Annotated in this window: 76 protein-coding genes (1 of these 76 running past the window's edge); 31 read left to right on the forward strand and 45 right to left on the reverse strand. The window is 54.0% G+C overall.

Annotation, left to right across the window (positions count from 1 at the left end; all coding sequences use genetic code 11):
- The 3 genes from ndk to OGY18_RS11445 all read right to left on the reverse strand — a co-directional run.
- Positions 1-72, reverse strand: the start of a protein-coding gene (gene ndk, locus OGY18_RS11435) for a nucleoside-diphosphate kinase (RefSeq protein WP_003037710.1). The gene continues 360 nt to the left of window position 1, outside the view; the window shows 72 of its 432 coding nt (coding positions 1-72); the start codon lies at positions 70-72; its stop codon lies off the left edge, out of view.
- Positions 73-220: 148 nt separating this feature from the next.
- Positions 221-2,533 carry a peptidoglycan glycosyltransferase PbpC gene (gene pbpC / locus OGY18_RS11440; protein WP_286553033.1) on the reverse strand — a complete coding sequence of 771 codons (2,313 nt, stop codon included), beginning with the start codon at positions 2,531-2,533 and terminating at the stop codon, positions 221-223.
- Positions 2,534-7,468, reverse strand: a complete 4,935-nt coding sequence (locus tag OGY18_RS11445; protein WP_286553034.1) for an alpha-2-macroglobulin family protein — start codon at positions 7,466-7,468, stop codon at positions 2,534-2,536.
- A gap of 206 nt (positions 7,469-7,674) precedes the next feature.
- Here OGY18_RS11445 and sseA point away from each other — a divergent pair, with 206 nt between their 5' ends.
- Positions 7,675-8,520 (forward strand): 3-mercaptopyruvate sulfurtransferase, encoded by an 846-nt coding sequence (sseA, locus tag OGY18_RS11450; RefSeq protein ID WP_063941712.1) that lies wholly within the window; start codon positions 7,675-7,677, stop codon positions 8,518-8,520.
- 43 nt (positions 8,521-8,563) lie between these two features.
- Here sseA and sseB read toward each other — a convergent pair whose 3' ends face one another.
- The 11 genes from sseB to trmJ form a co-directional block, all read right to left on the reverse strand.
- Complete coding sequence (gene sseB / locus OGY18_RS11455; protein ID WP_016157136.1) at positions 8,564-9,340, reverse strand: enhanced serine sensitivity protein SseB; 777 nt, start codon at positions 9,338-9,340, stop codon at positions 8,564-8,566.
- 70 nt (positions 9,341-9,410) lie between these two features.
- Entirely contained in the window at positions 9,411-10,694 is a 1,284-nt protein-coding gene (gene pepB / locus OGY18_RS11460) for an aminopeptidase PepB (RefSeq protein ID WP_008785461.1), read from the reverse strand.
- A gap of 62 nt (positions 10,695-10,756) precedes the next feature.
- A complete protein-coding gene (gene iscX / locus OGY18_RS11465) occupies positions 10,757-10,957 on the reverse strand; it encodes a Fe-S cluster assembly protein IscX (RefSeq protein ID WP_003037694.1) in 201 nt (66 codons plus the stop codon).
- An 11-nt stretch (positions 10,958-10,968) separates the two neighbouring features.
- On the reverse strand, positions 10,969-11,304 hold the full coding sequence (gene fdx, locus OGY18_RS11470; RefSeq protein WP_003037690.1) for an ISC system 2Fe-2S type ferredoxin: 336 nt from the start codon (positions 11,302-11,304) through the stop codon (positions 10,969-10,971).
- Between the two features lies 1 nt (position 11,305).
- Entirely contained in the window at positions 11,306-13,156 is a 1,851-nt protein-coding gene (hscA, locus tag OGY18_RS11475) for a Fe-S protein assembly chaperone HscA (protein ID WP_003838439.1), read from the reverse strand.
- Positions 13,157-13,171: 15 nt separating this feature from the next.
- Positions 13,172-13,687: a co-chaperone HscB gene (gene hscB, locus OGY18_RS11480; RefSeq protein ID WP_003835201.1), complete on the reverse strand. Its 516-nt coding sequence runs from the start codon at positions 13,685-13,687 to the stop codon at positions 13,172-13,174.
- A 108-nt stretch (positions 13,688-13,795) separates the two neighbouring features.
- Positions 13,796-14,119: an iron-sulfur cluster assembly protein IscA gene (iscA, locus tag OGY18_RS11485; RefSeq protein ID WP_003835203.1), complete on the reverse strand. Its 324-nt coding sequence runs from the start codon at positions 14,117-14,119 to the stop codon at positions 13,796-13,798.
- Between the two features lie 20 nt (positions 14,120-14,139).
- A complete protein-coding gene (iscU, locus tag OGY18_RS11490) occupies positions 14,140-14,526 on the reverse strand; it encodes a Fe-S cluster assembly scaffold IscU (RefSeq protein ID WP_002913991.1) in 387 nt (128 codons plus the stop codon).
- A 25-nt stretch (positions 14,527-14,551) separates the two neighbouring features.
- A complete protein-coding gene (gene iscS, locus OGY18_RS11495) occupies positions 14,552-15,766 on the reverse strand; it encodes a cysteine desulfurase (RefSeq protein WP_003835233.1) in 1,215 nt (404 codons plus the stop codon).
- Between the two features lie 112 nt (positions 15,767-15,878).
- Entirely contained in the window at positions 15,879-16,370 is a 492-nt protein-coding gene (gene iscR, locus OGY18_RS11500) for a Fe-S cluster assembly transcriptional regulator IscR (RefSeq protein ID WP_003037674.1), read from the reverse strand.
- Positions 16,371-16,609: 239 nt separating this feature from the next.
- Positions 16,610-17,341 (reverse strand): tRNA (cytosine(32)/uridine(32)-2'-O)-methyltransferase TrmJ, encoded by a 732-nt coding sequence (gene trmJ / locus OGY18_RS11505; protein WP_079939502.1) that lies wholly within the window; start codon positions 17,339-17,341, stop codon positions 16,610-16,612.
- A gap of 118 nt (positions 17,342-17,459) precedes the next feature.
- Between trmJ and suhB the strand changes: the two genes are divergently transcribed.
- Positions 17,460-18,263: an inositol-1-monophosphatase gene (suhB, locus tag OGY18_RS11510; protein ID WP_003835237.1), complete on the forward strand. Its 804-nt coding sequence runs from the start codon at positions 17,460-17,462 to the stop codon at positions 18,261-18,263.
- Positions 18,264-18,366: 103 nt separating this feature from the next.
- Here suhB and OGY18_RS11515 read toward each other — a convergent pair whose 3' ends face one another.
- Positions 18,367-19,347, reverse strand: coding sequence for a nickel/cobalt transporter (locus OGY18_RS11515; RefSeq protein ID WP_198579036.1), 981 nt, complete (start codon positions 19,345-19,347; stop codon positions 18,367-18,369).
- Positions 19,338-19,976, reverse strand: a complete 639-nt coding sequence (locus tag OGY18_RS11520) for a DUF1007 family protein (protein ID WP_032944224.1) — start codon at positions 19,974-19,976, stop codon at positions 19,338-19,340. Before OGY18_RS11520 ends, OGY18_RS11515 begins: the two co-directional genes overlap by 10 nt.
- 420 nt (positions 19,977-20,396) lie before the next feature.
- Between OGY18_RS11520 and OGY18_RS11525 the strand changes: the two genes are divergently transcribed.
- The 7 genes from OGY18_RS11525 to csiE all read left to right on the forward strand — a co-directional run bounded on the left by OGY18_RS11525 (position 20,397) and on the right by csiE (position 29,111).
- The gene (locus OGY18_RS11525; protein WP_003037665.1) at positions 20,397-21,380 is read left to right on the forward strand and encodes an autoinducer 2 ABC transporter substrate-binding protein; all 984 of its coding nucleotides are present in this window, start codon (positions 20,397-20,399) and stop codon (positions 21,378-21,380) included.
- A 103-nt stretch (positions 21,381-21,483) separates the two neighbouring features.
- The gene (locus tag OGY18_RS11530) at positions 21,484-22,992 is read left to right on the forward strand and encodes a sugar ABC transporter ATP-binding protein (protein WP_047358245.1); all 1,509 of its coding nucleotides are present in this window, start codon (positions 21,484-21,486) and stop codon (positions 22,990-22,992) included.
- Entirely contained in the window at positions 22,985-23,974 is a 990-nt protein-coding gene (locus OGY18_RS11535) for an ABC transporter permease (protein WP_008785467.1), read from the forward strand. The genes OGY18_RS11530 and OGY18_RS11535 overlap by 8 nt, the downstream gene beginning before the upstream one ends.
- A 1-nt stretch (position 23,975) precedes the next feature.
- Positions 23,976-24,929 carry an ABC transporter permease gene (locus OGY18_RS11540; RefSeq protein ID WP_003835248.1) on the forward strand — a complete coding sequence of 318 codons (954 nt, stop codon included), beginning with the start codon at positions 23,976-23,978 and terminating at the stop codon, positions 24,927-24,929.
- 17 nt (positions 24,930-24,946) lie between these two features.
- Positions 24,947-26,584 carry an FGGY-family carbohydrate kinase gene (locus OGY18_RS11545; protein WP_003835250.1) on the forward strand — a complete coding sequence of 546 codons (1,638 nt, stop codon included), beginning with the start codon at positions 24,947-24,949 and terminating at the stop codon, positions 26,582-26,584.
- On the forward strand, positions 26,581-27,183 hold the full coding sequence (locus OGY18_RS11550) for a KpsF/GutQ family sugar-phosphate isomerase (RefSeq protein ID WP_286553041.1): 603 nt from the start codon (positions 26,581-26,583) through the stop codon (positions 27,181-27,183). Before OGY18_RS11545 ends, OGY18_RS11550 begins: the two co-directional genes overlap by 4 nt.
- Before the next feature lie 650 nt (positions 27,184-27,833).
- Positions 27,834-29,111 (forward strand): stationary phase inducible protein CsiE, encoded by a 1,278-nt coding sequence (csiE, locus tag OGY18_RS11555; protein WP_286553044.1) that lies wholly within the window; start codon positions 27,834-27,836, stop codon positions 29,109-29,111.
- Here the strand turns inward: csiE and OGY18_RS11560 are convergent.
- The gene (locus OGY18_RS11560; protein WP_125112739.1) at positions 29,106-30,254 is read right to left on the reverse strand and encodes a 3-phenylpropionate MFS transporter; all 1,149 of its coding nucleotides are present in this window, start codon (positions 30,252-30,254) and stop codon (positions 29,106-29,108) included. The genes csiE and OGY18_RS11560 overlap by 6 nt on opposite strands.
- A gap of 493 nt (positions 30,255-30,747) precedes the next feature.
- Here OGY18_RS11560 and OGY18_RS11565 point away from each other — a divergent pair, with 493 nt between their 5' ends.
- From OGY18_RS11565 to OGY18_RS11580, 4 genes are all read left to right on the forward strand, one after another.
- Positions 30,748-31,326, forward strand: a complete 579-nt coding sequence (locus OGY18_RS11565; protein WP_003835260.1) for a fimbrial protein — start codon at positions 30,748-30,750, stop codon at positions 31,324-31,326.
- 83 nt (positions 31,327-31,409) lie between these two features.
- Complete coding sequence (locus OGY18_RS11570; RefSeq protein WP_003835261.1) at positions 31,410-32,102, forward strand: fimbrial biogenesis chaperone; 693 nt, start codon at positions 31,410-31,412, stop codon at positions 32,100-32,102.
- Positions 32,103-32,144: 42 nt separating this feature from the next.
- The gene (locus tag OGY18_RS11575; RefSeq protein ID WP_286553047.1) at positions 32,145-34,640 is read left to right on the forward strand and encodes a fimbria/pilus outer membrane usher protein; all 2,496 of its coding nucleotides are present in this window, start codon (positions 32,145-32,147) and stop codon (positions 34,638-34,640) included.
- A complete protein-coding gene (locus tag OGY18_RS11580) occupies positions 34,631-35,713 on the forward strand; it encodes a fimbrial protein (RefSeq protein WP_149281462.1) in 1,083 nt (360 codons plus the stop codon). The genes OGY18_RS11575 and OGY18_RS11580 overlap by 10 nt, the downstream gene beginning before the upstream one ends.
- Positions 35,714-35,717: 4 nt before the next feature.
- Here OGY18_RS11580 and hcaR read toward each other — a convergent pair whose 3' ends face one another.
- On the reverse strand, positions 35,718-36,599 hold the full coding sequence (hcaR, locus tag OGY18_RS11585; protein ID WP_003835264.1) for a DNA-binding transcriptional regulator HcaR: 882 nt from the start codon (positions 36,597-36,599) through the stop codon (positions 35,718-35,720).
- A 135-nt stretch (positions 36,600-36,734) separates the two neighbouring features.
- Between hcaR and hcaE the strand changes: the two genes are divergently transcribed.
- Genes hcaE through hcaD form a run of 5 tightly spaced genes read left to right on the forward strand, consistent with a single transcriptional unit; the run spans position 36,735 to position 40,952 of the window.
- The gene (gene hcaE / locus OGY18_RS11590; protein WP_286553051.1) at positions 36,735-38,096 is read left to right on the forward strand and encodes a 3-phenylpropionate/cinnamic acid dioxygenase subunit alpha; all 1,362 of its coding nucleotides are present in this window, start codon (positions 36,735-36,737) and stop codon (positions 38,094-38,096) included.
- On the forward strand, positions 38,093-38,611 hold the full coding sequence (hcaF, locus tag OGY18_RS11595) for a 3-phenylpropionate/cinnamic acid dioxygenase subunit beta (RefSeq protein ID WP_032944241.1): 519 nt from the start codon (positions 38,093-38,095) through the stop codon (positions 38,609-38,611). Before hcaE ends, hcaF begins: the two co-directional genes overlap by 4 nt.
- On the forward strand, positions 38,611-38,931 hold the full coding sequence (gene hcaC, locus OGY18_RS11600; RefSeq protein WP_003835270.1) for a 3-phenylpropionate/cinnamic acid dioxygenase ferredoxin subunit: 321 nt from the start codon (positions 38,611-38,613) through the stop codon (positions 38,929-38,931). Before hcaF ends, hcaC begins: the two co-directional genes overlap by 1 nt.
- Entirely contained in the window at positions 38,928-39,740 is an 813-nt protein-coding gene (gene hcaB / locus OGY18_RS11605) for a 3-phenylpropionate-dihydrodiol/cinnamic acid-dihydrodiol dehydrogenase (RefSeq protein WP_286553055.1), read from the forward strand. The genes hcaC and hcaB overlap by 4 nt, the downstream gene beginning before the upstream one ends.
- Positions 39,741-39,749: 9 nt before the next feature.
- Complete coding sequence (gene hcaD, locus OGY18_RS11610; RefSeq protein ID WP_286553057.1) at positions 39,750-40,952, forward strand: phenylpropionate dioxygenase ferredoxin reductase subunit; 1,203 nt, start codon at positions 39,750-39,752, stop codon at positions 40,950-40,952.
- Between the two features lie 92 nt (positions 40,953-41,044).
- Here hcaD and glyA read toward each other — a convergent pair whose 3' ends face one another.
- Complete coding sequence (gene glyA / locus OGY18_RS11615; protein ID WP_003835277.1) at positions 41,045-42,298, reverse strand: serine hydroxymethyltransferase; 1,254 nt, start codon at positions 42,296-42,298, stop codon at positions 41,045-41,047.
- Positions 42,299-42,623: 325 nt separating this feature from the next.
- On the opposite strand from glyA, the gene hmpA reads away from it, so the two are divergent.
- The gene (gene hmpA, locus OGY18_RS11620; protein WP_003835279.1) at positions 42,624-43,814 is read left to right on the forward strand and encodes an NO-inducible flavohemoprotein; all 1,191 of its coding nucleotides are present in this window, start codon (positions 42,624-42,626) and stop codon (positions 43,812-43,814) included.
- A gap of 101 nt (positions 43,815-43,915) precedes the next feature.
- Here the strand turns inward: hmpA and glnB are convergent, their stop codons facing one another.
- The 5 genes from glnB to purL form a co-directional block, all read right to left on the reverse strand.
- Positions 43,916-44,254, reverse strand: coding sequence for a nitrogen regulatory protein P-II (glnB, locus tag OGY18_RS11625; protein WP_002914032.1), 339 nt, complete (start codon positions 44,252-44,254; stop codon positions 43,916-43,918).
- Between the two features lie 60 nt (positions 44,255-44,314).
- Positions 44,315-45,649, reverse strand: coding sequence for a two-component system response regulator GlrR (gene glrR / locus OGY18_RS11630; protein ID WP_304502732.1), 1,335 nt, complete (start codon positions 45,647-45,649; stop codon positions 44,315-44,317).
- A complete protein-coding gene (qseG, locus tag OGY18_RS11635) occupies positions 45,649-46,392 on the reverse strand; it encodes a two-component system QseEF-associated lipoprotein QseG (protein ID WP_286553061.1) in 744 nt (247 codons plus the stop codon). Before qseG ends, glrR begins: the two co-directional genes overlap by 1 nt.
- 22 nt (positions 46,393-46,414) lie before the next feature.
- Complete coding sequence (qseE, locus tag OGY18_RS11640) at positions 46,415-47,845, reverse strand: two component system sensor histidine kinase QseE/GlrK (RefSeq protein WP_286553084.1); 1,431 nt, start codon at positions 47,843-47,845, stop codon at positions 46,415-46,417.
- A 648-nt stretch (positions 47,846-48,493) separates the two neighbouring features.
- The gene (purL, locus tag OGY18_RS11645) at positions 48,494-52,381 is read right to left on the reverse strand and encodes a phosphoribosylformylglycinamidine synthase (protein ID WP_148361631.1); all 3,888 of its coding nucleotides are present in this window, start codon (positions 52,379-52,381) and stop codon (positions 48,494-48,496) included.
- Positions 52,382-52,638: 257 nt separating this feature from the next.
- Here purL and mltF point away from each other — a divergent pair, with 257 nt between their 5' ends.
- The gene (gene mltF, locus OGY18_RS11650) at positions 52,639-54,189 is read left to right on the forward strand and encodes a membrane-bound lytic murein transglycosylase MltF (RefSeq protein WP_063941923.1); all 1,551 of its coding nucleotides are present in this window, start codon (positions 52,639-52,641) and stop codon (positions 54,187-54,189) included.
- A 40-nt stretch (positions 54,190-54,229) separates the two neighbouring features.
- On the opposite strand, the gene tadA is transcribed toward mltF, so the two are convergent.
- From tadA to murQ, 4 genes are read right to left on the reverse strand one after another with little or no spacing between them, the layout of a single operon-like run.
- A complete protein-coding gene (gene tadA, locus OGY18_RS11655; protein ID WP_071845284.1) occupies positions 54,230-54,766 on the reverse strand; it encodes a tRNA adenosine(34) deaminase TadA in 537 nt (178 codons plus the stop codon).
- 28 nt (positions 54,767-54,794) lie between these two features.
- On the reverse strand, positions 54,795-55,430 hold the full coding sequence (gene yfhb / locus OGY18_RS11660) for a phosphatidylglycerophosphatase C (RefSeq protein ID WP_048234700.1): 636 nt from the start codon (positions 55,428-55,430) through the stop codon (positions 54,795-54,797).
- A gap of 3 nt (positions 55,431-55,433) precedes the next feature.
- Positions 55,434-56,798, reverse strand: coding sequence for a PTS transporter subunit EIIC (locus tag OGY18_RS11665; RefSeq protein ID WP_286553064.1), 1,365 nt, complete (start codon positions 56,796-56,798; stop codon positions 55,434-55,436).
- Positions 56,799-56,807: 9 nt separating this feature from the next.
- On the reverse strand, positions 56,808-57,701 hold the full coding sequence (gene murQ / locus OGY18_RS11670) for an N-acetylmuramic acid 6-phosphate etherase (RefSeq protein ID WP_003835317.1): 894 nt from the start codon (positions 57,699-57,701) through the stop codon (positions 56,808-56,810).
- Positions 57,702-57,818: 117 nt separating this feature from the next.
- Here murQ and OGY18_RS11675 point away from each other — a divergent pair, with 117 nt between their 5' ends.
- Positions 57,819-58,667 (forward strand): MurR/RpiR family transcriptional regulator, encoded by an 849-nt coding sequence (locus OGY18_RS11675; RefSeq protein WP_003835318.1) that lies wholly within the window; start codon positions 57,819-57,821, stop codon positions 58,665-58,667.
- Positions 58,668-58,722: 55 nt separating this feature from the next.
- Complete coding sequence (locus OGY18_RS11680; RefSeq protein WP_003037590.1) at positions 58,723-58,983, forward strand: YfhL family 4Fe-4S dicluster ferredoxin; 261 nt, start codon at positions 58,723-58,725, stop codon at positions 58,981-58,983.
- 106 nt (positions 58,984-59,089) lie between these two features.
- On the opposite strand, the gene acpS is transcribed toward OGY18_RS11680, so the two are convergent.
- The 12 genes from acpS to rseD all read right to left on the reverse strand — a co-directional run bounded on the left by acpS (position 59,090) and on the right by rseD (position 68,702).
- Positions 59,090-59,470 (reverse strand): holo-ACP synthase, encoded by a 381-nt coding sequence (acpS, locus tag OGY18_RS11685; protein WP_003037588.1) that lies wholly within the window; start codon positions 59,468-59,470, stop codon positions 59,090-59,092.
- Positions 59,470-60,201 (reverse strand): pyridoxine 5'-phosphate synthase, encoded by a 732-nt coding sequence (gene pdxJ / locus OGY18_RS11690; RefSeq protein ID WP_126317551.1) that lies wholly within the window; start codon positions 60,199-60,201, stop codon positions 59,470-59,472. The genes acpS and pdxJ overlap by 1 nt, the downstream gene beginning before the upstream one ends.
- A 15-nt stretch (positions 60,202-60,216) precedes the next feature.
- Positions 60,217-60,927: a DNA repair protein RecO gene (gene recO, locus OGY18_RS11695; RefSeq protein WP_008785495.1), complete on the reverse strand. Its 711-nt coding sequence runs from the start codon at positions 60,925-60,927 to the stop codon at positions 60,217-60,219.
- Between the two features lie 27 nt (positions 60,928-60,954).
- Entirely contained in the window at positions 60,955-61,860 is a 906-nt protein-coding gene (gene era, locus OGY18_RS11700) for a GTPase Era (RefSeq protein WP_003037581.1), read from the reverse strand.
- Positions 61,857-62,537 (reverse strand): ribonuclease III, encoded by a 681-nt coding sequence (gene rnc, locus OGY18_RS11705; protein ID WP_003037579.1) that lies wholly within the window; start codon positions 62,535-62,537, stop codon positions 61,857-61,859. Before rnc ends, era begins: the two co-directional genes overlap by 4 nt.
- A gap of 269 nt (positions 62,538-62,806) precedes the next feature.
- Positions 62,807-63,781: a signal peptidase I gene (lepB, locus tag OGY18_RS11710; protein ID WP_003835329.1), complete on the reverse strand. Its 975-nt coding sequence runs from the start codon at positions 63,779-63,781 to the stop codon at positions 62,807-62,809.
- Between the two features lie 15 nt (positions 63,782-63,796).
- Positions 63,797-65,596 carry a translation elongation factor 4 gene (gene lepA / locus OGY18_RS11715; protein ID WP_003037577.1) on the reverse strand — a complete coding sequence of 600 codons (1,800 nt, stop codon included), beginning with the start codon at positions 65,594-65,596 and terminating at the stop codon, positions 63,797-63,799.
- Positions 65,597-65,866: 270 nt separating this feature from the next.
- Entirely contained in the window at positions 65,867-66,331 is a 465-nt protein-coding gene (gene rseC, locus OGY18_RS11720; RefSeq protein WP_003037576.1) for a SoxR-reducing system protein RseC, read from the reverse strand.
- The gene (gene rseB / locus OGY18_RS11725) at positions 66,328-67,284 is read right to left on the reverse strand and encodes a sigma-E factor regulatory protein RseB (protein ID WP_003835334.1); all 957 of its coding nucleotides are present in this window, start codon (positions 67,282-67,284) and stop codon (positions 66,328-66,330) included. Before rseB ends, rseC begins: the two co-directional genes overlap by 4 nt.
- Positions 67,284-67,934 carry an anti-sigma-E factor RseA gene (rseA, locus tag OGY18_RS11730; RefSeq protein WP_008785497.1) on the reverse strand — a complete coding sequence of 217 codons (651 nt, stop codon included), beginning with the start codon at positions 67,932-67,934 and terminating at the stop codon, positions 67,284-67,286. The genes rseB and rseA overlap by 1 nt, the downstream gene beginning before the upstream one ends.
- A gap of 31 nt (positions 67,935-67,965) precedes the next feature.
- The gene (gene rpoE, locus OGY18_RS11735) at positions 67,966-68,541 is read right to left on the reverse strand and encodes an RNA polymerase sigma factor RpoE (RefSeq protein ID WP_003037573.1); all 576 of its coding nucleotides are present in this window, start codon (positions 68,539-68,541) and stop codon (positions 67,966-67,968) included.
- Positions 68,538-68,702 carry a rpoE leader peptide RseD gene (gene rseD, locus OGY18_RS11740; RefSeq protein ID WP_122973798.1) on the reverse strand — a complete coding sequence of 55 codons (165 nt, stop codon included), beginning with the start codon at positions 68,700-68,702 and terminating at the stop codon, positions 68,538-68,540. The genes rpoE and rseD overlap by 4 nt, the downstream gene beginning before the upstream one ends.
- A gap of 263 nt (positions 68,703-68,965) precedes the next feature.
- Between rseD and nadB the strand changes: the two genes are divergently transcribed.
- Positions 68,966-70,588 (forward strand): L-aspartate oxidase, encoded by a 1,623-nt coding sequence (nadB, locus tag OGY18_RS11745; protein WP_063941920.1) that lies wholly within the window; start codon positions 68,966-68,968, stop codon positions 70,586-70,588.
- On the opposite strand, the gene trmN is transcribed toward nadB, so the two are convergent.
- Positions 70,573-71,310, reverse strand: a complete 738-nt coding sequence (gene trmN / locus OGY18_RS11750) for a tRNA(1)(Val) (adenine(37)-N(6))-methyltransferase TrmN (protein WP_286547449.1) — start codon at positions 71,308-71,310, stop codon at positions 70,573-70,575. The two genes, nadB and trmN, sit on opposite strands and share 16 nt — an antisense overlap.
- Positions 71,311-71,440: 130 nt before the next feature.
- On the opposite strand from trmN, the gene srmB reads away from it, so the two are divergent.
- The gene (gene srmB / locus OGY18_RS11755) at positions 71,441-72,769 is read left to right on the forward strand and encodes an ATP-dependent RNA helicase SrmB (RefSeq protein ID WP_286553067.1); all 1,329 of its coding nucleotides are present in this window, start codon (positions 71,441-71,443) and stop codon (positions 72,767-72,769) included.
- Positions 72,770-72,786: 17 nt separating this feature from the next.
- Here srmB and OGY18_RS11760 read toward each other — a convergent pair whose 3' ends face one another.
- Positions 72,787-73,683 carry a LysR family transcriptional regulator gene (locus OGY18_RS11760; RefSeq protein ID WP_126319767.1) on the reverse strand — a complete coding sequence of 299 codons (897 nt, stop codon included), beginning with the start codon at positions 73,681-73,683 and terminating at the stop codon, positions 72,787-72,789.
- A gap of 102 nt (positions 73,684-73,785) precedes the next feature.
- Between OGY18_RS11760 and eamB the strand changes: the two genes are divergently transcribed.
- Positions 73,786-74,373, forward strand: coding sequence for a cysteine/O-acetylserine transporter (eamB, locus tag OGY18_RS11765; protein WP_286553070.1), 588 nt, complete (start codon positions 73,786-73,788; stop codon positions 74,371-74,373).
- Between the two features lie 79 nt (positions 74,374-74,452).
- On the opposite strand, the gene grcA is transcribed toward eamB, so the two are convergent.
- Positions 74,453-74,836 carry an autonomous glycyl radical cofactor GrcA gene (gene grcA / locus OGY18_RS11770; RefSeq protein ID WP_003037563.1) on the reverse strand — a complete coding sequence of 128 codons (384 nt, stop codon included), beginning with the start codon at positions 74,834-74,836 and terminating at the stop codon, positions 74,453-74,455.
- Positions 74,837-75,153: 317 nt separating this feature from the next.
- On the opposite strand from grcA, the gene ung reads away from it, so the two are divergent.
- Positions 75,154-75,843, forward strand: coding sequence for a uracil-DNA glycosylase (ung, locus tag OGY18_RS11775; RefSeq protein ID WP_003835344.1), 690 nt, complete (start codon positions 75,154-75,156; stop codon positions 75,841-75,843).
- A gap of 33 nt (positions 75,844-75,876) precedes the next feature.
- Here ung and OGY18_RS11780 read toward each other — a convergent pair whose 3' ends face one another.
- Positions 75,877-76,956 carry a tRNA/rRNA methyltransferase gene (locus OGY18_RS11780; RefSeq protein ID WP_003835345.1) on the reverse strand — a complete coding sequence of 360 codons (1,080 nt, stop codon included), beginning with the start codon at positions 76,954-76,956 and terminating at the stop codon, positions 75,877-75,879.
- Between the two features lie 207 nt (positions 76,957-77,163).
- On the opposite strand from OGY18_RS11780, the gene trxC reads away from it, so the two are divergent.
- The 5 genes from trxC (at position 77,164) to OGY18_RS11810 (ending at position 82,886) form a co-directional block, all read left to right on the forward strand.
- Entirely contained in the window at positions 77,164-77,583 is a 420-nt protein-coding gene (gene trxC, locus OGY18_RS11785) for a thioredoxin TrxC (RefSeq protein ID WP_003835346.1), read from the forward strand.
- A 69-nt stretch (positions 77,584-77,652) separates the two neighbouring features.
- A complete protein-coding gene (gene tapT / locus OGY18_RS11790) occupies positions 77,653-78,351 on the forward strand; it encodes a tRNA-uridine aminocarboxypropyltransferase (protein ID WP_003835347.1) in 699 nt (232 codons plus the stop codon).
- 36 nt (positions 78,352-78,387) lie between these two features.
- Complete coding sequence (locus OGY18_RS11795; protein ID WP_003835349.1) at positions 78,388-81,048, forward strand: bifunctional acetate--CoA ligase family protein/GNAT family N-acetyltransferase; 2,661 nt, start codon at positions 78,388-78,390, stop codon at positions 81,046-81,048.
- A gap of 114 nt (positions 81,049-81,162) precedes the next feature.
- Positions 81,163-82,518: a CDP-diacylglycerol--serine O-phosphatidyltransferase gene (gene pssA, locus OGY18_RS11805; RefSeq protein WP_286553088.1), complete on the forward strand. Its 1,356-nt coding sequence runs from the start codon at positions 81,163-81,165 to the stop codon at positions 82,516-82,518.
- 32 nt (positions 82,519-82,550) lie between these two features.
- Entirely contained in the window at positions 82,551-82,886 is a 336-nt protein-coding gene (locus OGY18_RS11810; RefSeq protein ID WP_208021691.1) for a YfiM family lipoprotein, read from the forward strand.
- On the opposite strand, the gene OGY18_RS11815 is transcribed toward OGY18_RS11810, so the two are convergent.
- A complete protein-coding gene (locus tag OGY18_RS11815) occupies positions 82,883-84,181 on the reverse strand; it encodes an MFS transporter (protein ID WP_048225111.1) in 1,299 nt (432 codons plus the stop codon). The genes OGY18_RS11810 and OGY18_RS11815 overlap by 4 nt on opposite strands.
- Between the last annotated feature and the right edge of the window lie 331 nt (positions 84,182-84,512).

Below are 84,512 nucleotides of genomic sequence, written 5' to 3' on the forward strand. Positions count from 1 at the left end.
AAAGATGCTCCCAATAACGTTTTTTGCCACCGCGTTTGGTTTGATGATGGAAAAAGTACGTTCAATAGCCATGATAACCTCTGTAATGTGTTCTGTTGTTGTCTATATAGATGTACGACCTGGCGCGGATTATAAAGAGCATCCCGGCAATTGACTATTGATGAAGGTAACATTTCTTTAAAATAAGATGAATTTTAGCAACAAACAGTCACCAACTGATCTACTGCATCGAAAATCTCACCGTCGCTACCTGACCAGCGTCATCCATCACCAGCAGTTGATAATCCCCTTTAGTCGCCAGCCGTAGCGTAAGACGACGTCCACGTTCTTCCAGCCTTTCACCGTTAAGAAACCACCAGCGTTCACCGCTCCCACCACTGGTTTGCACCGGCAATGAGGCTTGAGCAGAACCGGGTAAACGCTTCACAATCGCGCCATCACGAATACCTGTCAACTGCAACGGCTGTGAAGCGTCTTGTCCCAGCGGCGGACACGTGGCAGAAACTGGCGGTAATCTCGCCCCACGGCGTTCTGATTCCGGTAGCCATGGCTCCAGCGGCAACGGCCAGACGATTAACGTTTGCTCGTGCGCCTGCGGGCAATCCGCCGCCACACGTTTGCCTTCATCATCCAGCCAGACAGGAAAACGAATGCCATTAACCCCTTCCTGCTCGGGCAATAATAACGTTGGCGGCTGACTGCCATCCAGTAACCAGGTTGCCAGACGGCGACGGCAGTTGCTGTCTCCTGGGGCAAGGGATTGCCCGCCCGGCCAGCACACCACGCCGCGACTCACGGAACCAGGGCGTGGATCTTCCGGCTGATTTGTCCCGCGAGAGAGCAAAAGATTGTTGACCTGAGTGAGCAGCGGCACAGCGCTGGCAAATCCAAACTGGCCCACCACCGGCGTTCCGTCTGGTCTGCCAGTCCAGATACCGATCACATAACGGGCGTTAACGCCAATCGCCCAGGCATCGCGATAGCCATAGCTGGTGCCCGTTTTCCACGCCAGCGGAACCACTCTGCTCAGTGCGTTATCCGGCAGCGGTTGCGCTTCGTCGGCCATAATACGGCGAATAATCCACGCCGCGCCCGCCGACATCAACGGGCGTTCAAGCAGTGGGTCACCCGGCTGCAGACGCAGTTTTCCCGCTTTTCCCTGGCGGGCAAAGGCGCTGTACGCTGCGGCCATATCTTCCAGCCTTGCCCCCGCGCCACCTAAAATCAGCGACAGATTTGGCGCAGCCCCTGCGGGCAGATACAGCGGTAAGCCGACGTTACGTAACGATGCGGCAAAGCGCTTCGGACCATAGGCTTCGAGCACCTGCACGGCGGGTAAATTCAACGACCTTACCAGCGCTTCGCTCATGCTCACCGGGCCATGAAAACCGCTGTCAAAATTCCCCGGTCGATAGTCCCCAGTTCGCCGCGGGACATCCTGCAACAACGAAGCGGGATGAATGAGTCCGTCATCCAGCGCCAGACCGTAAACAAACGGCTTCAGCACCGAGCCTGGCGAACGGATCGCATTCACCATATCCACATGACCAAAGCGGGAGTCGTCATTCATATCTACCGACCCCACCCAACCACGCACGCTCATATCGGTGTGATCGACCACAATCATTGCCAGCGAACTGCGTGCAGGTAAGCGCCCCTTCCAGTTCTGCGCCAGCTCTTCCAGTTGACGCTGCAATCCGGCATCAAGGGTAGTCACGATTTTATCGCTCCGGCTTTTTCCCAGCATCATGCGCGAGAATAACGGCGCTAACTGCGGCATTTGCCGGGGCGCCAGCCAGACTGGCTCTTCACGCGACTCCTGTACCTGTCTGGCAGGCCAAATGCCCTGGGTCGCCATACGTTCGAGCACTTTATTACGCGCCGCTTCAGCACGGTCCGGCCAACGGTCCGGGCGCAGCCGACTCGGTGCCTGTGGCAAAACAGCCAGCAGCGCGGCATCGGAGTAACTCAATTGCGCGGGTGATTTACCAAGATAGGCCCAGCTTGCCGCCCCCACACCCTGCAGCGTACCGCCAAACGGCGCACGGTTGAGATACAGTGTCAGGATGTCGCGTTTGGAGAGATGCCATTCCAGCTGCAATGCGCGCCAGAGCTGGCGAAACTTGCCGCCAAAGGTTCGCGGATGAGGATCGAGTAATCGTGCGACCTGCATGGTGAGCGTACTGCCGCCCGAAACCACGCGCCCAGAGGAGAGGTCCTGCCATGCTGCGCGCAGCACGGAAAACGGATTGACGCCGGGATGTTTCCAGAACCAGCGGTCTTCGTAGTTAATTAACGCCTCAAGGTAGCGAGGCGATACCTCATCAATAGCCACCGGATAACGCCAGATACCGTCCGCATCGGCGAAGCGCCACAGCGGCGTACCATCATGTGCCACCACGACCCGTGCCGGATCGACTTCGTGCAAGGGCAGCGGCCAGATTTTATCTGCCGCCCAAACTGCCGCCACAATCAATAGCGCAACGGCTGCCAGCCAGAGCCAGCAGCCGCGTTTACCCAACCCGCGCATCATTTACGGTCTGACAATCAAAAGTCCCTCTGTCGCACCGGTCGCGCGCCACTGCGGAACATACATTGATTCCACCTGCGGGACGGGAACTTGGTAGGTCCCCGGCGTCACCGCTCGCGCCAGATACACCAGCGTAACCGGTTGTCCTTCATTGACCGCCACCGCAGCGACAAAGCGATCGTCACGGAACTCAACGTGCTGGATATCTGCCTGCTGCATCTGATTAAGCAGATTCGCCACTTCGCTGCCGCTATCCTGCAGGCTGGCGCTGCCGTTGGCCAGATTCTGGTTTTCCAGTTCCAGTCCTGCTGGCAGTAAGTCAACCACCAGTGCATCCGGCACGTTCTGGCTGGCTTTCACCTCCAGCCAGACCAGCACCAGCTCACCGCTGCGCAGCGAATCCAGCGATTTGCTGTTTCCGTCAACTCCCAGGATTTGCCGCTCAATATGCAGAACGTTGCTGGCAGGCGTCGGTGAGGTTTGCGGATAACCGCTCACATCCAGACGCAGCCACAGCGGTTGATTACCGGTATTGGTGACGCTCAGCGTAGACAGCGCATCGGCATCCAGATTACGCGTCTGTGATTTCTCCCCGGCTAACGGTTGCTCCGAGAATGACGTTTGCGCCTGCCATGTGCCTGGCAAGTCCTGTAACGTACGCGCGGCAAGGAACAACGCATTATTTTCCTGAGTCGAGAGCCAGCGCTGCCCAAAGGCCTGTTCTGACAACGTGTTCAGCAGCGTATTCTGCACGTCAGGTTTGAGCTTGTTCTCTTCGAGCAAGGCCAGCATCAAGGCGTTATCCCGTAACGCACTGCCGTAATCCGCCATCCACTGTTGCGTATCGCGGCGCGGCGTATTCAGCGCTAGCGTCAACGCCTGTTCACTGCGGTTAGCATCGCCCATATTTTTCAGCGCGATTCCCAGTTGTAACAGCGGTAAACCAGAGGCCGCTTGCGCACGACGCTCCCAGATCTCACGCAATGCGCCGAGCGGGGCTTTTTGCTGACGCGCCAGAACCAACGCGGCGTATGCTTGTACGGCAAACCGGCTTGCTGAAGAGTCGTCGGTATAGCGAATCGACAACATTCCTGGATCCTGCAAATAGCGCAGCAGCCGCTCGTTGCCACGGTTAATGACTTCTACCGGGACGCTGTAGCCCTGTTCATTTGCCCGAACGAGGAAATCCATGACATACGCGGTCAGCCAGTACTCTTCCGACCCGTTTTTATCCCACAGCGCGAAACCGCCGTTATCACGCTGCATCTGCACTAAACGAGAAATCCCAATATCGACTGCCGCACGGCGTTTTTCATCGCTGTCGCCCACAATACCTAACGCCTTCAATTGCGCAGCATTGGTGTATAAGGATGGGAACAACCCGCTCGCCGTTTGCTCCAGGCAACCGTAAGGGTAAGCCTTCAGTTCGCGGATATAACGCGCCAGATTTAGCGGCGGCTTACCGCTGAACAGCAGTTGTCCCTGCATCGTTGCAGGGGAGAAATTGGTCAGTTCTTCGCCCGGAAGCTGCCAGGTTGCGCCCGGCTGAAGTGCGACACCGTTATTAACGGTTTGCGCCGGGAACGCCGGACGCACGCCAATCTTCCACTGTTTATGCTGAACTGGCAGCGTTTCACCAGGTAAAGTCAGACCGCTAATTTCTGCCTGAATTTCGCCATCGCCAACCCCCTCCCGCGCACGCACCGGAATAAACAACGTAGTCCGTACGCCTGGTGCCAGATTTACCGGAGCAGGATCTTGCCCCATCAGCTCCAGTAAGCCATTGGACGCGAGCTTAATATTCAGCGTTTGCGGTTTGTCAGTCAGGTTAGTCACGTCCAGCGTCAGGCGCGAGGTATCGCCTCCCGCCAGAAAACGCGGCATATTCAGTTCAGCAATTACCGGCGCGGCAACAATCACCTTGCTTTCACTGCTGCCAAAGTCATCCGCCGTCCAGGCCTGTGCCATTACCCGTAGCTCGCCGTTGAAATCACCAATCGGTAGCGTCACCGTACCTTCGCCCTGCTCGTTGAGCGTGACCGGCAGCGCCTGTTGCGCCACGATATTGACGTGATTAACCGGTGGCTTACCGCCGCGTTTTAATTCATCGCCATCTCCACCAAAGCGCAGCGCCGCCAGCCGCCCTTGCCCTTCGATCACCTGGCCGTAAATATCATAAATATCCGCGCCATAGCGTTTTTGCCCGAAAAACGCCTGCCACGGATCTGGCGTGGCGTAATCGGTAATGTTCAACACTCCGCTATCAACGGCAGAGACCAGCACGTTAACCTGTTTTGGTACGTCGCCATTTTTGACGCTGGCTTTAATCTTGACGGTCAACGGCTGGTTTGGCCGTATTTTCGCCGGGTTTTCCAGCGCCAGCGCCAGACGACGGTTTTCATCACCTAACGGCAAATGCAGTAAACCGACCGCCCGTTTTGGCGTGGCCGAACGGGACTTGTCGCCAGGACGAACCACCAGCGCACTGAGATACAAATCGTGGCGATTCCAGGTTTTATCGATTGGGATGGAGATATCGAGACCATCCGCCGGTACATCTATTTCTTGCCACCACAGCGGGCCTTCGCTGGATTCCACCATCGCATAACCTTTGCCAGCAGCGGGAGCGGCAACGTGCAGCTTCATGGTATCGCCAGGACGATAGCTGGGTTTGTCCAGTTTCAGAGTCACGCGATCGGGACGCACAGCCCCACTGCCATCGCTGTTATCCTGCCAGCTATAACCTGCCCAGAAGCGTACGCTGCTCACCGCATCATTCGGGGCTTTCACTTCCAGACGATAGGCACCCCACTCAACCGGGAAGCTGACTTTACCGGTTTCATCGGCCTTAAGATCCAGAGTCTGCTCACCTTCAACCAGATCCTTTTGATCGAACTGAGATTGCCAGCCCTCGCCTTCAGACCAGTTCCAGTAGTAATCCCGGCGCTCGCGGATCAAACGCACCTGCAAACCGGACACCGCTTTTTTCTCGCCCTGCGCATCGGCATACACAATGTCGAAAGCGGCGTTGCTGTTTTCATCAACGATAGGCTGATTCACAGTGGTATCAGTGCGGTAGTCATAGACGGCTTTTGCCGCAAACTGCGGACGAATACCCGGCAGCGTGTCCGCAGGCCAGATGGCTTGTTCAGCCCGACGCGTCACCGGGCGGCCACCAGATTCCAGCAGGCTGGCTTGCAGGATCACCTGTAACGGAGAATGCGTCTCCTGCCATTGGCTGTTGGTGGTCACTTCGCCGCGACCGTGTTCATCCAGCGTAAGCTGAACTTCATCGAGGCTGCGGGACAGGTTTTCTTCGGCAATATTACCAAATTGGAACCCCGGCAATGCCTGCACCGCTTCGCGCAGCGGGCGCAGGAAAAGCTGTCCTTGCAGAGCATTGCCGTTAGCGGGCGCGCCGTACAGGTAGTAGCCCACTACCGAGAACTTCACTTCATCAGCCGGAGCTACCGGAATCTTATTGGCGGAGAGATTGAGCGCCATCCGCTCAGGCATAAAATCTTCGACGTGGAAATCCCACATCCGTGACTGGTTGTCGCCCGTATTAGCACGAATATGCCACATACCGGTTGGCGCGTTAGTGTCCAGCGGCCAGCTAAAGCGGTACAGACCGTTCTCCGGCTGGCTAACCACCGAACGTAACACTTGCCCGTCGGGCTTTACGACCTCCAGCTTCACCGGCTGGTCGGGCAACGTTTTGCCGTCGCTGTCACGCAGTAATCCGTTGAGGATCACCGTTTCGCCAGGACGATAGAGGTCACGGGGACCAAACATAAAGAACTGTTTGCTGTATCCCGGTGCACCGGCAATATCAAATTCAGCCAGATCCAACGCCGGGAGTTTCAAATCCAGCAGCGTGGTTTGCCCGTCTTTGCGGGCCAGCAATAAAGCCGCGTCTTTATCAGTCTCCAGTTTGACATGACCCTGCGCGTCGCTGGTAGCCTGCGCCAGCGTCTGTCCTTTTTCGTTGAGTAACGTGACCTCAATACCCTGCTGCGCAGCGCCATTTTCCAGACTCTGTGTAAAGACATCCAGTTGATTATGGTAACGGTGCGCAGACACACCAATATCGCTGAGCGTGAACAGCGTAGCGGCATTACTGTAGTTGTATTGTCCAGCCTGATTCATCACCGCGATGTAAACACCTGCTTGCTGCAACGGCTTGATATCGCTCAACGGCAGCAGCAGCTTCTCACGGGTGTTACGCGCAGGATTGAGATCAAAGCGTCCGGTATACACCAGTTCCGCCATTTTCAGCAGATTGTCAGATTCCCAGTTCGTCAACGAATTGCGGTATTCCCACTGGCTGACAAATGCGCCGAGCGATTCAGGCTTCACGCGAAAGAAGTTCACATCCACGCTGTTAACGTTGAGGGCCATTACCGGCAGGCCTTCAATTACTTTTCCCGGCAGCAGCGAGCCGCGACTGGCAAACCCTACGCTTGGCTGGACGTCGCGAGTGGTAATGTTTTTTTCATAATCGATAGCGAACGTCGCTTTATTCAGCGCCAGCAAATCACGCTCAATGGTCACCACCAGTTCCCGGTTAGGTTCCAGATGGCGTAAGCGCAGCTCTTTCAGATTTGGCGCCAGCTCCCAGGCACCATCCACTTTGCCGCTTTTTTTATCAACAACGTGCACGACGCGGGAAAAATCTTGTTCTGGATCGAGGGGAATGGAGAAGGTCAAAACGAGCGTTGCCGCACCGTCGAGCTGGACCTCTGAGGCATCCAGCAGCGTCAGCGACTTGCCCTGGCTTTGCTGCACCAGCTTTTGTAATTGAGCTTTATCTTTTGCTGGCGCAGTCTGTGGCGTAGGTGCATCAGGTTTCGCAGCCGTCGGTGATTTTTCGTTATTATTATCGCACCCGACCAGTGCCAGCATCAGCATGCAGGCCGCTACGCGTAAATGTTTCATTTTTCATCCCTGGCCGTAGTGGCCCGTTAGCTACGTAGAACAACTATTATGCGTCAGATTTCCGGCTGTGGAAGTCAGTAACTGAACAACGTTGTCTTAATTTAAGTGATTAATGTGGATTCACCTGACAAATCAGCCTGTTTTACTTGTCGCTTTACGGTAAACATCCGACAATTTGCCAAAACCTGGTAAAAATGGAGATGCCTATGACCACCGCCTTCTTTGTCGCTGCCGACTGGCTTGCCGAACACATTGACGACCCGGAAATACAAATTCTTGATGCCCGGATGGCACCTCCAGGACAGGAAGATCGCGATGTTGGCGAGGAGTATCGTGAGGGCCATATTCCTGGCGCAGTATTTTTTGATATTGAAGCGCTTTCCGATCATACCTCACCGCTACCGCATATGATGCCACGCCCCGAAGCCTTTGCCGTTGCGATGCGCGAGCTGGGCGTTGATCAGGATAAGCATCTGGTTATCTACGATGACGGTAATCTGTTTTCCGCGCCACGCGCATGGTGGATGCTGCGGACATTTGGCGTCGAAAATGTCTCCATTCTGGCAGGAGGTCTGGCAGGCTGGAAGCGCGATGAACTAATGCTCAAGGAAGGCGATGAGGATTTACCTGAAGGTGAATTTAACGTGGCCTTTACGCCTGACGCAGTTGTGCGCGTTACCGATGTACTGCTGGCCAGTCATGAAAAAACGGCGCAGATCGTCGATGCCCGTCCGGCTGCGCGTTTTAATGGCGAAGTTGACGAGCCGCGTCCTGGTCTGAAACGTGGTCATGTGCCGGGTGCGCTTAACGTACCGTGGACAGAACTGGTTCGTGACGGCGAACTGAAAACCACCGATGAGCTGGATGCTATTTTCTTCAGCCACGGCGTGAGCTTTGACCGCCCTATTATCGCCAGCTGCGGCTCCGGCGTAACAGCTGCCGTCGTCGTGCTGGCACTTGCCACGCTGGGCGTTTCTGACGTCGCATTGTATGACGGCGCATGGAGCGAATGGGGAGCACGCAACGATTTACCGGTAGAACCGCAATTATAAAGCTGGAAAAGCCGGATAGCGCTTCGCTTATCCGGCCTACAATTTAGATAATCCGGTTTTGTTTAAAGTCGCGCAGGAAACCGCCCCAGCGGCGTTCGTAGAACGGTGCGATATGCTCAGTGATAAAGTGGCTCACGCCCTTCTCACCCTTCTTCACCTGGCAGATATCAATAGGTTCATCGCCCGGCAGCGTATCGGTCGCGACGCTGCCAGCAGCGTGGATGATCTCTTCAATATCCCCTTCTGCTTCAATACCAATCAGCAGATTCGGCTGGGCTTCCGCGCTTTCTTTGATTGAGCAGAGAAACGCGCGTTTTACCGGCTTAATGGTTTTAAACAGCGTAGTCAGCGAGTCAATCATTTGCGCCGGAGGTTCAGCGACTTCAGAGAGGATCAGCGATTCACCGCCTTCCAGTACTTCCTGGGTGCTGAGCGGATTCCCCTCTTCCCCCATCAGCAGGCTGATTTCACGCGGCATAAACTCTTTACCGGTCGGCAGTTTCGCGTTGAGAAACAGCGTTTCGCCGAGCGTCATTTCAAACAACGTACGCACCGGCATAACGACAAATGCTTGCTCATCTTCCACCGCCTGCTGCAGGGCTTCCAGAGAGGTGAAGAACGGGATCACGGTCGTGCCGTCTTCTTTTTCCCAGTGCTGCAGGTCGAGAGCGCTGTCTTCAACCACCGCCTCGCCTTCTGCGGCAGTACCCGGCACCCAGACTGTGGATTCCAGTAAAGTACGGAAAAATGCCGGACGATGCGCAGGCTCTGTTGCCGCTTGCTCCAGCAACGTTTCTAATTCGTTTTTTGTTTCGGACATAAGTATCACAAATTGGATGAATACATGTAGGCCGGATAAGCGTAGCGCCATCCGGCAATACAGTAATAAATTATGCGGTCAGCAGATTCGCAATCGTGCGCACACCCAGACCGGTTGCGCCCGCAGACCACTGTTCAACCGGCGCTTTGCGATAGGTTGCGGAGCAGTCGATGTGCAGCCAGCCCTGCTGGTAGTTTTCCACGAAATGGGACAGGAAGCCCGCCGCGGTGCTTGCACCAGCCGGGTAAGCCGCGCTGCCGGTGTTATTCAGTTCGGCAAAGTTAGACGGCAACTGACTACGATGGAACTCTGCCAGCGGCAGACGCCAGAACGGTTCGTTTTCTTGCGCCGCACTTGCCAGCAGGCGAGCAGCCAGCTGATCATCAAAGCTAAACAGCGCGTGGTAATCATTGCCCAACGCGGTTTTCGCCGCGCCGGTCAGCGTGGCAGCATCAATAATCAGTTCCGGTTTCTGCGCGCTGGCATCGATCAGGCCATCGGCCAGCACCAGACGTCCTTCGGCATCGGTATTCATCACTTCAACTTTTTTACCGTTGCGATAGTGAATGATATCGCCGAGCTTAAAGGCGTTGCCGCTAATCAGGTTATCCGCGCAACACAGATACAGCTTCACGCGCTTGTTCAGACCACGGGTGATGGCAAATGCCAACGCGCCGGTGACCGTTGCCGCACCGCCCATGTCGGACTTCATTGAGTCCATAAATGCGCTTTGCTTGATGCTGTAACCACCGGAATCAAAAGTAATTCCCTTACCAACCAGGCAGGCATAAACCGGGGCTTCTTTGTCGCCTGTTGGGTTGTAGTCCAGCGCCAGCAGCACCGGCGGACGTTCAGAGCCGCGACCCACGGTATGCAGACCCATGTAGTTCTGCTCGCGCAGATCTTCACCTTTGGTGATGCGGTAAGAGACGTTATCGCACGCGACGGAGCACAGCAGATCAACAGCGCGCTGCGCCAGCTGTTCAGGGCCCAGCTCTTCTGCCGGGGCGTTAATGGTATCGCGCACCCAGTCAATAATCTTCAGACGGCTATCCAGCTCTTTGCGCTGCGCTTCGTCCAGAGCGGCCCACTCAACTTTGCGGGTGCCTTTTGGTCCCTTGTAGCCCTGCCAGAACGCCCAGCTACGTTCGGTATCCCAGCCTTCACCATCCAGTTGAACGTGTTTAATGCCCAGGCCGTCGATTTTACGCGCGGCACGCTGGATAAGGCCGAGGTCATCTTTTCCGTTCAGGTGCAGGGTAATGCCGTCATTATTAATGCTGTATGTCGCCTTTTCACCCCAGCGAGCATCGGCGGGTTGCGTGGAAAGCGTAATTTTCATGGCTTCTGTCATTTTTATTTATCCTTATTTTCGCGCATACAGGAAAACGGGCCACCCGTGGGCAGCCCGTTGACTTATTCGGCTTCGTCCAGCCAGACCAGCAAAATGGCCTCAAGGATTTTTTCGTTCGATGCCTGAGGATCATCATCGAACTCTTCCAGGTCACAGATCCACTGGTGCAGATCGGTGAAACGAACGGTCTTGGGATCGAGATCGGGGAAAGCGTCATACAGCGCCTCGCCGATTTCGCGGCTATCGGTCCACTTCAGTCCCATACTACCCTCTGTTAATGCTCACGCGCATGATTGATTGTGTAACGTGGGATTTCGACCACTAAATCGTCCTCGGTTACCCGCGCCTGACAGCTTAAACGGCTCTCCGGCTCCAGTCCCCAGGCTTTATCCAGCATGTCGTCTTCTTCTTCTGTGCTTTCCGGCAAAGAATCAAAACCTTCACGCACGATGCAGTGGCAGGTAGTGCAGGCACAGGATTTTTCACAGGCGTGTTCAATCTCGATCCCGTTACGCAGGGCAACGTCGAGAATGGTTTCGCCGGTCTCAGCTTCCAGAACTGCGCCATCGGGACAGAGATCCTGATGAGGCAAAATAACAATCTTTGGCATATTAAACCTCGTCCACGGAATGGCCTTTCAGCGCGCTACGGACGGATTTGTCCATGCGGCGAGCGGCGAATTCCTGGGTTTGTTTGTCTACGTTTTTAATGGCTTGTTCTATCGCGTCAACATCGTCACCCTGTGCAACCTCGCTCAAGTGCGCGGCGGCGGTGTCGATAGCCTGACGTTCTGCGGCGCTTAACAGCGCGGCATCAGCGTTCAGCGCACCGGATAAACTTTCCAGTACGCGTGCCGCTTCGACTTTCTGTTCTGCCAGCATACGGGCTTTTACGTCCTGCTCGGCAAAACTCATCGAATCCTGAATCATGGAGGCGATTTCACTGTCGGTCAGACCGTAGGACGGTTTAACCTGGATTGAGGACTCAACGCCTGTGGATTTCTCCATGGCGGTGACGCTCAGCAGCCCATCGGCATCCACCTGGAAGGTCACGCGGATATGAGCGCCGCCTGCTGGTAATGCCGGGATGCCGCGCAGCGCAAAACGCGCCAGAGAACGGCAGTCCTGCACCAGTTCACGCTCGCCTTGCATCACGTGAATGGACATCGCGGTCTGGCCATCTTTAAAGGTGGTAAAGTCCTGCGCGCGCGCCACTGGGATAGTGGTGTTACGCGGGATCACTTTCTCCACCAGACCGCCCATGGTTTCCAGTCCCAGAGACAGCGGGATAACGTCCAGCAGCAGCATTTCGCTGTCCGGCTTATTCCCGACCAGAATATCCGCCTGAATTGCCGCACCGATAGCGACCACTTTGTCCGGGTCAATAGAGGTCAGCGGCGTGCGGCCAAAAAATTCACCGACGCGTTCACGTACCAGAGGCACGCGCGTTGAACCGCCAACCATCACAACTTCCAGCACATCTTGCGGCTCCACGCCCGCATCTTTCAGCGCGCGACGACAGGCCAGCAGCGTACGCTTGACCAGTGCGGAAATGAGTTCATTAAAGGTTTCACGGGTGATTTCACCCTGCCATCCAGCCACGTTAACCGTTACAGAATCAGCGTCGCTAAGTGCGATTTTCGCTGCAATCGCGGCATCCAGCAGTTCACGCTGAACGCGGTTATCGCTGCGATCGGCCACGCCCGCCTGCTCGCGAATGTAATCGGCCAGCAGATGGTCAAAATCATCGCCGCCGAGCGCGGAATCACCGCCGGTCGCCAGCACTTCAAACACGCCACGGCTCAGGCGCAGAATAGAAATATCAAACGTACCGCCGCCAAGATCGTAGACTGCGATCACGCCTTCCTGACCGGAGTCCAGACCATACGCGATCGCCGCTGCGGTCGGTTCGTTCAGCAGACGCAATACGTGCAGGCCCGCCAGACGCGCGGCGTCTTTGGTTCCCTGACGCTGCGCATCGTCAAAGTAAGCCGGAACGGTGATTACCACGCCGTCCAGTTCGCCGGACAGCGATTCGGTAGCCCGCGCGGCCAGCGCTTTCAGAATATCAGCGGAGACGCGCACCGGATTAAGCAAACCGGCAGCGGTTTCAATCATCGGTAGACCGTTTTCGCTCGCCTGGAACGTATATGGCAGATGCGGGTAACGCGCCTGGATATCCGCCAGAGAGCGGCCCATCATGCGTTTTACCGAGCTGACGGTGTTTGCCGTATCCAACGCTGCATTGGCTCGGGCATCGTAACCGACAGAGTAGCCCTGCTGCTGATAGTGAACCACTGACGGCAACAGGTGGCGACCTTCATGGTCTGCCAGCGTTTCGGCCTGGCCGCTGCGTACGGTCGCAACCAGGGAGTTGGTAGTGCCTAAATCGATACCTACCGCCAGACGACGCTGGTGCGGCGCGGCGCTCAGACCAGGCTCACTAATTTGTAATAAGGCCATTTTCGCTTCCGGAAATTAAAAATCGAGCAGTTTTTCTTCGAGTTGTTCTGCACTGCTTCGCAGTTTATCGAGAAAACGCAGCTTACGCACGGTATCTGCCGCTGCGTCCCACGTCTCGCTATCCAGCTGTTCCACCATCAGTTGATGGCGAACGTTATACATTTCGCTGACGCGTTTCATAAACGCATCTAAACGTTGACTGTCTTTTGCCTGTTCAATCTCGTCCAGCTCTTCACGCAGCTCAAGTTGCTCCATCAGGAACGCGGTATCGCGCACCGTGTGCTGCTCGCTGCGGATATCAAAACCGTGTAAAGACAATAAGTATTCGGCGCGCATCAAAGGATGACGCAGCGTTTGCCAGGCCTGGTTGATAGTGGCGGACTGCGAAACCGCAGCAAGTTGTTCCGCCTGGGAACCGCTGGCGAATTTATCAGGATGATACTGACGTTGTAGATCCTGAAAACGTAGGCTCAGCGCCTGAGTATCGAGCTGATAACGGGCCGGTAAGCCAAAGAGGGTGAAGTAGTCCATAACATTCTCAGGGCATCGATTCTCTGTTGTTCGATGAGGCAAAACCAGAGAGTCAGGTAAAACAAACCCCACGCGCAGGCGACCACGGTGGGGTTATCAGTAAGCGCGTTACACGTGGAAGCTTTCGCCGCATCCACATTCGTCTTTCACGTTCGGGTTAGTGAACTTAAACCCTTCGTTCAGACCTTCTTTGACGAAGTCTAACTGCGTACCGTCGAGGAATTGCAGGCTCTTACCGTCGATCACGACTTTTACGCCTTTGTCTTCAAACACGGTATCTTCAGCCGCCGGCTCGTCAACAAATTCCAGTACATAGGCCATACCTGAGCAGCCGGAGGTTCTCACGCCCAGACGCAGACCAAACCCTTTACCGCGGTTTGCCAGGAAGGTATTTACACGCGCTGCTGCACTGTCGCTTAAGGTAATCGACATAATAAAACCTCAACTCTTAATTATTTTGCTTCACGTTTGCTTTTGTAATCCGCAATCGCGGCTTTAATCGCGTCTTCAGCCAGAATAGAGCAGTGAATTTTCACCGGTGGCAGTTCAAGCTCGTCGGCGATATCGGTGTTTTTAATCGCCTGTGCTTCGTCCAGAGATTTCCCTTTTACCCATTCGGTAACCAGAGAGCTGGAAGCAATAGCGGAACCGCAGCCGTAAGTCTTGAAACGCGCGTCTTCAATGATACCCTCATTGTTGACTTTGATCTGCAACTTCATCACGTCGCCACAGGCCGGTGCACCCACCATGCCGCTGCCCACGTTCTCGTCGCTGTTGTCAAAAGAGCCCACGTTACGTGGATTCTCGTAATGATCGATTACTTTTTCGCTGTAAGCCATGCTGAATTCTCCTTATCGGTACCGATTAGTGATGTGACCATTCAATGCTGTTCAGATCCACGCCCTGTTTGAACATTTCCCACAGCGGAGAAAGGTCGCGCAGGCGGCCGATGGAGTTGCGAACCAGATTGATGGCGTAGTCAATCTCTTCTTCGGTAGTGAAACGACCTAAAGAGAAACGAATTGAGCTGTGTGCCAGCTCGTCGGTCATCCCCAGCGCGCGCAGCACGTAGGATGGCTCCAGGCTTGCAGAAGTACATGCAGAACCGGAGGATACCGCCAGGTCTTTCAGCGCCATAATCAGCGACTCGCCTTCAACAAAGTTGAAGCTGACGTTGAGAATGTTTGGTGCGCCCTGCTCGAGGTCACCGTTGAGGTACACCTCTTCCATATCTTTCACGCCATTCCACAGACGGTTACGCAGACTGCGCAGGCGCGCCATCTCGGTTTCCATCTCTTCTTTAGCGATACGGTAAGCTTCACCCATACCGACGATCTGGTGCACAGGCAGCGTACCGGAACGCATACCGCGCTCGTGACCGCCGCCGTGCATCTGCGCTTCAATACGAATACGCGGTTTACGACGAACGTACAGCGCGCCGATACCTTTCGGACCATAGATTTTGTGGCCGGAGAAGGACATCAGGTCAACTTTCAGTTGGCTCAGATCGATAGGCAGTTTGCCCACGCTCTGGGTCGCATCAACGTGATAGATGATGCCGCGAGCACGGCACATTTCGCCGATAGTCGCGATATCCTGCACCACGCCGATTTCGTTGTTCACGTGCATGATAGACACGAGGATAGTGTCGTCACGCATTGCCGCTTCAAGTTCTTTCAGGTCGATAATGCCGTTACGCTGCGGGGCGAGGTAGGTGACTTCGAACCCTTCGCGCTCCAGCTGACGACAGGTGTCCAGCACGGCTTTGTGTTCGGTTTTGCTGGTGATGATGTGCTTGCCTTTTTTCTGATAAAAGTTGGCTGCACCTTTAATCGCCAGGTTATCGGATTCAGTCGCACCGGAAGTAAAGACGATTTCACGCGGGTCAGCGCCCACGAGGTCGGCAATCTGGTTACGGGCGATATCTACCGCCTCTTCAGCCTGCCAGCCAAAACGGTGTGAACGAGACGCTGGGTTACCAAAGTTTCCGTCCAGGGTCAGACACTGCATCATTTTCTCGGCAACACGCGGGTCCACCGGCGTGGTTGCGGAGTAATCGAGATAGATCGGTAATTTCATTGCTCTATAAACTCCGTACATCGCTTCAATGCAAGGAATCAGGCAACCGGCTGGATGTACGACCGAGTTAACGGGGTGTGTAGCACCCCGGCCTGATTCTAAAATACTTTTATTATGCGCGTAACTTAACGTCGATCGCGTCTTGAGCACGATTAGTGCGTGGAGCGTCATGGGTATGCTGGCGACCAGACACATCCAGGACTTCCTGATTATTTACCAGTTCGCCCAACGTAATGTTGTTGAGGAAACCGGTCAGACGATCGCTCAGATCGCGCCACAGCGCGTGGGTCAGGCATTTATCGCCGCCCTGACAACCGCCTTTGCCCTGGCAACGGGTCGCATCTACAGACTCGTCAACAGCGCTAATCACTTCACCTACTGCGATGCTGCCGGCATCTTTACCCAGCAGATACCCGCCGCCTGGTCCACGTACGCTGGAAACCAGACCGTTTTTACGCAAACGGGAAAACAGCTGCTCCAGATATGACAGGGAAATTCCCTGACGTTCAGAAATATCAGCCAACGGTACCGGGCCCGTTTCGGAGTTGAGCGCAACGTCCAACATTGCGGTCACGGCATAACGCCCTTTTGATGTCAGTCTCATGTCTTACTTAGCCTCAAACTCGCCCCTGCCCGGGGTTTTTTATTGTAAAATGGGGGTATTGCATAGCAGGGGCAAGTCTGACATTCCCGACTAAATCAGTCAACTATTTACTTGACTAATTTAGTCAGGTATTTAACCTTCAGTGCCATTTTCACTTGCCGGATGCGCTTCGCTTATCCGGCCTACGAATCGTGCGGCCTGTAGACCGGATAAGCGAAGCGCATCCGGCATTAGTACAGTTACTTGCTTTTATTCTGCTGCTCGATTGAAGCTAAAATCCCGCGCAGGATGTTCAACTCCTGGCTTTCTGGACGCGCACGGGTAAACAAACGGCGCAGCTTATTCATCACCTGTCCCGGGTGCCCTTCACGGATAAACCCGGTCGACAGCAGCGTTTGCTCCAGATGACCGTAAAAACGCTCTAAATCATCGACCAGCGGATACTCAGCTTCTTCGTATTCTGCTGCCTTGTCGCTTTCCTGCGTTGCCAGCCAGGCCATGCGCACTTCATAAGAGATAACCTGCACCGCCATCGCCAGGTTGAGCGAACTGTATTCCGGGTTCGCGGCAATGGCGACGTGATAATGGCACTTCTGCAGCTCTTCGTTGGTCAGACCAACACGTTCACGACCAAAGACCAGCGCCACCGGCGAGTTCGTCGCTTCAGAGACACTTTTTAAACCGCATTCACGCGGATCCAGCATCGGCCACGGCAGCGTGCGGGAACGCGCACTGGTGCCTACCACCAGGCTACAGCCCGCCAGCGCTTCATCGAGCGTATCGACGATCTGCGCGCTGCCGATCACATCACTGGCACCCGCTGCCAGAGCGATGGCCTGTGAGTCCGGTTTAACCAGTGGATTTACCAGCCACAGATTGGTTAAACCCATGGTTTTCATTGCGCGGGCTACAGAGCCCATGTTGCCAGTGTGAGAGGTTTCCACCAGCACGATTCGAATATTTTGCAGCATTGTATTTCTTCGGCTAAAGATTATTCGGGCATATTATCATAAAACGAAGACATATTCCGAACTCGCTGCTATACTCTGCGCCGTTTTCCCGTTCTTTAACATCCAGTGAGAGAGACCGATGCATCCGATGCTGACCATCGCCGTGCGCGCAGCGCGCAAGGCGGGTAATGTAATTGCCAAACACTACGAAACCCCAGACTCTGTAGAAACCAGCCAGAAAGGCAGCAATGATTTCGTGACTAACGTCGATAAAGCCGCCGAAGCGATTATTATCGAAACGATTCGCAAATCTTACCCACAGCACACCATCATCACCGAAGAAAGCGGTGAACATGTTGGTGAAGATTTGGATGTTCAATGGGTTATCGATCCACTGGATGGCACCACCAACTTCGTAAAACGTCTGCCGCACTTCGCGGTATCCATCGCAGTACGCATCAAAGGCCGTACTGAAGTCGCCGTTGTTTACGATCCAATGCGTAACGAACTGTTCACCGCAACCCGTGGCCAGGGCGCACAGCTGAACGGCTACCGTCTGCGTGGCAGCACCGCCCGCGATCTGGATGGCACCATCATCGCCACCGGTTTCCCGTTCAAAGCCAAACAGCACGCCGCTTCTTACATGAAAATTCTTGGCAACATGTTTACCGAATGCGCGGACTTCCGCCGCACGGGTTCTGCTGCGCTGGATCTGGCTTACGTTGCCGCTGCGCGCGTTGACGGGTATTTCGAAATTGGCCTGCGCCCGTGGGATTTCGCCGCAGGTGAGCTGATTGCCCGTGAAGCTGGCGCACTGGTTTGCGACTTTACCGGTGGTCATAACTACATGGCGACCGGCAACATCGTTGCAGGTAACCCGCGCGTAGTGAAAGCCATGCTGGCGAACATGCGTGACGAACTGAGCGATGCGCTGAAGCGTTAATCGTTGATGCCGGATGGCGGCTAGCGCCTTATCCGGCCTACCAGGGAAGTTCCCCGTAGGCCTGATAAGCGAAGCGCCATCAGGCATTCATCCTACAACAGTGCTAAAACGGTCTTATCCCCCGCCCCACCGGCACCGCACTCATCCACATCACTACCGCAGCAGCGATCAGCACCGCACCACCGGCTAATGCCAGCGTCGTCCAGCCAATCTGTCGCCACAATACCGGCGCTTTATGCCCGCTAAGTTTCACCGCCAGCGAGCGGAAACTGTGTACCAGCAGAGCCAGTGACGTAATCGTCAAAGAGGTTCCTGCCGCCATCGCCAGCGCCGACGCCATACCCCAGCTAAACACGCCAACCACTTTGCTGAACAGTAAAACCATAATGGCCCCCGAGCACGGGCGCATCCCCATAGACAGCACGATCATCAGCCGGGCGCGCCAGTCATCACCACTTTGCAGCTGTTGAGGATCTGGCACATGCTGATGCCCGCACTCGCAACCCTCGTGATGCACATGATGCGGCGTGAAGGCAGTGAATTTTGGACGGCGCAGCAGCTGGCGCAATTTCTTCAGCGCACGGACGCACAATAAAACACCCAACACGCCAACCAGAGCATAACTCCCTTTCTCCAGCCAGAAACTACTCATATGTAGCTGTCGTGCAGGCAACTGCAAGATGGTAAGCACCACAACCACCAGTCCGATAGCGACCAGCCCCTGTAATAAAGATGAGGCTAGCGTCAGGCCAATACTCGACTTCAGCTTCGAGGGGTGCGTTGCCAGCCAGGTGGTAATGACGACTTTTCCATGTCCCGGCCCCAGCGCATGCAGAACGCCGTAGAGAAAACTAAACAGCAGCAGCGATCCCCCGGCCTGGGCCGGATTGGCGGCAACTGCTTTCAGCAACCCGCTCATCTGTTGGTTAACGTCGCGCTGCCAGACGACACTTTTCATCATCACCTGCGGCCAGGCCTGCCATAGCCACAGTATGCCGCCTGCCGCCAACAGCAAAAAGACCGCCAGCGGCCATAGCGTCAGCCAGCGACGTCTGGCTGCACGTTGTTGATAAACTACTGACATTGCAGCGTCACCGTCTGTGCAAACTGTTTACCCAACTCCATATCCTCCGGCGGTGCGTCTTCTTTATCCAGCGACTGCGCAAAGCTCAGCGTTTGTTCATTGGGCGTCGGCGTATGTACTGAAATCCGGCATTTCTGGCTTATGGCCTGCCCCAGCCTGGCGTCGCTGTCTTTGTCATAGCTCATATCAACGTAGTAGGTCGGGTCGAAGGTTGAAATGGTATATTTTTGACCACTCAGCGGCTGAGCTTCGGCCAGCGGCAAAACGAACGTCAGCACTGCCTGGTGTTCCTCCCGCGCCATGCCATATTCCGTCGGCCTGTTTTTAAACTTTACCTTTTTCCCGTCGTGCCACACTTCGGTGAAATAGTGCTGCCCGAGAACGTTGGCCATCACTTCCGCCGCCAGTTTCTTCCAGATCTCATCACCAGGTTTGGCATTCCCCGCATCGTAAAGCAGATCCGCAGAGGTAATTTCATCCATCGTCCAGCGCATTTTCAGCGCGACGAACTGGTCATTCTCGCTCACTATCTCAGTTTTCAGATGGATAAAGCTGTGGGGATGCGCCCCTGCGCCAAAGGACAGGACAGCGAGAAACAACGTGATAATGATACGTTTAACGCCTTGCATGAGTTCTCCACGATGAAAATCCACACCGCCACAAATAATGATGCCGGGTTTGGCGAAAGAGTGCTGAGGATACCATTGAACGAAAAAATATTGAGCACCCTTTTCCGGTATCGATTCAGTTCTCAATTTCGATAATTTCTTCTTCAGGAAATTCCGCCCAAACACCTTTTCAGCGTCATAACTTAAGTCAAATGATAATAAAATGTTAATTTATAGTTTAATTTTAATATTTAATTAACACTAAATTTGAACAATTGAATGTAAAATCATGCAAATTTAACCAATTGCTAACTATTTTATTTCCATAAATTCACAATAATGGGCGTATATCACATTTATCAAACTTATGATTCATTCCCTCTTCCATTCATTGTTAACTTCACGCCGTGACATGTCCTGCCCCCTACGAAAGGTACAACTATGAAATTCAAACTCGCATTACTCAGTGCAACCCTGGTTTCTGCATGCATGTTGTCCGGCACGTCCTTTGCGGCGGAAAAATATGAAATTGCTGTGGTTGCCAAAGTCACCGGGATCCCATGGTTTAACCGGATGGAAACCGGCGTAAATGAAGCAGCAAAAAAACTGGATGTGAATGCTTACCAGACCGGGCCTTCAACGCCGGACCCGGCGCAGCAGGTGAAAGTGATTGAGGATCTGATCGCCAAAAACGTTAATGCGATCATCGTGGTGCCGAATGATGCCAAGGTCCTTGAGCCGGTACTGAAAAAAGCGCGCGATAAAGGCATCGTGGTGCTGACGCACGAATCCCCGGATGAGCAAATTGGCCAGTGGGATATCGAAACCATCGACAGTGAAAAATACGCCCAGGCCAACGTCGATGAGTTAGCGAAAAATATGGGCGGCAAAGGCGGGTATGCCATCTATGTTGGTTCGCTGACGGTCCCACTGCATAACGCGTGGGCGGATTATGCAATTAAGTACCAGAAAGAAAAATATCCGGAAATGTTCGAGGTCACTTCACGTCTGCCGGTCGCGGAAAGCATCGATAAATCCTACGCCACAACGCTGGATCTGATGAAAACCTACCCGCAGATGAAGGGCATTATCGGCTTCGGCTCGCTGGGTCCAATCGGTGCGGGTCAGGCTGTGCAGAAAAAACGCGCCAAAGATAAGATCGCCGTCGTCGGGATCGCCATGCCAGCGCAGGCAGCACCTTACCTGATGCGCGGTGATATCAAAAAAGCGCTGCTGTGGGATCCAAAAGACGCGGGCTACGCGCTGGTCACCGTTGCCGATCAGCTGTTGCAGGGCAAAGAAGTGAACGCCGATCTGAGTATCGATGGTTTAGGGAAAGCCGATATCGACACGGAGAAGAAAGTGATCCGCTTTAACAAGATCCTCGAAGTCACCAAAGACAACGCACAATCACTTGGTTTCTAAGGCTTTAGCCAACACCAGGGAACCTTAACGCCGACCGTCTGGTCGGCGCTATCAACCAAACTAACACTCAGCGTCCCCCCGGACGCGCGCAGGGGTATTGTCCATGGCAGACACCACCGCATTTATCACTCTTGAGAATATCAGCAAACAATTCCCGGGCGTGCTGGCGCTGGATAACGTGAATCTGACGCTGAGAAAAGGCGAAGTTCACTGTCTGGCGGGTCAAAACGGCTGTGGTAAAAGTACCATTATTAAAGTGATCTCCGGGGTTTATCACCCTGAAAAAGGCGCGCAGATTTTACTCGACGGAAAATTGTTCCATCACCTGACGCCGCAGCTCTCTTCTCATTATGGCATTCAGGTTATTTATCAGGACCTGTCGTTGTTCCCCAACTTTAGCGTCGCAGAAAATATCGCGGTCAACCGCTATCTGCCGGGTGGCGATATCTGGGTGCGTCGCGGTGCCATGAAGCAGCAGGCGCTGGCAGCCATGAAACGTATTGGGGTGAATATCGATCCCGATAAAAAAGTTGAAAAACTCTCAATTGCGGATCGACAGCTGGTCGCCATTTGCCGGGCGATTGCCGCCGATGCACGTCTGGTGATTATGGACGAGCCCACCGCCTCGCTAACCCGCCAGGAGGTTAATGGCCTGCTGCGGGTAGTTAATGAACTGAAAGCGGCCGGAATTTGCGTCGTGTTTGTCAGCCATCGTCTGGATGAGGTGATGGAAGTGGCTGACCGCATCAGCGTAATGCGCGACGGCAAACTGGTGGGTACATACCCTGCCAGCGAACTCGACAGCCACGAGCTGGCCTTCCTGATGACCGGACAACGCTTCCACTACAGCCCGTTGCCGGAAAGGCCCGCGATTGAGCAAGAGCCGCTGCTTGAGCTGCGCAATCTCAGCCGCAGAGGTAAATACCAGAACATTAATCTGTCGCTGCACGGCGGCGAGATCGTCTCCATTGTTGGTCTGCTGGGTGCCGGGCGCACTGAGCTTTGTCTGAGCCTGTTTGGTATGACGCACCCGGAAAGCGGCGAGATTCGCATTAACGGTCAGCCGGTTACTCTGCGCAATAACCATGACGCCATCAAACACGGGATCGGCTATGTCTCAGAAGATCGCCTGACGCAGGGGCTGATCATGGAGCAGTCGATCTACGACAACACCATCGTCACGGTGTTTGATCAACTGCACACCGGTAGCGGTCTGCTCGATCATCGTAAAGCGCAAAAGCTGGTCGCCGATTTAATCCGCGAACTGAATATCAAAGTGTCCGATCCGCACCTGCCGGTCAAAACCCTTTCCGGCGGTAATGCCCAGCGTATCGCCATTGCCAAATGGGTGGCGACCAATCCCCGCATCCTGATCCTCGACTCGCCTACCGTCGGCGTGGATATCGCCAACAAAGAGGGTATTTACCAGATAGCCCGCGACTTGGCGGAACAGGGTATGGCGGTGCTGATGATTTGCGATGAAATCCCGGAAGCGTATTACAACAGCCACCGTGTGCTGGTAATGCGTCGCGGCAAGCTGGTGGCGGAATTTAATCCTCATCAATGCCGTGAAGAGGAGATTGCTGAAGTGGTCGAGGTAATCAATGAATAAGATGCATCTCTCCCGTTTAATCGGGCAACATGAGTTCTGGCTGGGCCTGCTGGTTGTAGCCCTTGCCGTTGGGCTGAGCATCAGCACCGACGAGTTCTTGTCTTTGGGGAACCTGACGGATGTGGCCACCAGCTACGCGATTCTCGGCATCCTGGCCTGTGGGCTGTTTGTGGTGCTGATTTCCGGCGGGATCGACATCTCATTTCCGGCGATGACCGCGATAGCCCAGTATGCAATGGCCAGTTGGGTTATCGGTCACGGCGGCAACTTCGCGCTGGCGTTAATCATCGCCATTGCGGTGGGCCTGCTGCTTGGGCTGATCAACGGTTTTCTGGTCTATTGGCTACGCGTTCCGGCAATCATCATTACCATCGCCACGCTGAACGTCTACTACGGCCTGCTGGTTTACGCCACCAAAGGCACCTGGCTGTATGGCTTCCCGGACTGGTTTATGAACGGCATTAACTGGTTCTCGTTCACCGCGGCGGATGGCTACGACTACGGTTTGACCCTGCCCCTGCTGTGCCTGGCGGCGGTGATCATCTTTACCGCCGTGCTGATGAACTATACCCGTCTTGGCCGTCAGGTTTACGCCATGGGCGGCAACCGCGACGCGGCCTCGCGCCTTGGGCTGAATCTGCTGAAGCTGCATTTTTACGTCTATGGCTACATGGGCATTCTGGCAGGCGTTGCCGCCGTGGTTCAGGCACAAATCACCCAGTCAGTTGCGCCCAATTCGCTGCTCGGCTTTGAGCTGACGGTGCTGGCAGCAGTAGTACTCGGCGGAACCAGCATGAGCGGCGGGCGCGGTACGTTGACCGGAACACTGCTCGGCGTGGTTCTGCTGGCCTTCTTACAAAATGGCCTGACGCTGCTCAGTGTCTCCTCTTACTGGCACACCGTGTTCAGCGGCGCCATTATCCTGGTCAGCATTAGCGCCACGGCCTGGAACGAAAAACGCAAACTGGCAAGGGAGCTTTGAGATGAAAACAATCGCCAGATTTTTACCCGGTGATGCCATCATTCGTCTGCAATGCGTGATTATTGTGGTCGTCGCCCTGGTCTTCTCGGCCCTGCTCGGCAGCCGTTTCTTTAGCGTCGCTAACTTCCAGTCGATTGGCTCACAGCTACCAATCCTCGGCATGCTGGCCCTCGGGATGGGCATGACCATGCTGACCGGCGGCATTAACTTGTCGATTATTGCCGGGGCGAACGCCTGCTCGCTGGTGATGGCGGCGATTATCGTCACCCATCCGGATAACCCGCTGTTTCTGGTGCTGGCGCTGCTGGCAGGCGCTGCCGTGGCGGTGGCTATCGGCACGCTCAACGGTGCGCTGATTGCCTGGGTCGGGGTCTCGCCTATTCTCGCCACGCTCGGCACGATGACGCTTATCTCCGGGCTGAATATTCTGCTTTCCAACGGGACGGTGATTTCCGGTTTCCCGACCGCCATTCAGTACCTTGGTAACGCCACGATTGCCGGTGTTCCGGTGGCGCTACTGCTCTTTTTCCTGGTGGCAATCCTGCTGTGGGTACTGCTGGAACACACCACGCTTGGGCGCAGCCTGTATCTCGTTGGTTCCAATGAACAGGCTACCCGCTACAGCGGCGTGAATACCGTGAGGGTACAAATTTCGGTGTACGTGATTTCTGCCCTGCTCGGCTGGGTCGCCGCCATTTTGATGATGGCGAAATTCAACTCAGCTAAAGCCGGATACGGTGAATCCTACCTGCTGGTCACCATCCTTGCCTCCGTCCTCGGCGGTATCAACCCGGATGGCGGCTTCGGGCGCATTATCGGCCTGGTGCTGGCACTGATTGTGCTGCAAATGCTGGAAAGCGGCCTTAACTTGCTGGGGGTCAGCAGCTATCTGACGATGGCGCTGTGGGGCGCGGTGCTGATCCTCTTTATCGCATTACAGAATCGTAAAGCCTGATTTCAGGAGAAAAAATTATGGCAAGTTACTTTATTGGTGTGGATGTCGGAACCGGAAGCGCCCGTGCTGGCGTGTTTGATCTCAACGGCAGAATGGTCGGTCAGGCCAGTCGGGCCATCGAGATTTACCGCCCGCAGGCCGATTTTGTTGAGCAGTCTTCCGATAACATCTGGCAGGCGGTGTGTAACGCGGTTCGCGATGCGATTAACCAGTCGGATATCAACCCTATCCAGGTGAAAGGTCTCGGCTTTGACGCGACCTGTTCACTGGTGGTGCTGGACAAAGAAGGTAAACCGCTGACCATCAGCCCGTCCGGGCGCAGCGAACAAAACATCATTGTATGGATGGATCACCGCGCCATTACTCAGGCCGAGCGTATCAACGCCCTGCATCATCGGGTGCTGGACTACGTTGGCGGCATTATCTCCCCGGAAATGCAGACGCCAAAACTGCTGTGGCTGAAGCAGCATATGCCCAATACATGGGCTAATGCGGGCTACTATTTTGACCTGCCCGATTTCCTGACCTGGCGCGCAACGGGCGATGACACGCGCTCATTGTGTTCGACGGTGTGTAAATGGACCTATATGGGCCATGAAGACAAATGGGATGCCAGCTATTTCCGCCAGATTGGGCTGGAAGATTTGCTGGAGCATGATGCTGCCAAAATTGGTCGCTACGTGAAAACCATGGGCGAACCGCTCGGTCACGGGCTGTCTGCGCGCGCCGCCAGCGAAATGGGGCTGATTCCGGGGACAGCTGTCAGCGTCTCGATCATCGATGCCCACGCCGGTACCCTCGGCACGCTCGGGGCAAGCGGTGTTTCCGGCGAGGTGGCGGATTTTGACCGTCGTATCGCGCTGATTGGCGGCACCTCTACCGGACACATGGCAATTTCCAAAGAGCCACGTTTTATCGGCGGCGTCTGGGGTCCTTACTACTCAGCCGTACTGCCAGAATACTGGCTTAACGAAGGTGGGCAGTCGGCAACCGGGGCGTTAATCGACCACGTTATTCAGTCGCATCCTTGCTACGAAACCCTGCTGGCGCAGGCTAAATCTCAGGGGCAAACCATTTACGAAGTGCTGAATGCGCTGTTGCGTAAAATGGCCGGTGAGCCGGAAGATATCGCGTTTTTAACCCGCGACATGCACATCCTGCCCTATTTCCACGGCAACCGCTCGCCGCGCGCTAACCCAACGCTCACGGGCGCAATCACCGGACTGAAGCTGTCACGTACGCCGGAAGATATGGCGCTACAGTACCTTGCGACCATCCAGGCCATTGCGCTGGGAACCCGCCATATCATTGAAACGATGAATCAAAGCGGCTACACCATCGATACGATAATGGCCAGCGGCGGCGGGACGAAAAACCCGATCTTCGTTCAGGAACATGCCAACGCCACCGGCTGCGCCATGCTGCTGCCTGAAGAGAGCGAGGCCATGCTGCTGGGTGGCGCCATGATGGGAACTATCGCCGCGGGTGTATTCGAAACCTTCCCGGAAGCGATGTCGGCGATGAGTCGGATTGGTAAAACGGTTACCCCGCAAACAAATCGCATTAAGCAGTACTACGATCGCAAATATCGGGTATTCCACGAGATGTATCAGGATCATATGAAATATCGCCAGTTGATGCAGGAGGAAGCATGAGTAACTCCTGGTCTCAGGCTACCGGCGTATTTCAGCTCTATAGCGATGCCCTGGCGGGTCTGGGGCAGCATCTGACTGAACCGCTCTGGCAGTCGTTAATGGCGGAGCTGCGCGGTTGCCGGGGCAAAATCGTTGTCACTGGCGTCGGTACCTCCGGCATTGCGGCGCGTAAAGTGGCGCATATGCTTGCGTGCGTGGAACGCCCGGCGATCTACCTCAACGCGACGGACGCGGCGCATGGCGATCTCGGTTTTTTACGCGACAACGACCTGGTGATTATGCTGTCGCGTGGGGGGAATTCGGACGAACTCACCCGGCTGTTGCCCGGGCTGAATGCGCGAAATGTGCCGATTCTGAGCGTGACTGAAAACGCCGATTCAGCCATTGCTAAAGCGTCGAGATTGGTGATTCCCACCGGCGTCCAGCGTGAGGCCGACCCGCTGAACATGTTAGCCACCACCTCTATTTTACTGGTGCTGGCTATCTTTGACGCCGCCTGCGCCTGCCTGATGAGCGAAAGCGGTTACTCAAAGGAGACATTACTGGCCGTGCATCCCGGCGGCGATGTGGGATTAACGTTGAGCCGTGAGCAAGCGTGATGGAGAACATGTAATTCCGGCTCAGGGTTCCGTTCACCTCAGCGCTCTGACTTTCAGCTATATCCTTTTTGCTGTTCAAACATGTTCAAATAAAAATACAGATGGTCAGGCGTGGCTGGTCCGGCTGAAAATTGCCGACGTGTTTCCGTAAGGCCGGGAGAGCCAGCATGGATGCTGGCTCAGGGCGCGCTTTACAGGGACGTTACATCGCGCCCGGCCCGGTAGCCTGGAGGAATAAGCGGAGGGCACCGCGGAGCGGCAATTTTCCCGCCGGGAGCCGGGATTGTTAAGGGTGCGGCGATAGCACCCTTAACACGTTCACTGGCGTTCAGTGTACAGAAAAGCGATGAACATGAGGTGAACGGAACCTTTCTCTAAAAAAGCATATTCATTATGCTCCGCCAACCTATGTTGATCCTCAAGCGTTAACATAACGTCATTGCGCAAAATGCCGTTTTTTTTATATCTAAACAAAAGATAAAACAGTGAAAAAGCGGATTAACGCGCTGCGTTCCACTACCGCTATCTGTTCCGCACGTTAAAAATTCTGTGACGCTCTCCAGCATTCCTGGTGGAAAGCATTCCATTCTCAAAATCTATGAGCAAACTTTAGCTATTCTTATCAAACATACTCACGGGAGATCCTACAGATGATGTCAACGCTTGCCCCACCATCTGTACTTTCCGCTCCCCAGCGCCGTTGCCAGGTGCTGCTGACGCTTTTCCTGCCGGGGCAAATCGCGACTACACAAACCTTCAGCAGCCTCAACGGCGTCGATGATGCCACGGTTCAGGAAGATATTATTGGCGCAGGACTCGAAATCCAGCGCTATCACCGGCTCGCGATAGCCACCGCGCAGAATGGTGGCTATACGATCGAAGGAACCCCGCTAAATCAACGTCTGTGTCTGTTGCAGTGGCTGCGCCGTGGCCTGCGGATTTGCCCTGCCTTTATCGCTCAGCAGTTTACCCCGGCGTTAAAAGCGGAACTTAAACAAAGGGGGATCGCACGTACGCTGTATGACGACACCAATCTGCATGCGCTCATTAATCTGTGTTCCCGGCGCTTGCAGAAACCGTTTGAGTGTCGTGACATCCAGTTCCTGCGTCTGTATTTACAGTATTGCCTGCTACAGCACCACGCGGGGATCACCCCGGAGTTTAACCCACTCCAGCAACGCTGGGCGCAATCCTGCGCGGAATATCCGCTCGCAGAGGAAATTGGCCGTCACTGGCAGCGCCACGTCATGCAGAGTGCACCACTGGGCGAATCGCTGTTTATGGCGTTGCTGTTCTCAATGCTTCGTATCCCCGACCCGATTCGCGATAATCACCATCAGGATCGCCGCCTGCGTCTTGCTATTGCGCGGCTGGTGCTACGTTTTCGCGAGTATGGCAATGTGCGCTTCAGCGATGAGCAAGGGCTGAATGACCAGTTGTATATCCACCTGGCTCAGGCACTGAACCGCAGCGTGTTTGCCATCGGCATTGATAACACGCTGCCGGAGGAGTTCAGCCGCCTTTATCCCCGGCTGGTTCGTACTACCCGCGAGGCGATTCACGGCTTCGAGGCCGAATACGATGTGCAATTTTCCGAAGAAGAGATCGGGCTGGTGGCCGTTATTTTCGGCGCCTGGCTGATGCAGGAGAAGGATTTACACGAAAAGCAGATAATCCTGCTGACCGATAGTAATGAACAACTTGAAGTGCATATAGAGCAACAGCTACGCGAACTGACGCTGCTGCCGCTCAACGTAAAACATATGCCGATGCAGGACTTTCAAAAAGAGGGTGCTCCGCGCGGTGTAACGCTGATTATTACGCCGTACACCACGCCACTACCGCTATTTTCACCCCCGTTGATTCATGCGGATCTGGCGCTTACGCCGCATCAGCAGCAGCAGATCCGCAAAATTCTCGAATCATAACGTTGCAGGCTGCGCGACCACCTTCGGGCGCAGAACGATTGCCGGGAGCGCCACCAGCGCCATCACCCAGAACACGCCGCTGCCCAGATTCTGGTACAGATAGCCCGCGAATACGGTCATGATGGCGATACTGCCGCCCATCGCTATCGCGGAATACACCGCCTGCAAACGAATAACTTCGCTCCCCTGGCGTGCCGCGATATAACGCATTGCCGCCAGGTGGCAGACGGTAAAGGTTCCGCAATGGAGGATTTGCACCACGATCAGCCACGGCAGCTCGGTGCTCCAGCCCATCAATCCCCAACGCGCCACCCCGCAAACGGCGGAAAGCAGCAGCAGATCGCGGGCGCTAAAGCGACGGAACAGCTTGTGACTAAGCGCGAAAATAATCACCTCCGCCACCACACCTAGTGACCATAAATAGCCCACCGCCGAAGCGGAATATCCAGCAGACTGCCAATAGATGGCGCTGAAACCATAATACGCAGCATGCGCCCCCTGTAGCAGACTCACGCAAGCAAGAAAACGCCAGCTCTGGGTTATCAGCGCGCGCCAGGCGGGCCATCCCGCACTCTCCTGCTGACGGTTTTCACCCGCTGGCTGCACGCTCGGGCGAATCATCATGCCCAGCAGCATCGAGGCGACGCCAAGCGATAGCAGGACCAGGATCACCCGATAGTCAAACAGGCTCACCAGTTTGCCGGTTAACGCGGAGCCGATCACAAAAGCCACGGATCCCCATAGTCGCACCCGACCGTAATCCATGGTGATTTGTTTCTGCCAGGTGTTGGCCAGCGCGTCGGTCAGCGGTACCAGCGGTGAGAAAAACAGGTTAAAGCCGATCATCACCACCATCAGCCACGCCACGTTGGTTCCCGCCCAGAAGGCCAGCGCAAACACCAGCGTCAACAGAGCCAGAATACGTAACGCTGAGATCAGCCGGGAGGGATCGCTCACACGCGGCGCAATCAGCAAACTACCGAGAAAACGGGCAATCAGCCCCGCGCCCAGCAGTAAACCGATGGTTTCCGGCGTCAGCCCTAACCCTTCGAGCCAGACGCTCCAGAAAGGCAGAAAGATACCGTAGCTAAAGAAATAGGTGAAATAACCGAGCGCCAGCCAGCGCGTGGAATGCAAAGCCATGGGTCCTCCTGTTTTGGAAGCCCTAGTCTAATGACTCAAACCACATTCTGAAGAGTACTACCGTTCACATTTACGAAATAATTGTGACAAACATCACCTTTAACCAACACGATTGGTCATCCGCATCCGCAATCGTTTACATCTGTATGATTTTACAGCAGAGAACATGCCGGGATGAATAAACAGTAATGCAAGGAATTGAATGGATTTTGCGAAAAATACTCAGATGAATAACAAAAGCCTTAATATCATCACAAGTATATCACTTAACAGCCAATATTCGTGATTACAATATTTTGACTCCCCACCAATTTAAAATTATTTAAATGTAATAGCAGTTAGCTCGTTCATTTTTAATAAATATAATCTGAAAATCTCGCTTATTAATATGACTGCCAGCGCATATCGAATACCATTGCCCAGCAATTAATTTTGATCTTTGTCTTTTCATTAATTTAATTGCTAACAGGTTTATCAAATAAGAGGGTCTTTAATGAACAAAATTGCAAAATCTATAGCGGTTAGCTTGCTGGCGCTTTCTGCGGGAAGCGCATGGGCGACGGACGGTAAAATTGAATTTACGGGTGAAATTCTAACCAGCACCTGTGAATTCGCCGATGGTGACGTCATCAACGTGGAACTGGGTCATTACGCCGCCGCGCAGTTTAAAACTGTCGGTGATACCAGCCCGGCGATTCCGGTTAATATTCCGTTGGAAAACTGCCCAGCCACCCCGTGGGAGCACGTTGATGGCACAACGGACAACTCGTTCCAACTGTGGCTGGAAACGCGCGCTGGCGGCACCGTAGCCGATCACGACGATCTGGTCGCCGTTAGCAGCATGGATACCGCCGCAACCGGCGTGGGCATCCGTATCGCAAGAGCCAGCGACAACGCAACGATGGTGCTGAATAAGCTGCCCGCGGCTGATTCAAAAATCAGCTTTGCCCCGGAAGCCGATGGCACCACTATCGTAGGGCTACAAGCCTATTACGTCTCCACTGTAGATTCTAAAGAGATCTCCCCAGGCGAAGCCAACGCCAGCGTTGACGTCACCATCGACTACCGCTAATCCCGTATACCGTCTCTTTCCATCCCTTCTTCCCGCTGAGATGGAAAGAGACGTTTTTTGACATCAGGTTAAGGATTACAGCGATGAAAAAAAACACCGCGCTCGCTTTGGCATTGGTGCTGGGCAGTTGGGTCAGCCAAAGCCTCGCTGGCGGTATTGTGCTACAGAGAACCCGTGTCATCTACGATGCCGGGAAAAAAGAGGCCGCGCTGCCGGTGGCTAACCGCAGTGAAGGTCTGCCTTATTTATTGCAGTCGTGGGTCGACAATGCACAGGGAACCGCACGAGGCCCCTTTATTATTACGCCGCCGCTTTTTCGCCTCGATGCTGATAACGATTCATCATTACGAATTATAAAATCATCTGAAAACATTGCTAACGATAAAGAATCGTTGTTCTTTATTAATGTGCGCGCTATTCCTGCCAAAAACCAAACCACCGATGCGAATAATAATACGCTAACGCTGGTATTTAAAACACGAATAAAACTATTTTATCGCCCGACAAATTTAGTCGGCAAGCCTTACGACGCTTATAAATCTCTTGAATATAAATATAGCAATAATGAGTTAGATATATATAACCCATCGGCTTATCACGTCGTATTCGCCGGTCTTGCGCTAGGGAAAACCGATCTCACGAATAAAATCGATTACATCGCTCCCGGCGAGCATAAACGGCTGGCGGTCCCCGCCGCCGCAGGGAAAACGGTGCAGTGGGCCGCGATCAACGACTATGGCGGTACCACCAAAACAGAAACCCAGACGCTGCAATAAGCCGCGCCTCACGATGATAGCTCTCAGGGAATGACAAGCGATATGACGCAAAGAACGCCGAATTTATCAACCGTGAAGCCACTTGCCTTCTGGTTGCACTGCGCAATCGCCAGCGGATGCCTGGCCTCCGGCCATGCCTGGGCCGGTGACTTCTACTTTGACCCAACCCTTCTGGAAACGGAGAAAAGCGGCCAACAGGCGGTGGATCTGGCGGTATTTTCGCAGAATAACGCCCAGCTTCCCGGCGAATATATTGTTGATATTTATATTAACAACAAGAAAACCGGCCAGCGTAAGCTGCCGTTCGTTGCAGGTAAAGAACACCAGTTGATTCCTCAGTTCACCCTCGGGCAATTGCGTGAACTGGGCTTTAAAATCGACAACTATCCACAGTTGGCGGAGCAGGACAACGCCACGACGGTTGCCGACCTGACGCAGGCGATTCCCGGCAGCATCTCACAGTTTGATATCAACCACAGCCGACTGAATCTCAGCGTGCCGCAGATTGCCCTTTACCGTGACGCCCGCGGCTATGTAGATCCTGCTCGCTGGGACGACGGGATGCCGGTTTTGTTCACCAACTACAACTTTAGCGGTTCGCAAAACCAGTACGACAACGACAGCGATCGGCGCCAGTATCTGAATATGCAAAATGGCGCCAACATCGGCCCCTGGCGACTACGCAATTACTCGACCTGGGCGCACAGCGATAATGACACGCGTTGGGATAGCATTAATAGCTGGCTACAACGGGATATCAAAAGCCTGAAATCGCAGCTGGTGATAGGCGAGAGCGCCACCGAAGGCACGGTGTTCTCCAGCTATCAGTTTACCGGCGTGCGGCTGTACTCTGATGAAACCATGCTACCCAACAGCCAGCGCGGTTTTGCGCCGACCATTCGCGGCATCGCCAACTCCAGCGCTATCGTTACGGTACGGCAAAACGGCTACATCCTGTATCAAAGCAACGTTCCGGCGGGGGCTTTTGAAATCAACGATCTCTACCCTTCGGCGTTCAGCGGCGACTTAGACGTCACTATCGAAGAAGCCGACGGCAGCATACGTCATTTCGTCCAGCCGTTCTCCGCGCTGCCGCAGATGCAAAGACCGGGTTATCTAAAATACAGCGTCACCGCGGGGCGCTTTCGCGCTGCCAGCTCGCAGGACAGCCACGAGCCGGAGTTCCTTGAAAGCACCGCCAGCTATGGTCTGAACAACGCGTTCACGCTTTACGGCGGCCTGAACGCCTCGCAGGACTACCGAGCGCTGGCGCTGGGCCTCGGCTCTACGCTTGGCGTTCTGGGAGCAGTATCGATGGACGTCAGCCGCGCGGACACTCAGCTTGATAACAATGAAAGCTATCATGGCTACAGCTGGCGCACCCAGTACATCAAAGACCTACCGGAAAGCGGCACCAGCGTGTCGCTAAGCTACTACCGCTACACCAGCAGCGGTTATTTCAACTTCTCCGACGCCAACCAGAAGGGTATCAACGGCGGCGATCACCTGCGCAATGAAGCTCAGTTCACTGTCAGCCAGACGTTGTTTTCTGGTATCAGTTTCTACGCCTCTGGCTCGCAGCAGGAGTACTGGGATCGCGAGCAGCAGGATAAAAACCTGTCCATTGGCCTGAACGGCAATCTGTGGGGCGTGAGCTATAACCTCAGCGGCCAGTTTACCGACTCACATGACAGCGACAACGACCGTACGCTGTCGCTCAGCCTGAGCGTGCCGTTGGATCGCTGGCTGTCGCATGCGCAGGCAACCTGGCGCACCACTGACCAGCGCGATCGCGCTACTCAGCACGAAGTGGGCATCAATGGCTCGCTGCTGGAAGACCGTCGGCTGACTTATAACCTGAAACAACGGCAAAGCGAAGGCGGCGATCCGGGCAGCAGCAGTCTGTACGGCAGCTACCGTTCTGCCTACGGCACCGTGAATGCCGGTTACGACTATAGCAGCGATAACCGCCAACTGAGCTACGGTCTCTCTGGTGGTATTGTCGCCCATCGTCACGGCGTGACCCTGTCGCAGTCGCTGGGCAATGCCTTTGCGCTGATTGACGCCAACGGCGCGGCAGGGATCCGGGTGAAAAATTACCCCGGCATCGCCACCGACTATTTTGGCTATGCCGTGATCCCCTATCTGACCGCGTATCAGGAAAACGCCATCTCTCTCGATACCACAATGATGCCGGATAACGTCGACGTCACCGAAACGGTGCGCACCGTAGTGCCTAATCGCGGTGCCGCCGTAACGGCACACTTTATTGCCCGGACCGGCTACCGCGTACTGCTGAAACTCACCGATGCGCGCGGAAAAGCACTGCCCTTCGGCGCCATCGCCAGCAGTCAGACGCAGCAGAGCATCGTCGATGAAGGTGGCGTGCTGTATATCACTGGTGTAAACAGCCAGCCGCAGATCTGGTCCGTACGCTGGGGTAATCAGCCAGATCAACAGTGCCAGTTTACCTTCAGCCTGCCGGAAGATTCTGCTCGCAACACCGCAATACAAAATGGGAACGCGCTATGTCAATAAAGAGTCTGTGGATGAAAAATGGGATTACCGCCGTGCTACTGGCGCTACCTATCACCCCGGTCTACGCGGTGAACGGGGCCTGCTCCGCGACGGGAAGCTTTAACGTCAATATAGCCAGCGACTGGACGCAAGCACAGAACGTTGCGGGAACCTCGCTGGAACTGCCAACGCCGCTCTCAGGCAATGCTTATCAAATCGATTGCAGCTGTAGCGCGGGTAGCAAAGTGGCGTTGTACTATACGGTCACCAGCGCGCTATCTAAAAACGGTAAACTCAGCGGCTTTTACCAGTTGAATGATAATCTGGATATTAAAACTGAAGTTGATGACATTCCTGGGAAGACGGCGGTCACGCCGCTGAACACTAAACCTATCCAGGAAAGTGGCTCTTACAGCCCCAGCAGCAGCAAAGGTAGCGTGTGCACGCCTGACCCAGCGGAGATCCGCGCCGCGCCGGTAACCATTGGCGCGAGCACCCGTTTTACGCTGTACGTCACCAAACCCTTCCTGGGGGAACTGGTAATTCCAGACACCCTGGTCGCCTCAGTACAGGCCGGATGGACCAGTTCGTCCACCCCACCATCGGTGAGCAGCATGGAAGATATCGCCGAACTGCGCATCCAGGGGAGCATCACCGTGCCCCAGGATTGTAAAATCAACCAGGGCGACGTGATTCAGGTCGATCTCGGTTTTATCAACGCCAACCGTTTCACCACCAAGGACCAGATGCCGGACGGCTATACACCGGTCAATTTTGACATTCACTATGACTGCGGTGATACCTCAACCATCAAAAATAGCATGGAAATGAGGATTGATGCTGATGATGTGATTGAGCAGTACACGTTAGTCGCCCGCCGCCAGGAAGCCAATAACGTCCCGGACATCGGTGTGAGAATGGCCCGTATCGACGGGACCCATGTCAATGTCCCGTTCACAAATGGATTGATCAATATCGATCCTTCCGGCAAGGGAGTAATCAACCTGGAAGCCTGGCCGATTAATATGCTCGGCGGCACGCCCGCGCCGGGGAAATTTAGCGGTACCGCGACCATCACCGTTCTCGTGAAATAATGGCTCACAACATCGGCTGGCGCTGAGCCAGTTCGATAAAATGCTGCAGGGCGGGCTTTAGCTCGCCTTTTTTCCACGCCATCAACAGCGCAATGGTCGGAACATCGCCAACAATAGGACGGAAAACCACCTGTCCGGTATTAAAATTATTCATATAACCGGGTATCAAAGTCACCCCCAGCCCCATGCCGACCAGGTTCATGGTCACCAGAATGTTGGTTGCCACCTGCACAATGTTGGGCTGGCTTTTTTGTCGCTGAAACCAGTTTTTGACAATCATCGCTAACGCGCCGGAGTAGGCCGGATCGGTACTGACAAAATTCACGCCGTGTAGTTGTTCTGCGGAGATTGCTTGCTCATTCGCTAACGGATGATTCACCGGTAAAACCACTACTAACGGCTCATGAATCAGCTCCAGATAATCGAGATCCGGGCTGTACACCGGGTGGCGCATTAAGCCCACATCCAGCTCTCCACTCAGGATCTTCTCTTCCTGTTCAGTGGTGATCAGACTCACCAGCTCAATGTGCGTATCAGGCTGTTTTAAACGAAACAAAGGCAGCACCTTCGGCAGCAGATTTACCTCTGCGGAAGGGACAAAACCGATGGCGAAATGATTATCTTCCTGCACCGTTTTACGGGCACGAACTTTGGCGTTTTCCGCCTGTTCGAGGATCGCCAGCGCATCTTGTAAAAAGCACTCTCCCGCCGCCGTCAGCGCAACTTTTCGTTTATCCCGCACCAACAATGGAACGCCCACGCACGTTTCCAGATCGCGGATCTGGCTGCTTAACGACGGCTGAGAGGTATGCAGCTTTTCTGCCGCTCGGGTGAAATTCAGCGCCTGCGCCACCGCTACGAAATAGCGTAAGTGCCTCAGTTCCATGCCCTTCTCCTTGTTATCGAAAAAATGTCTCAACTGGTAGAAATTTACTATTTCACAGATTGATAACTAAACAGCAACATCCTTAGGGTACAAAAAAAGAAGGTCAATACATCTTAGCTTTCAGGATTAAAAAATATGACCACACCCTCAAATTTAGACATCTACCAACTGATCGATACGCAAAACGGTCGCGTAACCCCACGAATTTATACCGACCCTGAAATTTACCAACTGGAGCTGGAACGCATCTTCGGACGCTGCTGGTTATTTCTCGCCCACGAAAGCCAAATCCCCAAACCCGGTGATTTTTTTAACACCTACATGGGCGAGGATGCAGTTGTGGTGGTTCGCCAGAAAGACGGCAGCATCAAAGCGTTTCTCAACCAGTGTCGCCACCGCGCAATGCGCGTCAGCTACGCCGACTGCGGTAATACCCGCGCCTTCACCTGCCCGTATCACGGCTGGTCGTACGGCATTAACGGCGAGCTGATCGACGTCCCGCTGGAACCGCGCGCCTACCCGCAAGGGCTGTGCAAATCGCACTGGGGGCTGAACGAAGTTCCTGGCGTAGAGAGCTACAAGGGACTGATTTTCGGCAACTGGGATACCTCCGCGCCTGCGCTGCGCGATTATCTCGGCGACATCGCCTGGTATCTCGACGGTGTGCTGGATCGTCGTGAAGGCGGCACCGAAATCGTCGGTGGCGTACAAAAGTGGACCATCGATTGTAACTGGAAATTCCCCGCCGAACAGTTTGCCAGCGACCAGTATCACGCGCTGTTCAGCCATGCCTCGGCCGTGCAGGTGCTGGGGGCAAAAGACGACGGCAGCGATAAACGCCTGGGAGACGGACAAACCGCCCGTCCGGTGTGGGAAACCGCCAAAGACGCACTACAGTTCGGTCAGGATGGGCACGGTAGCGGATTTTTCTTTACCGAAAATCCTGATGCCAATGTCTGGGTCGACGGCGAAGTCTCCAGCTACTACCGTGACACCTACGCGGAAGCCGAGCAGCGTCTGGGTAAAGTTCGCGCCCTGCGTCTGGCCGGTCACAACAACATTTTCCCAACGCTTTCCTGGCTCAACGGTACTGCCACCTTAAGGGTCTGGCATCCGCGCGGGCCGGATCAAGTTGAAGTGTGGGCATTCTGTATTACCGATAAAGCCGCCTCTGATGAAGTGAAAGCCGCGTTTGAAAACAGCGCAACGCGGGCTTTTGGCCCCGCCGGATTCCTGGAGCAGGACGACTCGGAAAACTGGTGTGAAATACAAAAACTGTTGAAGGGTCATCGCGCACGCAACACCAGGTTGTGTCTGGAAATGGGGCTTGGCCAGGAGAAACGTCGTGAAGACAGCATTCCGGGGATCACCAACTACATCTTTTCGGAAACCGCCGCGCGCGGCATGTATCAGCGCTGGGCCGATTTGCTCAGCAGCGAAAGCTGGGAGGAAGTGCAGGAGAAAACCGCAGCTTACCAGCAGGAGGTGATGAAATGAGTACCTTAGTTTCTCAGGAACTACACCATCGCATTACACAGTTTCTCTACCATGAAGCCAGCCTGCTGGATGACTGGAAGTTTCGTGACTGGCTGGCACAACTGGATGAAGACATTCGCTACACCATGCGTACGACGGTCAATGCCCAGACGCGCGATCGTCGCAAAGGCGTGCAGCCGCCGACCACCTGGATTTTCAACGACAACAAAGACCAGCTCGAACGTCGTATCGCGCGCCTGGAAACCGGCATGGCCTGGGCGGAAGAGCCACCGTCGCGTACCCGGCACCTGATCAGCAACTGCCAGGTCAGTGAAACTGGAGTTCCCGACGTCTTTGCCGTGCGCCTTAATTATCTGCTGTATCGCGCGCAAAAAGAGCGCGATGAAACCTTTTACGTCGGCATGCGCATAGACAAAGTGCGCCGTTTGCCGGGCGATGAGTGGCGCTTACTGGAGCGTGAGATCGTGCTGGATCAAGCGGTGATCACCTCCCATAACCTGAGTGTACTGTTCTGATGAGTCGTGTTTATGCCTGCCCCGTAGGGGATTTGCCGGAGGGTGAAGCGCTCCGGCTTGATACTTCGCCCGTCATCGCGCTGTTCAACGTTGGCGGCGAGTTCTATGCCATTAACGATCGCTGTAGCCACGGTAACGCCTCGATGTCGGAAGGCTATCTGGAAGACGACGCTACGGTGGAATGCCCGCTGCATGCCGCCAGTTTTTGCCTGAGAACCGGCAAGGCGTTGTGTCTACCCGCCACCGATCCGCTAACCACCTACGCAGTATATGTGGACGGTAGCGATGTGTTTGTTGATATTCCAGAGGACGCAAGATGAGCGATTTACGCGATAACGTGGTATTTATCACCGGCGGCGGCTCCGGTCTTGGCCTGGCGCTGGTCGAGCGTTTCATCGAGGAAGGTGCGCGGGTCGCCACGCTGGAGCTGTCGCCAGCTAAAGTTGCCAGCCTGCGTCAGCGCTTTGGCGAACATGTGCTGGCAATCGAAGGCAACGTCACCTGCTACGCCGACTATCAGCGCGCGGTAGATCAAATCCTGACGCATTACGGTACGCTGGACTGTTTTATCGGAAATGCGGGGATATGGGATCACAACGCCTCGTTGGTCAATACGCCTGCGGATGCGCTGGAGAGCGGCTTTCATGAGCTGTTTAACGTCAACGTGCTGGGCTATCTGCTGGGCGCAAAAGCCTGTGCCCCTGCACTTATCGCCAGCGAAGGCAGCATCATCTTTACCCTGTCCAATGCGTCGTGGTATCCCGGCGGCGGCGGCCCGCTGTATACCGCCAGCAAACATGCGGCTACCGGGCTGATTCGCCAGCTGGCATACGAGCTGGCACCAAAGGTTCGTGTTAACGGTGTCGGTCCATGCGGTATGGCGACAGATCTACGCGGCCCGCAGGCGCTGGGACAAAACGATACATCGATTATGCAGTCGCTGACGCCGGAAAAAATCGCCGCTATTTTGCCACTACAGTTTTTCCCGGAGCCGGCGGATTTTACCGGCCCGTATGTGATGCTGGCGTCAAGGCGTAACAACCGCACATTGAGCGGCGTGATGATCAATGCCGACGCCGGTCTGGGTATTCGCGGTATTCGTCACGTCGCCGCCGGACTGGATCTCTGAGGAGGCGTTATGAACCCAAAAACTATCGCTATCGTCGGCGGCGGTCAGTCGGCAGCTATGGCTGCCGCTGCACTGCGCCAACAAGGATTTGACGGCGAATTACACCTGTTTTCCGATGAGCAACATCTGCCCTATGAACGCCCACCGCTCTCCAAAGCGATGCTACTGGACGATAATCCGCAACTTCAGCCGATACTCCCCGCTGACTGGTGGCGGGAACACAACGTACAGCTGCATCTGGGGGTTACTGTGCGGACGCTCGGCCGCCAAACGCATCAGTTGGTGCTGGCTAATGGGCAGAGTTATCCATGGGATCGGCTACTGATTGCGACGGGCGCTGCGGCACGCCCCCTTCCGCAACTGGATAAGCTGGGCGATCGTTGCTTCACCCTGCGCCACGCGGGCGATGCCGAGCGCCTGCGCGACAATTTATTGCCGGGCAAGTCGATTGTCATTGTCGGTGCGGGCACCATTGGTCTGGAACTGGCGGCCAGCGCGACTCAACGTGGCTGTCAGGTGACGGTGGTGGAGCTGGCGCCAACGGTCATGGGCCGCAACGCGCCTGCTCCGGTGCGCGACTATCTGCTAGCCCGCCACCAACTTGCGGGCGTGCGAGTACTGCTTAACAGCACTATTGAGCATGTCGAAGCAGGAGAGTGTCTCTCGCTCACGCTACAAAACGGCGAAACTCTCACTGCTGATGCGGTGATCTATGGCATCGGTATCGTGGCGAACGATATACTGGCCCGCGAAGCGGGGCTGGAGACGGCGAACGGCATTATCGTTGATACCGCCTGCACCACCTCCGATCCCGCGATTTTCGCCGCCGGTGACGTAGCGATAACGCGCCAGGCTGACGGTTCGTTAGTACGCGTCGAAAGCTGGGAAAACGCCAATTTTCAGGCACAGGTTGCCACCGCCGCGATGCTCAATCAACCGCAGCCAGCAGCAACGCCGGGCTGGTTCTGGACCGATCAATATCGCGATAATTTGCAGTTTATTGGCGAAATGCAGGGGGACAGCTGGCTCATACGCGGCAATTCAGATGCGCAGAGAGCAATATGGTTTAACCTACAGGATGGCGTGATTGTCGGCGCAGTAACGTTGAATCAGGGCCGAGAAATACGTTTATTGAGAAAATGGATTCAGGCAAAGAAAAAGCCGCCAGTGGCGGCTTTAATCGATGAAACAATCTTGCTTAAGTCAATATAACTGCCGGATGGCACTTCGTTTATCTGGCCTACATGTGAGTTACCTGTAGGCCGGATAAGATGTTTACACCACCATCTGGCAATCCGTATTACTTACGCGTAAACCGGGAAACGTGCACAGATATCCAGCACTTTACCTTTGACGCGCTCGATAACAGCTTCGTCATTGATGTTGTCCAGAACGTCACACATCCAGCCAGCCAGCTCTTTCACTTCAGCTTCTTTAAAGCCACGGCGAGTCACAGCCGGAGAACCGATACGGATACCGGAAGTCACAAACGGGCTCTTCGGATCGTTCGGTACGCTGTTTTTGTTAACAGTGATGTTAGCACGGCCCAGCGCGGCGTCAGCTTCTTTACCGGTCAGGTTTTTATCAACCAGATCCAGCAGGAACAGGTGGTTTTCAGTACCGCCAGAAACCACTTTGTAGCCACGGTTCAGGAACACTTCCACCATCGCTTTGGCGTTTTTGGCAACCTGCTGTTGGTAAACCTTGAACTCAGGCTCCATCGCTTCTTTCAGCGCCACAGCTTTCGCCGCGATCACGTGCATCAGCGGGCCGCCCTGCGCGCTTGGGAACACAGCGGAGTTCAGTTTTTTGTACAGCTCTTCGTCACCGCCTTTCGCCAGGATCAGGCCACCGCGCGGACCCGCCAGGGTTTTGTGGGTAGTGGTGGTCACAACGTGTGCGTGTGGAACCGGGTTCGGATAAACGCCCGCGGCAATCAGACCCGCAACGTGCGCCATATCGACGAACAGGTATGCACCGATGCTGTCGGCGATTTCGCGCATTTTTGCCCAGTCAACAACGCCGGAGTATGCAGAGAAGCCGCCGATGATCATCTTCGGTTTGTGCTCTTTGGCCTGCTTAGCCATGTCTTCGTAGTCAATTTTGCCGGACTCATCAATACCGTAAGGGATGATGTTGTACAGTTTGCCGGAGAAGTTAACCGGGGAGCCGTGAGTCAGGTGGCCGCCTTGTGCCAGGTTCATACCCAGAACGGTATCGCCCGGTTGCAGCAGAGCGGTATAAACAGCGAAGTTAGCCTGAGAACCAGAGTGCGGCTGGACGTTGGCGTAGTCAGCGCCAAACAGCTCTTTTGCACGATCGATAGCCAGTTGCTCAACGATATCAACGTACTCGCAACCGCCGTAGTAGCGCTTGCCCGGATAACCTTCAGCGTATTTGTTGGTCAGCTGAGAACCCTGCGCCTGCATAACACGCGGGCTGGTGTAGTTTTCGGAGGCGATCAGTTCGATGTGCTCTTCCTGACGTACTTTTTCCTGCTCCATAGCCTGCCACAGTTCGGCATCATAATCGGCAATGTTCATTTCACGCTTTAACATCCGCATCTCCTGACTCAGCTAACAATAGAATTTCGGCCTAAAAAGGCAGTCCCTAGGACTTCGGCCAACAGTATAACCGAATCATTCTTCGATAACAGGTCTTGACAAAGGATTTTACGCAAACGATTACCTTCACGGCACGCAAGGCTTTGGAGAACAAAGGTCTGCTGAATTTCAACGGATTTCTTTTCAGGTTTGTGATGCAGATTTTTCACGATGTAACCTTTACAACGCAAAGTTACAAAGAACCATTTACAATGCAGGGGTATTTTTTATAAGATGTATTTGACATACATCATTAAAGTCTCAGATAAAGGAAGACCGTATGCTTGACGCACAAACCATCGCTACAGTGAAAGCCACCATCCCCCTGCTGGTTGAAACAGGCCCGAAGCTGACCGCCCATTTCTACGACCGCATGTTTACGCATAACCCAGAGCTGAAAGAAATCTTCAACATGAGTAATCAGCGTAATGGCGATCAGCGTGAAGCGCTGTTTAATGCTATTGCCGCGTATGCCAGCAATATCGAAAATCTGGCGGCACTGTTGCCGGCTGTTGAGAAAATCGCACAGAAGCATACCAGCTTCCAGATTAAACCCGAGCAGTACAACATCGTAGGTGGCCATTTGCTGGCAACGCTGGACGAAATGTTCAGCCCAGGCCAGGAAGTTCTGGATGCATGGGGCAAAGCATACGGCGTTCTGGCGAACGTTTTCATCAACCGTGAAGCGCAAATCTACAGCGAAAATGCCAATAAAAATGGCGGCTGGGAAGGTACCCGTCCTTTCCGCATCGTGGCAAAAACCCCACGCAGTGCACTTATCACCAGCTTTGAATTTGAACCTGTCGATGGTGGCGCAGTGGCTGAATATCATCCGGGGCAATACCTGGGCGTCTGGTTAAAGCCGGAAGGTTTCCCGCATCAGGAAATTCGTCAGTACTCACTGACCCGTAAACCCGATGGCAAAGGCTACCGTATTGCGGTTAAGCGTGAAGACGGTGGTCAGGTTTCAACCTGGCTGCACAACCATGCGAATGTTGGCGACGTGGTTCACCTGGCCGCACCTGCGGGCGATTTCTTTATGGACGTCGCGACCGACACCCCGGTATCTCTGATCTCCGCGGGCGTGGGACAAACCCCAATGCTGGCGATGCTGGATACGCTGGCAAAAGCGAAGCATACGGCGCAGGTTAACTGGTTCCACGCGGCAGAAAATGGTGACGTGCATGCCTTCGCTGATGAAGTCAATGAACTCGGCAAAACGCTGCCACGCTTTAGCGCACACACTTGGTATCGTGAGCCAACCGAAGTCGATCGCGCGAAAGGTGCGTTTGATAGCGTAGGTCTGATGGATTTGAACAAACTGGAAAGCGCAATCAGCGATCCGGCGATGCAGTTTTATCTGTGCGGTCCGGTTGGTTTCATGCAGTTCGCCGCGAAGCAGCTGGTCGGTCTGGGCGTGAAAAACGAGAACATTCATTACGAATGCTTCGGTCCGCACAAAGTCTTGTAATGTGTTACGCGAGTAGGCCGGATAAGGCGTTTACGCCGCCATCCGGCAATCACTCTACCTGATGCGCTACGTTTATCAGGCCTACAAATTAACGGCGCGGCTTAGATTGCCGCGTCGTCTTCTTCACCGGTACGAATACGAATAACGCGTGCCACGTCGAAGACAAAAATCTTACCGTCGCCGATCTTGCCGGTCTGGGCAGTACGAATAATGGTGTCGACGCAGGTATCGACGATGTCGTCGGTAACCACAATTTCAATTTTTACCTTCGGCAGAAAATCCACCATATATTCCGCGCCACGGTACAGCTCGGTATGGCCTTTCTGACGGCCAAAGCCTTTCACTTCTGTCACAGTCATACCGGTAATGCCGACTTCTGCCAGCGCTTCGCGGACATCGTCCAGCTTGAAGGGTTTAATAATCGCATCAATCTTTTTCATGCTATTCCTTGAAAAGGTCGCCTGTCTTTTGATCAAATAAAGCTAACATAATCCGCAGATTTATTCTTTGAAATCGTTTGCATCCAGCTCGTGCCGAGAAAGCAATTTATAGAATTCGGTGCGGTTGCGCCCCGCCATTCTTGCCGCATGGGTCACATTGCCCTTGGTGATTTGCAGCAGCTTACGCAGATAGTTGAGCTCAAACTGGTTACGCGCCTCAACAAAGGTCGGCAGCGCGGTGTTTTCCCCTTCCAGCGCCTGCTCCACCAGCGCGTCGCTGATCACCGGCGAAGAGGTCAACGCCACGCACTGCTCAATCACGTTGACCAGCTGACGCACGTTGCCCGGCCAGCTGGCGGTCATTAACCGCTTCATGGCATCGGTTGAAAAGGCGCGTACGAACGGTTTGTGACGTTCAGCGGACTGGCGCAGCAGATGGTTCGCCAGCAGCGGAATATCTTCCGTACGCTCGGCCAGCGCCGGGATCTTCAGGCTCACCACGTTGAGGCGATAGTACAAATCCTCGCGAAATTCGCCCCGAGCCATCGCTTTGGGTAAATCGCGGTGGGTCGCAGAAACGATCCGCACATCAATGTCGATATCGCGGTTACTGCCCAACGGTCTGACTTTTCGTTCCTGCAATACGCGCAGCAGTTTCACCTGTAACGGCGCAGGCATATCGCCAATCTCATCGAGAAACAGCGTGCCGCCTTCCGCGGCCTGAAACAGCCCTTCACGATTGCTCACCGCACCGGTAAAAGCCCCCCGTGCATGACCAAACAGTTCTGATTCCAGCAGTTGTTCCGGCAACGCACCGCAGTTAATGGCAATGAAAGGTTTTTGGCTGCGTGGGCTGGCGTTGTGAATAGCCTGAGCGAAAACTTCTTTCCCGGTTCCGCTTTGGCCGTTAATCAAGACGCTAACGTCCGATTGCGCCACCATCCGCGCCTGTTCCAGCAGGCGTAGCATCAGCGGGCTGCGGGTAACGATAGATTCGCGCCAGCTGTCATCGGTGGCGGGCGCAGACTGTTCCAGCGCCCCGTCAATCGCGTGATATAACGCGTCCTTGTCGACTGGTTTAGTGAGGAAACTGAACACCCCTTGCTGGGTCGCCGCAACAGCGTCCGGGATGGAGCCGTGAGCGGTCAGGATAATCACCGGCATCCCAGGCTGTACTTTCTGGATTTCAGTAAACAGCTGCATGCCGTCCATTTCATCCATGCGCAGATCGCTAATAACCAGATCCACTTTTTCACGGTTCAGCACCCGTAACCCTTCCTGCCCACTTTCCGCGGTCACGACGCTGTAGCCTTCGCTGGTCAGTCGCATTCCAAGTAATTTCAACAGTCCCGGATCGTCATCCACCAGCAGCAGATGCGCGGGCTTACGGCTTATCATGGCGTAACCTCATCGGCAGACGGCGCTGCGCCTTCTTCGTTATCAGGCGTAGTGAGTTTATCGTTCCCGTGCAGCGCATCAGGATTGTAGTTACCGCCAGGTTTGCGCGTGGAAAGCTGGCGCTCAATATCGGTCAGATTCTCCAGCTTGCGGGTCGTGAGATCGAGCTGGGACTGCAAATGCTGCTGCTGTTGGCGCAGCGTATCGAGATCGCTGTCGGACGCCTGCTGGAGTTTACTGTAGCGCATACGCTCTTCGGCAAGCTGCAACTGCAACGTTTGGCTGCTGCGCCAGACCTGATACAGCGGGCGTACCTGCGGCGGAATTTGCGGGCTTAACGCATCGAGGCGCGTAACAGCCTCCCGCCTTTCAGGCGGCGTAATGTTGGCGTTCTCGAGCAGGATCCCACGCCTGAAAGCGCCCTGCCAGGTATCTGTCATCAGGGTGCTGGCTTCACTACGCGCCTGCACCGGCATCAGGCGATTGGCACAATCCATCGCCCTCAGCCAGTACAACGGATTGGTTTCTGTGGACTGGCCAGACAGCGACCAGATATCCGTACAGTCGGTTGCAAGGTAGTCTGCCAGTTGATTAGGCGGAATTTTCTCCTGCGAAGGATCGCCGATAATATGATTCACCGCGTTCGGGACACAACCAACCAGCGCCAGGCACGGCAGGCTTGCGAGGATGACGCGACGAAGAAAATGTCGTTTAAGCATTCGGACAACAACGTATGGCATACTCACCAGACTTAGGTTTATTTTAGTGATTTTTCGCAGCAGCTAGCGGCAGTTCTATGCGAAAACAAACGTTTTGCGCATGGTCATCAACCAGATACAGCTTGCCCCGCATACGGCGGATGCAATCTCTGGCAATGCTTAGCCCCAACCCGCTTCCTTTTACCGCCCCTTTTCGCTGATGACTCCCCTGGAAAAAAGGCTCGAAGATCATGGTCTGTTCTGCTTCTGGAATCGGTGTGCCGGTATTCATTACATCGATGTATACCGTTGAGCCATGCAAACTGCTGCGGATCCAAATGTTACCGGATTCAGCACCATAGTGCACCGCATTGGAATAAAGATTGTCCAGCACGCTCATCAACAGCATCGGTTCTGCCAGGCAGGTGTTCACCGCAAGCGCAACATCAGTATGTATCATTTTGGCGCGAGCGGGCAGGCTATGCGCAGAAACAACGCTTTCCACCAGCGGCGTGATTTCCACACTTTCAAGTTCCACCTCGTCATCAGCCAGCTTGCGGTTGTAATCAAGGAGTTGTTCAATCAGCTTTTGCAGGTTGCGGCTGCTGTCATCCAGAATACCGACCACCTCTTTTTGCTCCGCTGTTAACGGGCCAACCACCTGATCGGCCAACAATTCGGTACCTTCGCGCATGCTCGCCAGCGGTGTTTTCAGCTCATGGGAAAGATGGCGTAAAAACTGATGCCGTTGCGACTCAAGCCAGGAGAGGCGTTCGCTTAACCAGATGATACGCTGCCCCACGGATCTCAATTCCCGTGGCCCGGTAAATAATACGCTATCCCCCAGCGAGCGCCCTTCTCCCAGACAGTTGATCATCCGTTCAATGCCCTTCACCGGACCGATAATCATGCGGGTAAACAGCAAGACCATCGCCAGGCTGACGAGAAACAGCACCAGTGCCTGCCAGCCAAAAAACTGCCCACGTTCGGCTATTTCCTGCTGTAACTGCTGCCCACGAGAAAAGATCACGGTACGCGTCGCTTGCACCATCTCGGTATTGGCATTGGCGAATGCTTCCAGTCGTGCAGCCGACACACTGTCAGGACCACTGTTTTTACACTGCAACTGCGCGAGATCGTTAAGATCCTGACGCAACGCCTGGTAGAGCTTGGTATCCGGCAACACCCCCGCATGCGCATCCAGCATGTCGCTGTAGCGTTTACGCTGGCTTTGGTAGACCCTGGCCAATGTTGGGTCATCAAGCACGCAGTATTGCCGATAGCTGCGCTCCATCTCCAGCGCGACGTTGGTCATCGCCTCGCTGCGTCTGGCATCAATCAGCGTGGTGCGGTTGGTCAGCGCAGCCTGCGCGCTCAGGGCATTCAGACTTTGCCATGCCTGCCAGGCCAGAACTAACAACGGCAGCAGGATAAGCAAGAAGGCCAACGTCACCAATTGACGTAAAGATCGGGGAAAAACTGACCAGCGCCTCAAGGCGTTACTCTCAATGGACAGGAATAGATTGATGCTAACTGAGGGGAACGCCAGATACAACAAAGCCGGGATTAACCCGGCTTTGTTATAGAATAAGGCGGTGCCTAACTCGACGTTTCGCCCGGAGGTTGATATGAGCAATGCTAATATCAGATGTTGGACGGCAGGCACCTTGTTGTGCGTCATTCGAAGTTTATGTAGCACGTCCCGAAGGGGCTGACATAAGAAGGTGAATGAGCCACTGGTTAATATTATGCAGCATCTGTGCCAATATTCAAAACACTTTATTAACACAATGATAAGTATGAAAAATATTATTATTTTCACAAATAACAATTCTGGCTGTTTTTTGTTCTCTCTGTCGCCAACCAGCGACACTTGCAGCACTTAAAAACAAATCACTATTAAATCAAATAATTAAACGTCTCTTTTTGACGACACTACAACCCTGTCCATGTCGGCATTTCCCGACACTTTACTTTTAGGTGCAAGCGCTGAGTTTATTGCCGGATGGCGGCGTGAACGCCTTATCCGGCCTACAACCGCATTTTCCCTGTAGTCCTGATAAGCGTAGCGTCATCAGGCGGGTTCCATCCGGCAGACAAAAAAAGCCCCTCGTGAAGAGGGGCTTGATGACTATTGCGCGAATTAACCGAGCTGTTTACGCGCGTTGCGGAAAATACGCATCCACGGGCTATCCTCGCCCCAGTTTTCCGGGTGCCAGGAGTTACTCACGGTACGGAACACACGTTCCGGGTGCGGCATCATAATGGTGACGCGACCATTTTCAGTGGTCACTGCAGTAATACCGTTCGGCGAACCGTTCGGGTTAGCCGGATAGGTCTCGGTCACCTTACCGAAGTTATCAACATAGCGCAGCGCCACCAGACCTTTGCTCTCAAGCTGAGCCAGATGCGCATCGTCACGCACTTCCACACGACCTTCACCGTGAGAAACGGCAATCGGCATCATCGACCCCACCATATCGGCAAGCAGCAAAGACGGGCTTTGCGTCACTTCGACCAAGCTGAAGCGGGCTTCAAAGCGGTCAGAGTGGTTACGCACAAAGCGCGGCCACAGGTCACTTCCCGGGATCAGCTCACGCAGGTTAGACATCATCTGACAACCGTTACACACGCCGAGAGCCAGCGTTTGCGGGCGATGGAAGAAGGTTTCGAACTCATCACGGACGCGGTTGTTGAACAGAATCGACTTCGCCCAACCTTCCCCAGCGCCAAGCACATCGCCGTAAGAGAAACCGCCGCAGGCCACCAACGCCTGGAAATTACCCAGGCCGATACGTCCGCCCAGCAGGTCGCTCATGTGCACATCGATGGCGTCGAAACCCGCACGGTGGAAGGCGGCTGCCATCTCAACGTGGGAGTTCACACCCTGCTCACGCAGTACGGCCACTTTGGGACGCGCACCGGTGGCGATGTACGGAGCGGCAACATCTTCGTTGATATCAAACGACAGTTTAACGTTGAGACCAGGGTCCGCATCGTTAGTTTTAGCGTCGTGTTCCTGATCGGCACATTCCGGGTTGTCACGCAGACGCTGCATCTGCCAGGTGGTTTCCGCCCACCACATACGCAGGGTAGTACGGCTTTCGCTAAACACCGGCTGGTCGTTAGCGGTCAGGTTGAAGCGGTCGCCTTCAACGGCTTTACCGAGGAAGTGTACGCAGTCTGCCAGGCCGTGGGCAGCCAGAATCGCTTCCACCGCCTCACATTCAGCAGCACGAACCTGAATCACCGCGCCCAGTTCTTCGTTAAACAGCGCCGCCAGACGATCTTCACCCAGAGAGTGGATATCAGCGTCAATACCGCAGTGACCGGCGAAGGCCATTTCCGCCAGCGTAACCAGCAGACCGCCGTCAGAACGGTCATGATAGGCCAGCAGCTTACGCGCAGCGACCAGCGCCTGAATCGCATCGTAGAAGCCTTTCAGTTGCTCAACGTTACGCACGTCGGCAGGCTTATCACCCAGTTGACGGTAAACCTGCGCCAGCGACGTAGCGCCCAGCGCATTGTGACCAAGACCGAGGTCAATCAGCAGCAGGGCGTTGTCTTCAGTAGAGAGCTGCGGGGTAATGGTGTGGCGCACATCTTCCACGCGGGCAAAGGCGGTGATCACCAGCGACAGTGGCGAGGTCATTTCACGCTGCTCGTTACCTTCCTGCCAGCGGGTTTTCATCGACATAGAGTCTTTGCCCACTGGAATGGTCAGGCCGAGCGCCGGGCATAGCTCTTCCCCGACGGCTTTTACTGCTTCGTACAGGCCAGCATCTTCACCAGGGTGACCCGCAGCCGCCATCCAGTTTGCCGACAGCTTAATACGTTTGATGTCGCCAATCTGCGTTGCCGCAATGTTGGTCAGCGCTTCACCGACAGCCAGACGCGCAGAGGCAGAGAAGTCCAGTAGCGCAACCGGCGCGCGCTCGCCGATAGACATCGCTTCGCCGTAGTAGCTATCGAGGCTTGCGGTAGTGACCGCGCAGTTGGCGACCGGGATCTGCCATGGACCAACCATCTGGTCACGCGCAACCATGCCGGTAACGGTACGGTCACCGATGGTCACGAGGAACGTTTTCTCCGCGACAGTCGGCAGATGCAGCACGCGGTTAACCGCATCTGCAATCGAGATTTCGTCACGATTCAGGGCATCGCCTTTGGCTTTCAGCGTCTGCACATCGCGGGTCATTTTCGGTGTTTTACCCAGCAGCACATCGAGCGGCATGTCGATCGGCTGGTTGTCGAAGTGGCTGTCGCTCAAGGTCAGATGCTGTTCTTCGGTAGCTTCACCAATCACCGCATACGGCGCGCGCTCGCGCTTACACAGTTCGTCAAACAGCGGCAATTGATCGGCAGCAACCGCCAGCACGTAGCGTTCCTGGGATTCGTTACACCAGATTTCCAGCGGACTCATACCCGGCTCGTCGCTGAGGATATCGCGCAGCTGGAACTTACCGCCGCGACCGCCATCGCTTACCAGCTCCGGCATAGCGTTAGACAGTCCACCCGCGCCAACGTCATGGATAAACAGAATCGGGTTCGCATCACCCATCTGCCAGCAACGGTCGATAACTTCCTGGCAACGACGTTCCATTTCCGGGTTGTCACGCTGTACGGAAGCGAAATCAAGATCGGCATCAGACTGGCCGGAAGCCATAGAGGAGGCTGCCCCGCCGCCAAGACCGATGTTCATCGCCGGGCCGCCGAGGACGATAAGCTTAGCGCCAACGACGATCTCGCCCTTCTGTACGTGATCGGCACGGATGTTACCGATCCCGCCTGCCAGCATGATCGGTTTATGGTAACCGCGCAGCTCTTCGCCGTTGTGGCTGTTGACCTTTTCTTCATAGGTACGGAAGTAGCCGGTCAGCGCCGGACGACCAAATTCGTTGTTAAACGCTGCGCCGCCCAGCGGACCTTCGGTCATGATATCAAGCGCGGTAACAATACGGTCCGGCTTACCGAAGTCTTCTTCCCACGGCTGTTCAAAGCCAGGAATACGCAGGTTGGAAACGGAGAAACCCACCAGCCCGGCTTTCGGTTTTGCACCGCGACCTGTTGCGCCCTCGTCGCGGATTTCGCCGCCGGAGCCGGTTGCAGCACCTGGCCACGGAGAGATAGCCGTCGGGTGGTTGTGAGTTTCAACCTTCATCAGGATGTGGGCTGGTTCCTGATGGAAATCGTAGCGGCCGGTTTTGTGGTCGGCAAAATAGCGGCCCACTTCAGAGCCTTCCATTACCGCAGCGTTGTCTTTATAGGCAGACAGCACGTGGTCCGGCGTGGTTTCGAAGGTATTCTTGATCATCTTGAACAGCGACTTCGGCTGCTGTTTACCATCGATAACCCAGTCGGCGTTAAAAATCTTGTGGCGGCAGTGCTCAGAGTTGGCCTGCGCAAACATGTATAGTTCAATATCGTTCGGGTTACGTCCCAGTTTGGTGAACGCATCCTGCAGATAGTCAATTTCGTCTTCCGCCAGCGCCAGACCCAGACGCAGGTTAGCGTCGATCAGCGCCTGACGCCCCTCACCCAGTAGATCAACGCTGGAGACCGGCGCCGGTTGGTGATGGGCAAACAGTTTTTCGGCATCGTTCAGCGCAGAGAAAACCGTTTCCATCATGCGGTCGTGCAGTTCGTCGGCCACCATCTGCCATTGCTCAGCTGTCAGCGTAGAGGCTTCTACATACCAGGCAATGCCACGTTCCAGGCGGCTAATCTGGTGCAGACCGCAGTTGTGGGCAATATCAGTCGCTTTAGAAGACCACGGGGAGATGGTGCCAGGGCGAGGCGTAACCAGCAGCAGTTTGCCTTCCGGGGCGTGGCTTTGCAGAGCAGGACCATATTTCAGCAGGCGTGCAAGCTGCGCGTGCTCATCTTCATTTAACGGTGCATTCAGATCGGCAAAATGGACGTACTCGGCGTAAATGTTGTGGACCTGGAGGTTGGCAGCCTGAAAACGTGCCAGCAGTTTGTTAATACGGAATGCAGACAGTGCAGGTGAACCACGCAGAATTTCCATCATAAGTCTCTCGTCTTCTAAGCTTTCGGTGTGCCCAAGTGGGGGAAACGGGCGTCATTATAAAGAATCTACCGCGCCGACGAAACCGTTTGCGTCGAAATAAAATCACGACCGTCACTTATCATCAAATGCGGTCAGATTTCTGAATAAGTTGCCAACTGACGCAAGTTTAAGCAAAATGCCGTTCATTAATGACGACTTCACTTCTTAATCAACACCACAGCAGACAGAGACAACGTACGGTTCAGAGAATTAACTAATTGAAAAAATTAAAGATTAATTATCTGTTCATCGGCATATTGACGCTGTTGTTGGCAGCGGCCCTTTGGCCATCTATCCCCTGGTTCGGTAAAGCCGAAAATCGTATCGCCGCCATTCAGTCGCGGGGAGAGCTGCGCGTCAGTACCATTGATTCGCCATTAACTTACGCGACCCTCAACGGCAAAAAATTCGGTCTGGATTATGAACTGGCCCAGGAATTTGCCGACTACTTAGGCGTGAAGTTAAAAGTTACCGTACGCCAGAACATCAGCCAGCTTTTTGACGACCTGGATAACGGCAATGCCGACCTGTTAGCCGCAGGCCTGGTCTATAACAGCGAGCGGGTTAAAAATTACCAGCCCGGCCCGACCTATTATTCGGTTTCACAACAGCTGGTGTACCGGGTTGGGCAATACCGTCCGCGCACGCTTGCCACGGTGAACGAAAACCAGCTGACTATCGCCCCGGGGCACGTGGTAGTTAACGACCTCCAGCAGCTAAAAGAGAAAAAATTTCCCGATCTGAGCTGGAAAGTCGATGACAAAAAGGGCACCACCGAACTGCTTGATGATGTAATCGCCGGAAAGCTGGATTACACCATAGCCGATTCTGTCGCCATCAGCTTATATCAACGCGTGCATCCTGAGCTGGCCGTAGCGCTCGACGTCTCTGACGAACAACCGGTGACCTGGTTTAGTCGGCTGGACGATGACAACACGCTATCTGCCGCCCTACTGGATTTCTTCAACACCATGAATGAAGACGGTTCTCTGGCACGGCTGGAAGAGAAATATCTCGGGCATGGCGATGATTTTGACTATGTCGATACCCGCTCCTTTTTGCGCGCCGTAGACAGCGTGTTGCCGGACCTCAAGCCACTGTTTGAGAAATATGCGCAAGAGATAGACTGGCGACTGCTGGCCGCTATCTCATATCAGGAGTCACACTGGGATGCGCAGGCCACCTCTCCAACCGGCGTACGCGGGCTGATGATGCTGACCAAAAATACCGCTCAGAGTCTTGGGCTGACCGACCGTACCGATGCCGAACAAAGCATCAGCGGCGGCGCGCGATATTTGCAGGACATGATGAGCAAAGTACCGGATACCGTCCCCGAAGGAGAACGCATCTGGTTTGCGCTTGCAGCCTACAATATGGGTTATGCGCACATGCTGGACGCACGGGCGCTGACGGTGAAAACCAAAGGCAATCCGAACAGTTGGTCCGACGTAAAACAGCGACTACCGCTGCTTAGCCAAAAGCCGTATTACAATAAGTTGACCTATGGTTATGCGCGTGGGCATGAAGCCTACGCCTATGTGGAAAACATCCGTAAATACCAGATTAGCCTGGTGGGATATCTGCAAGAGAAAGAAAAACAGGCGCTAGAAACGCAGCAACTGGCGCAGGATTACCCGGCGGTGACGCCCGCAGAGCTAATAGGTAAAGATGAATTCCCGCTTTCGGCGTTTCTGTCTCAGACGTCGTCAAACTACCTGTCGCACTCGCCTTCCCTGCTGTTTTCACCGCAGAAAAAAGAGGGAAAGTAGTCCTGGTAGCCTGATAAGCGCAGCACCATCAGGCTGAGAGTTACTGATTAGCGGATTTTTTCAGGGCCTTAATTTCCTGCCGGCGCATGCGGAAGAAATCACTGAGCAGCGTGGCGCATTCATCCCGCAGTACCCCTTCGGTCACTTCAACCCGATGATTCATTCCAGGGTGATGCAGCACATCCATTAATGACCCGGCAGCCCCGGTTTTCGCATCGCGCGCGCCAAAAACGACCCGACCGATACGGCTGTGCACCATCGCGCCAGCGCACATCACGCACGGTTCCAGAGTGACGTACAGCGTGGCATCTAACAGGCGGTAGTTTTGCAGCACCAGGCCGCCCTGACGCAGCGCCATAATCTCAGCATGAGCAGTCGGATCATGATGACCTATCGGGCGGTTCCAGCCTTCGCCAATCACTCGGTTGTTATGTACCAATACCGCACCCACCGGGACTTCACGCTCATCCCAGGCGCGCTTAGCCAGCGTTAAAGCATGACGCATCCAGTATTCGTGGCTAAATTCAACATCTGACAAAGGGGTAACTCCAGTAATCAAAGCGGGCGCATTATACACGTCATACTTCAAATTGCATGTGCGTTGGCTATTCGAGTTGCTGAAGCTCTCCGCGCGGCGTGACGCGCCAGCGATGCTGGCAAAAAGAGAGCAGCGGATTGTCCTGATTACTGTCACTATAGCCACTGTAAAGCTGTAGCGGCGCGCCAATGTGGCGTTCCAGTTGTGTCACTTTCTCATGGCCCAGACAGCGCAGAGTCAGTACCCAGCCGCCGTATCCCCGCGCCATTTTGCTGGCAATCAGATTGACTCGCGGTAGCCATGGAGTATCAAAGTAAACCTGCTCGACCAGTGACTGTGGAGAGCCGGTAATAAGCCAGATATCAGCGTCAGAGCTTAACAGGTAGGTTGTCAGCCGCTGCTGCACGAGCGGAAACGCCGTCACGTTACTGCGAAACCAGCGCACAAAGTCGGCCTGATGCGCTTTCAGACGCGCCTCGCTGCGGCCAAAAGTGCATCCCCATAACAGCAGGCTCATTGGCCAGCGGGCGGCACGTCCTTTTATCAGCAACGCCAGCGCAATCACCGGTAACAGAGGCAGCACAAGCAACGCGTTCAGCGGCTGGCGACGCAGCAGATAACGAATAAAACTACCGAACATATCCTGCTGGTGTAACGTGCCATCCAAATCAAAAAAGACAACGCGGCGCTGGTGATTGGTCAAACCTTATTCCTCTGGATCAGTGAATCCCAATAGCCAGGTAAACAAGAACCCGGCGATAACTGCTACCAGATAGCCTAACAGATAGAACATCACTTTTCCGGCAACAATCGTCAGTGCCAGCGGTAATCCGGAAATGCCAAAGGTGATGACCGTCGCCACCTTCCAGTAGCTAATCAGCGCCCCACCTACCGCGCCGCCAAGACAGGCACCGATAAACGGCTTACCCAACGGCAGCGTTACGCCAAAAATCAGCGGCTCGCCAATCCCCAGCAGTCCGACCGGTAGCGCCCCTTTGATCACTTTCTTTAGCCGCGCATTGCGGGTTTTCATCAAAACCGCAATCGCAGCACCTATTTGCCCAACGCCCGCCATCGCCAGGATCGGAAAGAGCGCGTTATAACCGTGCGCCTGAACCAGTTCAACATGGATGGGCACCAATCCCTGATGAAGCCCGGTAAGTACCAACGGCAGGAAGGTTCCCGCCAGCACGGCACCGACCAGAAAACCGCCGCGATCGATAGCCCAGGATGCGCCGTGAGCGATAGATTCAGAAATCCATCCGCCAAGCGGTTGCAGCGCCACAATCGCGATTACGCCGGTAATGATGGTGGTCAGCAGCGGGTTAAGGATAAGCTCCAGTGATTCTGGCAACAGCGCGCGGAATTTACGTTCGATCCAGCACATCAGCGCAACCACCAGCAATACCGCGATCACCCCACCGCGCCCCGGCTGCAACGCTTCGCCAAACAGGGTAATTTGCGCCAGCTGAGGGCTGGAGAGGATCCCCGCCATCACCCCGCCCATTGCCAGGGAGCCACCGAAAACTTTGGCGGTATTCACCCCGACCAGAATATTCATAATGGCAAATACGGCGCTGCCAAATATGCCCATCAACCCCAGCATATTTGGATAGTGGGTCGCAAAATCCCCCACGATATCCGGGCGCTTAAGGATGTTAATAATGCCGGTAATCAAACCGGAGGCGATAAACGCCGGAATAAGAGGGATAAAGACGTTCGCCAGCTTACGCAGCGCATCGCTCATCGGCGCTTTGTACTTCGCTTTGGCCTCTGACTTGGTGCGCTCAATATCATTGGCATCTGCTCGCTCGCCGCCATCGGCAATCAGGGAACGCATGGCATCCACCACTTTGGCTGCTTTACCGGGACCGACAATAATCTGGTGCTGTGCGCCCTGCTTCACGTAGCCGCTAACGCCGGGCAGTTGCCTGAGGCGGGGAATATCGATCTGCCCGTCATCCTGAACTTCCACCCTGACACGGGTCATACAGTTTTCCAGACGCAGAATATTGTTCTCTCCGCCAACGCCCAGCAGGATGTCGCTGGCCAGCAACGCCGTCTTATCCATATACACCTCTTAGTGTTCTAACGCCGCGCGTAAAAAACCCTGGTGAGCGGCAAGTTTTTCGCGGGCGGCAGCAGCATCCAGGCCGGTGAGCGCCATTAAAATAGCCGGCTTAACATCATAATCCGTCTGCTTCAGCAGCGTTTCAGCTTGAGCACGCGCAATGCCGGTGGCTTCAACCACCATACGGCACGCCCGATCGACCAGTTTGACGTTGGTTGCCTGCATATCCACCATCAGGTTCTGGTACACCTTGCCAAATTTCACCATCGCGCCGGTGGAGATCATATTGAGCACCAGCTTTTGCGCGGTGCCGGATTTCAGTCGTGTTGACCCGGTCAGCGCCTCTGGCCCCACCACCGGAGAAATGGCAATGTCCGCTTCATGCGCGATAGGGGAATCCGGATTGCATGAAATAGCCGCCGTCGTACAGCCCACCGAACGCGCATATTTCAACCCACCAATGACATACGGCGTACGACCAGAAGCAGCCAGCCCCACCACCAGATCCTGTGCGGTAAGATTGAGCGTACGCAGATCGTCTTCACCTAGCTGCGGGTTATCTTCTGCGCCTTCTACGGCCTTAAGCAGCGCACCCGGTCCCCCGGCAATCAGCCCAACCACCAGACCGTGCGGAACGCCGAAGGTTGGCGGGCATTCAGACGCGTCCAGCACCCCAAGACGCCCACTGGTACCTGCTCCCATGTAAATAATGCGTCCACCGGCTTTTAGCGCGTCAGCTGCCGCATCAACCGCGCGCGCAACTTCAGGAAGAGTTGCTTTTACTGCTTCAGCTACCAGCGTATCCTGTTGATTAAAACGATGAACCAACTCCAGAGTGGAGAGCGCATCCAGATCCATGGTCTGAGGATTGCGGGTTTCTGAAACTAACGCACCGAGATTCATTTTTTGTTCCTTAGGAATTTTTAATTCATAATAATCTGTCATAATGGAATATTATATTCACTAAGGCGAGTGATATTTTGTTTTGTAATCGCCATCACATTTTCGCCAGGAGAAAGCATGAACTGTTTAATTCGCATTCGTCAGCGTTATCCGGATCTCGCGCAAAGCGATAAAAAGCTTGCGGATTATCTTCTTGCTCAACCGGATGCTGCGCGTCATCTCAGTTCACAACAGCTGGCCTTTGAAGCGGGCGTCAGCCAGTCCAGCGTGGTGAAATTCGCGCAAAAGATGGGCTTTAAAGGATTCCCGGCACTCAAACTGGCGATTAGCGAAGCATTGGCCAGCAATCCCAATCCCCATTCCATTCCGGTACATAATCAGATTCGCGGTGACGACCCGATGCGAATGGTAGGCGAGAAACTGATTAAAGAGAACGTGGCGGCGATGCATGCGACGCTGGACGTCAACAGCGAAGAGAAACTGATGGAGAGCGTCACGATGCTGCGTTCAGCCCGCCGCATTATCGTGACCGGGATTGGCGCATCGGGTCTGGTGGCACAGAATTTTGCCTGGAAGCTGCTGAAGATTGGTTTTAACGCGGTGGTGGAACGCGATATGCACGCCCTACTGGCGACGGTGCAGGCGCTTTCGCCTAACGATCTACTGCTGGCCATTTCGTATACCGGAGAGCGTCGAGAGCTCAACCTGGCTGCGGATGAAACGTTGCGCACCGGCGCGAAAATCCTCGCCATCACCGGATTCACACCGAACGCCCTGCAGCAACGGGCAAGTCATTGTCTGTACACCATTGCCGAGGAGCAGGCCACGCGCAGCGCAGCGATTTCCTCCACCCATGCGCAAATGATGCTCACTGATTTACTGTTTATGGCGCTGGTGCAGCAGGATCTGGAGCATGCCCCGGAACGTATTCGCCACAGCGAAGCACTGGTAAAAAAACTGGTCTGAGCAAAGAATGCGCGTATAATGCCCGCCCGATTTGTGATGTTTTGAGAGTTTCCTGATGGCCCTGTTAATCACTAAAAAGTGTATCAATTGCGATATGTGCGAGCCCGAATGCCCGAATGAGGCGATTTCGATGGGTGATAGCATTTACGAGATTAACAGCGACAAGTGTACGGAATGCGTAGGCCATTACGACACGCCAACCTGCCAGAAGGTGTGCCCGATCCCCAATACTATTTTGAAAGATCCGGCGCATGTCGAAACAGAAGAGCAGCTGTGGGATAAGTTTGTGCTGATGCACCACGCCGATAAACTTTAGCCGCGTCGCCATCTGGCGATGAAGCTCCTACCCTGCCCCTGCAACAAACGCATAACCCGTAGGCCGGATAAGACGCTACGCGTCGCCATCCGGCAACGTCCTGAATCTAACTTTCGATAATCACCGTGGCGCAGGCGTAGTGACGCTCATCGGCCAGCGTCACATGCATGTGCGCAACGCCGAGTTTTTCCGCCAGTTTTAACGCCTCTCCCCATAATCGCAGACGCGGCTTACCGAGTTCGTCGTTAAAGACTTCAAACTGATTAAACGCCAGCCCATTGCGAATACCCGTGCCAAAGGCTTTTGCTGCCGCCTCTTTGACTGCAAAACGCTTCGCCAGAAAACGCACCGGCTGCTGATGCGTTTCCCAGATTGCCCATTCGTTGTCGCTGAGCACACGTCTTGCCAGGCGGTCGCCGGAACGGGAGATCACCGCTTCGATGCGGGCAATCTCCACGATATCCGTACCTAATCCCAGAATCGCCATTAGCCACGCGCTTCCAGCATCAGGCGCTTCATTTCGACTACGGCCTCTTTCAGGCCGCTCATCACCGCACGTCCGATAATGGCATGGCCAATATTCAGCTCGTGCATTTCCGGGATCCGCGCGATAGCTTTAACGTTGTGATACGTCAGACCGTGACCCGCATTCACCTTCAGGCCAAGGCTTGCAGCAAAAGTCGCCGCTTTGGCGATACGCGCCAGTTCGCTGGCCTGTTCTGCGTCGGTTTTCGCATCGGCGTAACAGCCGGTGTGAATTTCAATAAACGGTGCGCCAACTTCCGCAGCGGCCTTAATCTGCTCTTCATCGGCATCGATAAACAGCGAAACCAGAATGCCTGCGTCCGCCAGACGTTTGCAGGCATCGTGCATCTTGTCACGCTGGCCGGCGACGTCCAGCCCACCTTCAGTGGTAACTTCCTGACGTTTTTCCGGCACCAGGCAGCAAAAATGCGGCTTAGTCTCAACGGCAATCGCCAGCATCTCTTCAGTGACCGCCATTTCCAGATTCATGCGCGTATCCAGCGTCTGGCGCAGAATACGTACGTCACGGTCGGTGATATGGCGACGGTCTTCACGCAGATGTACGGTAATACCGTCTGCGCCCGCCTGTTCAACGATAAACGCTGCCTGAACCGGGTCCGGATATGCGGTACCGCGTGCATTACGTAAAGTGGCAATGTGGTCAATGTTGACGCCTAACAGTAATTCGGCCATGACAATCCTCGTTTTTTATTTTCGCTTCGGCATAAACTGCCGGAATAATTCGCGGCTCTTTAAGGGCTTACCACCAAGATACGGCTTTAACGCCATGCGGGTAAAGCGTTTCGCGGCGCGAAGCGTATCAGCATCCGGAAATTCCCGCGATTCGAGTGCTTTCAGATGGCGTCCGGTAAAGGTGGCGTTATCAATCACTACGCTGGCGATAAACCCTTTTTCTTCCCGGTAGCGATAGGTCATGGTGTCGTCTACCGGCTCGCCGCTGCCTGCACAGTGGGTAAAATCGACGCCATACCCCAGATGACCAAGTAAGGCCAGCTCAAAGCGACGCAACGCAGGTTCTGGCGAACCCGTGGCGCCAGCCAGCGCCTGAATACAGTTCAGGTAATCGAAAAAGAGTGCAGAAAAGCGGGTTTCGTATTCGAGTACGCGCGAGATAAGCTCGTTAATATACAAGCCGCTGTACAGCGTGATTCCGCTAAGGGGGAGTGCCAGAGAAACGGCTTCGGCGCTGCGCAAGGTTTTGACCTCGCCACGTCCACCAAAGCGAAGCAACAACGGGGTAAAAGGCTGGAGTGCGCCTTTAAGATTGGAGCGTTTGGAACGTGCGCCTTTAGCCACCAGGCGCACGCGACCCGACTCTTCCGTGAAGACATCCAGCACGAGACTGGTTTCGCTCCAGGGGCGACTATGCAGGACAAAAGCGCGTTGCCATCCTTCCATATACTCGCCGTGTTTCAGAAGATGTGTTTAGACGTCGTCGCCGTAACCGAGGCTACGCAGCGCGCGTTCGTCATCGGCCCAGCCGGATTTCACTTTCACCCACAGTTCGAGGTGAACGGGCGCTTCGAACATCTCCTGCATGTCTTTACGCGCTTCGATGCCGATGGTTTTAATCTTGGCCCCTTTGTTGCCAATAACCATCTTCTTCTGCCCTTCACGTTCGACGAGGATCAGGCCGTTAATGTCGTAGCCGCCGCGTTCGTTAGAGATAAAACGCTCAATCTCCACGGTAACGGAGTACGGCAGTTCAGCCCCCAGAAAACGCATCAGCTTTTCACGTATGATTTCAGAGGCCATAAAGCGCTGAGAACGGTCGGTGATGTAATCTTCCGGGAAGTGATGAATAGCTTCCGGCAAATGCTTACGCACGATGCCCGCAACGGTATCGACATTCAAGCCGGTTTCGGCAGAAATCGGTACGATATCAAGGAAGTTCATCTGGCTTGCCAGGAACTGCAGGTGCGGCAGCAGATCGGCTTTTTCCTGAACGTTGTCGACTTTGTTGACGGCCAGAATAACCGGGGCTTTGCCATCACGCAGCTTGTTGAGCACCATTTCGTCGTCCGGCGTCCAGCGGGTGCCTTCGACAACGAAAATAACCAGTTCAACATCACCGATCGAGCTGCTCGCCGCTTTGTTCATCAGGCGGTTAATAGCCCGTTTTTCTTCCATATGCAGACCCGGGGTATCAACATAAATCGCCTGATACGCGCCTTCGGTATGGATGCCAACAATACGGTGACGTGTTGTCTGAGCCTTACGTGAGGTAATAGAAATCTTCTGCCCAAGCAGATTATTCAACAGGGTGGATTTGCCGACGTTCGGGCGACCGACGATAGCAATAAATCCGCAGTAGGTTTTCTCTTCGCTCATTCCAGCTCCAGTTTTTTCAACGCCTGTTCGGCGGCAGCCTGCTCAGCCTTACGACGGCTCGAACCTGTGCCAACCACCGGTTCACTCAGGCCGCTGACCTGGCAGTGGATAGTAAATTCTTGATCGTGCGCTTCACCACGGACCTGCACCACCAAATAAGACGGCAGAGGCAGGTGGCGACCCTGCAAATATTCCTGCAGGCGCGTTTTCGGATCTTTTTGTTTGTCGCCTGGGCTAATTTCATCCAGACGAGTTTGATACCAGTTCAGGATCAATTGCTCAACGGTTTGAATATCGCTGTCGAGGAAGACGCCGCCGATCAAAGCTTCAACGGTATCCGCCAGGATTGATTCACGACGGAAGCCGCCGCTTTTCAGCTCACCAGGCCCCAAACGTAAACATTCACCGAGGTCAAACTCACGGGCTAATTCTGCCAGCGTATTGCCGCGAACCAGCGTCGCGCGCATGCGGCTCATATCACCTTCATCCACACGCGGGAAACGGTGATACAGCGCATTAGCGATAACAAAGCTCAAAATAGAGTCGCCTAAAAATTCTAAACGCTCGTTATGTTTGCTGCTGGCGCTCCGGTGAGTTAATGCCTGCTGCAACAGCTCCTGATGATTAAAAGTGTAGCCCAGCTTCCGTTGAAGCCGATTAATTACGATGGGGTTCATGCGATACCAATAAATGAATGCGTCAACAATTCAGCACACGAAACAGACCTGATATACGCACTTCGCTGAGCCATCCGGCTTCGCCTGCATGCTTTTGTATACAAACCAACGCTGTTTCGTGTGCCGTGGCAACCTGTCGGTGCCAACCTAAAACTTCGGGGGAATATTCTATACACAACGACAAGGGATGTCGTTAGTCTGCGGGAATTTATCCGAGAAATAATTCACGCTGCCGCCGTAATGACGACAACGTGAACAATTATCGGTGATTAGTGAATGCCACCAATACGGCTTAAACGCACACCGGTCGGCCATTCACCTTCTTGCTTATCGAAACTCATCCAGATAGCGGTCGCTTTACCAACCAGATTCGCTTCCGGTACAAATCCCCAGTAACGGCTGTCCGCGCTGTTATCACGGTTATCACCCATCATGAAGTAGTGTCCCGGCGGAACGATCCAGGTTGCCAACGGCTGACCAGGTTGACGGTAATACATCCCCACCTGATCCTGCGCAATCGGCACGGTCAGAATGCGGTGCGTAACCTCACCCAGCGTTTCTTTACGCTCAGAGAGGCGAATACCGTTCTCTTTCGTTTCGTTCAGCGGAACTTCAAAGAAGCCGCTGGTCGCTTCACCGCCGTTACGACGAGCAAAGGTCTGTACAAAATCACTTGGCTGAACATCAGAGTACGTTACCGGCAACGCGTTTTCACACGCCTGACCGGAACGGCATCCTGGCTGAATAGTCACCTCTTTCGCCACTGGATCGTACGTTACTTTGTCTCCCGGTAAACCGACAGCACGTTTAATGTAGTCCAGACGCGGGTCTTCCGGGTATTTAAACACCACGATATCACCGCGTTTCGGATGACCGGTTTCGATCAACGTTTTCTGGTAAATCGGATCTTTAATCCCGTAGGCGAATTTCTCCACCAGGATAAAGTCACCGATAAGCAGCGTCGGCATCATCGAACCTGACGGGATCTGGAATGGTTCATAGATAAATGAACGCACCACCAGCACAATCGCCAGTACAGGGAAAACGGACGCCCCGGTTTCCAGCCAGCCTGGCTTAGGTGCCACTTTTTTCAGCGTAGCTTTATCCAGTGAATCACCTGCAGCAGCTTGCGCTGCTGCCTGACGCTCCCGGCGCTTTGGCGCGAAGATGAATTTATCTACGCACCATAAAATGCCCGTCACCAGTGTGGCAATCACCAGAATCAGGGCAAACATGTTCGCCATGCCAACTCCTTAAGATTATTTGCTGTCTTTACCGACATGCAGAATGGCGAGGAACGCTTCCTGCGGCAGTTCGACGTTACCGATCTGCTTCATGCGCTTTTTACCCTCTTTCTGTTTTTGCAGCAGCTTTTTCTTACGGCTGATATCGCCACCGTAGCATTTCGCCAGAACGTTTTTACGCAGCTGCTTAACCGTTGAACGCGCGATGATGTGCGTACCAATGGCCGCCTGGATCGCGATATCAAACTGCTGGCGAGGGATCAGATCTTTCATCTTCTCAACCAGTTCACGGCCACGGCTCTGGGAGTTGTCACGGTGGGTAATCAGCGCCAGTGCATCGACACGTTCGTTGTTGATAAGGACATCAACACGCACCATGTCAGACGCCTGGAAGCGTTTGAAGTTATAGTCCAGCGACGCGTAGCCGCGAGAGGTCGACTTCAGACGGTCAAAGAAATCGAGTACGACTTCCGCCATCGGAATCTCATACGTCAGCGCCACCTGGTTACCGTGGTAAACCATATTGGTCTGGACGCCACGCTTCTCGATACACAGGGTGATGACATTGCCAAGGTAAGCCTGCGGCAGCAGCATGTGACACTCAGCGATCGGCTCACGCAGTTCGTAGATGTTGTTCAGCGGCGGCAGCTTGGACGGACTATCGACGTAGATAGTCTCTTTCGCCGTGGTTTCAACTTCGTAGACTACGGTCGGCGCGGTGGTGATCAGATCCAGATCGTATTCACGCTCCAGACGTTCCTGAATGATCTCCATGTGCAGCAGACCAAGGAAGCCACAACGGAAGCCGAAGCCTAGCGCGGTAGAGCTTTCCGGCTCGTAGAACAGGGAGGCGTCGTTCAGGCTCAGCTTGCCAAGCGCGTCACGGAAGTTTTCATAGTCGTCAGAGCTCACCGGGAACAGACCGGCGTAAACCTGCGGCTTCACTTTTTTAAAGCCTGGCAGCGGTTTGTCTGCCGGGTTACGCGCCTGCGTCAGGGTATCACCAACCGGTGCGCCGAGGATGTCTTTAATCGCACAAACCAACCAACCTACCTCGCCGCATTTCAGCTCGGTACGGTCAACTTGTTTTGGCGTGAAGATACCCAGACGGTCGGCGTTATAGACCTGACCGGTGCTCATCACTTTAATTTTGTCGCCTTTACGCATGGTGCCGTTTTTAATACGCACCAGTGACACCACGCCAAGGTAGTTATCGAACCAGGAGTCGATAATCAGCGCCTGTAAGGGGCCTTCTGGATCACCCTCCGGCGGCGGAATGTCGCGTACCAGACGTTCAAGAACGTCAGTGACGCCAACGCCGGTTTTCGCCGAGCAGCGAACGGCATCCGTCGCATCAATACCGACGATATCTTCGATCTCTTCCGCTACGCGTTCAGGATCGGCGGCTGGCAGGTCAATTTTGTTCAGTACCGGTACTACTTCCAGATCCATTTCCATGGCGGTATAGCAGTTAGCCAGGGTCTGCGCTTCAACGCCCTGTCCGGCATCAACCACCAGCAATGCGCCTTCACAGGCAGCAAGCGAGCGGGAAACTTCATACGAGAAGTCAACGTGGCCCGGGGTGTCGATAAAGTTAAGCTGATAGGTTTCACCATCAGATGCTTTGAAATCGAGCGTCACGCTCTGCGCTTTGATAGTAATACCGCGCTCACGCTCAAGATCCATCGAGTCGAGAACCTGCGCTTCCATTTCACGGTCAGACAGGCCACCGCAGATCTGGATAATACGGTCAGACAGCGTCGATTTACCGTGGTCGATGTGAGCTATGATTGAAAAGTTACGTATGTTCTTCATATAGTGTAATTATTGTGCCTTACGCCCGCCGGAGCAGGCTCTGAGAAGTCGCTGATCTGAGCTTAACGTCTGTTTAAGTGAAACGCCGCATTCTACACTACAACGCTGAGGCGAGGAAACGTTCATAGAGCAAGGATAGCGGGAACTGGAAACAACCTTGCAAAGTCGGTGAAACTTTTGCCGGATGGCGTCATAAACGCCTTATCCGGCCTACGCTTACATCTGAGCACGCTGTAGACCTGATAAGCGCAACGCCATCAGGCAAAGATATCACTGCTGGGTTTCGACGCGAATAAGATCGGGTGGGAGAGCAACGTTCAGAATGACCGGCTGCCAGGCTTCGCGTTCAGCAAGCTTACGAGAGTATCCACGAGCAATCAGGAATCCGCCCACGCCCCCCAGCACTGCGCCGCTTAATGCGGCAAGATCGGAACCAAACAGCACCTGGAACAGCGCAGCGAAAAGAAACAGTCCTGCCAACGGAGACATGTAGACCAGCATCGCCGATCCCAGCAGGCTACCTTCGGCAATGCCCAGTTCAACTTTTTGACCTGGGGTCAAGGGTTCGTCGCAGGGCACCACGATGGTGTGTGTGGTCTGTGGCCCCAGTTTGTTCAGCACGCGGCTCCCGCATCCGGCCCGGGAAGCACAGCTGCTACATGATGCTTTAACATCGCAGCTGACCGTCGCCAGACCATTTTGCCAGGAGACGACCGTCGCCCACTCTTTAATCATTGTGCTGCCCTGAACTTGATATTGTCCGCGATACGCTTCGCCGTTTGCGGTGGAAGCTCGCCCACAATCGTAATCTCCGCGTTATCACGCACGCTGGTGCTGACCGTTCTGCGGCCAGTACGCAGCAGTTGATCGGCACTGTTCTGCGTCGCACGGTTTACGTTCACGGAGAAACTAAACAGGCCATCAGAATAAAGGCGTGATTCAATCGGCATGTTATCCATCGTCGGCAGCGGACGTCGACTGCTTGAGACCTCACTGAAACCTTGTGGCAACCACGACGGACTCCAGTTGAAGTTGGTTTTCTCGCCCGCAGGAACCGACAGCAACGGTGGTAAATTCGCTTTTGCTAGTGTCTGCATGCTGTCGCTAACACCGTTATTCACGGTAAAGGAGATCACACGGAACTGTTCCAGCGTTTCGCCATCACGATCGAGGAGATCGACACGCATCGGCAGTTTGGTCTCCGTGTCCATCCAAACGATATAGCTGTAACGGGTGCCGTCACGCGCCACAACGCGGATCACTTCACAGAGGCGATCGGCAATACGGGTGCGGCCTACTGAGATAAAATCATAGTAGGGAGCAAGGCGTTTGAAATCGGTGTAAATCAGGGATGGCAGAGAGTCAACGATATAATCGCCGTTCAGCGTGAACGGTTCGAGGCCAGGCTCAAAATAGCTAATTTCGTTGCCGCGTTGCACCACTTCCCTGCGTGGTCCATCCATTTGTAACAGTTGCGCGAGTGGACGGTTATCCTGGCGGGCATGACGATAACGTAGGGATTCAACACCCTGCTTATTGATGCTGACAAATGACAGCTCATAGGTTAGCGACTGGCTGGCCAGATTCATCTGCTGCAACAACGCCCCGGACGCAGGATTGGCCGAGGCGTTTACAGAGAAGAACAGGCTACCAGCCACAAGTGACATGGCAAACCAAAGTTGCTTCATTACTGCGATTGCGTTCCTAAAGTTTGAATTCCTGGCACCTGAACAGCGGCTTGCTGTGTTTGCGCCTGCTCAAACTGAAGCTGTTCAGAGTGCAGTCGACGTTGCAATTCGTAATCCTGCAACATGGCATTAATACGACGACGCTGCTCCTGTACCTGCTGTTGTTGACCGCCGCTGGCCGTCGCGTCAGAAGGTACACCCAGGCTTACCGGACTGGCTTTCCCCATCATCGGTAATGTATTAAATACCGGTGTTTCGGGCTGCTGGGACGTTTCAGATTGCCCATTATAGTGCTGGACGCCAACGATAACTGCAAGTGATACGCACGCGGCCACACCCATTTGGGTAAGCTGCGCGGCCCACGGACGCATTTTCTTCCAGAATGGCATTTTCTGCCACTGGTGCGGTGCTGGCTGGGCCTCAGGAATCAATGGCGCCGTCTGACGTACTGGCTCATCCTGGATGGCGGCCATAACGCGGGCGGAAATATCGAAATGGAGAACGTCGGCGGTATCACCTCGCATGGAATCGCGAATCAGGTGATAACTCTCCCAGGTTTTTTGCATTTCCGGGTCGTGAGTCAGCTCTTTGAGTAACTCAGTATCCAGCGTTTCGCCATCCATTAAAGCGGAAAGTTTTTCTTTCTGCATGCCTAATACCTTTTCCAGTATCCCGCTATCGTCAACGCCTGATAAGCGGTTGAACTTTATTATCAATAGCTTCCCTCGCTCGGAAGATACGTGAACGCACCGTACCTACCGGACAATCCATGATAGCGGCTATCTCTTCATAGCTCAGGCCATCCAGCTCCCGCAAGGTTATTGCCATGCGTAAATCTTCCGGGAGGGACTCAATAGTTCGGAAAACTATCTGTCTCAGCTCTTCTGACAACATTAAGTTCTCAGGGTTCGAAATTTCTTTCAGTGCTCCGCCACTTTCGTAATTTTCTGCTTCAATCGCATCAATATCACTGGAAGGTGGACGACGCCCCTGAGCGACCAGGTAATTCTTCGCTGTATTGACTGCAATACGATACAGCCAGGTATAAAAAGCACTATCTCCCCGGAACGAATCCAGCGCACGATAGGCTTTGATAAATGCTTCTTGTACTACATCGGGTACATCACCCGACGGTACATAGCGAGAAACCAGACTCGCCACCTTATGCTGATAGCGCACTACCAGTAGGTTAAAGGCTTTCTGATCTCCCTTCTGGACCCGTTCTACCAGGACCTGGTCCGTTAACTGCTCGCTCATCCGAGGTAAAGTCTCCCCAAACCAAATTTCCACGCGCTTTCGAAACGCCACTCCATCAGCTTCACTATGAGCAAGCAAATGCTTAGAGTGCTCAAGTTTCGTAAAGTTCCGTTACGCATTGTTTTTTGTTTGTCATGTTGTAGACAGGTCTTATCTCTCATTATAAGTCTACATAACCCGATCAACGCACTATCTGTACAGAAATGCCCATTTCACCGCTTGCAGAGTAACCCAACGGGCACTTTATTTCATCACATAATCTGATGCTAACGGCCTGCTTCACAAAATATTTTTGCCTATTTCGTCCTCGTCATGCTTTTCTTTCATGTTTAGTCATTGCAACACATTTAAAAATAAAACGTGCAGTATCGCGCAATGTGGTGCTATGGTGACCAAACACTGTTTAGTAAATTAAACAAACATCATGAATACGACTCCTGAATTATCCTGTGACGTGCTGATCATTGGCAGCGGGGCTGCCGGACTCTCACTGGCGCTGCGCCTGGCTGAAAAACATCAGGTTATTGTCCTGAGCAAAGGGCCAGTCAGCGAAGGCTCGACATTTTATGCCCAGGGGGGTATTGCCGCGGTTTTCGATGAAACCGACAGTATCGACTCCCACGTTGAAGATACGCTGATTGCCGGGGCCGGGCTGTGCGATCGCCATGCGGTTGAATTTGTCGCCAGCAATGCCCGCACCTGCGTTCAATGGCTTATCGATCAGGGCGTCTTATTCGATACACAGGTTCAGCCTAACGGCGAAGAGAGCTATCACCTGACCCGTGAAGGCGGTCACAGCCATCGACGCATCCTGCACGCTGCGGATGCTACCGGCAAAGAAGTCGAAACCACCCTCGTCAGCCAGGCACAAAATCATCCCAATATCCGGGTTCTTGAGCGTAGCAACGCCGTCGACCTGATTGTCTCCGATAAAATCGGTCTGCCGGGAACGCGTCGGGTTGTCGGCGCATGGATCTGGAATCGTAATAAAGAAGCCGTCGAAACCTGCCATGCGAAGTCGGTAGTGTTGGCCACCGGCGGCGCATCAAAGGTGTATCAATACACTACCAATCCGGATATTTCCTCGGGTGACGGGATTGCAATGGCCTGGCGCGCAGGATGCCGCGTCGCCAACCTGGAGTTTAACCAGTTTCACCCGACTGCGCTGTATCATCCGCAGGCACGCAATTTTCTGCTGACCGAAGCGCTGCGCGGCGAAGGCGCGCACCTGAAGCGCCCGGACGGTTCACGCTTTATGCCCGATTTTGACGAACGTGGCGAACTGGCTCCCCGCGATATTGTCGCCCGCGCCATTGATCATGAAATGAAGCGCCTTGGTGCAGATTGCATGTTCCTCGATATCAGCCATAAGCCGGAAGAATTTGTTCGTCAGCATTTCCCGATGATTTATGAAAAGTTGCTGGGACTGGGCATTGATTTAACCAAAGAGCCGGTTCCCATCGTGCCTGCCGCGCACTATACCTGCGGCGGTGTGATGGTGGATGACTTTGGCCGTACCGATGTCGACGGGCTGTATGCGATCGGCGAAGTGAGTTACACCGGCCTGCATGGCGCCAACCGGATGGCATCGAACTCATTGCTGGAGTGTCTGGTTTATGGCTGGTCCGCGGCTGAAGATATCGACAGGCGCATGCCTTATGCTCGCGGCGTTAGCACGCTCCCGGGCTGGGATGAAAGCCGGGTAGAAAATCCGGATGAGTTGGTTGTTATCCAGCATAACTGGCATGAGCTGCGGCTGTTTATGTGGGATTACGTCGGTATTGTGCGTACGACCAAGCGCCTGGAGCGCGCTCTGCGCCGTATCACCATGCTGCAACAGGAAATCGACGAGTATTACGCCCATTTCCGCGTGTCGAACAATTTGCTGGAACTGCGTAACCTGGTGCAAGTTGCGGAGCTGATTGTCCGCTGCGCAATGATGCGCAAAGAGAGTCGGGGCCTGCACTACACACTGGATTACCCAGAACAGCTTCCTGAGTCGGGCCCGTCTATTCTCTCGCCGCTAAGTCATCACATAAACAGGTAAAACGCCTGGGTCAGCGCCGTATAACCTTCAGAGTAACGTTGGTCTGGCCCACGAATCACCAGCCTGTCGCTAAAGCACTCCCCGGCCTGCGGGGAGAATGCCAGCAACACCCGATGCGGTAGCCGGGCTTCCGTTTCTGCTACATCCGTACGTAATCGCAGATGCCAGCCCATACTTAATGCCTGCTGGGTAAACGCGTTCCCAATCTGTTCCGGCAGCACGACACAAAAAAATCCTTCTTCCGTAATGCTGTCCGCCGCCAGCGTAAGCAACGCCTGGTGATCGAGCGAGGTGGTATAACGCGCTTGCTCACGCTGCGGTGTAGCGCATTCCACGCCCTGTTCATAATAGGGAGGATTGCTGATTATCAAATCAAAACGCACGGTCTGACGCGGTACCCACTGTTGCGCATCTTCTATATGAACACTCACGCGATGCATCCACGGAGATTGCGCGATGTTCTCCTGCGCCTGCTGCGCGGCGTCGACATCAAGCTCCACGGCGTCAATGATGACGTTTTCATCAGTGCGCTGGGCCAGCATCAGCGCCAACAGGCCGCTCCCGGTACCAATATCCAGGATCCTTTTTACGCCCGCAACGGGGGCCCAGGCTCCCAATAAAATGCCGTCTGTTCCGACTTTCATTGCACAGCGATCGTGTGCCACAAAAAACTGCTTAAAAGTAAATCCATTACGTCTCAGTACGGATGTAGACTGGGGCATGAAGAACAACCTTCCTGGAAAAAAAACGATAACATAGGATAAAAACAATACCTGAGAAGGTATATCCATACAAACAGATGAAGATTGCAGCCGTAACGTCTATAATCAGCGCCCCACTCAGAGGTAGAACATGACTGTAACGACTTTTTCCGAACTTGAACTCGATGAAAGCCTTCTGGATGCCCTCCAGGAAAAAGGTTTCACTCGCCCGACCGCCATTCAGGCTGCCGCCATTCCGCCTGCGCTCGATGGCCGTGATGTACTCGGTTCTGCGCCGACAGGCACCGGTAAAACGGCGGCATATTTGCTGCCAGCGTTGCAGCACCTGCTCGACTTCCCGCGCAAGAAATCTGGTCCGCCGCGCATTTTAATCCTGACACCAACGCGCGAACTGGCGATGCAGGTTGCCGAACACGCCCGTGAGCTGGCGAAGAATACGCATCTGGATATCGCTACGATTACCGGCGGCGTGGCTTACATGAACCACATGGAAGTCTTTAGCGAAAACCAGGACATCGTGGTCGCCACCACGGGTCGTCTGCTGCAATACATTAAAGAAGAAAACTTCGACTGCCATGCGGTTGAAACGCTAATTCTCGATGAAGCAGACCGTATGCTGGACATGGGCTTTGCCCAAGACATCGAGCATATCGCCGGTGAAACACGCTGGCGTAAGCAAACCATGCTGTTTTCCGCCACGCTGGAAGGCGATGCGATTAAGGATTTTGTCGAGCGTCTGTTGGAAGACCCGGTCGAAGTCTCAGCGGATCCGTCCACCCGTGAACGCAAGAAGATCCATCAGTTTTACTACCGTGCCGATGACATCGAGCACAAAACTGCCATGCTGATCCACCTGTTAAAACAGCCAGAGGCGACCCGCTCAATTGTTTTCGTACGCAAACGCGAGCGTGTGCACGAACTGGCAGGCTGGCTGCGCCAGGCTGGCATTAATAACTGCTATCTCGAAGGCGAGATGGTGCAGAACAAACGTAACGAAGCGATCAAACGCCTGACCGATGGCCGCGTGAACGTGCTGGTAGCAACCGACGTCGCCGCTCGCGGGATTGATATTCCGGACGTCAGCCACGTGTTTAACTTCGACATGCCGCGCAGTGGCGATGCCTATCTGCACCGTATTGGCCGTACCGGTCGTGCTGGCCGTAAAGGCACTGCGATCTCTTTGGTTGAAGCGCACGACCACCTGCTGCTCGGCAAAGCGAGCCGCTATATTGACGAACCGCTGAAAGCTCGCGTCATTGACGAACTGCGTCCAACCACGCGCGCGCCAAGTGAGAAATCTAACGGTAAGCCATCCAAGAAAGTGCTGGCGAAGCGCGCTGAGAAAAAGGCGAAAGAGAAAGAGAAGCCGCGGGTGAAAAAACGTCACCGTGACGCCAAAAATATCGGCAAACGTCGTAAGCCGAGCGGAGCTGCTACCCAGCAGTCCGACAAAGAGTAAACCGAATGCCGGGCCATTTAGCCCGGCATTTTTTCACGTGATGCAAAACTCTCTTCAATACACTCAAGAAACACCCGCATCGCCGGGCTAACGACTTTTCCGGCATGATAACCACACAATGCCGTAATTAACTCAGGTTGTTCACTGAACGGTAATTCAATCAACTCCCCTGAACGTAACTCCTTCTCGACGGCAAAATGCGGCAAAAAGCTGATCCCAAGATTTGCCGATACGCACTGCTTAATGCTTTCAATGCTCCATAACTCAATGGTATTTTCCAGCGTAATCTGTCGTTTACGCAGTAGCCCCTCGAAGCGTTGTCTGAAAATACATTGCGGCTCATTAATGATAAAACTGCAGGGAATGTGCTGGTTATGCTGAGTAAAATCAACGTGCTGAAGCAGTGGCGAAGCAACTAATGCCAGTGACTGATCGCCAAGCGGTATCAACTCCAGGGCATCGTCATTACCCACCCGATAAAACACCCCCAGATCAACATCATCACTGAGCAACGCATCGCGAATGACATAACAATTGAGCGACTGTAAAGACAACCGCACATGAGGCGCACGTTGTTTAAATCGCTGTAAAACCTGCGGCATTTTATACGCCAGCAGCGTTTCGCCTGTTGCGACACGTAGATCGCCGCTCGGCTGCGCATCCTGATGTGCCGACTGTCGAATCGATGCCATCACGCGCGTCAGGTCATGGATATGCGGCATCAGCCGTTTTCCCTCACTGGTGAGACACATCCGGCGACCAATTTTTTCAAACAACTGCACCGAAAGCTCTTGCTCAAGCTGTTGAATATGAAAGGTAACCGTTGACTGCGTACAGCACAGTTTTTGTGATGCCCGCAGAAATGAGCCCTCTTCCACCACCGTTTTTAGCGTAATAAACCGACGTAAATCCATCCGCACCAACCCATCGAAAATATCGAATTCAGAATGCAAAAACATTCATTTTTTTTAATGTTTTGCCTCGGGTACTGTCTATCAAAACAGAGGAGATAACAAGTGCCCCCCATGCTTTTAAGTGCATTCTGGACCTATACATTGATTACCGCGCTAACCCCCGGACCAAACAACATCCTTGCGCTCAGTGCCGCGACGTCACACGGTTTTCGTCAGAGTACACGCGTACTGGCCGGAATGAGTCTGGGCTTTTTAATCGTCATGATGATATGCGCCGGGATTTCATTTTCACTTGCGGTCATGGATCCAGCTATCATCCATTGGCTTAGTTGGGCTGGGGCCGCTTATATCCTGTGGCTGGCGCTGAAGATCGCCACCAGCCCGACCTCAAACGATCGATTGCAGTCAGAGCCGATTAGCTTCTGGGCAAGTTTTGGCTTGCAGTTTGTTAACGTGAAAATCATTTTGTACGGCATTACCGCGTTATCCACGTTTGTATTACCGTACACTCAGGACGCCCACTGGCTGATTGGGGTGAGTATTCTGTTAGCGCTGATAGGCACCTTCGGGAATGCCTGCTGGGCGCTGGCGGGCCATCTTTTTCAGCGCGTTTTTCGCCGTTACGGTCGACAGTTGAATATCATTCTGGCGCTGTTGTTGGTGTATTGCGCGGTGAGGATCTTTTACTAACGGATACAAAAAAGCGGAAGACGCACTGGCATCTTCCGCTTTTTGATTCTCTGCTAAACGGGGTTATTCCCCGTGAGCCTTACAGGCTCTCAGTAAAGGTACGAGCAATAACGTCGCGCTGCTGTTCTGGGGTCAGAGAGTTGAAACGCACTGCATAACCAGAAACACGGATGGTCAGCTGCGGATATTTTTCCGGATGCTTAACTGCATCTTCCAGCGTTTCGCGACGCAGAACGTTCACGTTCAGGTGCTGACCACCTTCCACGCGGACTTCCGGCTGTACGTCTACCGGTACTTCACGGTATTCGATTTCGCCCAGTTTGCTGACTGCAACGACTTCATCAGCATTGAAACCTGCTTTCGCAACGATGCAGCGTGCTTCGCCTTTTTCGCTGTCCAGCAGCCAGAAAGAGTTCAGCAGGTCGTCGTTTGCAGCTTTAGTAATCTGGATACCTGTAATCATTTGATGCCTCCCCGGCAAAATTATTTGATCTCGGTTGGCCGTCATCCGGCCAATTGGTAAAACCATTGTTGCTTGAGTGTATATATACCCCTCACACACCCTTGAATCTTTGATTTAAATCAATAAAAACCACACATGAAAAGTGGTGATAGGTGGATTTTATTGTTTTACATCAACTTACGCCATATGCGCAGCTAAACTTTTTACATAAATTTTCAACTATCTTTAAGGGGTAGACCATTGAGAAACGTACAGAATTTTGCGACGCCGAAAGAAGCAGTTAAGCTAGGGGGATTGAAAATTCGCAGGAGAGCGAGATGGCCACCGAATTAACCTGGCACGATGTGCTGGCTGAAGAGAAACAGCAGCCTTATTTTGTTAACACACTGCATACTGTTGCCGGCGAGCGTCAGTCAGGAATGACAATTTATCCGCCGCAAAAAGATGTGTTTAACGCTTTTCGCTTTACCGAGCTTGGTGACGTGAAAGTTGTCATCCTGGGTCAGGATCCTTACCACGGTCCAGGCCAGGCACACGGTCTCGCGTTCTCTGTCCGCCCCGGCATTGCCACTCCACCCTCATTGCTGAACATGTACAAAGAGCTGGAGGCAACGATTCCAGGCTTCACGCGCCCAACACACGGATATCTGGAAAGCTGGGCACGTCAGGGGGTACTGTTACTCAACACCGTACTCACCGTCCGCGCCGGTCAGGCACATTCTCACGCCAGCCTTGGGTGGGAAACATTTACCGATAAAGTCATCAGTCTGATTAACCAACATCGGGAAGGCGTGGTTTTCCTGCTCTGGGGTTCTCACGCACAGAAGAAAGGCGCGATTATTGATACGCAGCGTCACCATGTGTTGAAAGCGCCCCACCCATCACCGCTCTCTGCGCATCGCGGTTTCTTTGGCTGCAATCACTTTGTACTGGCGAATGAATGGCTGGAACAACGAGGTGAAAAGCCAATTGACTGGATGCCGATATTACCCGTAGAAAGCGAGTAAAAAAATGCCAGCGATTCGCTGGCATTTTTATTATCAGGCTTTGTTCTGACGCCACCACTCCGCGAGCAGCACGCCTGTTGCCACAGAAACGTTGAGCGTTTCTACCTTGCCAGTGCCGTCAATCGCTATGCACAAATCGTCGGCTGAGCATGCTGCTTCTGGCAGAGCTTCACGCTCACGCCCTAATACCAGCACCATTTTTTCCGGCAGGGTGGTAGTAAACAGCGGTTTGCCTTTCCCGCTTGAGGTCATCACAACCGTGTAACCCGCCTGGCGGAAGTCGTCCAGCACATCAACAATGCTGTCGCCGGTAATCGGCTGAACGTGCTCAGCTCCACCTTCAGCTGTACGGATGGCCGCACCTGATTCCAGCAGCGCCGCATCCTGAACCACTACGCCTTTCACACCGAAGTGCGCGCAGCTACGCATCATGCCGCCCAGGTTATGGGGGTTAGCGATATCTTCCAGTGCCAGCACGCAATCCTGCGCCCCTGCCTGACCAACCCATTGCTTAACGGTAGTACCGTTACGTTTTTTGATCAGGAAACAGACGCCGCCATGGTGTTCGGTGCCAGAGGCTTTCGCCAGCTCGGCTTCGTCAACCACGTGATAGGCTTTGCGGTTTGCCGCCATCCAGCGTAATGCTTCTTTAAAGCGCGGGGTTACGCTCTGAACAAACCAGGCGCGAACGATGGCGTCCGGGCGACTCTGGAACAGAGCCTGGCAGGCATTCTCACCGTAAACGCGGGTTTCTTCCGCGCGCTGACGGCGTAATACTTCAGGATCGATAAAGCTCTTACCGCTAATACCGCCGTGATCGGCTTTATCCGCTGCGTCATCATTCGGTGCGCGGGACACGGTACGCCACGGTGAATCTTCACGTCTGCGGTCACGTTCTACATCGCGGTCACGACCACGTTCACGACCGCGTTCGCTGTTCGGACCCTTTCGGTCATCACGGGCAGGGCGACGACCGCCTTCGGCTCGGGAAGTACCGGGGCGACCACCGCCTTTGCCAGTACGTGGATTTTGGGTGCGTTTATCCGAGTCATCGTCACTGCGGACGTACATCACTTTGACCTTGCCGTTTTTGTTCTTCAGTTCGTCGCTCATGTTTTTCTCCACCTGCTCTGCGCGAAGCGCGCAGATTACCCGATGTGCACGTCGTTAGCCATTATTTCATTTAAAAGCTAAGGACTATTGTACTCATTGAATAAAACGCATTGTTGTTTAGAACAGACTCCCCGATAATATGTAACATAATAGAAACATACTGGCGTTCCTGCCGTGAAGTCCACTCCACTCATCCAGAGGTTAGTTATGAATACCGTTTGTACCAGCTGCCAGGCTATCAACCGCATCCCTGACAATCGTGTCCAGGAAGCGGCTAAATGCGGACGCTGTGGTCACGACCTGTTTGATGGGGAGGTGATCAATGCGACCGGTGAGACACTGGATAAACTGTTAAAAGACGATCTCCCGGTGGTCGTTGACTTTTGGGCCCCCTGGTGTGGTCCATGTCGTAACTTCGCCCCGATTTTTGAAGATGTCGCGGAAGAGCGTAGCGGTAAAGTGCGTTTTGTTAAAGTGAATACGGAAGCCGAGCGAGAACTCAGCGCCCGTTTCGGTATCCGCAGCATTCCGACCATTATGATTTTCAAAAAAGGGGAAATCGTCGACATGCTTAACGGCGCTGTACCAAAAGCCCCGTTTGATAGCTGGCTTAACGAATCATTATAATCTCTACGGGGCGCATCTTGTGCCCCGTTTTCACCTCTGCGACAATAGCGTTTTTCAACGTGTTTACCCATGACCGATAACGCAGTTCTTCAGTTACGCGCTGAGCGCCTCGCGCGCGCCACGCGTCCTTTCCTTGCCCGAGGTAATCGCGTTCGCCGATGTCAGCGCTGCCTGCTGCCGCAGAAACTCTGCTTGTGCGCAACGCTGGCACCCTCTGAGGCAAAAAGTCGCTTTTGTCTGGTGATGTTTGATACCGAGCCGATGAAGCCCAGCAACACGGGGCGTTTGATTGCTGATATTCTGCCCGATACCACGGCTTTTCAGTGGTCACGCACCGAGCCGCCGCAGGCGCTGCTGGAACTGGTGAAAAATCCGGATTACCAGCCGATGGTTGTATTCCCGGCCTCCTATGCGGGTGAAGAGCGTGAAGTGATTTTCACGCCACCAGCCGGTAAGCCCCCATTGTTTATCATGCTCGACGGCACCTGGCCTGAGGCGCGTAAAATGTTCCGCAAAAGCCCGTACCTCGATAACCTGCCGGTGATCTCCGTTGATTTATCACGCCTTTCTGCTTACCACCTGCGTGGCGTTCACGCTGAAGGGCAATATTGCACTGCCGAAGTGGCCATCGCCTTGTTGGATCTGGCGGGAGATACGCAAGCCGCTGAAGGGTTAAGCGATCATTTCACTCGCTTTAAAACCCGCTACCTGGCAGGAAAAACTCAACATCAGGGAAGCGTCACAGCAGATTCATCAGAAAACGTTTAAAATCATTCGGTCACTGGTGTCATTAAGGAAGCCGATATGAGTCAGCGTGGCCTGGAAGCACTACTGCGACCGAAATCCATTGCGGTGATTGGGGCGTCAATGAAGCCTAATCGCGCGGGTTACCTGATGATGCGTAACCTGCTTGCCGGCGGTTTCAATGGACCTGTTTTACCGGTGACGCCCGCATGGAAAGCGGTGTTGGGCGTACTGGCGTGGCCCAATATCAACAGCCTGCCTTTTAGCCCGGATCTCGCTGTGTTGTGCACCAATGCCAGCCGTAACCTGGCGTTACTCGAAGCGCTTGGCGAGAAAGGCTGTAAAACCTGCATTATTCTCTCAGCTCCCGCGGCGCAGCACGCAGAGCTACTGGCCTGCGCATCACGCTACAACATACGTTTGCTGGGCCCCAACAGCCTGGGACTTCTCGCGCCCTGGCAAGGACTTAACGCCAGCTTTTCCCCCGTTCCGATTAAGCGCGGCAAGCTGGCTTTTATCTCTCAATCCGCCGCCGTATCCAACACCATTCTCGACTGGGCACAGCAGAGAGAAATGGGCTTTTCTTACTTTATCGCGCTGGGTGATAGCCTGGATATCGACGTTGATGAGCTGCTGGATTACCTGGCGCGCGACAGCAAAACCAGCGCGATATTGCTGTATCTCGAGCATTTAAGTGATGCCCGACGCTTTGTTTCCGCCGCCCGCAGCGCCTCGCGCAATAAACCTATTCTGGTGATTAAGAGCGGTCGTAGTCCAGCGGCGCAGCGTTTACTGCATACCAGCGCCGGGATGGACCCCGCGTGGGACGCCGCTATTCAGCGCGCCGGTTTACTACGCGTACAAGACACCCACGAGCTGTTCTCGGCGGTCGAAACCCTGAGCCACATGCGCCCGCTGCGTGGCGACAGGCTGATGATCATCAGCAATGGGGCCGCGCCTGCCGCACTGGCATTAGATGAACTGTGGTCAAAAAATGGCAAGTTGGCGACGTTGAGTGAAGACACCTGCCAGAAATTACGCGATGCCTTGCCTGAACATGTTGATATCGCCAACCCGCTGGATCTGCGTGATGACGCCAGCAGCGAACACTACGTTAAGACGCTGGATATTTTGCTTGCCAGCCAGGATTTCGACGCGTTGATGGTGATTCATTCCCCCAGCGCAGCCGCTCCCGGAACCGAAAGCGCACAGGCATTGATTGAAGCGGTAAAGCATCACCCCCGAGGAAAATTCGTCTCGTTACTGACCAACTGGTGCGGAGAGTTTTCCTCTCAGGAAGCCCGCAGACTGTTTAGTGAAGCCGGACTGCCCACCTACCGCACGCCGGAAGGTACCATCACCGCATTTATGCATATGGTGGAGTATCGGCGAAACCAGAAGCAGCTACGAGAAACGCCTGCGCTGCCTGACAGCCTGACCTCCAACACCGCCGAAGCGCATAATCTGTTACAGCGGGCGATTGCTGAAGGAGCCACATCGCTTGATACCCACGAAGTGCAGCCGATTTTACAGGCTTATGGCTTACACACGCTGCCAACGTGGATCGCCAGCGACAGCGCGGAAGCGGTACACATCGCGGAGCAAATCGGCTACCCGGTGGCGCTCAAGCTGCGTTCTCCTGATATCCCGCATAAGTCGGAAGTTCAAGGGGTAATGCTCTACCTGCGTACAGCAACAGAAGTGCAGCAGGCTGCCAATGCAATTTTCGATCGGGTAAAAATGGCCTGGCCGCAGGCACGCATTCACGGTTTATTAGTACAAAGTATGGCGAATCGCGCTGGTGCTCAGGAACTTCGCGTCGTCGTTGAACACGACCCGGTATTTGGCCCGTTGATTATGCTGGGTGAAGGTGGTGTTGAGTGGCGACCGGAAGATCAAGCCGTGGTGGCATTGCCGCCATTGAACATGAATCTGGCGCGTTATCTGGTGATCCAGGGGATCAAAAATAAAAAGATCCGCGCGCGCAGTGCACTGCGCCCATTGGATATCGCCGGGTTGAGCCAGCTTCTGGTGCAGGTCTCCAACCTGATCGTCGACTGTCCGGAAATTCAGCGTCTGGATATTCATCCGCTGCTGGCCTCGGCCGGAGAATTTACCGCGCTGGACGTTACGCTGGATATTGCTCCTTTCACGGGCGATAACGAAAGCAGACTGGCTGTACGTCCCTACCCCCATCAGCTTGAAGAGTGGGTGGAGTTGAAGAACGGCGAGCGCTGTCTGTTCCGCCCCATTTTGCCGGAGGATGAACCTCATCTTCAGCAGTTCATTTCTCAGGTGACAAAAGAAGATCTTTATTATCGCTATTTCAGTGAGATCAACGAATTTACCCACGAAGATTTAGCCAATATGACGCAGATCGACTACGATCGGGAAATGGCCTTTGTTGCGGTGCGTTGTAAAGATAATCACGAAGAGATCCTCGGCGTAACGCGAGCGATCTCGGATCCTGATAACGTAGACGCTGAGTTTGCCGTACTGGTTCGTTCCGATCTCAAAGGGCTTGGACTGGGTCGCCGATTGATGGAAAAATTAATTGCCTATACTCGAGATCACGGACTTATACGTTTGAATGGTATTACGATGCCGAACAATCGTGGGATGGTCGCCCTGGCCCGAAAACTCGGGTTTGTTGTTGACGTCCAGCTCGAAGAGGGAATTGTTGGGCTAACGCTTAATCTGGCCCAATGTGAGGAATCGTGAGTAAGGTACTGGAAATGTTGACCACATTAATGGGTACTGGTGGTATCATTGCCCGCTTATGTCGTCTGCATAGCACAGAGGACCCTTCAATGAACAGAGAAGAAATGCACTGTGATGTTGTCAAAATTTAAGCGTAATAAACATCAACAACACCTTGCCCAACTACCCAAGATTTCTCAGTCAGTTGATGATGTAGATTTCTTTTATGCTCCCGCTAATTTCAGGGAGACTCTGCTGGAAAAAATAGCCAGCGCGACGCGACGGATCTGCATTATTGCGCTGTACCTGGAACAGGATGACGGTGGTAAAGGCATACTTGACGCTCTCTATGCGGCAAAACGGCAGCGTCCTGAACTGGATGTCCGGGTGCTTGTCGACTGGCACCGAGCCCAGCGCGGTCGTATTGGGGCTGCGGCATCCAATACCAATGCTGACTGGTATTGCCGAATGGCGCAAGAAAACCCTGGTATCGATATTCCTGTCTATGGCGTTCCGATTAACACCCGTGAAGCGCTTGGCGTCCTGCATTTCAAAGGCTTTATCATTGATGACAGCGTCCTGTACAGCGGGGCTAGTCTGAACGATGTTTACCTGCATCAGCATGATAAATATCGCTATGACCGTTATCAGTTGATTCGCAACGCGCAAATGGCCGATATCATGTTCGATTGGGTGACGCAAAACCTGATGAACGGTCGCGGCGTTAACCGTCTTGATGATATCAACCGCCCTAAAAGCCCAGAAATTAAAAACGACATCCGCCTGTACCGTCAGGAACTGCGTGATGCGTCATTCCATTTTCAGGGTGATGCTGATAACGAACAGCTTTCGGTTACGCCTCTGGTGGGTCTTGGGAAATCCAGTCTGTTAAATAAGACCATTTTCCATCTTATGCCCTGCGCGGAGCACAAGCTTACAATCTGTACCCCTTATTTCAACCTTCCCGCCATACTGGTGCGCAATATCATTCAACTGCTGCGTGAAGGGAAAAAGGTTGAAATCATTGTCGGTGATAAAACCGCCAACGACTTTTTCATCCCGGAAGATGAGCCATTCAAGATCATCGGTGCGCTGCCTTATCTGTATGAAATAAATCTGCGCCGTTTCCTGAGCAGATTGCAGTATTACGTGAATACCGACCAGTTGGTCGTGCGCTTATGGAAAGATGATGACAATACCTATCATCTGAAAGGTATGTGGGTTGATGATAAATGGATGCTGCTCACTGGCAACAACCTTAACCCTCGCGCCTGGCGTCTGGATCTGGAAAACGCCATCCTTATCCACGATCCTAAGCAAGAGCTCACCCCTCAGCGCGATAAAGAGCTGGAGCTTATCCGTATGCATACTACCGTCGTTAAGCACTATCGCGACCTGCAAAGCATTGCTGACTATCCAGTCAAAGTGCGTAAACTCATCCGTCGACTGCGCCGTATTCGTATCGACAGATTAATTAGCCGTATTCTGTAATCAAGACCCCGTCCAGTGACGGGGTTTTTCATATGGAGGCAACGGTGCGCCTGTTCATTCTTATCAGTATCCTTGCCATTTCGGGCTGCAGCCATATGGCTAACGACCAGTGGAGCGGGCAAGACAAAGCTCAACACTTCATCGCCTCCGCCATGCTTGCCGCAGCCGGCAATGAATATGCCCAACATCAGGGCAACAGCCGCGATCGCAGTGCGGCTATCGGCCTGATGTTCTCAGTCAGCCTGGGTGCGTCAAAAGAGCTATGGGACAGCCGTCCCGCTGGGAGCGGCTGGAGCTGGAAGGACTTCGCCTGGGATGTTGCAGGCGCATCTACCGGCTATGCGGTCTGGCAACTGGCACATTACTAGAGGCGCAGACCTTTCCCCTTCCCATGCAGCATTAGCGATACTAAAAACGCAACGACTGCCAGCGCAGTGACGTACCAGAAGAATGTCGTTTCCATACCGACAGACTTCAGGGACAACGCGACATATTCGGCTGAACCGCCAAACAACGCATTGGCCACCGCATAAGATAATCCAACCCCCAGAGCGCGCACCTGCGCCGGGAACATTTCGGCCTTCAGAATACCGCTAATTGACGTATAAAAACTGACGATTAACAGAGCACACATCACCAGAGCAAACGCCATATACGGGGATGTTACGCTTTGCAATGCTGTCAGAATGGGAACAGTGAAAATCGCGGCCAACGCGCCAAAACACAGCATTGAAGTACGTCGGCCAATTTTATCAGACAAGGCGCCGAACAGCGGTTGTACCAGCATGAACACACACAGTGCCGCCGTCATAATCCCGCTGGCTACGTTGGCATGCATACCGGCTGTGTTAACCAGGTACTTCTGCATATAGGTTGTGAACGTGTAAAAACACAACGAACCCGCGGCGGTAAAACCAAGCACCATGACAAAAGCTTTGCGATTACGCCACAGACCTTTCAGAGAGCCCGCTTCTTTCAGCGCACGAACGTCCTGTTTCGAGGTTTCATCCAGTTGGCGACGCAGCCATAGCGCAACAATAGCCAGCACGGCGCCCAACGCAAATGGAATACGCCAACCCCATTCTCTGAGCGCAGAGTCTTCTAACGTGTGCTGTAATATGACCACAACCAGCAATGCCAGCAACTGTCCGCCGATTAACGTTACGTACTGGAATGAAGCATAAAAACCTTTCTTACCTTCAACGGCAACTTCACTCATATAGGTCGCGCTGGTTCCGTATTCACCACCGACAGATAACCCCTGGAATAGTCTGGCCAGCAGTAATAGCGCAGGGGCCCAGGTACCGATAGTTTCATATCCCGGTAGACAAGCGATCACCAACGATCCCATACACATCATACAAACGGACAGCAACATGGACTTTTTACGCCCGTGCTTATCCGCGATACGGCCAAACAGCCAGCCTCCAATTGGTCGCATCAAGAAGCCAGCGGCAAACACGCCGGCGGTTTGTAAGAGTTGCGTGGTGGTATTTCCGGAGGGAAAAAAGATATGAGCAAAATAAAGAGAGCAGAAAGAGTAGATATAGAAATCAAACCATTCGACCAGATTCCCTGATGATGCTCCGACAATCGCCCATATACGACGGCGGGTATCGCCGTCTGACAGCGCCCCGTTCTCAGTTACACTACTATCAGCCATTAGAATTGTACCCCTGCCAACGATCGCGTGAATTTATCAATGATGGTTGTGTGTTTTTTAGTGAATAGAATGTTATATAATTGTTATATCTTATTGTGCGGTAAAGATCACGATTTTAATTAGCAAAGAAAGGATTCAGATATGTTCGAGGGAGAGATCCGTGTAGTAGATCGAGACAGTGTGCTTTTGTTGGTCGATTAAGGCTGTTACGTCGAATCCGGCAATGTACCGCCGCGTTGCCTGATGCGCTACGCTTATCAGGCCTACAAAATACGTTCAGCCCAGCCCCTGCAGGCCGGATAAGGCGGCACGCCGCATCCGGCGGTTTTCA

This window comes from Citrobacter sp. Cpo142 (assembly GCF_030332425.1).
In the GTDB taxonomy this organism is placed as follows: Bacteria; Pseudomonadota; Gammaproteobacteria; order Enterobacterales; family Enterobacteriaceae; genus Citrobacter; species Citrobacter portucalensis.

Coding starts and splice junctions, on each gene's coding strand:
- pbpC (WP_286553033.1), bottom strand. CDS start 2,533: ATGATGCGCGGGTTGGGTAAACGCGGCTGCTGGCTCTGGCTGGCAGCC.
- OGY18_RS11445 (WP_286553034.1), bottom strand. CDS start 7,468: ATGAAACATTTACGCGTAGCGGCCTGCATGCTGATGCTGGCACTGGTC.
- sseA (WP_063941712.1), top strand. CDS start 7,675: ATGACCACCGCCTTCTTTGTCGCTGCCGACTGGCTTGCCGAACACATT.
- sseB (WP_016157136.1), bottom strand. CDS start 9,340: ATGTCCGAAACAAAAAACGAATTAGAAACGTTGCTGGAGCAAGCGGCA.
- pepB (WP_008785461.1), bottom strand. CDS start 10,694: ATGACAGAAGCCATGAAAATTACGCTTTCCACGCAACCCGCCGATGCT.
- iscX (WP_003037694.1), bottom strand. CDS start 10,957: ATGGGACTGAAGTGGACCGATAGCCGCGAAATCGGCGAGGCGCTGTAT.
- fdx (WP_003037690.1), bottom strand. CDS start 11,304: ATGCCAAAGATTGTTATTTTGCCTCATCAGGATCTCTGTCCCGATGGC.
- hscA (WP_003838439.1), bottom strand. CDS start 13,156: ATGGCCTTATTACAAATTAGTGAGCCTGGTCTGAGCGCCGCGCCGCAC.
- hscB (WP_003835201.1), bottom strand. CDS start 13,687: ATGGACTACTTCACCCTCTTTGGCTTACCGGCCCGTTATCAGCTCGAT.
- iscA (WP_003835203.1), bottom strand. CDS start 14,119: ATGTCGATTACCTTAAGCGACAGTGCAGCAGCGCGTGTAAATACCTTC.
- iscU (WP_002913991.1), bottom strand. CDS start 14,526: ATGGCTTACAGCGAAAAAGTAATCGATCATTACGAGAATCCACGTAAC.
- iscS (WP_003835233.1), bottom strand. CDS start 15,766: ATGAAATTACCGATCTATCTCGATTACTCCGCAACCACGCCGGTGGAC.
- iscR (WP_003037674.1), bottom strand. CDS start 16,370: ATGAGACTGACATCAAAAGGGCGTTATGCCGTGACCGCAATGTTGGAC.
- trmJ (WP_079939502.1), bottom strand. CDS start 17,341: ATGCTGCAAAATATTCGAATCGTGCTGGTGGAAACCTCTCACACTGGC.
- suhB (WP_003835237.1), top strand. CDS start 17,460: ATGCATCCGATGCTGACCATCGCCGTGCGCGCAGCGCGCAAGGCGGGT.
- OGY18_RS11515 (WP_198579036.1), bottom strand. CDS start 19,347: ATGTCAGTAGTTTATCAACAACGTGCAGCCAGACGTCGCTGGCTGACG.
- OGY18_RS11520 (WP_032944224.1), bottom strand. CDS start 19,976: ATGCAAGGCGTTAAACGTATCATTATCACGTTGTTTCTCGCTGTCCTG.
- OGY18_RS11525 (WP_003037665.1), top strand. CDS start 20,397: ATGAAATTCAAACTCGCATTACTCAGTGCAACCCTGGTTTCTGCATGC.
- OGY18_RS11530 (WP_047358245.1), top strand. CDS start 21,484: ATGGCAGACACCACCGCATTTATCACTCTTGAGAATATCAGCAAACAA.
- OGY18_RS11535 (WP_008785467.1), top strand. CDS start 22,985: ATGAATAAGATGCATCTCTCCCGTTTAATCGGGCAACATGAGTTCTGG.
- OGY18_RS11540 (WP_003835248.1), top strand. CDS start 23,976: ATGAAAACAATCGCCAGATTTTTACCCGGTGATGCCATCATTCGTCTG.
- OGY18_RS11545 (WP_003835250.1), top strand. CDS start 24,947: ATGGCAAGTTACTTTATTGGTGTGGATGTCGGAACCGGAAGCGCCCGT.
- OGY18_RS11550 (WP_286553041.1), top strand. CDS start 26,581: ATGAGTAACTCCTGGTCTCAGGCTACCGGCGTATTTCAGCTCTATAGC.
- csiE (WP_286553044.1), top strand. CDS start 27,834: ATGATGTCAACGCTTGCCCCACCATCTGTACTTTCCGCTCCCCAGCGC.
- OGY18_RS11560 (WP_125112739.1), bottom strand. CDS start 30,254: ATGGCTTTGCATTCCACGCGCTGGCTGGCGCTCGGTTATTTCACCTAT.
- OGY18_RS11565 (WP_003835260.1), top strand. CDS start 30,748: ATGAACAAAATTGCAAAATCTATAGCGGTTAGCTTGCTGGCGCTTTCT.
- OGY18_RS11570 (WP_003835261.1), top strand. CDS start 31,410: ATGAAAAAAAACACCGCGCTCGCTTTGGCATTGGTGCTGGGCAGTTGG.
- OGY18_RS11575 (WP_286553047.1), top strand. CDS start 32,145: ATGACGCAAAGAACGCCGAATTTATCAACCGTGAAGCCACTTGCCTTC.
- OGY18_RS11580 (WP_149281462.1), top strand. CDS start 34,631: ATGTCAATAAAGAGTCTGTGGATGAAAAATGGGATTACCGCCGTGCTA.
- hcaR (WP_003835264.1), bottom strand. CDS start 36,599: ATGGAACTGAGGCACTTACGCTATTTCGTAGCGGTGGCGCAGGCGCTG.
- hcaE (WP_286553051.1), top strand. CDS start 36,735: ATGACCACACCCTCAAATTTAGACATCTACCAACTGATCGATACGCAA.
- hcaF (WP_032944241.1), top strand. CDS start 38,093: ATGAGTACCTTAGTTTCTCAGGAACTACACCATCGCATTACACAGTTT.
- hcaC (WP_003835270.1), top strand. CDS start 38,611: ATGAGTCGTGTTTATGCCTGCCCCGTAGGGGATTTGCCGGAGGGTGAA.
- hcaB (WP_286553055.1), top strand. CDS start 38,928: ATGAGCGATTTACGCGATAACGTGGTATTTATCACCGGCGGCGGCTCC.
- hcaD (WP_286553057.1), top strand. CDS start 39,750: ATGAACCCAAAAACTATCGCTATCGTCGGCGGCGGTCAGTCGGCAGCT.
- glyA (WP_003835277.1), bottom strand. CDS start 42,298: ATGTTAAAGCGTGAAATGAACATTGCCGATTATGATGCCGAACTGTGG.
- hmpA (WP_003835279.1), top strand. CDS start 42,624: ATGCTTGACGCACAAACCATCGCTACAGTGAAAGCCACCATCCCCCTG.
- glnB (WP_002914032.1), bottom strand. CDS start 44,254: ATGAAAAAGATTGATGCGATTATTAAACCCTTCAAGCTGGACGATGTC.
- qseG (WP_286553061.1), bottom strand. CDS start 46,392: ATGCCATACGTTGTTGTCCGAATGCTTAAACGACATTTTCTTCGTCGC.
- purL (WP_148361631.1), bottom strand. CDS start 52,381: ATGATGGAAATTCTGCGTGGTTCACCTGCACTGTCTGCATTCCGTATT.
- OGY18_RS11665 (WP_286553064.1), bottom strand. CDS start 56,798: ATGGATAAGACGGCGTTGCTGGCCAGCGACATCCTGCTGGGCGTTGGC.
- murQ (WP_003835317.1), bottom strand. CDS start 57,701: ATGAATCTCGGTGCGTTAGTTTCAGAAACCCGCAATCCTCAGACCATG.
- OGY18_RS11675 (WP_003835318.1), top strand. CDS start 57,819: ATGAACTGTTTAATTCGCATTCGTCAGCGTTATCCGGATCTCGCGCAA.
- OGY18_RS11680 (WP_003037590.1), top strand. CDS start 58,723: ATGGCCCTGTTAATCACTAAAAAGTGTATCAATTGCGATATGTGCGAG.
- acpS (WP_003037588.1), bottom strand. CDS start 59,470: ATGGCGATTCTGGGATTAGGTACGGATATCGTGGAGATTGCCCGCATC.
- pdxJ (WP_126317551.1), bottom strand. CDS start 60,201: ATGGCCGAATTACTGTTAGGCGTCAACATTGACCACATTGCCACTTTA.
- recO (WP_008785495.1), bottom strand. CDS start 60,927: ATGGAAGGATGGCAACGCGCTTTTGTCCTGCATAGTCGCCCCTGGAGC.
- era (WP_003037581.1), bottom strand. CDS start 61,860: ATGAGCGAAGAGAAAACCTACTGCGGATTTATTGCTATCGTCGGTCGC.
- rnc (WP_003037579.1), bottom strand. CDS start 62,537: ATGAACCCCATCGTAATTAATCGGCTTCAACGGAAGCTGGGCTACACT.
- lepB (WP_003835329.1), bottom strand. CDS start 63,781: ATGGCGAACATGTTTGCCCTGATTCTGGTGATTGCCACACTGGTGACG.
- lepA (WP_003037577.1), bottom strand. CDS start 65,596: ATGAAGAACATACGTAACTTTTCAATCATAGCTCACATCGACCACGGT.
- rseC (WP_003037576.1), bottom strand. CDS start 66,331: ATGATTAAAGAGTGGGCGACGGTCGTCTCCTGGCAAAATGGTCTGGCG.
- rseB (WP_003835334.1), bottom strand. CDS start 67,284: ATGAAGCAACTTTGGTTTGCCATGTCACTTGTGGCTGGTAGCCTGTTC.
- rseA (WP_008785497.1), bottom strand. CDS start 67,934: ATGCAGAAAGAAAAACTTTCCGCTTTAATGGATGGCGAAACGCTGGAT.
- rpoE (WP_003037573.1), bottom strand. CDS start 68,541: ATGAGCGAGCAGTTAACGGACCAGGTCCTGGTAGAACGGGTCCAGAAG.
- rseD (WP_122973798.1), bottom strand. CDS start 68,702: ATGAGAGATAAGACCTGTCTACAACATGACAAACAAAAAACAATGCGT.
- nadB (WP_063941920.1), top strand. CDS start 68,966: ATGAATACGACTCCTGAATTATCCTGTGACGTGCTGATCATTGGCAGC.
- trmN (WP_286547449.1), bottom strand. CDS start 71,310: ATGCCCCAGTCTACATCCGTACTGAGACGTAATGGATTTACTTTTAAG.
- srmB (WP_286553067.1), top strand. CDS start 71,441: ATGACTGTAACGACTTTTTCCGAACTTGAACTCGATGAAAGCCTTCTG.
- OGY18_RS11760 (WP_126319767.1), bottom strand. CDS start 73,683: ATGGATTTACGTCGGTTTATTACGCTAAAAACGGTGGTGGAAGAGGGC.
- grcA (WP_003037563.1), bottom strand. CDS start 74,836: ATGATTACAGGTATCCAGATTACTAAAGCTGCAAACGACGACCTGCTG.
- ung (WP_003835344.1), top strand. CDS start 75,154: ATGGCCACCGAATTAACCTGGCACGATGTGCTGGCTGAAGAGAAACAG.
- OGY18_RS11780 (WP_003835345.1), bottom strand. CDS start 76,956: ATGAGCGACGAACTGAAGAACAAAAACGGCAAGGTCAAAGTGATGTAC.
- trxC (WP_003835346.1), top strand. CDS start 77,164: ATGAATACCGTTTGTACCAGCTGCCAGGCTATCAACCGCATCCCTGAC.
- tapT (WP_003835347.1), top strand. CDS start 77,653: ATGACCGATAACGCAGTTCTTCAGTTACGCGCTGAGCGCCTCGCGCGC.
- OGY18_RS11795 (WP_003835349.1), top strand. CDS start 78,388: ATGAGTCAGCGTGGCCTGGAAGCACTACTGCGACCGAAATCCATTGCG.
- pssA (WP_286553088.1), top strand. CDS start 81,163: ATGTTGTCAAAATTTAAGCGTAATAAACATCAACAACACCTTGCCCAA.
- OGY18_RS11810 (WP_208021691.1), top strand. CDS start 82,551: ATGGAGGCAACGGTGCGCCTGTTCATTCTTATCAGTATCCTTGCCATT.
- OGY18_RS11815 (WP_048225111.1), bottom strand. CDS start 84,181: ATGGCTGATAGTAGTGTAACTGAGAACGGGGCGCTGTCAGACGGCGAT.